This is a genomic window from Shinella sp. HZN7 (assembly GCF_001652565.1).
Lineage (GTDB): Bacteria > Pseudomonadota > Alphaproteobacteria > Rhizobiales > Rhizobiaceae > Shinella > Shinella granuli.
The window spans coordinates 286442-400934 of record NZ_CP015738.1 but is presented as its reverse complement, the minus strand read 5'-3'; the positions used below and the strand labels follow the sequence as shown (position 1 = coordinate 400934).

The 114493-nt window shown below is 66.8% G+C and carries 101 protein-coding genes and 1 pseudogene (2 of these 102 cut by a window edge); 61 read left to right on the top strand and 41 right to left on the bottom strand.

Annotated elements, in window-relative coordinates; all coding sequences use genetic code 11:
• The 3 genes in view from shn_RS27010 to shn_RS27000 are tightly spaced (at most 15 nt apart) and all read right to left on the bottom strand, a layout consistent with a single transcriptional unit that may run on beyond the window.
• On the bottom strand, positions 1-431 hold the 5' portion of the coding sequence (locus shn_RS27010; RefSeq protein WP_064333608.1) for a nitrous oxide reductase family maturation protein NosD. Its footprint begins 898 nt before the window's first position; the window shows 431 of its 1329 coding nt (coding positions 1-431); its start codon is at positions 429-431; its stop codon lies beyond the left edge, outside the window.
• Between the two features lie 2 nt (positions 432-433).
• Complete coding sequence (gene nosZ / locus shn_RS27005; RefSeq protein WP_064333607.1) at positions 434-2353, bottom strand: TAT-dependent nitrous-oxide reductase; 1920 nt, start codon at positions 2351-2353, stop codon at positions 434-436.
• A 15-nt stretch (positions 2354-2368) separates the two neighbouring features.
• Entirely contained in the window at positions 2369-4540 is a 2172-nt protein-coding gene (locus shn_RS27000; protein ID WP_064333606.1) for a NosR/NirI family protein, read from the bottom strand.
• A 223-nt stretch (positions 4541-4763) separates the two neighbouring features.
• Between shn_RS27000 and shn_RS35275 the strand changes: the two genes are divergently transcribed.
• Positions 4764-5087 (top strand): Rrf2 family transcriptional regulator, encoded by a 324-nt coding sequence (locus shn_RS35275; RefSeq protein ID WP_168168974.1) that lies wholly within the window; start codon positions 4764-4766, stop codon positions 5085-5087.
• 153 nt (positions 5088-5240) lie between these two features.
• Here the strand turns inward: shn_RS35275 and dctP are convergent, their stop codons facing one another.
• The 3 genes from dctP to shn_RS26985 form a co-directional block, all read right to left on the bottom strand.
• Positions 5241-6326 carry a TRAP transporter substrate-binding protein DctP gene (gene dctP / locus shn_RS26995; RefSeq protein WP_084438542.1) on the bottom strand — a complete coding sequence of 362 codons (1086 nt, stop codon included), beginning with the start codon at positions 6324-6326 and terminating at the stop codon, positions 5241-5243.
• A gap of 245 nt (positions 6327-6571) precedes the next feature.
• Positions 6572-9718, bottom strand: coding sequence for an efflux RND transporter permease subunit (locus tag shn_RS26990; protein WP_064333605.1), 3147 nt, complete (start codon positions 9716-9718; stop codon positions 6572-6574).
• Between the two features lie 9 nt (positions 9719-9727).
• A complete protein-coding gene (locus shn_RS26985; RefSeq protein WP_064333604.1) occupies positions 9728-10978 on the bottom strand; it encodes an efflux RND transporter periplasmic adaptor subunit in 1251 nt (416 codons plus the stop codon).
• A 269-nt stretch (positions 10979-11247) separates the two neighbouring features.
• Between shn_RS26985 and shn_RS26980 the strand changes: the two genes are divergently transcribed.
• On the top strand, positions 11248-11967 hold the full coding sequence (locus shn_RS26980) for a response regulator (RefSeq protein ID WP_064333603.1): 720 nt from the start codon (positions 11248-11250) through the stop codon (positions 11965-11967).
• Positions 11964-13367 carry a cell wall metabolism sensor histidine kinase WalK gene (locus shn_RS26975; protein ID WP_084438540.1) on the top strand — a complete coding sequence of 468 codons (1404 nt, stop codon included), beginning with the start codon at positions 11964-11966 and terminating at the stop codon, positions 13365-13367. Before shn_RS26980 ends, shn_RS26975 begins: the two co-directional genes overlap by 4 nt.
• Before the next feature lie 52 nt (positions 13368-13419).
• On the opposite strand, the gene shn_RS26970 is transcribed toward shn_RS26975, so the two are convergent.
• A complete protein-coding gene (locus shn_RS26970; protein WP_168168973.1) occupies positions 13420-14028 on the bottom strand; it encodes a TetR/AcrR family transcriptional regulator in 609 nt (202 codons plus the stop codon).
• Positions 14029-14165: 137 nt separating this feature from the next.
• Between shn_RS26970 and shn_RS26965 the strand changes: the two genes are divergently transcribed.
• Complete coding sequence (locus shn_RS26965) at positions 14166-15143, top strand: aldo/keto reductase (RefSeq protein WP_064333601.1); 978 nt, start codon at positions 14166-14168, stop codon at positions 15141-15143.
• A 374-nt stretch (positions 15144-15517) separates the two neighbouring features.
• Here shn_RS26965 and shn_RS26960 read toward each other — a convergent pair whose 3' ends face one another.
• The 4 genes from shn_RS26960 to shn_RS26945 all read right to left on the bottom strand — a co-directional run bounded on the left by shn_RS26960 (position 15518) and on the right by shn_RS26945 (position 18794).
• Positions 15518-16276, bottom strand: coding sequence for an ABC transporter ATP-binding protein (locus tag shn_RS26960; protein WP_064333600.1), 759 nt, complete (start codon positions 16274-16276; stop codon positions 15518-15520).
• 1 nt (position 16277) lies between these two features.
• The gene (locus shn_RS26955; protein WP_371328624.1) at positions 16278-17123 is read right to left on the bottom strand and encodes an ABC transporter permease; all 846 of its coding nucleotides are present in this window, start codon (positions 17121-17123) and stop codon (positions 16278-16280) included.
• A 5-nt stretch (positions 17124-17128) separates the two neighbouring features.
• Complete coding sequence (locus tag shn_RS26950; RefSeq protein WP_064333599.1) at positions 17129-18100, bottom strand: aliphatic sulfonate ABC transporter substrate-binding protein; 972 nt, start codon at positions 18098-18100, stop codon at positions 17129-17131.
• 364 nt (positions 18101-18464) lie between these two features.
• On the bottom strand, positions 18465-18794 hold the full coding sequence (locus shn_RS26945; RefSeq protein ID WP_064333676.1) for a helix-turn-helix transcriptional regulator: 330 nt from the start codon (positions 18792-18794) through the stop codon (positions 18465-18467).
• A 79-nt stretch (positions 18795-18873) separates the two neighbouring features.
• On the opposite strand from shn_RS26945, the gene shn_RS26940 reads away from it, so the two are divergent.
• Positions 18874-19224, top strand: coding sequence for a putative quinol monooxygenase (locus shn_RS26940; RefSeq protein ID WP_084438538.1), 351 nt, complete (start codon positions 18874-18876; stop codon positions 19222-19224).
• Between the two features lie 87 nt (positions 19225-19311).
• On the opposite strand, the gene shn_RS26935 is transcribed toward shn_RS26940, so the two are convergent.
• The gene (locus shn_RS26935; protein ID WP_064333598.1) at positions 19312-20643 is read right to left on the bottom strand and encodes an NAD(P)/FAD-dependent oxidoreductase; all 1332 of its coding nucleotides are present in this window, start codon (positions 20641-20643) and stop codon (positions 19312-19314) included.
• A gap of 202 nt (positions 20644-20845) precedes the next feature.
• Between shn_RS26935 and shn_RS26930 the strand changes: the two genes are divergently transcribed.
• The 5 genes from shn_RS26930 to shn_RS26910 are packed head-to-tail and all read left to right on the top strand — an operon-like array spanning position 20846 to position 24505.
• On the top strand, positions 20846-21412 hold the full coding sequence (locus shn_RS26930; RefSeq protein ID WP_064333674.1) for a sigma-70 family RNA polymerase sigma factor: 567 nt from the start codon (positions 20846-20848) through the stop codon (positions 21410-21412).
• Entirely contained in the window at positions 21409-22062 is a 654-nt protein-coding gene (locus shn_RS26925) for a ChrR family anti-sigma-E factor (protein ID WP_064333597.1), read from the top strand. Before shn_RS26930 ends, shn_RS26925 begins: the two co-directional genes overlap by 4 nt.
• A gap of 3 nt (positions 22063-22065) precedes the next feature.
• Complete coding sequence (locus shn_RS26920) at positions 22066-22881, top strand: DUF1295 domain-containing protein (protein WP_064333596.1); 816 nt, start codon at positions 22066-22068, stop codon at positions 22879-22881.
• Positions 22878-23909: a cyclopropane-fatty-acyl-phospholipid synthase family protein gene (locus tag shn_RS26915; RefSeq protein ID WP_064333595.1), complete on the top strand. Its 1032-nt coding sequence runs from the start codon at positions 22878-22880 to the stop codon at positions 23907-23909. Before shn_RS26920 ends, shn_RS26915 begins: the two co-directional genes overlap by 4 nt.
• Positions 23906-24505 carry a hypothetical protein gene (locus shn_RS26910; protein WP_064333594.1) on the top strand — a complete coding sequence of 200 codons (600 nt, stop codon included), beginning with the start codon at positions 23906-23908 and terminating at the stop codon, positions 24503-24505. Before shn_RS26915 ends, shn_RS26910 begins: the two co-directional genes overlap by 4 nt.
• On the opposite strand, the gene shn_RS26905 is transcribed toward shn_RS26910, so the two are convergent.
• Positions 24470-24871, bottom strand: coding sequence for a DUF2177 family protein (locus tag shn_RS26905; RefSeq protein WP_064333593.1), 402 nt, complete (start codon positions 24869-24871; stop codon positions 24470-24472). The two genes, shn_RS26910 and shn_RS26905, sit on opposite strands and share 36 nt — an antisense overlap.
• Positions 24872-24988: 117 nt before the next feature.
• Here shn_RS26905 and shn_RS26900 point away from each other — a divergent pair, with 117 nt between their 5' ends.
• The 3 genes from shn_RS26900 (at position 24989) to shn_RS26890 (ending at position 26952) form a co-directional block, all read left to right on the top strand.
• Positions 24989-25366 carry a DUF2147 domain-containing protein gene (locus tag shn_RS26900; protein WP_064333592.1) on the top strand — a complete coding sequence of 126 codons (378 nt, stop codon included), beginning with the start codon at positions 24989-24991 and terminating at the stop codon, positions 25364-25366.
• Positions 25367-25384: 18 nt separating this feature from the next.
• On the top strand, positions 25385-26248 hold the full coding sequence (locus shn_RS26895; RefSeq protein WP_064333591.1) for a DUF1365 domain-containing protein: 864 nt from the start codon (positions 25385-25387) through the stop codon (positions 26246-26248).
• 398 nt (positions 26249-26646) lie between these two features.
• Positions 26647-26952 carry a hypothetical protein gene (locus shn_RS26890; protein WP_064333590.1) on the top strand — a complete coding sequence of 102 codons (306 nt, stop codon included), beginning with the start codon at positions 26647-26649 and terminating at the stop codon, positions 26950-26952.
• A gap of 205 nt (positions 26953-27157) precedes the next feature.
• Here the strand turns inward: shn_RS26890 and shn_RS35270 are convergent, their stop codons facing one another.
• From shn_RS35270 to shn_RS37210, 3 genes are all read right to left on the bottom strand, one after another.
• Complete coding sequence (locus shn_RS35270) at positions 27158-27478, bottom strand: DUF1403 family protein (protein WP_245337471.1); 321 nt, start codon at positions 27476-27478, stop codon at positions 27158-27160.
• Between the two features lie 618 nt (positions 27479-28096).
• Positions 28097-28591: a helix-turn-helix domain-containing protein gene (locus shn_RS37645; protein ID WP_371328623.1), complete on the bottom strand. Its 495-nt coding sequence runs from the start codon at positions 28589-28591 to the stop codon at positions 28097-28099.
• Between the two features lie 866 nt (positions 28592-29457).
• Positions 29458-29517, bottom strand: a complete 60-nt coding sequence (locus tag shn_RS37210) for a hypothetical protein (RefSeq protein ID WP_245337490.1) — start codon at positions 29515-29517, stop codon at positions 29458-29460.
• A 1039-nt stretch (positions 29518-30556) separates the two neighbouring features.
• Here shn_RS37210 and shn_RS26880 point away from each other — a divergent pair.
• Together shn_RS26880 and shn_RS26875 are read left to right on the top strand one after the other, a co-directional pair.
• Positions 30557-30922: a helix-turn-helix transcriptional regulator gene (locus shn_RS26880; RefSeq protein ID WP_245337470.1), complete on the top strand. Its 366-nt coding sequence runs from the start codon at positions 30557-30559 to the stop codon at positions 30920-30922.
• Entirely contained in the window at positions 30919-32202 is a 1284-nt protein-coding gene (locus shn_RS26875) for a type II toxin-antitoxin system HipA family toxin (protein ID WP_064333587.1), read from the top strand. The genes shn_RS26880 and shn_RS26875 overlap by 4 nt, the downstream gene beginning before the upstream one ends.
• 166 nt (positions 32203-32368) lie before the next feature.
• On the opposite strand, the gene shn_RS26870 is transcribed toward shn_RS26875, so the two are convergent.
• From shn_RS26870 to shn_RS26860, 3 genes are all read right to left on the bottom strand, one after another.
• The gene (locus tag shn_RS26870; RefSeq protein ID WP_064333586.1) at positions 32369-33796 is read right to left on the bottom strand and encodes an FAD/NAD(P)-binding protein; all 1428 of its coding nucleotides are present in this window, start codon (positions 33794-33796) and stop codon (positions 32369-32371) included.
• Between the two features lie 9 nt (positions 33797-33805).
• Positions 33806-34438 carry an alpha/beta hydrolase gene (locus shn_RS26865; RefSeq protein ID WP_084438576.1) on the bottom strand — a complete coding sequence of 211 codons (633 nt, stop codon included), beginning with the start codon at positions 34436-34438 and terminating at the stop codon, positions 33806-33808.
• Positions 34439-34590: 152 nt separating this feature from the next.
• Entirely contained in the window at positions 34591-35463 is an 873-nt protein-coding gene (locus tag shn_RS26860; RefSeq protein WP_064333584.1) for a GntR family transcriptional regulator, read from the bottom strand.
• 208 nt (positions 35464-35671) lie between these two features.
• Here shn_RS26860 and shn_RS26855 point away from each other — a divergent pair, with 208 nt between their 5' ends.
• The 9 genes from shn_RS26855 to shn_RS26815 all read left to right on the top strand — a co-directional run bounded on the left by shn_RS26855 (position 35672) and on the right by shn_RS26815 (position 43930).
• The gene (locus shn_RS26855; RefSeq protein WP_064333583.1) at positions 35672-36592 is read left to right on the top strand and encodes a GntR family transcriptional regulator; all 921 of its coding nucleotides are present in this window, start codon (positions 35672-35674) and stop codon (positions 36590-36592) included.
• Complete coding sequence (locus shn_RS26850; RefSeq protein WP_064333582.1) at positions 36589-37947, top strand: acyclic terpene utilization AtuA family protein; 1359 nt, start codon at positions 36589-36591, stop codon at positions 37945-37947. The genes shn_RS26855 and shn_RS26850 overlap by 4 nt, the downstream gene beginning before the upstream one ends.
• Entirely contained in the window at positions 37940-38242 is a 303-nt protein-coding gene (locus shn_RS26845; RefSeq protein WP_064333581.1) for a DUF4387 family protein, read from the top strand. Before shn_RS26850 ends, shn_RS26845 begins: the two co-directional genes overlap by 8 nt.
• A 345-nt stretch (positions 38243-38587) precedes the next feature.
• Positions 38588-39541, top strand: a complete 954-nt coding sequence (locus shn_RS26840) for a tripartite tricarboxylate transporter substrate binding protein (RefSeq protein ID WP_084438534.1) — start codon at positions 38588-38590, stop codon at positions 39539-39541.
• 30 nt (positions 39542-39571) lie between these two features.
• A complete protein-coding gene (locus tag shn_RS26835) occupies positions 39572-40045 on the top strand; it encodes a tripartite tricarboxylate transporter TctB family protein (protein WP_210234636.1) in 474 nt (157 codons plus the stop codon).
• A gap of 1 nt (position 40046) precedes the next feature.
• Positions 40047-41564, top strand: coding sequence for a tripartite tricarboxylate transporter permease (locus shn_RS26830; protein ID WP_064333579.1), 1518 nt, complete (start codon positions 40047-40049; stop codon positions 41562-41564).
• An 82-nt stretch (positions 41565-41646) separates the two neighbouring features.
• Positions 41647-42726, top strand: coding sequence for an Ldh family oxidoreductase (locus shn_RS26825; protein ID WP_064333578.1), 1080 nt, complete (start codon positions 41647-41649; stop codon positions 42724-42726).
• Entirely contained in the window at positions 42726-43511 is a 786-nt protein-coding gene (locus shn_RS26820; protein WP_064333577.1) for a hydroxypyruvate isomerase family protein, read from the top strand. The genes shn_RS26825 and shn_RS26820 overlap by 1 nt, the downstream gene beginning before the upstream one ends.
• Positions 43508-43930 carry a cupin domain-containing protein gene (locus shn_RS26815; protein ID WP_064333576.1) on the top strand — a complete coding sequence of 141 codons (423 nt, stop codon included), beginning with the start codon at positions 43508-43510 and terminating at the stop codon, positions 43928-43930. The genes shn_RS26820 and shn_RS26815 overlap by 4 nt, the downstream gene beginning before the upstream one ends.
• 81 nt (positions 43931-44011) lie before the next feature.
• On the opposite strand, the gene shn_RS26810 is transcribed toward shn_RS26815, so the two are convergent.
• Positions 44012-45091: a low specificity L-threonine aldolase gene (locus shn_RS26810; RefSeq protein WP_084438532.1), complete on the bottom strand. Its 1080-nt coding sequence runs from the start codon at positions 45089-45091 to the stop codon at positions 44012-44014.
• 78 nt (positions 45092-45169) lie between these two features.
• Positions 45170-46579 (bottom strand): short-chain fatty acyl-CoA regulator family protein, encoded by a 1410-nt coding sequence (locus shn_RS26805; protein WP_064333575.1) that lies wholly within the window; start codon positions 46577-46579, stop codon positions 45170-45172.
• Positions 46580-46698: 119 nt separating this feature from the next.
• Here shn_RS26805 and shn_RS26800 point away from each other — a divergent pair, with 119 nt between their 5' ends.
• Genes shn_RS26800 through mce form a run of 5 tightly spaced genes read left to right on the top strand, consistent with a single transcriptional unit; the run spans position 46699 to position 53154 of the window.
• The gene (locus shn_RS26800) at positions 46699-48231 is read left to right on the top strand and encodes an acyl-CoA carboxylase subunit beta (protein WP_064333574.1); all 1533 of its coding nucleotides are present in this window, start codon (positions 46699-46701) and stop codon (positions 48229-48231) included.
• Between the two features lie 14 nt (positions 48232-48245).
• A complete protein-coding gene (locus shn_RS26795) occupies positions 48246-48548 on the top strand; it encodes a hypothetical protein (protein WP_245337469.1) in 303 nt (100 codons plus the stop codon).
• Positions 48548-50566 (top strand): acetyl/propionyl/methylcrotonyl-CoA carboxylase subunit alpha, encoded by a 2019-nt coding sequence (locus tag shn_RS26790; protein ID WP_064333573.1) that lies wholly within the window; start codon positions 48548-48550, stop codon positions 50564-50566. Before shn_RS26795 ends, shn_RS26790 begins: the two co-directional genes overlap by 1 nt.
• Before the next feature lie 40 nt (positions 50567-50606).
• Positions 50607-52745 (top strand): methylmalonyl-CoA mutase, encoded by a 2139-nt coding sequence (scpA, locus tag shn_RS26785; RefSeq protein ID WP_064333572.1) that lies wholly within the window; start codon positions 50607-50609, stop codon positions 52743-52745.
• Between the two features lie 7 nt (positions 52746-52752).
• Positions 52753-53154, top strand: coding sequence for a methylmalonyl-CoA epimerase (gene mce, locus shn_RS26780; protein WP_064333571.1), 402 nt, complete (start codon positions 52753-52755; stop codon positions 53152-53154).
• A 9-nt stretch (positions 53155-53163) separates the two neighbouring features.
• Here mce and shn_RS26775 read toward each other — a convergent pair whose 3' ends face one another.
• Positions 53164-54162 (bottom strand): AraC family transcriptional regulator, encoded by a 999-nt coding sequence (locus shn_RS26775; protein WP_064333570.1) that lies wholly within the window; start codon positions 54160-54162, stop codon positions 53164-53166.
• A gap of 320 nt (positions 54163-54482) precedes the next feature.
• Here shn_RS26775 and shn_RS26770 point away from each other — a divergent pair, with 320 nt between their 5' ends.
• Positions 54483-55601, top strand: a complete 1119-nt coding sequence (locus tag shn_RS26770) for a branched-chain amino acid ABC transporter substrate-binding protein (RefSeq protein ID WP_064333569.1) — start codon at positions 54483-54485, stop codon at positions 55599-55601.
• 167 nt (positions 55602-55768) lie between these two features.
• On the opposite strand, the gene shn_RS26765 is transcribed toward shn_RS26770, so the two are convergent.
• On the bottom strand, positions 55769-56626 hold the full coding sequence (locus shn_RS26765) for a LysR family transcriptional regulator (protein WP_064333568.1): 858 nt from the start codon (positions 56624-56626) through the stop codon (positions 55769-55771).
• Between the two features lie 92 nt (positions 56627-56718).
• On the opposite strand from shn_RS26765, the gene shn_RS26760 reads away from it, so the two are divergent.
• The 9 genes and pseudogenes from shn_RS26760 to shn_RS26720 all read left to right on the top strand — a co-directional run bounded on the left by shn_RS26760 (position 56719) and on the right by shn_RS26720 (position 68599).
• Positions 56719-58050, top strand: a complete 1332-nt coding sequence (locus shn_RS26760; protein WP_064333567.1) for an aspartate aminotransferase family protein — start codon at positions 56719-56721, stop codon at positions 58048-58050.
• 13 nt (positions 58051-58063) lie between these two features.
• Positions 58064-58522: a cobalamin B12-binding domain-containing protein gene (locus tag shn_RS26755; protein ID WP_064333566.1), complete on the top strand. Its 459-nt coding sequence runs from the start codon at positions 58064-58066 to the stop codon at positions 58520-58522.
• Positions 58519-59511 (top strand): methylmalonyl Co-A mutase-associated GTPase MeaB, encoded by a 993-nt coding sequence (meaB, locus tag shn_RS26750; protein WP_064333565.1) that lies wholly within the window; start codon positions 58519-58521, stop codon positions 59509-59511. The genes shn_RS26755 and meaB overlap by 4 nt, the downstream gene beginning before the upstream one ends.
• Positions 59508-61207 (top strand): annotated as a pseudogene (locus shn_RS26745) (methylmalonyl-CoA mutase family protein). The gene meaB and the pseudogene shn_RS26745 overlap by 4 nt, the downstream one beginning before the upstream one ends.
• Before the next feature lie 9 nt (positions 61208-61216).
• On the top strand, positions 61217-61966 hold the full coding sequence (locus shn_RS26740) for an enoyl-CoA hydratase/isomerase family protein (protein WP_064333564.1): 750 nt from the start codon (positions 61217-61219) through the stop codon (positions 61964-61966).
• A gap of 2 nt (positions 61967-61968) precedes the next feature.
• Positions 61969-63600, top strand: coding sequence for an AMP-binding protein (locus shn_RS26735; protein ID WP_245337468.1), 1632 nt, complete (start codon positions 61969-61971; stop codon positions 63598-63600).
• Positions 63601-63747: 147 nt separating this feature from the next.
• Positions 63748-65697 (top strand): PrkA family serine protein kinase, encoded by a 1950-nt coding sequence (locus shn_RS26730; protein WP_064333562.1) that lies wholly within the window; start codon positions 63748-63750, stop codon positions 65695-65697.
• Between the two features lie 25 nt (positions 65698-65722).
• Complete coding sequence (locus shn_RS26725) at positions 65723-67045, top strand: YeaH/YhbH family protein (protein WP_064333561.1); 1323 nt, start codon at positions 65723-65725, stop codon at positions 67043-67045.
• A 12-nt stretch (positions 67046-67057) separates the two neighbouring features.
• The gene (locus shn_RS26720; protein WP_064333560.1) at positions 67058-68599 is read left to right on the top strand and encodes a SpoVR family protein; all 1542 of its coding nucleotides are present in this window, start codon (positions 67058-67060) and stop codon (positions 68597-68599) included.
• A 215-nt stretch (positions 68600-68814) separates the two neighbouring features.
• Here the strand turns inward: shn_RS26720 and shn_RS26715 are convergent, their stop codons facing one another.
• The 10 genes from shn_RS26715 to shn_RS26670 all read right to left on the bottom strand — a co-directional run bounded on the left by shn_RS26715 (position 68815) and on the right by shn_RS26670 (position 81212).
• On the bottom strand, positions 68815-69738 hold the full coding sequence (locus shn_RS26715; RefSeq protein ID WP_168168934.1) for an IS110 family transposase: 924 nt from the start codon (positions 69736-69738) through the stop codon (positions 68815-68817).
• Between the two features lie 222 nt (positions 69739-69960).
• Positions 69961-72363, bottom strand: a complete 2403-nt coding sequence (locus shn_RS26710; RefSeq protein WP_084438528.1) for a polysaccharide biosynthesis tyrosine autokinase — start codon at positions 72361-72363, stop codon at positions 69961-69963.
• 50 nt (positions 72364-72413) lie between these two features.
• Complete coding sequence (locus shn_RS26705) at positions 72414-73319, bottom strand: UTP--glucose-1-phosphate uridylyltransferase (RefSeq protein ID WP_064333558.1); 906 nt, start codon at positions 73317-73319, stop codon at positions 72414-72416.
• 4 nt (positions 73320-73323) lie between these two features.
• Positions 73324-74325 carry a glycosyltransferase family 2 protein gene (locus shn_RS26700; RefSeq protein ID WP_064333557.1) on the bottom strand — a complete coding sequence of 334 codons (1002 nt, stop codon included), beginning with the start codon at positions 74323-74325 and terminating at the stop codon, positions 73324-73326.
• Positions 74322-75251, bottom strand: coding sequence for a glycosyltransferase family 2 protein (locus shn_RS26695; RefSeq protein WP_064333556.1), 930 nt, complete (start codon positions 75249-75251; stop codon positions 74322-74324). Before shn_RS26695 ends, shn_RS26700 begins: the two co-directional genes overlap by 4 nt.
• Positions 75248-76246, bottom strand: a complete 999-nt coding sequence (locus tag shn_RS26690) for a glycosyltransferase family 2 protein (protein ID WP_064333555.1) — start codon at positions 76244-76246, stop codon at positions 75248-75250. Before shn_RS26690 ends, shn_RS26695 begins: the two co-directional genes overlap by 4 nt.
• Positions 76236-77438: a hypothetical protein gene (locus tag shn_RS26685; RefSeq protein WP_064333554.1), complete on the bottom strand. Its 1203-nt coding sequence runs from the start codon at positions 77436-77438 to the stop codon at positions 76236-76238. The genes shn_RS26690 and shn_RS26685 overlap by 11 nt, the downstream gene beginning before the upstream one ends.
• A 14-nt stretch (positions 77439-77452) precedes the next feature.
• Complete coding sequence (locus shn_RS26680) at positions 77453-78238, bottom strand: glycoside hydrolase family 16 protein (protein WP_064333553.1); 786 nt, start codon at positions 78236-78238, stop codon at positions 77453-77455.
• 5 nt (positions 78239-78243) lie between these two features.
• Entirely contained in the window at positions 78244-79386 is a 1143-nt protein-coding gene (locus shn_RS26675; protein WP_064333552.1) for an acyltransferase, read from the bottom strand.
• 353 nt (positions 79387-79739) lie between these two features.
• On the bottom strand, positions 79740-81212 hold the full coding sequence (locus shn_RS26670; protein ID WP_064333551.1) for a lipopolysaccharide biosynthesis protein: 1473 nt from the start codon (positions 81210-81212) through the stop codon (positions 79740-79742).
• Between the two features lie 122 nt (positions 81213-81334).
• On the opposite strand from shn_RS26670, the gene shn_RS26665 reads away from it, so the two are divergent.
• Positions 81335-82294 (top strand): glycosyltransferase, encoded by a 960-nt coding sequence (locus tag shn_RS26665; RefSeq protein WP_064333550.1) that lies wholly within the window; start codon positions 81335-81337, stop codon positions 82292-82294.
• Between the two features lie 63 nt (positions 82295-82357).
• On the top strand, positions 82358-83305 hold the full coding sequence (locus shn_RS26660; RefSeq protein WP_064333549.1) for a polysaccharide pyruvyl transferase family protein: 948 nt from the start codon (positions 82358-82360) through the stop codon (positions 83303-83305).
• A 24-nt stretch (positions 83306-83329) separates the two neighbouring features.
• Here shn_RS26660 and shn_RS26655 read toward each other — a convergent pair whose 3' ends face one another.
• The 3 genes from shn_RS26655 to shn_RS36010 all read right to left on the bottom strand — a co-directional run bounded on the left by shn_RS26655 (position 83330) and on the right by shn_RS36010 (position 85208).
• A complete protein-coding gene (locus tag shn_RS26655; RefSeq protein ID WP_084438526.1) occupies positions 83330-84319 on the bottom strand; it encodes a glycosyltransferase family A protein in 990 nt (329 codons plus the stop codon).
• Between the two features lie 108 nt (positions 84320-84427).
• Positions 84428-84763: an exopolysaccharide production repressor protein gene (locus tag shn_RS37540; RefSeq protein ID WP_281048240.1), complete on the bottom strand. Its 336-nt coding sequence runs from the start codon at positions 84761-84763 to the stop codon at positions 84428-84430.
• A gap of 217 nt (positions 84764-84980) precedes the next feature.
• Positions 84981-85208, bottom strand: coding sequence for a hypothetical protein (locus shn_RS36010; RefSeq protein WP_133034640.1), 228 nt, complete (start codon positions 85206-85208; stop codon positions 84981-84983).
• Positions 85209-85444: 236 nt separating this feature from the next.
• Between shn_RS36010 and shn_RS26645 the strand changes: the two genes are divergently transcribed.
• The 4 genes from shn_RS26645 to shn_RS26630 all read left to right on the top strand — a co-directional run bounded on the left by shn_RS26645 (position 85445) and on the right by shn_RS26630 (position 89757).
• Positions 85445-86122 carry a sugar transferase gene (locus shn_RS26645; RefSeq protein ID WP_064333547.1) on the top strand — a complete coding sequence of 226 codons (678 nt, stop codon included), beginning with the start codon at positions 85445-85447 and terminating at the stop codon, positions 86120-86122.
• 101 nt (positions 86123-86223) lie between these two features.
• On the top strand, positions 86224-87447 hold the full coding sequence (locus shn_RS26640) for a polysaccharide biosynthesis/export family protein (protein WP_371328627.1): 1224 nt from the start codon (positions 86224-86226) through the stop codon (positions 87445-87447).
• A 7-nt stretch (positions 87448-87454) separates the two neighbouring features.
• Positions 87455-88729 (top strand): O-antigen ligase, encoded by a 1275-nt coding sequence (locus shn_RS26635; protein WP_064333545.1) that lies wholly within the window; start codon positions 87455-87457, stop codon positions 88727-88729.
• Positions 88726-89757, top strand: coding sequence for an acyltransferase (locus shn_RS26630; RefSeq protein WP_064333544.1), 1032 nt, complete (start codon positions 88726-88728; stop codon positions 89755-89757). Before shn_RS26635 ends, shn_RS26630 begins: the two co-directional genes overlap by 4 nt.
• A 313-nt stretch (positions 89758-90070) precedes the next feature.
• Here shn_RS26630 and shn_RS26625 read toward each other — a convergent pair whose 3' ends face one another.
• Both shn_RS26625 and shn_RS26620 read right to left on the bottom strand, forming a co-directional pair.
• Positions 90071-92191, bottom strand: a complete 2121-nt coding sequence (locus shn_RS26625) for an ATP-binding protein (protein ID WP_064333543.1) — start codon at positions 92189-92191, stop codon at positions 90071-90073.
• The gene (locus shn_RS26620) at positions 92188-92928 is read right to left on the bottom strand and encodes a response regulator (RefSeq protein ID WP_064333542.1); all 741 of its coding nucleotides are present in this window, start codon (positions 92926-92928) and stop codon (positions 92188-92190) included. Before shn_RS26620 ends, shn_RS26625 begins: the two co-directional genes overlap by 4 nt.
• Before the next feature lie 234 nt (positions 92929-93162).
• Between shn_RS26620 and shn_RS26615 the strand changes: the two genes are divergently transcribed.
• The 11 genes from shn_RS26615 to shn_RS26565 all read left to right on the top strand — a co-directional run bounded on the left by shn_RS26615 (position 93163) and on the right by shn_RS26565 (position 107023).
• Positions 93163-94185, top strand: a complete 1023-nt coding sequence (locus shn_RS26615) for an ABC transporter substrate-binding protein (RefSeq protein WP_064333541.1) — start codon at positions 93163-93165, stop codon at positions 94183-94185.
• A 120-nt stretch (positions 94186-94305) separates the two neighbouring features.
• Positions 94306-95334 (top strand): ABC transporter substrate-binding protein, encoded by a 1029-nt coding sequence (locus shn_RS26610; protein ID WP_064333540.1) that lies wholly within the window; start codon positions 94306-94308, stop codon positions 95332-95334.
• A 72-nt stretch (positions 95335-95406) separates the two neighbouring features.
• Positions 95407-97632, top strand: a complete 2226-nt coding sequence (locus tag shn_RS26605) for an iron ABC transporter permease (protein ID WP_064333539.1) — start codon at positions 95407-95409, stop codon at positions 97630-97632.
• A complete protein-coding gene (locus tag shn_RS26600) occupies positions 97629-98690 on the top strand; it encodes an ABC transporter ATP-binding protein (RefSeq protein ID WP_064333538.1) in 1062 nt (353 codons plus the stop codon). Before shn_RS26605 ends, shn_RS26600 begins: the two co-directional genes overlap by 4 nt.
• A 19-nt stretch (positions 98691-98709) precedes the next feature.
• On the top strand, positions 98710-99510 hold the full coding sequence (locus shn_RS26595) for an inositol monophosphatase family protein (RefSeq protein ID WP_064333537.1): 801 nt from the start codon (positions 98710-98712) through the stop codon (positions 99508-99510).
• Between the two features lie 222 nt (positions 99511-99732).
• Positions 99733-101559 (top strand): iron ABC transporter permease, encoded by a 1827-nt coding sequence (locus shn_RS26590; protein ID WP_064333536.1) that lies wholly within the window; start codon positions 99733-99735, stop codon positions 101557-101559.
• Positions 101559-102680: an ABC transporter ATP-binding protein gene (locus shn_RS26585; protein WP_064333535.1), complete on the top strand. Its 1122-nt coding sequence runs from the start codon at positions 101559-101561 to the stop codon at positions 102678-102680. Before shn_RS26590 ends, shn_RS26585 begins: the two co-directional genes overlap by 1 nt.
• Before the next feature lie 72 nt (positions 102681-102752).
• The gene (locus shn_RS26580) at positions 102753-103859 is read left to right on the top strand and encodes an ABC transporter substrate-binding protein (protein ID WP_064333534.1); all 1107 of its coding nucleotides are present in this window, start codon (positions 102753-102755) and stop codon (positions 103857-103859) included.
• A gap of 94 nt (positions 103860-103953) precedes the next feature.
• The gene (locus tag shn_RS26575) at positions 103954-104799 is read left to right on the top strand and encodes an inositol monophosphatase family protein (protein WP_064333533.1); all 846 of its coding nucleotides are present in this window, start codon (positions 103954-103956) and stop codon (positions 104797-104799) included.
• On the top strand, positions 104796-105437 hold the full coding sequence (locus tag shn_RS26570; RefSeq protein ID WP_064333532.1) for a dual specificity protein phosphatase: 642 nt from the start codon (positions 104796-104798) through the stop codon (positions 105435-105437). Before shn_RS26575 ends, shn_RS26570 begins: the two co-directional genes overlap by 4 nt.
• Complete coding sequence (locus shn_RS26565) at positions 105434-107023, top strand: metallophosphoesterase (protein ID WP_064333531.1); 1590 nt, start codon at positions 105434-105436, stop codon at positions 107021-107023. Before shn_RS26570 ends, shn_RS26565 begins: the two co-directional genes overlap by 4 nt.
• Positions 107024-107120: 97 nt before the next feature.
• Here the strand turns inward: shn_RS26565 and shn_RS26560 are convergent, their stop codons facing one another.
• Positions 107121-108167, bottom strand: a complete 1047-nt coding sequence (locus shn_RS26560; protein WP_064333530.1) for a substrate-binding domain-containing protein — start codon at positions 108165-108167, stop codon at positions 107121-107123.
• A 191-nt stretch (positions 108168-108358) separates the two neighbouring features.
• Between shn_RS26560 and shn_RS26555 the strand changes: the two genes are divergently transcribed.
• Genes shn_RS26555 through shn_RS26545 form a run of 3 tightly spaced genes read left to right on the top strand, consistent with a single transcriptional unit; the run spans position 108359 to position 112103 of the window.
• On the top strand, positions 108359-109192 hold the full coding sequence (locus tag shn_RS26555) for an N-formylglutamate amidohydrolase (RefSeq protein WP_064333529.1): 834 nt from the start codon (positions 108359-108361) through the stop codon (positions 109190-109192).
• Positions 109189-111042 carry a flavohemoglobin expression-modulating QEGLA motif protein gene (locus shn_RS26550; protein ID WP_064333528.1) on the top strand — a complete coding sequence of 618 codons (1854 nt, stop codon included), beginning with the start codon at positions 109189-109191 and terminating at the stop codon, positions 111040-111042. The genes shn_RS26555 and shn_RS26550 overlap by 4 nt, the downstream gene beginning before the upstream one ends.
• 11 nt (positions 111043-111053) lie before the next feature.
• Complete coding sequence (locus shn_RS26545) at positions 111054-112103, top strand: glutathione synthetase (RefSeq protein WP_064333527.1); 1050 nt, start codon at positions 111054-111056, stop codon at positions 112101-112103.
• Positions 112104-112122: 19 nt separating this feature from the next.
• Here shn_RS26545 and shn_RS26540 read toward each other — a convergent pair whose 3' ends face one another.
• Both shn_RS26540 and shn_RS36005 read right to left on the bottom strand, forming a co-directional pair.
• On the bottom strand, positions 112123-112338 hold the full coding sequence (locus shn_RS26540; protein WP_064333526.1) for a hypothetical protein: 216 nt from the start codon (positions 112336-112338) through the stop codon (positions 112123-112125).
• Positions 112335-112838, bottom strand: coding sequence for a hypothetical protein (locus tag shn_RS36005; RefSeq protein ID WP_145926068.1), 504 nt, complete (start codon positions 112836-112838; stop codon positions 112335-112337). Before shn_RS36005 ends, shn_RS26540 begins: the two co-directional genes overlap by 4 nt.
• Between shn_RS36005 and shn_RS26530 the strand changes: the two genes are divergently transcribed.
• The gene (locus tag shn_RS26530) at positions 112828-113280 is read left to right on the top strand and encodes a TetR family transcriptional regulator C-terminal domain-containing protein (protein ID WP_064333524.1); all 453 of its coding nucleotides are present in this window, start codon (positions 112828-112830) and stop codon (positions 113278-113280) included. The genes shn_RS36005 and shn_RS26530 overlap by 11 nt on opposite strands.
• Before the next feature lie 173 nt (positions 113281-113453).
• A protein-coding gene (locus shn_RS26525; RefSeq protein WP_064333523.1) for an ABC transporter substrate-binding protein crosses the window boundary here: on the top strand, positions 113454-114493 show its 5' portion. Its footprint extends 571 nt past the window's final position; 1040 of the gene's 1611 nt are visible here — the first part of the coding sequence; its start codon is at positions 113454-113456; its stop codon lies off the right edge, out of view.

Sequence of the window (114493 nt, the reverse complement as noted above, 5' to 3'; positions counted from 1 at the left end):
TCGTTGCCGATGACGGCGGCGTTACGGCCGCCATGCACGTCGATGCCGTGCATGTTGCCGGTGACGAGCAGCTTTTCGATGCGCGCGCGATCGGCGCCCTGGAGGATCTTCACCCCGGCGTCGAGGTCCTGGTTCACGCGGCCCGAGCCGGTGACGGTGAAGCCGGTGAGGGTGACGTCGGGCGCGGCAATCGTCACGACGCTGCCCTGCCCTTGCCCGTCGATCACGGCCCCGCGCGGGCCAAGAATGGTGAGCGGCCGGTCGATGGTGACGGGGCCGACATAGGCCCCGTCGGTCAGTGTCAGCACATCGCCGGGCGCCGCCCCGGCGATGGCCGCCGCGAGGCTGCCCGTACCCGGCGCGACGGCGCGCTCCGCCGCTGCGAGCGGCGAGGCGAGAAGAAGGCCGATCAGGAGGACGGGCAGGCGCATCGTCAGGCCTCCTTCGGTTCCACGAACATGCGGCCGCGCATTTCCATGTGCAGGGCATGGCAGAACCACTGGCAATAATACCAGTAGACGCCCGCATTGGCGGCGACGAAGGTGACGGAACTCGTCTGCTGCGGCCCGACCTCAATGGCCACGCCATGGTTGCCCATGGTGAAGCCGTGCGTCAGATCGTCGATCTCGTCGAGATTGGTGACGATGACCGTGACCTCGTCGCCCTCCTTGACCGTGAAGCTTTCCTGGCTGAAGTTCGGCGCGGTCGAGGTCATGTAGACGCGCACCCTGTTGCCGTCGCGGATGACCTCGTCGGTCCATTCGTCGATGTTGACGCCGTCGGCCTCCGCCTGCTTGCGCGTTTCGGCCCACATCGGATCGTTGCGGTCCCAGGTGGAGCGGATGTTCGCCATGATCGAGGGCGCGACGGCGATGGCGTCGTGCGGCTCGGCGAAGTTCGGGCCATCGTGCACCAGCTTCATCCTGTCGCCGGAGATGTCGATGAGCTGGTCGTTCTCCGGCTTCAGCGGGCCGACATTCAGGAAGCGGTCCTTGGAGAACTTGCACAGGCACACCAGCCAGTCGTTGGCCGCGTCCAGCGTCTCGCCCATCACGGTCTTCAGGTGGCCGGGCTGGTACTGCACGTCGAGCTTGTCCCTGATCGGATCGACCTTCTCGCCGGCATAGGCGCGGATGGCGTCCTCGATGTTCCACTTCACCACCTGGCTGTCGAGGAAGAGCGAGGTATAGGCGTTGCCGCGCCCGTCGAAGGCGGTGTGCAGCGGGCCGAGGCCGAGTTCCGGCTCCGCCACCACGGCGCTGCGCGGCTCGGCGTTCTCATGGAAGAGGGCGTCGAACTTCGTCACGTCGAGCACGGTGACGGTGGGCGAGAGCTTGCCGCCGATGCACAGGTGCTTTTTGTCCGGCGCCATGTTGCAGCCGTGCGGGTTGTTGGCGATGGGGATGTAGCGGGTGAAGAGGGAGTTGGCTTCCTTGCGGCCGTCCAGCACCTTGACGCCGTTTACCTCCTCGTACTGGCCGGCGGCGATGGCCTTCTCGATCTCGGCGATGTTGAAGACGACGACGTGGTCCATCTCGGACTTGGTCATCTCCTCCAGCGTCATGCCCATTTCCGAGTTGTAGGACGTGGAGAACGCCCACTTGCCCTCATAGTCGGCATCGCAATTGTCGAGGTTCCCCGAGACCTGCACCTGCCAGGCGACGTCCCACTTGTCCGCATCGACCGCCGTGAAGATGTTCACATAGGTCGAGACATCCGTCATGGTCGCACCGTCGTTGTCGAGCGGCGCCTCGTCCTCGCCGTTGCAGAAGACGTAGTTCGAACGCGGCCATTTCTGCGGACGCATGCCGTGGATGCCCTTGGCGTTCGGGATCTCCAGGATGGCATCGGTCTTCATCACGTCGCAGCGCACGCGGGCGACGCGCGTATTGGCCTTGTCGTTCATGAAGAGGTAGCGGCCGTCGTACTTGCCGTCGGTAAAGGACATGTGGACGTGGTGCAGGTCGCCGTTGTCGTGGATCTGCCTGCCGTTGGCGGCGAGCTGCTTCTTCGTCTTCTCCGTCATCGTGCGCTGGTGGATGCGGATCGACTCGTTCGTCTGGCCCCAGCCGGTGGCCGAGCAGCGGTTGAACACCGGCACGCGCATCAGTTCGCGCATCGAGGGGATGCCGAGGATGCGCATCTCGCCGGTCTGGCCCGAGGACCAGAAGCCGTAATAGTCGTCGAGCTTGCCGGGCGCGACGGAGCCGTCGCCTTCGGCGGCGCGCGCCGGGGTCGCGAGGCTCGCTGCACCGAGCCCGACCGTGCCCATCGTGCCGGCGAGAACGGCCGTTCCGGCCGTGGCGCTGAAGAGCGCTCGGCGGCTCAGTCCCTTGTGTTCCTTCGATTCCATGGTCGACTCCTTTGGTTAGACGTTGGCTTGTTGGACTTTGGCTGCGGGTTGGTGGATCGGGGCGCCGCCGGGACTTGCCGCGAGCCTGGCCCGGGATTTCATCTTCTTGATCACGACGGGGCACACGGTTTCGGACTGGTAGAGCACCTGACAGTGCAGGCAGTTGATGCACTCGTTCGGGTTGATCTCACCGGTCCTGTGGATGGCCTGCACCGGGCACTGGTTGGCGCAGGTCTGGCAGGGGTTTCCGCATTCGTGGTAGCGCTTGAGCCAGTCGAACATGCGCATGCGCGCGGGAATGGCGAGCGCCGCGCCGAGCGGGCAGAGATAGCGGCAGTAGAACCGCTCGACGAAGAGCCCGGCGACGAGAAGCGCGACGGCATAGGCGACGAACGGCCAGGCGCGGATGAACTTCAGGATGATCGCGGTCTTGAACGGTTCGATCTCGGCGAGATGCTCGGCCTGCTCGACGCTCATCAGCGACACGCCGAAGAGCCCGAGGAAGATCATGTACTTGATCGGCCAGAGCCGCTCGTGCAGGCCCCAGGGCAGGGTCCATTGCGGAATGCGCAGCTTGCGGGCGATCTGGTTGGTCAGCTCCTGCAGCGCGCCGAAGGGGCAGAGCCAGCCGCAATAGGCGCCCCGCCCCCAGAACAGCAGCGCGGCGGCGACGGCGAACCACAGGATGAAGGTCAAGGGATCGAGCAGGAACGCCTGCCAGCTAAAGCCGCTGACGAGGCTGCCGAACAGCGCCATCAGGTTGACGACCGAGAGCTGCGCATTGGCGTACCAGCCGAGGAAGACCAGCGTCACCGTCAGGAAGGCGATGCGGAAGATGTAGAAGCCCTTCGCGTTCCTGACCGCATAGGTCTGGAAGAAGAACACGCCCGTCAGCACCACCAGCATGGAGCCGAGGACGGCGATCTTCAGCTTGGAGTCGCGCCAGATGCGCTTCCAGAGGTCCGCCTGCGCCGCGCCCTCGGTCTGCGGAGAGACGACAGCGACCTCCCTTGCCGGCGGGGCGATGGCGGTGAGGTACTTCTGCGGGAGCCGGTAGCCGAGGTCGAAGGTGTGGAAGACCTTCTCGATAGCCCCCACCTCGCGCTGCGCCAGAAGCTGGATACGGAAGGGTTTCGCCGGATCGAAGCCGAGGCCGGCGGGAATGCGGAACAGGTCCATCTCGGAAAATTCGGGCGCACCGGCGAGCGCAATGCCGCCGAGGCGGCGATGGTCGCGGTCGCGGAAGCGCACGGAAACGTCGTCCTGGATCAGCACGATCCGGTCGAAGATGCCGCCGCGCACATAGCCCGAGCCCTTGAAGGAATAGAGCCCGCGCCCCACCGCCGCGACGGCGTTCTCACCCTCGCCCAGCCAGGCCTTGAGGTTGGCGTCTTCGGCCGGGCCGAGCAGCGCCTTGCCGATGGCGGGAACGGAGACCAGCGCCGCCTGCATGTCGATGAAGGTGGTCTGCGGCGGCTCAGGGATCGCGCGCTGGCGGGCGCGCGCGTCGGGATGCCCGGCGAAGGCGGCGTTGACCTGCGCGACGTCGAGCGACAGCCGGCGCAGGGTTCCGTCGCCCTCGGCCTCGGCCCAATCGGCGGGCGACGCGGCATCGGGGTCGATCTCGAAACGGGGGCCGGCGCTTTCCGCTTCCGGAGCCAGTCCGCCGAGGCCGAGCGCCCGCGCGACCTTCAGCCCCGAACGGACGATCGAATCGTCGATCACCATCACCGTCACGGTCGCGCCGGAGATGATGTCCACCTCATGCGCCGTGCCGCCGGATTTCGCCTCGGCGAGGAGGTCGAGCCCGGCATAGGCGGCGACCAGCGCCTTCACCTTCGCCTCGGGAATGCCGATGAGCACGATGGGCTCGGAATGCTTGACCAGCTGGACGCCGAGGATCTTCGCATCCGGGCCGACAGCCACCATCGTATGGATCGGCTTGCCGGAATAGCCGGTCGTTCCCACGAAGTCCGAGGTGACGAAGACCCAGCCGACGGTCTCCCCGCCCTTCAGCACGGGCGCGGCCGCGATATCGTCGCGCACGGAACCGAAGCCGTCCGCGCCGGGCACGAGATCGGAGGCGACCGCGGCGGGCAGATAATCCTGCAGCACCGTTGCCGCGCTGGCGGAGACCGCAAGGCACAGGCTGGCGCAGAGCAGAAGGACAAGACGGAGGCATTTCATTCCAGGACATTCCCGCAGTTCGTTACGGGCAGCTTTGGAGCGGCGAAGCCGACCAGTCGTTGAGCCAGAACAAACTTGGGACGGATCGGCCAGGGAGGGCCTTCCGGGCGGCCGCATCCCGCAATATGCGCCCCGATGCGGATGACGCTTCACACGGACCATGCCCTGCGCATGCCGATCTGCGTGGCGCCGCGGCCGGACGGCGTGTGCACGGGTGAACGACGTGGCCGAGGCCTACGGGCTTTCGCGCAACCACCTCCTGAAAGTGGCGCAGACCCTGCACCATCTCGGCCTCACCGAGACGACGCGCGGCCGGGTGGGCGGCATCGCGCTGGCGAAGGCGCCCACCGAGATCGCCGTCGGCACGCTGGTCCGGGCGACAGAAGAATATGCCGGTTCTGCGATTACCCCGGCATCGTGGTCGTCGTTCTCGCTGGCTTTTACATCACGATGCAAGGTTCTATCTTGCCGACAAAATCCACGATACCATCGTGACGAAGGCGACGGCACAGAGCCCGTCTCATCAAGCCCGACCAAGACCGCATAGATGCTTGCCATGATCATTGCCAGGCACAGACATTGACATCAGTCCGGCCCCTCTCTTTCCAAAGGTAACGACCCTAACGGATTGTTCCGAAGAGAGGCGGCCATCCCATAATCACAATCTCCGTTCTGTGGGAATCCTGAATCCCCACACGCCTTAGTCCATGATGTCGCGCATAATGGATCGAACTGCTTTCAGGGCAGGATCAACGCTTTCGTTCCCCTTGCTTTGCTGGCTCCGGACCCACGCGTCCTGGGCTTCCTGATATCTTGTGGCGGCCACCCACGGCTCGATTTCGGCCTTGTCGAGAACACGAACGGTCGCGCCCGCATCCTGCAGCTCCTGGATCTGGGCGTCAAAGCTGTTGTCCATCACCGATCCGAGAGTGGTATAGGCCGACTCCGCAGCCCGCCGGATGGCGTCCCTGTCGTCCTGCGCCAGCCCGTCCCAGGTGGTCTTGTTCATCGCCAGAAGATAGACGTGCCCGAGCCATAGATCCTTGGAAGCCAGAATATTGGGCGCGACCTCATGCACTTTCAGCATGTATCCGCTGTCGACGTTCACCATGAGCCCATCGATCGTCCCGGCTTGCAATGCGGCGGGGACTTCCGGGCCCCAGTGCATCGTGACGGGAGTGGCACCCACATTGGTGAGGAAATCCTGATGCCAGAAGCTGGCGGTTCGCCACCTGCCGCCGGAGACCTCATTCAATGAACCGAGGGGCTTCGTGCTGTAGAAGGCGACGGGGTAGCCGGTGCCGAAGTAAAGGGTGACGAGGTTGTTCTCGGTCATCTCCTCGGCGAATGCCGGAATCTCTGCATATACGCGCTTGAAGAATTCGATCTGTCCGTCGCCGGTCGGCCCCATGGGAAAGCCCTTGAAAATCTGGTGCAGCGGCATTTCGTTCGCCGAGTATTCGGGCACGACGGTGGATATGTCCACGACCTCGCCCGCCGCGACCGCACCGCGCGCATCATAGGCAATGGCAAGTTCTCCGTTCCAATGGTCATCGATTTTCAGACGGCCGTTCGACTCCTTCTCGATGGCGGGGAAAAGAACGTCCTTGAGAAAGCGGGTCCGCATGCCGCCGAGCGGCTCATGATCGCTATACACAAGAACTTTCGGCTCCTGAGCCACAACCGTCGTGTGGTTCAGCAGAAGCATGGAGGTCGCCACGGTCGCTGCAAGAAACAGCCGCCGGCTGGCTGCAATAAGGTCGAGTCTTTCTGTCTTTTCCAGCATTCAGAATGCCCTCGTCATGAGAAAGGTTGATGATCATAGAATCGCGGCACCTGAATAGTGCGGTGTCGTTCCGATAGAAGTTCGACGGTGACGACTTCGTCACGCACCTTGCTTCTGTGGCAAAGCTAACCGTCACTTGTCGCAGAGCTATGCCAAGCCCAGGAAAAACTGTATTAAATTGTAACTGTACCCCGCTTGGATTGCCTGGCATTTTTCCGGGCCTTTTGCGTCGCAAGCCCAGGCGGCTACTCGGCCGGCATCGTGAGGTTCGGGCGGCCCGCATCCACCGTGAGCCGGGATCGTCCCTTGAAAATCCTCCGGGTTGCGAAGAACAGAACGGGGATGAACAGGATGCCGAGGACAGTGGCGGAGATCATGCCGCCCATCACACCGATGCCGATCGAATTCTGGCTGCCGGAGCCGGCCCCATTCGCCGTTGCCAGCGGCAGAACACCGAGGATGAAAGCAAAGGAGGTCATCAGGATCGGCCTCAGGCGCTGGCGCGCGGCATCGAGCGTCGCCTCGATCAATGTCTTGCCCGCCGCCTGCTGCGCGATGGCGAACTCGACGATCAGAATGGCATTCTTCGCGGCAAGACCGATGGTCGTGAGCAGGCCGACCTTGAAGTAGACGTCGTTCGCCTGTCCGAAGAGTGTCGCGGCAGCCAATGCGCCGAAGATGCCGACGGGGACGGCGAGCATGACCGAAAGCGGGATGGACCAGCTTTCATAAAGTGCAGCGAGCGCCAGGAACACGACCAGCACGGAGATGGCATAGAGCTGGATGGCCTGGTTGCCCGCGAGCAGCTCCTGTGCCGAAAGACTCGTCCATTCGTGGGAGAATTCACGCGGCAGCAGCTCCATCATCCGGTCCACTTCCGTCATCGCCTGGCCCGAGCTTTTTCCGGCAGCGGCCGCGCCCTGGATCTGGACGGCGGATACGCCGTTGTAGCGCTCCAGCCGCGGTGAACCATAGGTCCATTTTCCGGTGGCGAAGGCCGAGAAAGGCACCATTTCGTCGCGGTTGTTGCGGATGTACCAGCGGTCGAAATCGCCAGGCTGCATGCGGAATTCGGCTTTCGACTGGACATAGACGCGCTTGACGCGACCGCGATCGACGAAATCGTTGACATAGGTGCCGCCCCAGGCAGTCGACAGGGTCGAATCGATGTCCCCCAGGCTGAGCCCGAGCGCACTTGCGCGCGCACGGTCGATCGATACGGAATATTGCGGCGTGTCTTCCTGGCCGTTGGGCCGGGTGCCGGTCAGTCGATCGCTCTGCGCCGCGAGGCCAAGAAACTGGTTGCGGGCGGCCATGAGCGCCTCGTGCCCTCTGTTTTCCGTATCCGTTATGAAGAAATCGAAGCCGGCGGAGCTGCCGAAGCCGGGTATGGCCGGCGGCGCCAGCGCGACGACCCGGGCATCGCGGATTTTTCCGAAAGCGGCCATTGCGCGGGCGGCGATTGCCTGCGCCGAGGATTGCGGTGTCGTGCGCGCATCGAAGTCCTTGAGCGCGATGAACGCGACGGCGACATTCTGGCCCTGGCCGCTGAAATTGAAGCCGACGGTGCCGAACACGCCGTCGACATAGTCCTTCTCCTCGTTCAGGAAGTGCCCGATCACGCTATCCAGCACGCGGGCGGTCCTGTCGGCGGTCGCACCGGGAGGAAGCTGGATCGTTGCGAGAAGACGGCCCTGATCCTCTTCCGGCAGGAAGCCCGTGGGCAGAGTGTTGAACAGCAGGCCGGTGGCAACGACCAGCCCGAAAAACGCCAGCATCGAGACGGCCGTCCACCGGATCAAAACATCGACGCTGCGCCTGTAAAGCTGTGCTGCCCACTCGAAACCGCGGTTGAACCAGCGGAAAACAAAAATCTTGCGCGCGTGGTGCTTCGGCTTGCGCAGGATCGTCGCACAGAGCGCCGGCGTCAAAATGAGCGCCACGAGCACGGACAGGATCATCGCGGTTACGATCGTGACGGAAAACTGGCGATAGATGACGCCGACCGAGCCCGAGAAGAAGGCCATGGGAATGAAGACGGCGGAGAGAACGGTGGTGATGCCGACCAGCGCACTGCTGATTTCCCGCATTGACTGGATGGTGGCCTCGCGCGGGCTCAGCCCCTCCTCCTCCATGACGCGCTCGACATTTTCGACGACGACGATGGCGTCGTCCACGAGAAGGCCGATCGCCAGCACCATGCCGAACATGGTCAGCGTGTTGATGGAATAGCCGAACAGGGCAAGCACGCCGAGCGTTCCCAGGAGAACGACGGGGACGGCCAGCGTCGGGATCAAGGTCGCCCGGAAATTCTGGAGGAAGATGAACATGACGACGAAGACCAGCGCAACGGCTTCGATCAGCGTGTGCACGACACCCTCGATGGAAAGCCGCACGAAGGGCGTGGTGTCATAGGGATACTCGACCTCCACATTGGCCGGCAGGCTGCCTTTCTGGCGCTCTATTTCCGCCCGGACCGCATCCGCGGTGTCCATGGCGTTTGCGCCGGTCGCCAGGCTGAAACCGATGCCCGCCGCGGGGTGACCGTTGTAGACCCCCGTCGTGGTATAGCTCTCCGCGCCAAGCTCGACCGTCGCGACATCTTTCAACTGGATGAGCGCTCCATCGTCCTCGCTCTTGAGAATGATGGCCTCGAATTCCTCCTTCGTCTGCAGCCGGCTGCCGGCCGTCACCGTGGCGTTGAGCTGTTGGCCGGCGCTCTGCGGGAGGGCGCCGAGCTGACCTGCCGAGACCTGCGTGTTCTGCGCCTGCAAGGCAGCCGTCACGTCGCTGGCGATCAACTGATACTTCGCCAGCTTGTCGGGATCGATCCAGATGCGCATGGCATAGCGGGAGCCGAAGATCTGGGTGTCGCCGACACCCGGCACGCGGCGCAGCGCGTCGTTGAGCGAAGCATCGATATAGTCGGCGAGATCGTTTGCCGACTGCCTGCCATCCGTCGACACGAAGGACGCGATCATGAAGAAGCTGGACGTCGACTTCGACACGGTGATGCCGGTGTTCTGCACGACCTGCGGCAGCCGTGACTGGACGAGCTGGAGATTGTTCTGCACCTGCATCTGCGCGACGTCGGGGTTGGCCGCATTCGTGAAGGTCAAGGAAATCGAGGCCTGGCCGGTCGATGTCGAGCTGGATGTGATGTAGTCGAGATTGTCGATGCCGGTCATGCCCTGCTCGATGACCTTGGTCACGGAATTCTCGACGGTCTGGGCATCGGCGCCGGGATAATTTGCCGTAATCCGCACTGTGGTCGGCGCGATCTGCGGATACTGCGAGACAGAAAGCGTGGTGATCGACAGGGCGCCCGCAAGCATCACGACGATGGCGATGACCCAGGCGAAGATGGGACGATCGATAAAGAAACGCGACATTTCAGGATCCTAGCGGGTGGCGATGCGAGACGCGTCCGACGAGAGACGAGTGATGCCCGTGTCATCCGATAGACGTTGCGCACTCTCGTTGGCAGCAACCACCTCCCCGGTCTGCTCGTCGAGCCGAACTGCGGTCACCACGACTTCCTGGCCGTTCTGCGCGCGCTGCAATCCGTCAATCACCAGGCGATCACCATTCGCGACCCCTTCATCGACCAGCCAGTTGTTTCCCAGGTTGCGTTCGACGACCAGCACCCGTTCTTCGATCCTGTTGTCGGCGCCGACGAACTTCGCAACGGCTTCGCCCCTGGGATTCCTTGAAACGGCACGTTGCGGCAACAGGAAACTGTTTTCCCGGAACCCTTCTTCGACAATGGCGCGGACATACATGCCCGGCATCAACAGTCCGTCGTTGTTTGGAAAGATCGCCCGGATCGTGAGCGTGCCGGTGGTGGGGGATACGGAGGATTCCGAAAACTTCAGCTTGCCGGGATAGGGGTAACGACTGCCGTCCTCGAGCAGGAGCTCGACGCTGACGAAGTCGCCATTCGTCCTGATCCTGCCCGCCGCGATCTCCCTGCGCAGACGCAAGAGGCTGGAGCTCGATTGAACGACGTCGACATTGATGAGGTCCAGTTGCCGGATCGTGGCCAAGGGCGCCGCCTGATCGGCGGTGACCAGCGCACCCGGCGTAACGCTGGACGCGTCGATGCGCCCGTCGATGGGCGCGCGGATTTTCGTGTATTCGAGATTGATGCGTGCGGTCTCAAGAGCCGCCGTCGCAGCGGCCACATCCGCCTGAGCCTGCAGCAGGGCCGTTTGCGCATTGTCGAGATCCTGCTGGCTGACGGCGTTGCGTGCCGTCAGGTTTCTGTAGCGATCGAGCCGAGACTGCGCGCCGGGTATGGCGCCATCGGCGCGCTGAAGGGCAGCCTCGGCATTCCTGTAAGCAGCCTCGAACGGCGCAGAGTCCAGTTCGTAGAGGATATCGCCCGCCTTGACGTCGCTGCCCTCCTCGAAATTCATGCTGCGGACGATGCCGCCGACACGCGGACGAACCTCGGAGACGAGGTGGGCGCTCGTGCGACCGGGCAACTCCGCCGTGAGCGTCACGGTCTGGGGGCGCAGCATCTGTGCGCCGATCTCCGGTTTCGGCAGGATGGGACGCGCTTCGACGGCCTCTCCCTCGCTGCAACCCGACAGCACAATGGCCATCGTTGCCCCAGTGAGCAGACGAAGAAACAGGTGTCGCACGATCATCGGGGATCCTTCTGGGCAAGGTCGTTTGTGGAACGCGTTGAAATGTCCGGGCAGCGGGAACTGCCGGATCGAAGCTTGGATAAGGCAAGGCTACCGGCTCTTTGTCGCAGAGATGTGCCAGGGAGGATGGAGACTGTATCAAATTGTAACCGGGCGGCGGCTTCGGTTGCAGCGCACCAAATCTGCGACACTTTAATACAATTTTTGGGGTGCCGGGCTCTCCCGCAACGGTATAGTTGAAGCGTGCTGCACCAAGTCCGAGAGGATGGATGACAAGCGAGCCCCACATTGTCGTCGTCGACGATCACCGCGAGATTCGCGATCTCGTGGCGGCCTATCTTTCCCGGCATGGTTTTCGCGTCAGCGTCGCGGAAAGCGGCGTCGCCCTCCGCAGGATTCTCGAACGGGGCACGGCAGACCTCCTCGTCCTGGACATCATGATGCCTGGGGAGGACGGCCTTTCGATCTGTCGGCAGATCCGTGGCAGCAACGACCTGCCGATCATCTTCTTGACCGCGATGGCGGATGACACGGACCGTATCATCGGCCTGGAGCTGGGCGCTGACGACTATCTGGTCAAACCGTTCAATCCGCGCGAACTGCTGGCCCGGGTCAGGGCGGTGCTTCGCAGGACATCCGGCGCTTCGCCTCCGCGGGAGGCGTCCAAGGATCAGATCATCGATTTTCACGGATGGCGTCTTCATGTCCGTCGACGGGAACTGCAATCCAGGGACGGCCTTGGCGTTGCACTCAGCACGGCCGAGTTCCGCCTGTTGAAGGTTTTCCTGGATCATCCGCATTCCGTGCTGACGCGCGATGAACTGCTGGACCTGACGGTCGGGCGAACGGCCGATCCGTTCGACCGGAGCATCGACAACCAGGTCAGCCGGCTGCGCAAGAAGATCGAACCCGATCCGAAGAACCCGACGATCATTCAGACGCACTGGGGCGGCGGCTACAGTCTTTCCGTCGAGGTGAGCGTCAAATGATGTTGTGGTGGAAGAAGAGCCTCGCCGGTCAGTTCATCGTCTTCATTCTGGCGGCGCTGTTCGTCGGCCAGACCATCGCCTTCCTGGTCTCCTCCAGGCAGCGCGAAGCCGCGATCAGGCAATCCGTCGAAAGCGACTTCGTAAACAGGACGGCTGCGCTTTCAAGCGTATTGGAAGCGGTTCCCGCCGACATGCGCCGCAATGTCCTTATCGCAAGCTCCACAGGCTATGCGCGCTTCTGGCTTTCGGATCGAGACCCTTCCGCCGATCCCCATGCCTGGTATGAAACGGCGCAGTCCTATCTCCGAGCATCTGCCTCCGACCTCATCCGATCGCAGGCCGCTGATGGATCGGCACCTGTCTCCAGCGGGGCAGCGCCCTCGTTGGGAGATCCCGACATCACCGGTTGGCATCCATTCGCAGCAGAGCCAGCCATTCCCCATGCCCAGTTTCTGCATTTTTCCAGCCAGGAAGGCATGGGCATCGTACAAAGGCTGAATGGCAACTCCTGGCTAAACGCCGTTTATTACAAGCCATCCCCGCCGTATATCTGGAGCAGCCAGTCGATGCTTTCGATCGGCATCACGGCGGTTGTTCTCAGTTTGATCGGCGTCCTGGTCGCCCGTCGGATCGCGCGGCCCTTGCGTCGCTTGACGATTTCCGCCGAGGCGCTCGGGCGCGGCGAGGCGATACAGCTATCCCCTCCCCGGGCGCCCGACGATATCCGTCAGCTTTACGAGGCCTTCGACCGAATGCAACTAAGGCTCCGACGCTTCGTCGATGACCGAACGCGCATGCTGGCGGCGATCGGCCATGATTTGCGCACGCCGCTCACGACATTGCGCCTGAAGGCCGAGTTCGTGAGCGACCCCGATCTTCAGAGCAAGATACTGGCGACCGTTGACGAAATGCAGACAATGACGGAAGCGGCATTGTCCTTTGCAAAGAGCGAGGCGACCGTGGAAAAAACCCGAACGGTCGACCTTGCGGCTCTCCTTGGCAGCCTCTGCGACGATCTTGCCGAGCTTGGCCACGATGTCGTCTTTCAGGAAACCGACAGGATCAGCTATCGCTGCCGCCCGGACAACCTCAAGCGGGCCGTGCGCAATCTGATCGAGAACGCACTGCGCTATGCAGGCCGCGCCGCCGTCAGGGTCGAAACACGTACGAACGCGATCGAAATACTGATCGAAGACGAGGGGCCGGGCATTCCGCCGAGCGAACTCGAGCAGGTGTTCACGCCGTTTTACAGGGTCGAAAGCTCGCGAAACCGGGAGACCGGCGGAGTGGGGTTAGGCTTGTCCATAGCAAGGGCGATAGCCCGTCATCACGGCGGGGATATCGTTCTGTCACCAAACAATCCGGGCCTGAAGGCAGCCGTTGTCCTGCCTGTCCTGTAACGCTGGCGAACATGATCGAACGGCGCGCGAGATGGCATCCTTGAGGCATTGCTCATTCACGCCGTCCCGCGTCTCGACCCGCAACCGGAAGAGCTTTCATGCCGCCAAGAACAAGGGCGACGATCTCGCGAAGCCTTGTCTCCCGGTTGTCCCGGGCCGTTTGGGCAATCAGCGTCGGATGATGAAATGCCGCCGTTGCCTCGTAAAGCATTTCGGCCTTCAAGCACGCATCCGAACCCTCGCGGGCAATTTTCGCCCCCGCCAGGAGACCGGCAAGCTGTTCCAGCAAGGTCCGCAGGTGGGCGACGACAAACGGCTTCTCACGCGCCGACGCGATGTCGAACGCATGAAGAGGCTCCGGATCGTCCAGCGCCGCCTGTCTCTTCATCTGGTAGAGGCCGACGAACCATTCCTCGATCCGCCTCTCGGGATCGATGTCGGAGGACGCGACAGCCGACATCGCGCATTCGACCCTCGACAGCCATCGTTCGATCACGGCGTCGAGCAGGGCCGCCTTGTCGGCAAAATGAGAATAGAGCGCTGCATGGCTTACGCGGATCTCCTTGGCGACGTCGATCAGCCGGACCTTGTCGAAGCCGACGAGGCGCATGCGCGCCAGCGCGGCATCCACGGCCTTTTCCTTCAACTCATCGGCGGACAAGCCCGTCCTCGGCATGCGCAAATCTCCCGGTTGACAATCGAATTAGTTACATATTACATATTTTGTAATTTGAAACAAGCAGCCAGCGCCGGCTCGATCCAGTGCATCCCGGCAAGCGGAGTTGAACAATGATAAACATGATCACCAGGCAATTGGGCAAGGGAGGCCCGGCGGTTTCGGCTCTCGGGCTGGGCTGCATGAGCTTCCGCATGGGAAGCGACGCCGGCGAGCAGGAAGCCGTCAGCACGATCCAGGCCGCAATGGATGCGGGATTTTCGTTTCTCGACACCGGTGATTTCTACGGAAGCGGCCAGAGCGAGATGCTCGTCGGGCGGGCCATTCGCGACAGGCGTGACAGTGCATTTCTCAGCGTCAAGTTCGGTGCGCAGGTCGCTCCGAACGGCCGCGTCATCGGTCTCGACGGACGCCCGAATTCCGTGAAGAATTTCGCCTCCTACTCGCTGAAGCGGCTCGGCGTGGATGTGATCGACCTCTACCAGCCCTGCCGGGCGGATCCCGAGGTACCCTACGAGGAGACGATCGGCGCGGTCGCCGATCTGATCCAGGAGGGCAAGGTACGCTATCTCGGCGTGTCGGAGGTCGGCGCCGACCTGCTCCGGCGGGCCCATCGCGTTCATCCGGTCACTGCGCTCGAAATCGAATATTCGCTGGCCTGCCGTTTCATCGAATCGGAGATTCTGCCGGTCGCGCGGGAACTTGGCATCGCCATCGTTCCCTACCGTATCCTTGCCGAAGGGCTGCTCGCCGGAACGCTCCCGAAAGAGGCGCCGCCCGAGGGAGCGCATTTCCTGGCGCCCCGCATGCAGGGGGAAAACTACACGCGCAACATGAAGACGGCAGCGGCTCTTGAAGCGATGGCCGCGCGCAAGGGTTTTACGCCGGCACAGCTTGCGCTTGCCTGGGTCCTGTCACGTGGCGACGACATCATACCTCTCGTCGGAATCAGTCGCCCGCGTCGTATCGCCGATAATGTGGCCGCACTGGATGTGACGTTCACACCGGAGGAGCTTCGCGAACTGGATCAGGCATTTGCACCGGGCTCGATCGTCGGCGCGCGTTACCCGGAGTTCGTCATGAAATGGGCGGCACGGTAGCGGCCTCGGTGCTCGTTCGCCGACGCAGGCCAGTCGCAGCCAGTCAGGAATCGAAGACGATGCTTGGAGAATGTACGATAGCTTCGCCGCGGGAAGCTCTCCAGTATCCCGGAAGAGAGGCCGACTGCGTCGCGGCATTGCGACCCTGGGTGGCGATCCTTTGCATCGCCCGCGAGGGTGTCCTTGCCGCTCTTGTCGAAGACCGATGCCTCAATGCCTGTGAAGAGCTTTTCACGCACTCGAAGCGGGCAGGCTGGAGCCGGGAGGAAACCGGGAGAGCCGCCCGCCATATCGCCCGTGAATTTGCTTGCGTGGATGCCGTCTGACCCTTCCGGGGAGTTCCCCCTTCCACGCCTCATGGCTACGGGCCATCGTCACTCCGCCGCATCGGCGCGAAGCGGATAGCGCAGCGAGCGGTCGAGCGCGGCGCGAAGCTCGCGTTTCACGGCTTCGAAGTCGTCGGCATCGCGGTTGCGAGGCCGTGGCAGGCAGACATCGACGACGGCGTCGATGCGGCCCGGCTTCGGGCGCAGGACGATGACGCGATTGGCAACGACCAGCGCCTCCTCGATGTCATGCGTCACCAGCACCAGCGTCGGACGACTTTTCTCCCAGAGCTCGACCAGATGATCCTGGAGACCCGCGCGCGTGAGCGCGTCCAGCGCCGAGAAGGGTTCGTCGAGCAGCAGCACGCTCGGCCGCGTGACCAGCGCACGCGCGAGCGCAACGCGCTGGGCCATGCCGCCGGACATTTCCCGCGGCCATTTTCCCGCCTGTTCGCCGAGTCCGACGCTGTCGAGCACCGCGGCCATGCGGCTCTTGCGCTCGCCGTCCGGCACGCCCTCGATCCCGAAGGCGACATTGTCGCCGACGTTGAGCCACGGCAGCAGCCGGGGCTCCTGGAAGACGAGACCGACAGCGGGATGCGGTTCACAGATGCGCTCGCCGTCGACACGGGCTTCGCCGAGGGTCGGCTGTTCGAGGCCGGCGATCAGGCGAAGAAGCGTGCTCTTTCCGCAGCCCGAGCCGCCGACGATGGCGACAGCCTCGCCGCTGTCCACGGTGAGGGTGAAATCCTGCAGCGCGGCGGTGCCGTTGCCGTAGGTCTTGGAAAGGTGCCGCAGTTCCAGCATGTCAGTGCGTCGCCTCGTAGGAATCCTGCCAGCGCAGGAAAGGCGCGCTCGCGGCCACGATCAGCGCATCCGTGATCTTGCCGATGACGGCGAAGACGAGGATGGCGGCGACGATCTGGTCCGGCTTGCCCAGTTGCTGACCGTCGACAAGCAGATAACCGAGCCCCTGCGAGGCGCCCATGATCTCGGCGGCGACGACGAACATCCACCCGAGGCCGAGGCCCGTGCGCAAGGCGAGCACGACATTGGGAAGGATCGCCGGAATGAGGATACGGCCGACGAGCCTGTAGCCCTTGAGCCGGAAGATCCGGCCGACCTCGACGATCTTGCGGTCCACGCCGAGCACGGAAGCGGCAACGCCGAGATAGACCGGGAAGAAAACGCCGACGGCGATAAGGGCCACTTTCGATTCCTCGAAAATACCGAGCCAGAGGATGAAAAGCGGAACCCAGGCAAGCGACGGAATGGCCCGGAGCCCCTGGATGCTGGGATCGACGAGGGTGCGGAACAGGCGCGAATATCCGGCCGCCGCCCCGATCAGGATGCCGGTCAGGGCGCCGATGAGAAAGCCTACGGCGACGCGCCACAGCGTCGCGCCGATATGAAGCAGGAGCTCGCCGCCCTCGCTGAGCGACCAGAGCATTGCAGCGATGCGGCTTGGCGGCGGCAGCAGGCGGCCCTCGGCCCATCCGGCCTGCACGACGACCTCCCAGCCGGCGGCAAGGGCGACGGGCAGGACCGCGCCGAGCGCGACCCTGTATCGCCAGCCTCCGGTCGCCGGGATGCCCGCGGGGGCTTGCGCCTTCGCGGGCAGGACCGGCATTGCGGTGTCGACGGCCGTCATCATGCGCCTCAGTTGGTGGCCAGCTTGAAGCTTGGATCGATGAGCGCGTCCACCACGGCCTTCACGTCCACGCCGGCATCGACCACGCCCGCCCGTTGCAGGGCAAGACCGGCCTCGAGGATGGTTGCCTTCTGCTCGTCTCCAATCGCGCTGTGGGTGATGTCGGTACGCTCGATCTGGCGGGCGATGACGTTTTCCGGCAGCTTTGCGACCTTGACGAGCGCTGCAGTCAGTTCGGCGGGGTTTTCGAGCGCATGTTTACGGGCTCTCTCATAGGCGGCCAGCACCCGCTCGACGAGTTGCGGATTCTCGCTGGCAAAGGCCTCGCGGACATTGAGGACGCCCCAGGTATTCAGCTCGGGCTTGCGATAGAACAGTTCGGCGCCATCTTCGACCTCGGCGGCCGCCGTCAGCGGATCGAGGCCCGCCCAGGCATCCACGTCGCCACGCACCAGCGCGGCCTTGCCGTCCGCATGCTGCAGCAGCACGAACTCGACGTCCTTGTCGGTCAGGCCGTGATCGGCCAGCGCGCGGATGAGGAAGATATGCGGATCAGTGCCGCGCGTGACGGCGACGCGCTTGCCTTTCAGATCCTCGACCTTGGTGATCGGGCTGCCCTTCGGCTTCACGAGAGCGGTCCATTCGGGGCGCGAATAGACATAGACGGATTTGATCGGATTGCCGTTGATCTTGCCGACGAGGGCCGCGGCACCCGCTGTCGAGCCGAAGTCGATCGAACCCGCGTTCAGGAATTCCAGGGCCTTGTTGGAGCCCTGCGACTGTATCCAGCGCACCGAAACGCCGTCCTCCTTCAGGCTTTCCTCAAGCCAGCCCTTCTCCTTCAGGAGCAGGCCGACGGGATTGTAGGTGGCGAAATCGATGGTGATTTCCTTGACCTCGGCCTGCGCGGGAGCAGCAAGCCCGAACGATGCGATAGCGGCAAGGGCAAGAAGCATACGGGATAGGCTGAAACGCGACATGAAAACGGCCTCCTGAAAACAGTTGCCGGCAAATGTGCGGCACCTTCATATTATAAAATCTATAAAATACATGTATTATGTCAATTCATCGGGAGGAATGATTATTTCCTTATTGGAGACGGGCGCAGCCACTTTTTCCCCGATACCGTCCGGCATCAGCGGTTTTCTTTCAGCGTTTGACCTGCCCCCGAGGTCGATCCGCAAAACCTCCAGCCAATCCGCCGAAGAAGCGCACCAGTCTGGCGGCGCGCTTTCGAGAGCCTCTTTCGTATCCTCGTGTCAGTCCGGCAAAACGGCTTTCCATCCTGCTTTCAATTTCGTCGCAAACGGTCGCCTTTGGCAGGGGCGCGGGCGGGCTGCCCGGCTATATCTTGCGCTGATGGTCAGCGCCCTCGGCCCTGATCAGATCCAGGAGGCCGGGCAGGCGCCGGTCGATCTCCTGGCTTCGCAATGTCGCCGCCCGGCTGTTTCCGCGATTGACCTGCCGGATCAGCCCCGACTCCCGAAGAACGCGGAAATGGTGCGTCAGCGTCGCCTTGCTGACGGGCAGCCCGAACGATGCGCAGGTCCGCTCCGTCCCCGGCGGGGCCTGCGCCAGCTCCATGACGACACGCCGACGCAGGGGATCCGCCAGCGCCGACAAGACGTCCCCGAGTGCAATTTCGTCTTCCGCCGGATGACCTTCGCTGTCCATGTCTCTCCACAAAGGTATGTATTGCATCATACCTATACAGGTGGTAGGTACGCTTTCCATCGTACCAAAAGGAGGTGCCATGTCCAGAACTGTCTTCAGTCTTCCCGCCCAGGATGCAGATGAAACCGGCCCCTACGCGCTTGCCGGCCAGGCCCGCGCCAAAAGCGGCAAGGCCGACGAGCTGGAAGCCTGCCTCCTCGCCCTCGTCGATCCCACCCGCCGCGAAGAAGGCGTCTTGGAGTATCATGTGCACCGCGACCGGGCCGATCCCGAGCTTTTCGTCTTCTATGAGGTCTGGGAGAGCGCCGCGCACCTCCACGCCCATCTGTCCCAGCCCTATGTCCAGGACTTCCTCGGCAGACGCCACACGCTCCTTGCCGGCGACATGGAAATCCGCTGGCTGCGCATGGCAAGCGCGTATCAGGGATGACGCTTGAGGCGTCGCCGGCGCGCTGTTTCCGAAATGAATCCTGAGAAGGCTGCGGTACTCCGGCCGGGAAACGATCTTCCTGATGCTCTACACAGGCTGCAAATTCCGGAAAATACGGTCCGAATGCCCCGGAACGTTCCATGGCCGGTCGACCCCGCCAAGCGTTTCGCCGACAGCGAGGCCGGCCTGGATGGCGTCCTCATGGAAGCCGGAACCGAAATAGGAACCGCAGAACCATGTGTTGGATTGGCCTTGCAGCGACCAGAGCCGTCTTTGGGCCGCAAGCGTCGCGCCATTGAAAAGCGGATGCTGGTAGACGCCACGCCAGATCACCTTGTCCTGCGCCGGGGCGTGCAGCGGGCTCAGTGTCACGAACAGCGGATGCTCGCTTGCAATGCCCTGCAGGCGGTTCATCCAGTAGGTGACACAGGGTTTGCGCCGTTCGGCGCCGGCGCGGCCGGAGCGCGCGAGATAGTTCCAGCTCGCCCAGACGCGGCCGCGCCGCGGCATCAAGCTGCCGTCGCTGTGGAGAACCGTTTCGTTCAGCCCGTAGGAGAAGGCGCCGAGCACTTCGGCCTCGCGCTCCGACCGGTCGGCAAGAAGAGCAAGCGCATGGTCGGCATGGGTGCCGATGACGACGTGGTCGAACCATTCCGGCTCCGCGCCCGGCACGGTGATCTCCACCGCGCCGTTGACCCGACGGATCGCCTTGACGGGCGCATTCGTGCGGATGCGGTCGCGAAAGGGTGCCGTGAGCCGCGCGACATAGGCGCGGCTTCCCCCGTCCACGGTACGCCAGACCGGGCGGCGGAAGAATTTCAACAGACCATGGTTCTCGCAAAAGCGCACGAAGGAAACGGCCGGATAGTTGCCGATCTCGAGCGCCGGCGTCGACCAGATCGCGGCCGCCATCGGATAGAGGTGGTCCTCCCGGAAGGCTGTGCCGAAACCGGCGCCGTTCAGATAGTCGTCAAGGCTTGCCGACGGATCCAGGTCACGCACGCCCTCCGGCGCCTCCCGATAGAAGCGCACGAGATCATGCAGCATCGACCAGAAGCGCGGGCTCGCAAGGTTGCGGCGCTGGGCAAAGAGGCCTGCAAGACTGGTACCGGAATATTCGAGAAGACCGTCGTCCATGGAAACGGCAAAGGACATGTCCGAGGCCTTGGTCGGCACATCGAGATGGCGGAATAGCGCGGTCAGGTTGGGATAGGTCATCTCGTTGTAGACGATGAAGCCGGTATCGACCGGAGCGTCGCCCGCATCCACCGTATGACAATGTCCGCCGATCCGGCCGTCCGCCTCGAAGACCGTGACGTCGTGGCGCTTCGACAGCAGCCATGCCGCAGACAGGCCCGCGATGCCCGTCCCCACGACGGCGATTTTCAGGGACCGGTCGGATTGGGAAAAATGGCGCATCGGGTCTTCCTGCCGCTGTCGATCTACTATCGGACTTTCTATAGGGTCTACGAACGCGAAGCCCGGCCGGATCACCCGTCTCCGACATTTCGGGAAGAGTGATCCGCGGTGAGAACAGCCGCGTAAAAGGGACATGCATGATCATTCGAGCCACATCGAGAAAGAGGCCCGGCATGGTGTGCCGCCGAAGCGGTATGCCGTCGTGAGCCTCGTTGAAAACCGGCAGGCGCCGACGCCGGAAGAACTGGTCAGCCTGCTCCAGTCGGTCTCCCGCGACCGGGACCGGCAGGCCTTTGCGCTTGTCTTCCAGCATTTCGGTCCGCGCCTGAAGACATTCTTCCTGCGTTGGACCCTGTCAGCGGCGGTGGCCGAGGACCTCGTGCAGGAAACGATGCTGACCGTCTGGCGCAAGGCATCCTATTTCGACCCCGCGCGTGCCGGCGTCGCGACATGGATCTTCGCGATCGCCCGGAACATCCGCATCGATCACCTGCGCCGCCGGCGCGTCCCATCGAGCCTGCCGCCCGATCCCGAGGAGATTCCGGCCTCGGTCGAGGACCATATCCTCGGTGCGCAGCGGGACGAACAGGTCCGTCGTGCGCTTGCCGCACTCCCGGCCGAGCAGCAGACGATCATTCGTCTCTCCTATTTCACGGAGAAGTCGCAGAGCGAAATTGCCGAGGCGCTGGGCATTCCGCTTGGCACCGTGAAATCTAGAACACGCCTGGCGATGAACCGCCTGCGCGCGCTTTTGGAAGACAAGACATGACCACCAATCATCACGCAACCGACGAGACCCTGATGCGCTTTGCCGCCGGCACGCTCGCTGCGGGGCCGGCCATCGTCGTCACGGCCCATCTTGCGCACTGCCCCGCCTGCCGCGCCCGTGTCGGGGAATACCGGGCATTGGGCGGCGCCCTGCTGGAGAGCGCCGAGCCGACCTCCCTGTCGGCGGCGGCGCTGAGCGACGTGCTGGCGCTCATCGACGCGGAAGAAGCCGCCGCTCCCGTCGCCCCGTCGCCCCCTGCCCCCGTCGAGATCGAAGGCGTCCGGCTTCCCGATGCGCTGCGCGGCTGCGAGATCGGCCGCTGGCGCTGGATCGGTCCCGGCATGAAGATGAGCCGGGTCGGCATACCGCACGATCCCGATGCGAACCTCATTCTCCTGAAGGTCGGACCGGGCCGGGCCCTGCCCGATCACGGGCATGTCGGAACGGAGTTCACCTATATCGTCTCGGGCGCGTTCACCGACCGGTTCGGCACCTTCCGCCCCGGCGACCTCGCCGAATTGGACGAGGACGTGGAGCACCAGCCGATCGTCGACAAGGACGGCGAATGCATCTGTCTTGCCGCCATGGAGGGCAAGATGCGCTTCAAGGGCGTGATCGGCCGGATGCTGCAACCGATCTTCGGGATCTGAGCCATGGGAGCGGTGGCCTTCTTCCTCCTGACGGCTGCCGCTCTCTGCATTGCCATGGCTCTTGCCTGGCTGGCCGTGCTGCGCGGCGCCAAATCCGGCTGGGTCGATGCGACATGGTCCTTCCTGGTCGGTGCGGCCGGCCTTGCGGTGGCGTTGACGCCGGTTCCCGGCTGGGACGGTGTTTTCGGACGGCAGCTTGCCGTCGCCGCCGCCGCCGGCCTCTGGTCCTGCCGGCTTGGTCTGCACATCGTCCGGCGCACCATCGGCGGTGGCGAGGACCCGCGCTACGCGCGGCTTCGGGAGGAATGGGGCGCTCGCTGGCGCTTGCGTCTGTTCGTTTTCCTCCAGGTCCAGGCCGCTGCCGCCTTGCTGCTCGCCGGCACCATATTCCTTGCCGCCCGCAATCCGGCACCTAGCCTGCAATGGAGCGACATGGCCGGCTTGACCATCCTTCTCCTCGCGGTGGTCGGCGAAGGCCTGGCGGACGCGCAACTGGCACGGTTCCGCAACGATCCGGCACAGGAAGACGGGGTCTGCGATATCGGCCTTTGGAGCCTGTCGCGCCATCCGAACTACTTCTTTCAATGGCTCGGCTGGACCGGCTATGCGGTGATCGCAATCGGTCCTGCGGGCGCCTGGCCCTGGGGCTGGGCGGCGCTGGCCGGCCCCGTCTTCATGTACTGGCTGCTCGTTCACGTCTCCGGCATTCCGCCGCTGGAGGCCCATATGCTGCGCTCGCGCGGCGCCGCCTTCACCGCCTATGCCCATCGCGTCAACGCCTTCTGGCCCGGCCCGCAAACAAGGGAGCGCGCACCATGAACCTTGCCGCCACCGCCATCACCGCCGCCGAACGCCTGCCCCTTCCCGACAGCGCCCTGCGCTTCGGCATCGACCGTCTCGTCGGCCGCAAGCGTCGGCATCTGGCAGGCGCCGGTGTGGCGGACCGCAATTTTGCGGCAGCCATGGGAGAATGGCCCATCGCCGTCCACACCGCGCAAGCCAACGCACAGCACTATGAACTACCGACGGAATTCTTCGCGCTGGTTCTCGGCCCAAGCCGGAAATACTCCTGCTGCCTTTACGAAACGGCAACCGCCACGCTTGCCGAGGCCGAGATCGCGGCCCTCAAGGAAACCTGCCGCCATGCGGAACTCGCCGACGGGCAGGATGTGCTGGAGCTCGGATGCGGCTGGGGCTCGCTCGCCCTCTTCATGGCGGAGCGCTATCCGGCGTCGCGCATCGTCTCGGTATCGAACTCGACCTCGCAGCGCCGCCATATCGAGGCGGAAGCCGGACGCCGCGGGCTCGGCAATCTCGCTGTCGTCACGGCCGACATGAATGCCTTTGCTCCTTCCCGACGCTACGACCGCATCGTCTCCGTCGAGATGTTCGAGCACATGTCGAACTGGAAGGCCCTGCTCGAACGCGCACGCGGCTGGACAAAGCCGGACGGGCGGCTGTTCCTCCATGTCTTCTCCCATTGCACGAGCGCCTATCGCTTCGACCATGCCGACAGGGCGGACTGGATCGCGCAGCACTTCTTCACCGGCGGCGTGATGCCGAGCCATGGCCTTGTGCGGGAATTCGGCGAAAGCTTCACCGTCGAAAGGGACTGGCGCTGGAGCGGCAGGCACTATGCCCGCACGGCACGCGACTGGCTGAAGAACATGGACGCCAACCGGGACGCGGTCCGCACGCTCTTTGCGGCGACGTACGGCCGCGACGCGGCGCTCTGGATGCGGCGCTGGCGATTGTTCTTCCTGGCGACGGCCGGGCTTTTCGGCCATGCGGACGGCACCGAATGGGGCGTCAGCCACTACCTGCTCCGCCCGGCCGGCCGGACATGATCACGGCCCTGCGCAACGCCTTCGCCGCGGTGCGCGGTTATGCCGACCATCCGGATCCGCGCGTGGCGGCCGCAAACGGCATCGCGCTCCTCGTCGCCTCCAACCAGCCATTCTATCCGATCTATCTCGTCTGGCTGGTGAGCCGGGACATCGCGCCCGCCTGGTTTACCTTTCTCTCGACACCGCTCTTTCTCGCCGTTCCGGCGGTGGCGCGCTGGAACACGCTGGCCGGGCGGGCGCTGCTGCCCGCCGCCGGTATCGGCAATACCATCCTCAGCGCCTGGCTTTTCGGCATCGCCTCGGCGGTGGAGATGTTCTTGATCCCCTGCGCCGTCATCGCACTTCTGCTGTTCCGCCCGTCGGAACGTCTCGTCGCCCTTGCCCTGGCAGGCTCTGCCTTTGCGGCTTTTCTCCTGCTGCCCGGCATCTATGGCGATCCGCTGGTCGCCTATACGCCGCAGGAATATGCAGCACTGGCACGGCTCAACATCGTCAGCGCCGCCATGCTGACGGCCTTCGTCGCCCTCGTCTTCTCGAACCGCCTCGCCGCGGCCGAGCGCTCAGCCGAAGCGGCTGGCGACAAGAAAGCCGGCTGAACCGCCTACCGCCGTCACGAAGGCGCCCCATGGAATATCGGCCAGCGTGACGGCAAGCGGCCAGTCGCGAAGCGTCGCCTGGTTGGTCAGATCGTAGGTGGCATAGGCGACGAGGCCGAGCACGGCGCCGTTGAGCGCCGCTTTCGAAAGCCCGCCGCCCTGCAGCGCCGGCAGCACCGCGAAGAACACGATGCCCGCGACGTAGATGAGGTAGAAGGCGATCGCCGGCGCCAGCCTGAACTGCGCTTCCAGCTTGTCGCCCAGCAAAGGCCGGTACAGCGTATCGGCCATCGTCGTCAGCCAGATCGCATCGACGATGAGAAACGCGATGCCGGCGGCAAGATAGGCGATGACGATCGTCTTCATATCGATGACTCCGGTGCGTTTCCCGCTTTTACGTCCTTTTCGCCGCAACGGATCACCGCGAGGTGAACCGAACGCGGCCTTTGCGCGTATGAGAGGAAAAGCAAGGAGGATGGCGTGATGAGAATGCCCGTCTTGACTGCACTTGCCTTCACCATGCTCGCGACATCAGGCGCTGCACAGCAATCCGCCGATCCGAGCGGCGTCTGGATGCGGGACGACGGCAACGCGCGCGTGCGCATCGCGCCCTGCGGCAGCAACATCTGTGCCACCAATCTGTGGATCGGCGACACCAGCAAGGGGGAGGAAGCGGGTGACCGTCTCGTGATGTCGCTGAAGCCGAAGAACCGCGATACGCTTGCGGGAACGGCCTATGATGCCAAGCGCGGCCGTACCTATTCCATCACCGTGCGGGTTTCGGACCGCGCGCTTGTCACGCGCGGCTGCATTCTCGGCGGCATACTCTGCAAGGATGTCCACTGGGCATCGGCGCAATGACATAGCGGGAAAGCACGCATGACCCGGAACCGCATATCGAGCATGGAGGAAAACGGGCCCCCGCCTGCGGCGGCCGGAATCCTTTATCCCGGCAAGGTCATGCATCAACGCCTGAATCCCTTCGGGCATCGCTTCAGCTATTCCGTCTTCTCCCTGCTCGTCGACATCGACCGCCTGGACGAACTCGACCGCATGTCCGGGCTCCTCTCCGTCGACCGATCCGGCATCCTGTCGTTCCGGACGCGTGACCATGCCGAGAGGGAGGGCGAAACCCTTCGGACGCTTGCCGATCGCCTGCTCGGCCAGGCGGGCCTCGCGCAACCGGCCGCCCGGATCCTGCTGCTCGCCTATCCCCGCATGTTCGGCTACGTCTTCAATCCCCTTTCGACCTACTTCGCCTACGACGCAGGGGAAAAGCTCATCGCGATCATCTACGCCGTGCGCAACACCTTCGGCGAACGCCACAGCTATGTCGCCCCGATCCTGCCCGGTGAGACGAGCCCGGCGGGAATCCGCCAGTCACGCACGAAGGTGTTCCACGTCTCGCCCTTCATGGAGATGGGCCTGCGCTACCATTTTCGTGTCCTCCCGCCCGGAAAGGCCGTGCGGCTGCGCATCCACGAAACTTCGGCCGGCGCGCCCCTGTTGGCCGCCGCCTTCCATGGCGAGGCGATGGCCCTCACCACCGGAAATCTCGCCCGATACCTGCTGCGCTTCCCGTTCATGACCCTGAAGGTCATCGCCGGCATTCACTGGGAGGCCCTCAAGCTCTGGCTGAAGGGCGCCCGTTTCCACCCCAGCCCGCCGCCGCCAGCAACCGCCAGCTTTCGCGACGAGGGCCGCCAGCCGGCTTCTTGCGAGGCCGTTCCACCTCGGCCCTGAGATCAAGGCCGCAAGGCCTGATCTTCTTAGTCGTCGCCGGCAGGTAGACCGGGGCTTCACAGGTCGTGGTGTTCCCCATCATCAGGTCGTAGAGCGTGGCGGCGAACAAGGCAGGGAAAGCATCCGGCCGGTACCTGAGCCCGGCCTCATATGGCTACCGGACGTCAGCTCGTTCCCCGTGCCCGGCGGCGCGGAGGACGCGCATTTAGGCGGCCTGGTACCGGGAGCGCGAAGAGACGCCGTGTTCCCGCGGACCCTCGAATGCCCTCGTGTCGCCCCGCAGGGCAGTCGCCGCTCGCCGTAAGCCAGCGATCGAAAGAGGATGGGTCGCGCAAAGTTTGGGTTGACCGCTTTCGATGGCGAAGCGACACTTCTACGGCAAGGCAGGAGGAAAAGCGATGGACGAACCAGACCGGTGGCGCCACATGGCAAGCGCACCGAGAGACGGCAGCCGGATTCTCGTCACGGTCCGCTCGTCCGAACAGGGGCCGGCGGAAGTCGATGTCGCCTACTGGTCGAATGGCGATCGGTTCGGTGCGGAAGGCTGGCGCGCCTCTGACTCCTCCCCGGGCCGAATCGTCGAATATGCCGAGCCGGAGCTGAAGTGCTGGATGCCCATGCCCTCGGCCAATCCCGGCCGCGCCTCCGTGCCCTCGCCCTGGGAAGGCGAGGACGCCCAGCAGCTTGACGGGTCGGGCATCTGACGAACCCGCTCCGCCGCCCGAAAGGGAAGGGCACCATGTCCTTGGGATCGCCTCCTTCGGCGGTGGGATTTGTCACGCCGGCCATGTCGACTTTCTTCCCGCTGATCTGGAAATAAACCCACGCCAATTGAAAACCCTCCTGGCGGCCTCCCGGCGCGGCAGTTTCACCGCGCCGCCAGCGAGGCGAGCCTCGCGCAGTCAAGCTTCAGCGATCAGATGCAGGCATTCGAGGAGAACCTGGGCGTTCAGCATGAATATCCGTCACCAGGTCCGCTGCGCCAAAGGGCGCGGGGCGGCCGGATTGACGTGCGGCACCGGCATGGTCGATCGCAGCGGTAAGCCGGCCGTCCCAGTCCAGCCCCGACGAACCAGTGAGCGCAGCGACGGATTTCGAGGAAAAGCCGGGTTTTCGAGCGGCCAATCGTTTGAAGGCCAAAAGCAGCCTTCCGGCCGGATCGGGATCATCACCGGCACCGGTCAGCAGCACGGCATCGCGCAGCGCCGCTTCGTCCTCGCCGCAACCCATCAGACGGCAGCGGCGGCAACACATTTCAGAGCCCGCCGAGACCGCCGGCACGCCGCCCAGACAGGCGCCGACCGGACGAGATCATCCAGGGATTTCAAGCGAGGCCGGAAGGCAGCGGCGAGCCTCACCAGGCTCGCGATTGCGCGGCAGTCGGGCAAACCTGCGGGGATCGCGAGGAAAGAACAAGCGAAGTGCCGAGCGAATCCATGCCCGCACCACTTGTTTGGAACTGTGCGGTTTACTCCATTCGTTCAGGCCTTAACCGCACGGCGCATCGCATCCCCATCGTGATGGATAAGATTGCCTTATCGGTCGTTTTGTTCATTATAGGGGAATGGACCGAATCGACGACGAAAACGCCGACAATCACCCCCCGCAATCCTCCGCGAAGCCGTAGGACGCAGCGATGGCCGAAGGCAAGTCCGCCACCGCCGTTGCCGCATCCGTGCCTCCCCGCCTGCCGACCCACCTGCAGGATCTCACGGATCGCGCCCGCCGGGGCCTGCCGCACCAGGGCGCATGAACCACTGCGGGAACGCGGTGTCGCCCTCGCATCCCAGCCGATCCCCCTCCGAGCCTCCTGCCAGTCGATCGGCACGGCCGGCAGATTCCAGACCGTCACGAGAGCGATCGTGGAGATGGAAATGCCGCCCGGCGAACTGCTCGCCCTCTATGGATCGATGACGAAGGAGGCGTAATTATGAACGACGGACCGGGCCGCAAGAACCTCGCCCTCGGGCTGATTTCGACAGGCCGCGACCGACCATCGGTGCGGAGAAAATCAGCCTCCTCCCCTCCCCTGGCGAACACCGGCGATGACGACACTGCTCCTTCCAAGCCGACCGCCGGCCGAACCCGGTTCCAAGACCTTGTTGCCAAGGGCACCAACTCGCCCGCACGAGCAAGCAGAGGCGCGAGGCTAAAGCCGAATGCCGCCCCGATCTCCCCTCCCCTGCCCCGATGCGCATAGCGCTTGCCGTTGGGGCTGTCGCGGCGTTCGATCAATCCCGCCTCGACAAGCGCGGCAAGGTGCCGGCGCAAGGTCGCGGCGGCTATGCTGCGCGGGAGGACACCTGCTTGTTCGACGGGACACTGCGAGCGGCCCGCGGTCATCGGACAGCTCAGCGCTCGGACAAAAGCTCGGCAGTGCCTGCAGCACCGTAATCGAACGGTCTTGCAAACACAAAACACCCTTCACCTCACCAATGCCGTTGAGAGCTTTCCATTTACGAGCACTTTATTCGGGCCACGGCCGGCCGTCGCGAGCTGGCCTTTGAGCAAGGCAAGTGTCATTGGCCGCAACGTGTGTGATCCTCTCAGTCGAAGCACCGCTTATTGCGAGGGATCGACCGCGTTAAACGCGCATTAGCTCCGGCATTCCTTCTGCCAGCCACCCTGCAAAGCCGTTCTCCTTTTTCGAGATGGTGACGGTCGTTCCCGCTAGCGTGGATTTCATGCGCCGAAAGACGCGGTCGCCAATAACGAAATCACGGTTTGTTCCTGAGTATCGTGTTCTGTCCGGGACGACGTCGCAGCTACCGCTCGCATCGCCAGGGAGATGCGTCCAGCGCCGTCCGCCGTTTGAAATTCCGTCGTGGGAAAATCTTCCGGACAGCTTCAATTCTGTTTGAGCCTTTCAGCGCCTCTGCAAACGCAGTCCATTTCGGACGGCCAGGGCCGGCGGCGTATCGAGAATGACAATGTCGTATCGATCCTCGACGCGAGCTATCGCATTGTTGAGCCGTTCGAGGAACAGCCCGAGATCGTCACGGTTTTCTGCGCGAGGCAGGAAGGGATGTCGAACTCAAGATCCATGAGTTCCAGATTGCCCGGGACGAGATCGACGTCCGGAAATACGTCGTCCGGATCACATCCGCCAGCGAACGTCGCTCGTTATCGTACCGGATCGCAGCATAGGCCGTTTCATTCTCCCCGAGATCGAATGCCGGCTGGATTCTGAACAACGCCGTCATCGACGCTTAAGGGTCCAAGTCGATGCAAAGGACGCGATAGCCCTGGAGGCCGAGAGAATGGGCCAGGTGGATGGAAGTCGTCGTTTGGGAGTTGCCACCTTGAAGTTCGCCGTCGCGATTGTTTGCGGCTTCTCGCCCGCGCGACGACAGGGCAGCAGGGTCTGGGCGTCGTCGGGGCGAAGCGCCGCGAGAAATGCACGCAGCTCTCTCACCTGCTTAGCGGTATATAGGCGTGAATTGTTGTCCGCACGCTCCGGTACAGGCCCCTTCCCTCTCGATGATGAGCTGCCACAAAGTGCTTTCAGGAAACTTCCGCAAGCGCACGAGGTCGGTTGTTGAAAACATACGGGCGAAGGTTTTTTGCTGCCGGAGGAGAAAAGCCCTCTCACGCATCTCGTGCAGCACGGCCGATAGCTTCATCGTGTAGGTGCCGATCTTCAATACGGCATCGGTGACGGTTAGGGACGCCAGACAGGTTTCGATTCTTCAAGGCGTTTTCGTTAACAAAAGGTTATCAGCACACGGGTCGGCGGGAGCCGCCGTCTTTTACACTGTGTCAATCGGACCGCTGCTTAACAGCTGTTAAGTGCGCTCCATGGTGAGCCCTGCGCTTCGTCTTCGGCAAACTGGAAGCCTCCGATCTGCCTCTCTGGGCGTGTTGAACCTCGTGCTCGTCTCAGATGGATCCCACAACACGCGGCTTTCTCAAGGGGATAAGCGTTAGAAGGAGGTGTGGAGGTAACAGATCATCGTTCAGTTGCCAGCTGTCAACTCGGCGAAGCCTCATTGCAAAATGCCTTGGGCCATAGTCTGACCCCGCGCCGCGATGGTAAGTTCGACCGTTGCGGCGACCGACCGGGGCAAGCCGACACGGGCCGGGATGGCTGCGCGATTGCGTCCAATTCCGGCATCCCTGGCAAACCGGTAAGGAGTCAGCGATGCAGTGAAGCACACCGTCAGCAGTGGGCGGTGAGCCGGGAGCGATCCTTTTGACCATCAGGCAAAAGGCGCCGGGGAAGATGCGGAATACCGCTCTTCCCGGGAGGAAAAGCGGTATTCCGCTTTTTCGTCGGGGCATTCCGTGTTATGCGGAAATCCGCTTGTTTTGAAGAAAAGAGCGTTTTCCCGCATGAAATCCTCCGTCGCAGAAGATCTTGGCGCGCAGCTGCGCCGCACCCGCAAGGGCCGCGACCTGACTCAGCCGGCGCTGGCGGCGCGGCTGGGGCGGGATCGGGCGCGCATTTCGGAACTGGAACGCGACCTCATCCAGGGGCGGCTGGGGCGCGACCGGCTGGCGCTGCTCCTGGAGATCTGCGACGCACTGGATCTTGCCCCCGTGCTGGTGCCGGCCGAACGGCTGGCGGCGGTGCAGGCGCTGCTGGTGCCCACAGGCTCGGGAGAGGGCGCGACAAGCCCCGGCGGCACCGCCTTCGACGATGTCTTCGTCGACCTTGCCGACGGAGGGGCATGATGGCGCGCGCGGCGGTGCTCGGGGTGCATCTCCTCGATGCGGCGGGCATGCCCCGGCGGGTCGGCATCCTGTCGCGCGACGGGGAGGGAGCGACGGCCTTCCTCGTCGACGAGGCCTATCTGCGCGATCCGGCGCGGCCGGTGCTGAGCCTCGGCTGGCAGGTGCCGGGCGACGAGGCGGCGACGCGCGGCCGGCTTGCCGCCCGCGGCGACAAGATCGGCCTCAACGGCCACCTGCCGCCCTGGTTCGCCGGGCTCCTGCCGGAGGGCGCGCTGCGCGATCTCGTGCTCGCCGAGATGGGCCCGGGCCGGCACGACCAGTTCGACCTCCTGATGCGGCTTGGCGGCGACCTGCCGGGCGCCGTGCTGGTGACGCCCGAGACGGCACCGCCCGAGACCGCCGGCCCCCTCCACCTCGAACGGCTCGCCGGGCTCGACCTGCCGCAGCCGGAGGGGCTGATAAAATTCTCCCTGGCCGGCGTGCAGCTGAAATTCTCCGCCGCCCCTGCCGGCGCGCGGCTGACCGTGCCGGCGCGGGGCGGGGAGGGGAGGGCGATCCTCAAGGTGCCGGCGGCGCGCTATCCCGGCCTGCCGGAGGCCGAGTTCGCCGCCATGACGCTCTGCCGAATGATCGGCGTGGCGACGGCCGATTGCCGGCTCGTGCCGGTGGACCGGATCGACGGCCTGCCGGCGGGCTTCCTTGCGGGCGGGGCGATGGCGCTTGCCGTCGATCGCTTCGACCGGCCGGAGGAGGGTGGGCGCCTGCATATGGAGGATGCCGGCCAGGTGGTCGGCGCCGTCGGCGAGCGCAAGTACACGATGGCGACCTACGAGACGATCCTCAACATGATCCGCCGCTTCAGCACCGACTGGCGCGCCGACGTGCTGGAGGGCATCCGCCGCATCGTCGCCGACGTGCTCGTCGGCAATGGCGACAACCACCTGAAGAACTGGTCCTTCCTGTTTCCGGGGGGCGGGGCCGTGCGCCTGTCGCCGGCCTACGACATCGTGCCGACCGTGCTCTTCGCCCCCACCGACCAGCTGGCGCTGCGCTTCGTCGGCACCCACGGCTTTTCCGCCGTCACCCTGCGTCGCTTCCGCCGCGTCGCGGATTTTCTCGGGCTCGATCCGGACTGGATCGAGCGGGAGGTGCGCGACACCGTGCTGACGGCGCTTGGTCTCTGGCCCGCGGCGCTCCGCGAGCACCTCGGCGCCGCGCAGGCGGAGCGCCTGACCGCGCGGCTCGAAACGCTGGCGCTGGTGCAGGAGGCGCGGGGCTAGCCCCGTACGCCGTTTTTCAAGCGCTGGTTCCAGCCGTTCATCGCATCTTCGGAAGGCATCTAGGCTGGAGGCCCCCCAGGCCGTTGCCTGCTGTAAATGGATCCTGGAACCCGCCCCGCCCTCCTTCTCCCTGCCGGAAAGACGATCACGGCAGGGAAGGGTGTGTTCAGCCGTGGGCGCGCACCTGCGCGGCAGGAAGACTGGCGGCGATCTCGCGGGCGACGAGGACGGCGTGGTCCGTCACCTGCGGCAGGCCCATCAGCTCGCCGAACGTGCCGCGTGCCAGCGGGCCGGCGACGAGGAGCGTGCCGGACGGCCGCCCGTCGGGGGCGATGGTGCGGCTCTGTTCATCGACCAACAGGCCGAGGCCCGCCGGATCCGCCTGGACATGGCCGGCGGCAGCAAGGCCGGAGAGGAAGGGCTGGCTTTCCAGCACCGTCTCGTGGCCCGGCCCCGTCGTCACCACCACGGCATCGAAACGGCCGTCTTCGAGGCCCCGGCCGTGCCGCAGGCGCAGGCGCACGGCAAGGCCGCCCGTCCCGTCATGCGCCGCCGCCGCGATCGAGGCGGCGCGGAAGGCAAGCGTGCCCTCGGCAAGGCGCTGCTCCAGCACCGCCTCCACCTGCGGGGCGATGCGGAAGCGATGGGCATCCCAATAAGGCCGCAGGAAGCGCAGGAGCCGCCGGCGCTCGACGAGCGGCAGCGCACGCCAGATCGCGCCGCCCTCCGCCCGCACCCGGTCGAGGACCGCATGCCAGCCGATGCCCTGCGCCCTCGCCTCGGCGACCGTCTGGCGAATGCGCCGGAGCAGGGCACGCGCCGAGCGGGCGGGCGGCGCGGTGAAGCTGCCGAACGGCGCCGGCGCGGCGAGGTCGTGGCCGCGGGCGCGCAGGCCCCGGCGCGAAACGGCGGTGATGAGGCCGCGATGCCCGCGGGCATCGAGCGCGGCGATCACATCGGCCGCCGTGAGACCCGCGCCGACGACCAGGACCCGGTCGAGCGCGCCGATGTGCCTGAGGGCGCCGGGCACGGTGGCATCGGGGATGTAACCGGGATGCCCGGCAAGGGCGCGCTCGAGCACCGCGGGGGCGCGCGGGGCCGGATGGGTCGTGGCGATGACGATGGTGTCGGCGAAGAGCACCGTCCCCTCCGCGGTCGCGATGCGCCAGTCGCCGCCCTCCTGCCGGGTGATCGCGGCAACGCGGCCGCGGTGGTGCTCCACCGCCCCGCTGCGAAGGAGCGGCGCGAGCTCGTTGGCGACATAGCGGCCGAAGGCCGAGCGGCGGGTGAAGACGTGGCCATCCGCCGTCTCCGCCCCCGGATCCGTCGCAAGATAACCGGTCGCCCGCAGCCAGCGGGCGAAATGCTCGCCGTCGTCGGGCAACAGCGACATGCGCGCGGCCGGCACGTTGATCCGGTTCACCGGCTCGTCCGTGTCATAGGCAAGGCCGCCGCCGAGCCGGGCGCGGGGTTCGAAGACGACGATGCGCGCCGCATGCGCCGGCAGCGACCGCGCCAGGTGATAGGCGACGGCCGCTCCGCTGAAGCCGCCGCCGACGATCGCGACGACCGGAAGGAAGGATGAGGTGCTCATGCGCGCCTTTCAGTGAAGAGCCGCGGGGGACGCCCCGGGAGAAGGGATGCGGGATGGCAGGCGGGACGGCGCGCGGCCCGCGCCGGCCGCCCGCGTCTTCAGGAGATCGAGGAAATCGTAGCCAGCCGTCCACCGGCCGAAGCCGCTGGCGACGTTGATATGGCCGGCATGGCCGATATCGACGAGATCGCTGCCCCAGGCCCGCGCCGTCTGGCGCAGCCGTTCGGCCGGCATGTAGGGATCGTTGAGGCTGCCGACGACGAGGGAGGGAAAGGGCAGCGGCCGCGCCGGCATGGCGCCGAACCGGATGATGCAGGGATGCAGCGCCTCGGTCGTCTCCAGGTCGCAGGGCGCCACCAGCAGCGCGCCGCGGATGCGGCCGGCCAGCCGGCTTTCGGCGAAATGCGCCGCCAGCAGGCAACCGAGGCTGTGGCCGACCAGCCAGACGTCGTTGCCCACCATCTCCACCACCCGTTCCAGCCGGACGAGCCAGTCCCCCTGCTCCGGGCAGGACCAGTCGTGCTGCTCGACGACACGGCTTTCCAGGTTGTCGCGCGCCCAGTGACGCTGCCAATGCGCGTCCGGCGAGCCGTTGAGACCCGGCAGGATGAGCGTATCGACGGGAATATCGAGCGACGGCATGACGGCCTCCAGCATATCGGGATGCCCTGCGGCATCGATACCGGGGAGGATAGCGCGTTTGCCCTGCGAGTATAGAAATTCTATCTTTTATATGGACTAATTTCGGAAAAGCCTTTTCGCGCCCGCCGGGGCGGCGCCCGGCCCGCGCCGGTTCAGGGCGACGGCGCCTTCAGCGGGCCGAGCGCGCTCAGGTGCTTGCGCATCGCCTCGGCGGCCTCGGCATTCCGGCTGTCCAGCACCAGTTCGAGGATGTGCACATGTTCTGCGCAGCGCTGCCGGGCCTGCTCGCGGTCCACCCGCTGCTGATATTCGATGAGCCGGCGCAGCCGGTCGACGCGTCTCAGGCTTTCGATGAAGAAGGCGTTGCGGCTGCATTCGGCGATCGCCTCGTGCATCTCGCTGTTCGTCTCGAACAGGCGCACGGCCGAGATCTCCAGAATCTCCCCCGCCACGAAACGGCGCTGCTGTTCGAGATGCCGCTCCAGCACGGGCCGGTCGAGCGTGAAGCCCGGCTCCAGCAGCGCGGCCGGCTCGATGGCCTGGCGGAAGCTGTAGCTCTGCCGGTAGGTCTCCATCGAGGTCAGCACCGGCAGGAAGCGCCAGCCGTGCCCCGGCAGCCGCTCCGCCCAGCCCTCCTCCGACATGCGCCGGAGCAGCGCCTGCAGGCGCGGGCGGGTGATGCCGTAGCGGCGCAGGAGCTCGTTCTCGCTCGTCCGGTCGGGGATCGCGCCGGCCAGCCGGTCGCGGGCGATGGCGAGATAGACCTCCTCGCCGCCGTCGGGCACCGGTGTGCTGGCAGCCAGCGCCTTCGCGGCCAAGGGGTCGGCCACCTTGAAGCCGCCGCGCTCGGCCGCCGCCAGCACGCCGGCGCGCTGCAATTCGCGCAGCGCCGTGCGGATCGGCGAGCGCGAGACGAGGAAGCGTTCCGCAAGCCTGCGCTCGGTCAGGGGCGCGCCGGGCGCCAGCCGCTCGGCGTGCACGAGCCGGGCGATCTCATGGGCAAGCGTGCTGGGTATCGGGGTCATGGGCGCTCCTGCATGGCTTGGGCCTTGTCGCATGTTCCGCAGGCTTCGCCAAGCATCGGTTCTTTGTACTTGCATAATACCAGGATTCAGACTATTGGACTTTTGTCATTTCAAAACACCAGAAGGGCGTGCCGGGGAGAACGGCGGGTCAGATTGATCGCCTGTGGATTGTCGTATATACGCGCTTAATACCATCCAGGGGTCGATCATGAACGAACTTCATCGCTCGCTGGCGGACAAGATCGTCCGCCATATCAGGACATCGGCCATGGAACGGGGACAGCACCTGACGGAAGCCAGCCTCCAGTCCCTGTTCGGCACGTCGCGCCAGCCGATCCGCTCGGCGCTCGGCATCCTCGCCGACCAGGGCATTGTCGAGCGGGTGCCGAACAAGGGCTTCTACCTGCGCGATCCCGACCGCATCGCCGCCGATCCGCTGCCGGCAGCCAACGAGACGTCGGACGAGGCGACCTATCTGCGCATCGCCGACGACCGCCTGTCGCGCCGCCTGCCGGACCGGGTCAGCGAGACAGACCTGATGCGGCGCTATGGCGTGTCGCGGCTTGGGCTGCGGCGCATCCTGACGCGCATTTCCGGCGAGGGCTGGATCGAGCGCAACGAGGGGCGGGGCTGGACCTTTGCGGTGCTGATCGATTCCGTCGAGGCCTACCGCGAATGTTACGACCTGCGCCAGGCGATCGAGGTGCACGGCATCCGCTCGCCCGCGTTCCGGGCCGATCCCGTGATCCTCGCGGACCTGCGCCGCCGACAGGAGATCGTCGCCGGCGGCGGCTGGCGGCGGCTGAGCCAGATGGAGCTGTTCGAGGCGAATTCGGCCTTCCACGAGGGGCTTGCCACGCTCTCCGGCAACCGTTTCCTGGTCAACACGGTGCAGAAGCTCAACCAGCTCCGCCGCCTGATCGAATACCGCCAGACGCTGAATGCCGAGCAGGTGCGCGACCAGAATGCCGAGCACCTCGCCATTCTCGACGCGCTGGATGCCGGCGATACCGGCCGGGCGGCGGACCTGATGCACGACCACCTCGGCAAGGCCAAGCTGCGCAAGGCCCGCGCCGAAATGTTTTCCGGTGGCCCCGCTGGCGGGCCGAGCAAGGGAGGTGACACATGACACGCGTACTTATACCCGCAGGCGCGCTGGGACTGGGCTATGACCGCGCGGCGCTGGAGCGCGGCGTCGCCAACCAGCCCGACATCATCGCCATCGACGGCGGATCGACGGACAGCGGCCCGTCCTATCTCGGGCGCGGCGTCTCGAAATATTCGCGCGCTTCGACCAAGGTGGAGTGGCGCGAATTGATGCAGGCGCGGGCCAAGGCCGGCGTGCCGCTCGTCATCGGCACCGCCGGCACCTGCGGCGCCGATGCGGCGGTGGACTGGCTGTTCGACATCACCCGCGAGATCGCCCTGGAGGAGGGCATGCAGGTCAAGGTCGCCACGCTGAAATCCGGCCAGCCGAAGGAACGGGTGAAGACCGCGCTCGGTGAGGGCCGCCTGCACGCGCTGCCCGCGGCGCCCGACATCAACGAGGCCATCGTCGACGACTGCACCAACATCGTCGCGCTGGCCGGCGTCGAGCAGGTGGCGGCAGCGCTCGCCACCGGGGCGGACATCGTCATCGCCGGCCGCACCACGGACACCGCCATCATCGCGGCCCTGCCGGTCGTGCGCGGCGACCATGCCGGCGCCGCCTGGCATGGCGCCAAGGTCGGCGAATGCGGGGCGCTCGCCACCACGCAGCCAAATTCCGGCGTGATCCAGATCGACTTCGACGCCTCGGGCTTCACCATCGAGCCGATGGCGACGGACGCCGCCGCGACGCCCTACACCGTCTCGGCCCACATGCTCTATGAGAACTCCGACCCCTTCATCCTGCACGAGCCGGGCGGCCATCTCGACGTGACGCGGTCGGAATACGAAGCGCTCGACGGGCGCCGGGTGCGCGTCGAGGGCTCGAAATGGGTGCCGGGGCGCTACACGGTCAAGCTGGAGGGCGCCCGCATCGTCGGCTACCAGACGGTCGGTCTCGCCGTTGTCCGCGAGCGCCGCTATGTCGAGCATGTGCGCGAATGGGCGGCGGATATCGAGGCCAGGGTGCGCGACAAGATCGTCGCCCGCATGGGCCTTGCCCCCGATGCCTTCAGCGTCGAGATCCGGCTGATCGGCATGGATGCGACGCTCGGCGCGCTGGAGAACCGCCACGACATTCCCGTCGAGGTCGGCATTCTCGGCATCCTCACCTGCCCGACCGCCGAGCAGGCGGCCGAGGCCGGCAAGATCCTCAACCCCTATCTCCTGCACCATCCCCTGACCGAGGACGAGCCGATGCCGACCTTCGCCTTTCCCTTCTCGCCCGCCGAAATGCAGCGCGGCGCGCTCTACGAGTTCTGCCTGAACCATGTGATGGAGCTGGACGACCCGCTCGCCGCCTTCGCGCTCGAAACCCACGAGGTGGGACATGCCTGAACTGGGAAGCCTCGTCAGCAAGGTCCGCTCCAAGAATGCCGGGCCGTTCTGGCTGACGGTCGATGTCTTCTGCGACGACCCGGCAACCTATGCCCGGGTGCGCGACGGGCTGAAGGACGCCACGGTGGCGCGGCTCTTCGGCGTCGAGCAGCAATTGCTCAAGCGCTTCGACATCCCAGCGCTCAACGTGGTGAAGTTCTCCGTGCCGCGCCCCGTCGTCCAGGGCACTCGCGCCGACCGCGACATGCACGGCGCCGGCTGGGCCTGCCTGCTGGAGGAACTGCAGATCGACTGAGCGGCCTGTTGCGCACCGTTCCTTGCAGCGCCCTCTGCTCCGGCAGGGGGCGTTTCGTTTGTAGGTCGAGGTTGCCGTTCTTCCCTTCTCTCCGAGGGGGAGAAGGGGATGGGGCGACCGACCGTTTCCTCATGCAGTTGTCCTGCCTTGCGGGGGAGATCGGAGCGAGCGCCCTTGAGCGCCCTTGTCTCCTCTTCGCTCCATGTCCTCCCGGCAACACGGGTGTTGCGCAATCGATCGCATTGTCGTAAATGTAATATTAAGACAACGGCAAGGAGGCCGGTGTCTGTGTTGCCGGATCTGGCAGCACCGGGGCTTTCGGCCCGGACTTTTTGGGAGGAAATTATGATCAAAGCAGTTTTTGCCGCAGCATTGGCGTTTTCGCTTTCGGCCGCAGCGCCGGCCCTTGCCGATCCGGCCGTGGTGATGGCGCCGGGCGGTGCCGGCGGCGGCTATGACGCCATGGCGCGCCTGCCGTTCGAGGCCATGTCGAAGGAGGGCATCTTCACCGACGGCGCGACCTTCACCAACAAGGGCGGCGCCGGCGGCACGATCGGCCTTGCGGAGTTCATCGGCGCGAACCGCGGCAACGACAATGCCGTCATGTCGATGGGCGTCATCCTGGTCGGGGGCATCCTGCTCAACTCCTCGCCCGTCACGCTCGACGACGTGACGCCGCTGGTGCGCCTCACCAACGATACGGGCGTCGTCGCTGTCGCGACCGATTCCCCGATCAAGACGGTGGACGACCTCGTCAACGCGATGAAGGAGAACCTCGGTGCCGTGTCGATCGGCGGCGGCTCGGCCGGCGGCGTCGACCATATCGTGATGGCGCTGATCGCCAAGGAGAGCGGCCTGGAGCCGGCCAGGCTGAACTACATCCCCTATGACAGCGGCGCGGAAGCCGTGACCGCGCTCGGCGGCGGTGCCGTATCGGTCGCCGTCTCGGGCGTCTCGGAATTCAAGCCGATGGCCGATGCCGGCCGCATCCGCATCATCGCCGTCACCTCCGAGGGCCGCGTCGAGGGCATCGACGCGCCGAGCCTGAAGGAAGCGGGCCTCAACGTGGTCGTCGGCAACTGGCGCGGCATCGTCGGCGCGCCCGACATGTCGGCGGAGGGCCGCAGCATGTGGCTCGACCGCTTCGCCAAGATGCACGACAGCGCTGCCTGGAAGGACATCCTGGTCAAGCAGGGCTGGGAAGACGCCTACCTCGCCGGGGATGATTTCGTCGCCTTCCTGAACGACGAGAAGACCCGCATCGGCGAAATCCTGAAGGAAGCCGGCCTCACCAAATAAGCCGCCGCGCTTCTCGAAAGGATGTCTGACATGACGGAACGCCCCTATTGGCTTGCGGCGGGAACGGTCGGCTGGGGAGCCATCGTTTTCTGGAAGGCCGCGGAACTGCCCCAGTTCGACCAGTACGCCCATGTCGGCCCGGGCTTCATGCCCTCGGCCGTCGGGCTCGGCCTGGTCGTCCTGGGCCTGCTGCTGGCACTGCAGATCTACCGGGGCGTTCCGTTCGAGGAACAGGGCGCCGAGGACGTGGGCGAGGACCACAAGGTCAACTACATGGCGCTCGGCCTTGCCGCGGCCGCCAGCGCCCTGCCGATGCTGACGATGAAGCCGCTCGGCTTCGTCATCACCTGCACCGGCTGTTTCGTACTGGTTGCGGCGGCCTTCAAGTCGCGCCGCTGGCATCTCGACCTGGTGCTCGGCCTCGGCTTCTCGCTGCTGTGCTGGTGGCTCTTCCGCAGGCTGGGCGTCCAGCTCGGCGGTCTTCTTCCGATGATGGGGGTGTAGGATGGATGCGATCACCGGCCTGATGAACGGTTTTTCCGTCGCCCTGCAGCCGCAGAACCTGTTCTGGGCCTTCGTCGGCACCTTCATGGGCACCGCCATCGGCGTGCTGCCCGGCATCGGCCCGGCGCTGACCATCGCGCTGCTCCTGCCCGTCACCGTCTATATCGAACCGACGGCGGCCTTCATCATGTTCGCCGGCATCCTGTACGGCGCCATGTATGGCGGCTCGACCACCTCGATCCTGCTCAACACGCCCGGCGAGAGCGGCGCGATGATGACCGCGCTGGAAGGCAACAAGATGGCCCGCCAGGGCCGCGGCGCGGCAGCGCTCTGCACGGCCGCGATCGGCTCCTTCGTCGCCGGCACCATCGGCACGCTCGGCATCACCTTCCTCGCCCCGCCCATCGCCGAGCTCGCCTTCATCTTCAAGCCGCAGGACTATTTCGCCCTGATGCTGCTCGCCTTCCTCTCCGTCTCCGTGGTGATGGGGACCTCCAAGGTGCGCGGCTTCATCGCGCTCTTCCTCGGCCTGTCGCTCGGCGTCGTCGGCATCGACAAGCAGACCGGCCTGCAAAGGCTGACCTTCGGCGTGCCGGACCTCATGGACGGCGTCGAGATGACGGTCGTGCTCGTCTCGCTCTTCGCCATCGGCGAGACGCTCTATGTCGCCAGCCGCTTCGGCTTCCAGAAACCCAACCTCAATCCGCTGGCCGGTGGCATCTGGATGACGAAGGAGGACTGGAAACGTTCCTGGAAGCCGTGGCTGCGCGGCACCCTCTTCGGCTTTCCCATCGGCGCGCTGCCGGCCGGCGGCGCAGAAATCCCGACCTTCCTGTCCTATACGGTCGAGCGCAGCCTGACCAAGCATCCGGAGGAGTTCGGCCATGGCGCCATCGAGGGTGTGGCCGGCCCAGAGGCTGCGAACAACGCCGCCGCCGCCGGCATCCTGGTGCCGCTGCTGACGCTCGGCCTGCCGACCTCGGCCACCGCCGCGATCCTGCTCGCCGCCTTCCAGAACTACGGGCTGCAGCCGGGGCCGCTGCTGTTCATCAACTCCGCCGATCTCGTCTGGGGCCTCATCGCCTCGCTCTATGTCGGCAACCTGATGCTGCTCGTCCTCAACCTGCCGCTGGCGGGGCTGTGGGTGCGGCTGCTCTTCATCCCGCGGCCCTATCTCTATGCCGGCATCCTGATCTTCTCGCTGGTCGGCATCTGGGGCGTGTCGAACTCCTGGGTGGACCTTGCCATGATGGCCGGCGTCGGCGTGCTCGGCTATACGATGCGCGTCTACGACTTCCCGATCGCCCCGGTGCTGATCGGCCTCATCCTCGGGCCGATGGCGGAGGTGCAGATGCGCCGCGCGCTCGCCGTGGGGCAGGGGGATCCGATGGTCTTCGTCTCCACCCCGCTCTCGGCCGTGCTGGTCGCCGTCTCCGCCCTGATCCTCATCGTGCCGGCGCTGCTGCAATGGCGGCGCACCCGCAAGATCGACATGCCCGACGAAACCGCCGGCGTCTGACGCCGCCCACCATCCACGCCGATGCCTGACCGGCCGCCTCCCTGCGGCCGGGCGGGCGGTCGCAACCCTCCGGGAGCCCAAAATGGCCGAAACGCTTTATTTCCGAGCCGAAGACCTGACCCGATACGCCAAAGCCCTGTTCCTCTCCGTGGGCATGAGCGAGGCGGACGCAGCGCTGATCGCGGGCGACCTCGTCAAGGCGAACCTGCGCGGCGTCGACAGCCACGGCGTCAGCCGCATCCCGATGTATCTGGAGCGGCTGAAGCGCGGCCTCGTCAATCCGCGCCCCGAGGTGAAGGTGACGAAGGCGGCGGGCGCCGTCGCCGCGGTCGACGGCGACAACGGCATGGGCTTCATCGCCTCCGACATCGCCATGAACGCCGCCTGCGACATTGCCGGCGAGATGGGCATCGGCCTTGCCGGCGTCCGCCGCTCCACGCATTTCGGCATGGGGGCATGTTATGCGCTGCGCGCCATCGAGCGCGGCTTCATCTCGATGATCTTCACCAATTCCTCGCCCGCCATTCCGATGTGGGGCGGGCGCACCACCTTCCTCGGCGCAAGCCCCATCGCCGCCGGCATCCCCGGCGGCAGGCACCCGCCCTATGTCATGGACATGGCGATGACGGTCATCGCGCGCGGCAAGATCCGGCTCGCCGCCATGAAGGGCGATCCGATAGCCGAGGGCCTGGCGCTCGATGTCGACGGCAACCCCACCACGGACGCCGCCAAGGCCTTCGAGGGCGTCTGCCTGCCCTTCGGCGGCGTCAAGGGCTCGGTGCTGGCGACGCTGATGGACCTGATGTCCGGCGTCCTCACCGGCGCGAACTTCGGCGGCGACGTGAAAAGCCTCTATTTCGACCATTCCGAGCCGCAGAATGTCGGCCACCTGTTCTTCGCCATCAAGCCCGACCTCTTCCTCTCGCTGGACGATTTCGGCGCCCGGATGGATGAATTCTACGAGCGCATCAAGCGGCTGCCGCGCGCGGCCGGCGTCGACGAGATCATGATGCCGGGCGAGCCCGAGCAGCGCCGCGAGGACGAGCGCCGCCGCACCGGCATCCCCGTCACCGGCAATGTCGTCGCGGACCTTGCCGCCGAGGGCGCGGCCGCCGGCATCGCCGTGCCGGAAGGCAGCGCGGCCCCGTTCGAGGCGGCCTGATGAACCGCCTCTCCGCCCATATCGGCTATCTCTACGCAGACCTGCCGCTTGCCGAGCGGCCGGCGGCGGCGGCGCGCGACGGCTTCACCGCCGTCGAGCATCCCGAGCCCTGGGCCGTACCGGCGAAGGAGATGCGCGCCCGCCTTGCCGATCTCGGCCTTGCCTTCTCGCAGGTCACCTCGGGCATGGGCGATGCGGCGAAGGGCGAGAAGGGCCTTGCCGCGCTTGCCGGCCGCGAGGCGGAATTCCGCGCCGGCTTCGACCGTGCGCTCGCCTATGCACAGGAGGTCGGCTGCCCCTTCGTCCATCCCATGGCAGGCGTGCCGAAGGGCGGTGTCGTGGATGCGGCCGAGACCTACCGGCTGAACCTCTCCTGGGCGCTGAACCGCGTTGAGGGCAGCGGCGTGCGGGTGCTCGTCGAGGCGATCACCATTCCCGGCTACCACATGGGCAGCCTTGCCCTTGCGGCAGACCTGCAGGACCAGTTCCACGGCCGTTTCGCCCTCTTGTTCGACACCTACCACGCCGCCGTGCTGGGCGAGGACCCGCGCCGCTGGATCACGCGGAATGCCGGCCGCATCGGCCATGTCCATATCGCCGACCATCCCGGCCGCCACGAGCCGGGAACCGGCACGCTCGCCTTTGAACCCATCCTCGCCGCCCTCACGACGGCGGGCTATGCCGGCGCCATCGGCTTCGAATACATCCCCTCCGCCGCGACATCCGCCAGCGCCGCCTTCCTGCCCGGCTGGAAGCGGCTCCTTTCCGAAAAGGTTTCGCCATGACCGCCATCACCTCCGTCAACCCCGCCATCCTGCGCCCGCACGAAATGAAGACCAACGACCGCGGCGGCGGCGCGCGCACCACGCCGCTCGTCACCCGCCGCTGCGGCTCCACCAGCATGATCAACGGCATCACCGCCTTCGATCCCGGCGCCGCCATCGGCCTGCATTTCCACAATTGCGAGGAAAGCGTCATGGTGATCGAGGGCGAGGCGATCGCCGAGATCGACGGTGTCGAGCACCGTCTCGCCACCAACGACACGACCTGGATCCCCGCCAACGTGCCGCACCGTTTCATCAACGCGTCGGACAAGCCGATGCGCATCTTCTGGACCTATGCCACGGTCGACGCCACCCGCACCATGGTCGCGACAGGCGAGAGCCGGTCGATCGACGCCGAACACGGCCACGCACCGAAATGACGGAGAAACCCCTGCCGCCGGTCGCCACCCGTTCGGCGGCCGCGGCCCTCTGACGGGCGGGGCATGGTGCGCAGCCTTTTTCTATGGGGCGGCATGACCTTGCGGATCGGCCCGCAGCCGCGCCAGCGCTGCGACGATCGCCCGCCCGGCAGCCTCCACGTCCCCGGCTGAAATGTCGAGATGGGTGACCATGCGGATGCGGCTTTCGCCCTCGACATTGACGCGGACCGCCTCGCCGAGCAGCGCTTCGGCCAGGGCGCGCGCGGGCACGCCCGTTCCGGAAAGGTCGAGAAAGAGGATGTTGGTGACGGCGCCCCCCGGCTGCAGGGCAAGGCCGGGCACCGCGCCGAGCAGCGCCGCGAGCCGCCGGGCATTGGCATGGTCCTCCGCCAGGCGCGCGACATTGTGGTCGAGCGCATAGAGCCCCGCGGCGGCGAGGATGCCGGACTGCCGCATCGCCCCGCCGAGCCGGTGCTTCCAGACCAGCGCTTCCTCGATGAAGGCCTCCGGCCCCGCCAGCACGGCGCCGACCGGGCATCCCAGTCCCTTGGAGAGGTCGATCCAGACGCTGTCGCAGGGCGCGGCGAAGCGCGCCGCCGCAAGGCCGGTGGCGACAGCGGCGTTGAGCAGCCGCGCGCCGTCCATGTGCAGCGCAAGCCCCTTCTCCTGCGCCAGCGCCTTCAGCGCGAGGATATCCGCCTCGGGCCAGATGCGCCCGCCGCCCCGGTTGGTGGTCTGCTCGATGGCGATGACCCGGCTGCGCGGCGAACGGTGGCGCGGCGCACGCAGCCGGCGGGCGACGTCCTCCACGGAAAAGAGGCCCGTCGCCGTCTCGATCGGCCGGAACTGCGCGCCGGAAAGCGCGGCCGCCCCCGCCCCCTCCGAGCCGAAGACATGGGCGTTCTCCGCGCAGACGATCTCGTCCCCCGCCCGGCAATGGACGAGGAAGGCGATCTGGTTCGCCATCGTCCCGGAGGGCAGGAACAGCGCCTTCTCCTGCCCGAGAAGCCCGGCCACCCGCGCCTCCAGCGCCAGCGTCGTCGGATCCTCGCCCCGCTGCTCGTCGCCCACGGGCGCCGCCGCGATGGCCTGGCGCATGCCCTTGGAGGGGCGCGTCGCGGTGTCGGCGGCAAGATCGATGAGGCGGGGCTGTATCGGCATTGTCAGCTCTGTCCTTCCGGTGTTGGAAACCGGCCGGGACTATGCAGGGGCCGCCAGGCGAAAGGCAAGCCAGGCTCCTCAGGCAAGGCGGTAGGGGATCGTCTCGCGGATGTCGGGATCGACCTGGAGGCGGCCGCGGATCGGCGGGACGGCGCGGCTCGGACAGTTGCCACGCTCGCACAGCCGGCAGGAGATGCCGATCGGCTCGAAGCGCGAGCGCTCGCCGATCGCAAGGTCGTCCGCATAGACGAACTGGTCGGCATAGGAGACCTCGCAGCCGAAGGCGAGCACATAGCCCGTGCGCGTGGCGGCAAAGCCGCCGGTGCCCTTGAAGGTCTGCGTCGCAAGACAGAGATAGCGCACCCCGTCGGGCGTTTCGGCGAGCTGGCGGATGATGCCCTGCGGCACCTCGAAGGCCCGGTGGGCGTTCCACAGCGGACAGGCCGCGCCGAAGCGGGCGAATTGCAGCTTCGTCGCGCTGTGCCGCTTGGTGATGTTGCCGGCGCGGTCGATCCTCGCGAAGAAGATCGGCACGCCCTTGTTGCCCGGCCGCTGCAGCGTCGAAAGCCGGTGGCAGACCTGTTCCAGCGAGGCCTCGAAGCGGGCGGAGAGAAGTTCGATATCGTGGCGCAGTTTCTGCGCGGCGGAAAGGAAATCGCTGTAGGGCATGACGAGGGCGCCGGCGAAATAATTGTGCAGGCCGATGCGACAGATGTCCTTCGCCTCGTCCGTGCGGAAATTCGCCCGCTGCACGATCTCCTCGATCTCCCGCGCCGCATGGAGCTGGGAGATCTGGTGGGCGAGCTGGAAGACCTGCGTCGGGTTCGCCGAGAGCCGGTTGAGGGTCAGGACCTTCCGGTCGCGGTCGTAGTGGCGCAGCGGGCCGTCATTGGTCTCGGCGAAGGAGACCGAGACGCCGAACTGCCCCTTGAGGCGGCCCACGAGGGCCGATTTCCGGTCGAAGCCCGCGCCGTAGAGGCCGGCCGCCAGCGTTTCGGCGAGAATATCGAGCGCGTGCACGTAGTTGTCGACGAAATGGAAGAAGTCGCGCACCTCCTCGTAGGGCGTGGCGCCGAGGCCGGGGGCGTTCTCGCGGTCGTGGTCGAGGCTCGCCAGTTGCTCGCTCTTGCGGCGATAGGCCTGGTGGGCGAGCACCAGCGCATGGGCGAGCGCCGGGGCATTCTGCGAAATCAGCTTGAGTTCCTGGAGGGAAGGGCTGAAACTCTCGAAGATCGGGTCGGCGAGCGCCTCGCTGAGCGCCGAGAGCAGCCGGTCGGTCTCCCCGCGCGAAAGCTCGCTGATGTCGAGGTTGAACTTGTCGGCGAGCTGCAAGAGCACGGCGGCGGAGACGGGACGCTGGTTGTTCTCGATCTGGTTGAGGTAGCTGGTGGAGATGCCGATGCGCTTGGCGAACTGGCTTTGCGTCTGCTGGCTCGCCACGCGCAGCTCGCGCACCTTCAGGCCGATGAACAGTTTTCCGAGAGCCATGTTCGCAATTTCGCAAGTTTCAATTCGCGAATTTATAATTCCACATTCGCGCCCGATCAAGACTTCAGCAAACCTGTGCAAACCGGTATGACTACCAGACGACACCAGTGGGAGCCTTCATGCGCGACATCCTTGAACAACTCGAACAACGCCGCAGCGAGGCGAGGCTCGGCGGCGGCCAGAAGCGCATCGACGCCCAGCACGGCAAGGGCAAGCTGACGGCGCGCGAGCGCATCGAGGTGCTGCTCGACGAGGGCTCCTTCGAGGAATACGACATGTACGTCACCCACCGCGCCGTCGATTTCGGCATGGCGGGGCAGACCTTCGCGGGCGACGGCGTCGTCACCGGCTGGGGCACGATCAACGGCCGACAGGTCTATGTCTTCAGCCAGGATTTCACCGTGCTCGGCGGCTCGCTGTCGGAAACCCACGCCCAGAAGATCTGCAAGATCATGGACATGGCGGTGCGCAACGGCGCCCCGGTCATCGGCCTCAACGACAGCGGCGGCGCGCGCATCCAGGAGGGCGTCGCCTCGCTCGCCGGCTATGCCGAGGTGTTCCGCCGCAATGCGGAGGCCTCCGGCGTCATCCCGCAGATCTCCGTCATCATGGGCCCCTGCGCGGGCGGCGCCGTCTATTCGCCGGCCATGACCGATTTCATCTTCATGGTGCGCGACACGTCCTACATGTTCGTGACCGGCCCGGACGTGGTGAAGACCGTCACCAACGAGATCGTCACCGCCGAGGAACTCGGCGGCGCCGGCACCCACACGAAGAAGTCCTCGGTCGCCGACGCGGCCTATGAGAACGACGTCGAGACGCTGGAGAATGTCCGGCTGCTCTTCGATTTCCTGCCGCTCAACAACCGGGAGAAGCCGCCGGTCCGCCCGTTCCACGACGATCCCGCGCGCCTCGAAATGCGCCTCGACAGCCTCGTGCCCGAAAGCTCGACCAAGCCCTACGACATGAAGGAATTGATCCTGGCGCTGGCCGACGAGGGCGATTTCTTCGAATTGCAGGAGGCCTTCGCCCGCAACATCATCACCGGCTTCATCCGGCTGGAAGGCCAGACGGTCGGCGTCGTCGCCAACCAGCCGATGGTGCTGGCCGGCTGCCTCGACATCGATTCCGCCCGCAAGGCCGCGAAATTCGTGCGCTTCTGCGATGCCTTCTCGATCCCGCTGCTGACCCTTGTCGACGTGCCCGGCTTCCTGCCCGGCACCGCGCAGGAATATAACGGCATCATCAAGCACGGCGCCAAGCTGCTCTTCGCCTACAGCCAGGCGACGGTTCCGATGGTCACGCTGATCACCCGCAAGGCCTATGGCGGGGCCTATGACGTCATGGCCTCCAAGCATATCGGCGCCGACGTCAACTATGCCTGGCCGACCGCCGAGATCGCCGTGATGGGCGCCAAGGGCGCGACCGAGATCCTCTACCGCTCGGAACTCGGCGATGCGGAAAAGATCGCCGCCCGCACGACGGAATACGAGGCGCGCTTCGCCAATCCCTTCGTCGCCGCCGAGCGCGGCTTCATCGACGAGGTGATCATGCCGCATTCCTCGCGCCGGCGCATCGCCCGGGCCTTCGCATCGCTGAAGAACAAGCAGGTGGAGACGCGCTGGAAGAAGCACGACACGATACCCCTTTGACGAGGGCGGGGAGGATGCAACGGCCGGAACTGACGCCGGAGGAGGCGCGCAAGGATCACTGGCACATGCTGCGCTTCATGATGCTGCATGCGCTTGTCGGCGGCCTGATCGGCGCGGCGACGGCCGCCGCCGTCATTCTCCTCGATGTCGGCGGCATCGGCACGCGCATCGCCCGCGCGGCGGACCCGGTCATGCCGGTCCTGCTGCTCGTCGTGCCCTTCGCCTCGCTGTTCGGCGGGGCCGCGACGGCCTCGGCCATCCTGCTGATGCCTTACGAAAAGAAATACAAAGACAGACCGGGACCGGAAGACACCTGATGTTCAAGAAAATCCTGATTGCCAATCGCGGCGAAATCGCCTGCCGCGTCATCAAGACCGCCCGCAGGCTCGCCATCCCCACCGTCGCGGTCTATTCCGATGCCGACCGCAACGCGCTGCATGTGTCCATGGCCGACGAGGCCGTGCATATCGGGCCGGCGCCGTCGGCGCAGTCCTACATCGTCATCGACCGCATCCTCGACGCCATCCGCAAGACCGGCGCGGACGCCGTGCATCCCGGCTACGGCTTCCTGTCGGAAAACGCCGCCTTCGCCGAGGCGCTGGAGAAGGAGGGCGTCGCCTTCATCGGCCCGCCGGTCGGCGCCATCCAGGCGATGGGCGACAAGATCACCTCGAAGAAGCTGGCGGCGGAGGCCGGCGTCAACACGGTGCCCGGCCATATGGGCCTGATCGAGGATGCCGACGAAGCGGTGGCGATCGCCTCGCGCATCGGCTATCCCGTGATGATCAAGGCGTCCGCCGGCGGCGGCGGCAAGGGCATGCGCATCGCCTGGAACGACGCGGAGGCGCGCGAGGGCTTCCAGTCCTCGAAGAACGAGGCGAAGAGCTCGTTCGGCGACGACCGCATCTTCATCGAGAAGTTCGTCACGCAGCCGCGCCATATCGAGATCCAGGTGCTGGGCGACAAGCACGGCAACACGCTCTATCTCGGCGAGCGCGAATGCTCGATCCAGCGGCGCAACCAGAAGGTCATCGAGGAGGCGCCGTCACCCTTTCTCGATCCGCAAACGCGCAAGGCCATGGGCGAGCAGGCCGTGGCGCTGGCGAAGGCCGTCGGCTACCATTCCGCCGGCACCGTGGAGTTCATCGTCGACGGGAACCGCAATTTCTACTTCCTCGAAATGAACACGCGCCTTCAGGTCGAGCATCCGGTGACGGAGCTCATCACCGGCATCGACCTCGTCGAGCAGATGATCCGCGTCGCCGCCGGCGAGAAGCTGGCCTTCGGTCAGGACGACGTGCGGCTGAACGGCTGGGCGATCGAAAGCCGCCTCTATGCCGAGGATCCCTACCGCAACTTCCTGCCGTCGATCGGCCGCCTCACGCGCTACCGTCCGCCGGCCGAGGGCAAGGCGGCCGACGGCACCGTCGTGCGCAACGATACCGGCGTCTACGAGGGCGGCGAGATCTCGATGTATTACGACCCGATGGTCGCCAAGCTCTGCGCCTTCGCGCCGGGCGAGGGGGCGGAGGCCCGGCTTGCGGCGGTGGATGCCATGGCCCGCGCGCTCGACGCTTTCGAGGTCGAGGGCGTCGGCCATAACCTGCCGTTCCTGTCGGCCGTCATGCAGCAGCCGCGGTTCCGCGAGGGCCGGCTGACGACCGCCTATATCGCGGAGGAGTTCCCGGACGGCTTTCACGGCGTCGAGCCGGACGGAGAAACCGCGCGGGTGCTTGCCGCCGTCGCCGCCTCGGTCAACCAGGTGATGCAGGCCCGCGCCGTGCAGATTTCCGGCACGATCGGCAACCACCGCCGCGTCCTCGGCAAGGACTGGGTGGTGCGCTTCGGCGAGACCGAGCTTGCCCTGACGCTGGAAACCGGCGTGGAGGGCGCCAGCGTGCGCTTTGCCGACGGCACCGTGCTGCCCGTCGCCGGCAGCTTCGTGCCGGGCTCCACCCATGCCACCTTCACCATTGCCGGCGAGACGGTCGGCATCAAGGTCGATCTCGTCGGCCCGGCCATCCGCCTGCGCTGGCGCGGCATGGACGTCAAGGCCCATGTCCGCTCGGGCCGGGTCGCGGCGCTGGCGCGGCTGATGCCGAAGAAGCAGCCGCCGGACACCTCGAAGATGCTGCTCTGCCCGATGCCGGGCGTCATCACCTCCGTCAGCGTCAAGGCGGGCGATACCGTCGAGGCCGGACAGGCGCTCGCCGTCGTCGAGGCGATGAAGATGGAGAACATCCTGCGCGCGGAACGGCGCGCGGTCGTCAGGCGCGTCGCCGTCGAGCCGGGCGCGAGCCTTGCGGTTGACGAGCTGATCATGGAGTTCGAATGATGGCAGACGACCTTGACCGCAACCGGCAGGAGGGCGCCCGATGACCGAGAAGACGATCGCCGACTGGGAGGCGCTGGCCGAAAAGGAGCTGAAGGCCTCGCCCGAGACGCTGACCTGGCAGACGCCGGAGGGCATCGCCGTCAAGCCGCTCTACACGGCCGCCGATATCGAGGGCATCGATCACCTCGCCTCGCTGCCCGGCTTTGCGCCCTTCGTGCGCGGGCCGCGCGCGACCATGTATGCGGGGCGGCCGTGGACCATCCGGCAATATGCCGGCTTCTCCACGGCCGAGGCCTCGAACGCCTTCTACCGCAAGAATCTCGCCGCCGGCCAGCAGGGCGTGTCGGTCGCCTTCGACCTTGCCACCCATCGCGGCTATGACAGCGACCATCCGCGCGTCGTCGGCGATGTCGGCAAGGCGGGCGTTGCCATCGACAGCGTCGAGGACATGAAGATCCTGTTCGACGGCATCCCGCTCGAAAAGATCTCCGTGTCGATGACGATGAACGGCGCCGTCATCCCCATCCTCGCCAGCTTCATCGTGGCCGGCGAGGAGCAGGGCGTCCCGCGCGAAAAGCTGTCGGGGACCATCCAGAACGACATCCTCAAGGAGTTCATGGTCCGCAACACCTATATCTACCCGCCGGCCCCCTCGATGCGGATCATCGCCGATATCATCGAATATACCGCGCGACAGATGCCGAAGTTCAACTCCATCTCGATCTCCGGCTACCATATGCAGGAGGCCGGGGCGACGCTGGTGCAGGAACTGGCCTTCACGCTGGCCGACGGGCGCGAATATGTCCGCGCCGCGCTGGCCAAGGGCCTCGACGTCGACGATTTCGCCGGCCGCCTCTCCTTCTTCTTCGCCATCGGCATGAACTTCTTCATGGAGGCCGCCAAGCTGCGCGCGGCGCGCCTGCTGTGGACGCGCATCATGCAGGAATTCGAACCGAAGAAGCCGTCCTCGCTGATGCTGCGCACCCATTGCCAGACCTCCGGCGTCTCCCTGCAGGAGCAGGACCCCTACAACAACGTCATCCGCACCGCCTATGAGGCGCTGTCAGCCGCCCTCGGCGGCACCCAGTCGCTGCACACCAATGCGCTGGACGAGGCGATCGCGCTGCCGACGGAGTTTTCCGCCCGCATCGCCCGCAACACCCAGCTCATCCTGCAGAACGAGACGGGCGTGACCAAGGTGGTCGATCCGCTCGCCGGCTCCTATTACGTCGAAAGCCTCACCAACGAGCTGGCGGAAAAGGCCTGGGCGCTGATCGAGGAGGTGGAGGCGATGGGCGGCATGACCAAGGCGGTCGATGCCGGCCTGCCCAAGCGGCTGATCGAGGAGGCGGCGACGCGCCGGCAGGCGGCGGTCGACAAGGGCGAGGAGGTGATCGTCGGCGTCAACAAGTTCCGCCTGGAGGACGAAGCGCCGATCGACACGCTGGAGATCGACAACACCGCCGTCCGCTCGTCGCAGATCAAGCGGCTCGAAGCGATCCGGCGCCGGCGGGATTCCGCCGCCGTCACGGCCGCGCTCGCGCGCCTTGAGGAGACCGCCCGCACCGGTAAGGGCAATATCCTGGACGCGGCCGTCGACTGTGCCCGCGCCAGGGCCACCGTCGGCGAAATCTCCGATGCCCTGCGTGCGGTCTTCGGCAACCATGTCGCCGAGCCCAAGGTCGTCCGCAACATCTATGGCAAGGCCTATGAGGGCGAGCCGGAACTGTCGGTCCTGACGGAGCGTCTCGACGGCGTTGCCACGAAGCTCGGGCGCAAGCCGCGGGTGATGGTGGCCAAGCTCGGCCAGGACGGTCACGACCGCGGCGCCAAGGTGATCGCCTCGGCCTTCGGCGACCTCGGCTTCGATGTGCTGGCGGGGCCGCTGTTCCAGACGCCGGACGAGGCGGCCGCCATGGCCGCGGCGAAGGGCGTCGACGTCATCGGCGTCTCCTCGCTCGCCGCCGGCCACAAGACGCTGATGCCGCAGCTTGCCGAGGCCCTGAAGACGAAGGGCGGCGAGGACATCATCGTCGTCTGCGGCGGCGTCATCCCGCGGCAGGACTATTCCTATCTGATGGACAACGGCGTGGCCGCCGTCTTCGGCCCGGGCACCAACGTGCTCGATGCCGCCCGGACGGTGCTCGACCTGATCGAAGGCCGCCGCAGGAACCAGTGAGGTCAGCATGCTGAAACGCGTCAACCATATCGCCATCGCCGTCCCGGATCTGGCAGCGGCGGCCAGCCGCTACCGCGACCTCGGCGTTGCGACGACCGAGCCGCAGGACCTGCCGGAACACGGCGTGCGCATCGTCTTCGTGGAGTTCGAGAACACCAAGATCGAGCTCCTGGAGCCGCTGGGGCCGAATTCGCCCATCGCCGCCTTCCTGGAACGCCAGCCGGCGGGCGGCATCCACCACATCTGCTTCGACGTGGACGACATTTCGGCGGCCATCGGCACAGCGACGGAAAACGGCATCCGCCTGCTTGGCGGCGGCGAGCCGAAGATCGGCGCGCACGGCCATCCCGTCGTCTTCGCCCATCCCAAGGATTTCCAGGGCACGCTCGTCGAGTTCGAGGAGAACTGACGAAAGACCCTACGCCCCCGCCGCGCCCGCGCTGCGCCGGAAGACGGCCGGGGACTTCCCGGTCCATTTGCGGAAGGCGCGGTAGAAGGCGCTCGGCTCGGAAAAGCCGAGGTCGGCGGCAAGCTGCGTGACGTTGGCATGGCCCTCCGCAAGGGCCTCCATGGCGAGCGCGCGGCGCAGGTCGTCCTTGATCTCCCGGTATGTCTGCCCCTCCAGCTTCAGCCGCCGTCGCAGGCTCGGCGCGGGGATGCGCATGCGCCCGGCCAGCTCCTCGAAGCCCGGCCAGGCCTGCGGCGCGAGGCCGCCGAGGCGCTGGCGGATGGCGGCCGACAGGCCCATGTCGTGCCGGTAGCGTACGAGGATGTTGCCCGGCGCGTGGCGGAGGAATTCCTTCAGCGCGCGCTCGTCGCGGATGGTCGGCAGGTTCAGGAACTCGGCATCGAAGACCAGCCGCGTCTCCGGCTGGTCGAAGCGCACCGGCGCGCCGAAGAACAGGCGGTAATCGGTGCCGACCGGCGGCGCGCTGCAGCGGAAATCGACCCAGCGGATCGGCAGCCGCCGCCCGATCAGCCAGCAATTGACCCCGTGCACGATGATCCAGAAGGTGCGGTAGGCGAAGGCCGAGCGCGGCCCGCCCGCGTCCTTCAGCACGATCTGCGCCAGCCCCTCCTCGACGACCAGCGTGCCGTGCGGATCGTCGAGCACGATCCTCAGGAACCGCAGCGCCCGCCGCAGCGCATGTTCCAGCGTCGCCGTCGAGAGGATGGCCTGGCAGAGCAGCGCGAAGGAGCCGGCGCGCATGGGCCGCGCGCCCTCGCCGAAGAACTCGTCGTCCATGGTGCGGGCCACCGCGTGCCAGAAGGCGCCGTAGCGCTCGGCCGGAATGGGGCCGGTGATGACCGGCGGGAGGCCCGCTTCGGCGAGAAGCGGCGCGGCCTCTACCCCCTGCCGCCGCAGGCATTCGAGCGTGTCGTCCATGAAGCAGGGCGCGATCATGCGGCGTTCCATGCGGCCTGCCCTCCGTCCCTATGGCAAAAGCGATCACGAAATCTGAAACCTTCGGTCATTGCATACCATATTTCTCCGCCGCATCATCCCCTCTCGAAAGAAGGGGAGCCGGGCGGCATGGAGCCGGGGCGCCGCGCCTTCGCCGCCTGACAGGGCGGCCGGCGGGGCAGGGAGCCCGAACCGCCCGCCGGACACAGTCCGACATCATCACGACCGAATGCCTGGCGGGTGTCCTCACGCGCCGGATGGCGTTCTGCGCCGATCGTGGGCAGCGCAGCAAGGCCTCAACCATCGCCCGCAGCCAAACTGGGAGCGCATCCATGAAGAAAATCCTCTTGTCCTCGGTGGTCCTGACATCCCTGGCCCTGTCCGGCGGCAGTGCCTTCGCCGATATCGTCATCGGCGTCGCCGGCCCCATCACCGGCCCGAACGCCGCCTTCGGCGCGCAGTTCGTCAAGGGCGCGGAGCAGGCGGCCGCCAACATCAACGCAGCCGGCGGCGTGCTCGGCGAACAGGTGAAGATCGTCATCGGCGACGACGTCTCGGACCCCAAGCAGGGCATCTCCGTCGCCAACAAGTTCGTCGCCGACGGCATCCACTATGTCGTCGGCCATTTCAATTCCGGCGTCTCGATCCCCGCCTCGGAGGTCTATGCGGAAAACGGCGTGCTGCAGATGACGCCCGCCTCGACCAACCCGCAGTTCACCGAGCGGGGCCTGTGGAACACCTTCCGCACCTGTGGGCGCGACGACCAGCAGGGCAGGGTGGCGGCGGCCTATATCGCGGCCAATTTCAGGGACGCGAAGATCGCCATCGTGCATGACAAGACGCCCTACGGCCAGGGCCTCGTCGACGTCGCCAAGCAGGAGCTGAACGGCGAGGGCATCACCGAGGTCCTCTATGAGGGCATTACCGGCGGCGAGAAGGATTTCTCCGCGCTGATCGCCAAGATGAAGGATGCCGACGTCACGCTCATCTATTTCGGCGGCCTGCACACCGAGGCCGGGCTGATCATGCGCCAGTCGGCCGACCAGGGGCTGAAGGCGACGCTGTTCTCCGGTGACGGCATGGTCTCCAGCGAGCTGGCGCAGATCGCCGGCGACGCCGTCGTCGGCACGCTGAACACCTTCGCGCCCGACCCGCGCCGCAATCCGGCGGCAAAGGAGGTGGTCGAGGCCTTCCGCGCCGCCGGCTTCGAGCCGGAGGCCTATACGCTCTATTCCTACATCGCCGTGCAGATCGTCGCCGCCGCCATCGAGAAGACGGGCTCGGCCGAGGATGCGCAGAAGGTCGCCGAGACCATCAGGTCCGGCGGTCCCTGGGCGACGGCGCTGGGCGAGATCGGCTACGACGCCAAGGGCGACATCAACCGCCCCGACTATGTCATCTACGAATGGCGCAAGGGCGAGGACGGCAAGCCGACCTATTTCGAGAAATAGAGCATTTCCAGCAAAAGTGTGAAGCGGTTTTGCGCCCGGAAATGCGGTAAAACAAAGGGTTAGAGCGTTTTCGCGATTCGGAGAAAAGCGGAAACGCTCTAGGACGCACGCATCGCGTCCGGGAACCGGACCGGCCGCGACGGGGAGACCTGCCGCGGCCATCTGCGTCACAGCGTCGGCAGCACCGCGCGGATATGGTCGGCGAAAGCGATCGTCGCGGGTGACGCGTCGCCGTCGGCGAAGGCGATCAGCATGCCGAGATGCGGCAGGTGCGGCAGCGGCGCGTTGAGGATGTGAAGGTCGGGCGGCACGGCCTCCTGCGTCATGACGCAGATCGCAAGGCCGGAGCGGGCAAGGCCGATGAGGCCGGCAAGGCTGTTGCTGGCATAGGAGATCTTGTAGCGCAGCCCCGCCCGCGCCATCGCCTCGCAGGCCGCGCGATGATCCATCGCATTGGAGGCCGGCAGCGCCAGCGGCACCGTATCGCCGAAATCATGCGCCTCCAGCGTCGGCTTGCTGCCGACCCAGACCAGCGGCTCGGTCCGCACGATATTGTCCACGTCGGCTAGATTGGGCGTCGAGACCAGCGCCAGGTCGACCTTGCGCGACGGCAGGAGAGCGCGCAATTCCGCGGTCGGGGCGGAGACCACCTTGATCTCGACATCCGGATAGCGCGTGCCGAAACTCTTCAGCAATATGGGAAAGAACGACAGGAGGTAGTCCTCCGGGCTGCCGAAGACGATGGAGCCGTGCAGGCCCTTTTCGGAAAAGGCGGAGACGGCCTCGTCGTGCATCTTCAGGATACGCTCTGCATAGGCGAGGAAGCGCTCGCCGCTTCCCGTCAGCCGCACGCCGCTGCCGCTGCGGTGCAAGAGGCTGTGCCCCAGCATCTCCTCCAGCCGCTGCATCTGCATCGTCACGGCCGATTGCGTGCGGCCGACCTGCACCGCCGTGGCGCTCAGCGAGCCGGAATGGGCGGCATTGACGAAGGTGATGAGCAGGCGAAGGTCCAGCGGTCCCAGCATATCAGTTTTCCTTATATCGGAATCAAAATACTATCAATTTTACAGAGACCCTGCCAGCCGGTATCGCTTTTGAAACGGCATCGGAGGCTCACATGTCACGCAATCAGGACCCCGCCTTCTGGGCGGCCGCACGCAAGCATCTCATCCGCTACGGCGGCAGCTTCGACCCCGCCATCATCGAACGTGCCGAGGGCTGCTTCGTCTTCGATGCGGACGAGCGCCCCATCCTCGATTTCACCTCCGGCCAGATGAGCGCGCTCGTCGGCCATTCCCATCCGCACATCGTCGCCACCGTCCAGCGCCAGATGGGCGCGGTGGCGCATCTCTTCAGCGGCATGCTGTCGCGGCCCGTCGTGGACCTTGCCGCGCGGCTGGCGGCGCTGGCGCCGGGGCTCGACCGGGTCATGCTGCTGTCGACCGGCGCGGAATCCAACGAGGCGGCCATCCGCATGGCCAAGCTCGTCACCGGCAGGCACGAGATCGTCGCCTTCTCCAAGAGCTGGCACGGCATGACGGGCGCGGCGAGCTCGGCCACCTACAGCGCCGGCCGCAAGGGCTACGGCCCCGCCATGGTCGGCTCGCTCACCATTCCCGCCCCCAACACCTTCCGACCGCGCTTCCGCCATGCTGATGGCAGCCTCGACTGGAAGACCGAGCTCGACGACGCCTTCGGGCTGATCGACAGCCAGTCGGTCGGCAGCCTTGCGGCCTTCATCGCCGAGCCGATCCTGTCGAGCGGCGGCATGCTGGAACTGCCGCCCGGCTATCTGGCGGCGCTGAAGGAAAAGTGCCGCGAGCGCGGCATGCTGCTCATCCTCGACGAGGCCCAGACCGGCATCGGCCGCACGGGCACCATGTTCGCCTTCCAGCGCGACGGCGTGACGCCGGACATCCTGACGCTCTCCAAGACGATCGGCGCCGGCCTGCCTCTGGCGGCCGTCATGACGACGGCGGAGATCGAGGACATCGCCCATGAGAAGGGCTACCTCTTCTACACGACCCATGTCTCCGATCCGCTGCCGGCGGCCGTGGGCCTTGCCGTGCTCGACATCGTGGAGGAGGAAGGGCTGGTCGCACGCGCCGGGCGGCTCGGCAGCCGGCTGTTCGAGGGCCTGTCGCAGCTCAAGCAGCGCTTCGACTGCGTCGGCGACGTGCGCGGCCGAGGGCTGATGCTCGGCGTCGAGATCGTCAATCCGGACCGCAGCGCCGACCACGAGCTTGGCAGCCGCATCGCCGCCGAAGCCTTCCGCCGCGGGCTCAGCATGAACATCGTCAAGCTGCCCGGCATGGGCGGCGTGTTCCGCATCGCGCCGCCGCTGACGATTTCCGAGGAGGAGATCGACATGGGCCTTCGCATCATCGCCCAGTCCATCGAGGCGGCATCCGTCTCCGGTGCCCGCGCGCCGGGCATCGCGGCTGAATAGGGAGAACGAGGGGATGCACGACGCGAACCCTGCCGGCGAAAGCCTTTCCACCGGGCCGGCCGAGACCCCCGACACCATCCGCGTCCTTGTCGCCAAGCTCGGCCTCGACGGCCATGACCGGGGCGCCAAGGTGGTGGCGCGCATCCTGCGCGATGCGGGCATGGAGGTCGTCTATACCGGCCTCTACAAGACGCCGAAGGACGTCGTGCAGGCGGCGATCCAGGAGGACGTCGACGTCATCGGCGTCAGCCTGCTCTCCGGCTCGCATGTCCCGCTGTTCCGCGAACTCGGCCGCTGTCTGCGCGAGGAGGGGGCGGGGCATATCCTCGTCGTCGCCGGTGGGGTCATTCCCGAGCAGGACTACCCCGCGCTGCTGGAGGGCGGCGTCGATGCCATCGTGCCCCAGGAGGCCCGTTCCGACCTGATCGTCACGACGATCACCGATCTCGTCACGGCGCGTGGCCGGATATGACGGTCGTCACCCATTCCGCAAGTCCGCGACGGGCGGCCTATGTCCCCTCGGCCGACCTGGTGAAGGACGTGCTGTCGGGCCGGGCCATCGCTATCGCGCGGATGATCTCGCGCGCGGAGGAGGGGTATCCGGAGGCCGCCGCGGCGCTGGCGGAACTCTACAGGCTCGGCGGCAAGGCCCATATCATCGGCATTACCGGCGTTCCGGGGGCGGGCAAGTCGACCCTCGTTTCGGCGCTGATCAGGGCCTATGCCGCCGGCGGCCACAAGGTCGGCGTCATCGCCGTCGATCCGAGCAGCCCCTATTCCGGCGGGGCGATCCTCGGCGACCGCGTGCGAATGAGCGAGACGGCAGCGGCCGGCGGCGCCTTCGTGCGCAGCATGGCGACGCGCGGCCATCTCGGCGGGCTGACGCGGGCGACGCTCCAGGCGGTCGACGTGCTGGATGCGGCGGGCTACGACCCCGTCATCATCGAGACCGTGGGCGTCGGGCAAGACGAGGTGGAGGTGGTGACGGCCGCGCACACCGTCGTCGTGCTCTCGGCGCCGGGCCTCGGCGACGACATCCAGGCGATCAAGGCCGGCATTCTGGAAATCGCCGACATCCACGCCGTCAGCAAGTGCGACAAGCCGGAGGCCGCCGCGACGGTCTCGGCGCTGCGCGGCATGCTGGCGCTCGGCGGCGAGCGGCCCGGTTCCCGCCGGGCGCCGCCGGTCCTGCCGGTCAGCGCCGTCTCCGGCGAGCGCATCGGCGAACTGAAGGACGCCATCGGCGCGCATTGGGCGCATCTCAACGAGAGCGGCGAACGGGCCGAGCGCCAGCGCGCCATGGGCCGCACCCGCATCCTCGGAACGGCCCGGCATCTCTTTCAGCAGAAATTCCAGGAAGCACCCGAAACGCTCGAAAGGCAGATCCGGGCGGTGACGGAACGGCGGATGGATCCCGCCGTCGCCGCGCGCGCCCTTCTGGGTTGGGAGGAAACACCATGAGCAACGCCCATCTCTTCTCCGCTTCCGCCATCGACGCCATCCGCGAAAGCCAGGCGGAATGGGAGGAGGGCGCCCTTGCCGCCTTCCTGAAAAACCGGCCGGAGGAAAAGGACGTCTACGAGACGGAGAGCGGCATCCCGCTGAAGCGGATCTACACGGCCGCCGACGTCGCCGACATTCCGGCCGAGGAATTGGGCTTTCCCGGCGCCTATCCCTTCACCCGCGGCGTCTACCCGACGATGTATCGCGGCCGCCCCTGGACGATCCGCCAGGTCGCCGGCTTCGGCAATCCCGAGGCGACGAACCAGCGCTACAAATACATGATCCAGACCGGCCAGACCGGCCTTTCGACCGACTTCGACCTGCCGACCCTGCTGGGGCTCGATTCCGACGATCCGATGGCCTTCGGCGAAGTCGGCCGCGTCGGCGTCGCCATCGACACGATGGACGATATCGACCGCCTGTTCGACGGCATCGACCTGGAAAAGATCTCCGTCTCGCTGACGATCAACCCCTCGGCCTGGGTGGTCTATGCCATGTTCGTCGCCGTGGCGGAGCAGCGCGGCTGCGACCTTGCCAAGCTGACCGGCACCTTGCAGGCCGATCCGCTGAAGGAATATGTCGCCCAGAAGGAGTGGATCTATCCGGTCCGCCCGGCCGTGCGGCTCCTGCGCGACCTCATCATGTACAGCGCCAGGGCGACGCCGAAGATCAATCCCGTCAGCCTCAGCGGCTACCATCTCTCCGATGTCGGCGGCAATGCGCTGCAGGAGATCGCCTTCACCATGGCCTTCACCATCGCCTATTGCGAGGAGGTGACGAAGGCCGGCATGGATATCGACGATTTCGCCCCGCGCCTGTCCTTCTTCTTCATCAGCCACCAGGATTTCTTCGAGCAGATCTGCAAGTTCCGCGCCGCGCGCCGCGTCTATGCGAAGATCATGGCGGAACGCTTCAAGGCCGGGAAGCCGGAATCCATGCGCCTGCGCGTGCATGTGCAGACGGCGGCGATGAGCCTCACCAAGGTCGAACACCACAACAACCTCATGCGCACCGCCATCCAGGCGCTCGGCGCGGTGCTCGGCGGCTGCCAGAGCATGCACACCAACGGCCTCGACGAGGCCTTCGCCATCCCCACCGAGGAGGCGATGAAGCTTGCCATCCGAACCCAGCAGATCATCCGCGAGGAGATCAACGTCACCTCGGTGATCGATCCGCTCGGCGGCTCCTATTTCATCGAGCGGCTGACCAGGGACATGGAGACCGAGATCTGGAAGATGCTCGACGAGGTGGAGGAACGCGGCGGCGCGGTCAAGCTGGTGGAAGAAGGCTGGTTCCAGCAGAAGCTCGCCGATTCCGCCTATGCCACCTTCAAGAAGATCGATTCCGGCGAGAAGATCTCGGTCGGCGTCAACAGGTTCGCCGACGAGGCGAGCAGCACCGCCGAAGTGCATATCCACCCCTATGACGAAGCATGTACGCAATTGCAGATCGACCGGCTCCAGGCGGTGCGGGCGAACCGGGACGATGCGCGCATCCGCACTCTGCTGGCCGAGCTGGCGGAGGAGGCACGCTCCGACGACACGAACCTCCTGCCCAAGACCATCGAACTGGTCAAGGCAAGGGCGACGCTCGGGAGATCTGCGGCGCGCTGCGCGGCGTCTGGGGCGCCTATGCCGAACCGATGATCGTGTGAGGCGGGGCGATGAACGAGACTGTCCTTTCCACCCTCGAAGGGCCGATCGCCTGGATCGCCCTCAACCGACCGGAGCGGCTGAACGCCATGAACCGGCCGCTCGTCGACGGGCTGATCGCGGCGCTTTCAGCCGCCGAGGCGAACGACGCCGTCCGCGCCATCATCCTCCATGGCGCCGGCCGGGCCTTCTGCTCGGGCGACGATCTCAAGGACCTCGACGCGCAGACCGCATCCGAAGCCGAGACGCAGGACTGGGTGGAGGCCATCCAGGCCGTCACGCACCACATCATGCGGTCGCGCAAGATCGCGATCGCCGCCGTGCACGGCTGGTGCGTCGGCGGCGCGCTGGAATGGGCGATCAACTGCGATTTCCGGCTCTTTGCCGAGAACACCCGCTGGTTCTTCCCCGAGGTCGGCTACGGCCTGTTCGTGACGGGCGGCGTGACCGCGCTCCTGACCAAGCAGGTCGGCCCGCAGGTCACCAAGGAACTGCTCATCCTCGGCGAACGCCACGATGCGCACAAGGCGCTGGAGACCGGCATCGCCTGGAAGGTCGTGCCCGACGACACCTTGCTCGATGCTGCCCGGCAGCTCGCCCTAGCGGTCGCCAGCCGCCCGGCGGGCGCGGTGGCGGATGTCAAGCGCGCCATCAATGACGGCTTTCACTCCTCCCTCGAAGACGCGATGGCGCAGGAGACGGCGGCCACGGTCCGCGGCTTCCTCTCTCCCGAGGCGCAGGCAAAGGCAAAAGGGTTCTGACCGTGTCCATCATTCCCGCCTTCTCGTCCCTTTCGCCCGTTCCGGGCCTTCACGACGACGAGATCGAAGAGCGTGTCCTGCCGAAAATCCTCGTCAGGCAGGCCGAGCGCTTCGGCTCCAGCCCCTTCCTCGACATCTGCGGCCGCACGGCGAGCTTCGAGGAGATGCTGGACCTCACCTGCCGGCTTTCCGGCGGCCTTCGCCGGTTGGGCGTCGGCCGCGCCGACCGGGTGGCGATGCTGCTGCCCAACTGCCTCGAACTGATCGCCACCTGGTTCGCCGTCTCCAGCCTCGGGGCGATCGAGGTGCCGAACAATCCGGGGCTGAAGGGCGACCTGCTCTGCCACAATCTCAACAATTGCGGGGCGGAGGTGCTGGTCGCCGATGCGGCTGCCCTGCCGGAACTCGCCATCGTGCAGGACCGGCTGCCGGCGCTCCGCACGCTCATCCTCGTCGGCGCCGATCCCGTAGAGGCGCGCGCGGCGGGGATCCGGATCGGCCGCATCCTGCGTTTCGAGGAATGCCTCGCATCGCCCGCCGCCCTCGACCTTTCGGCCGTGCACTACAGCGACCCGATGGCGATCCTCTATACGTCGGGCACGACGGGCCCGGCCAAGGGCGCGCTGATGTCGCACCACCATTGTTACGCCTGGGCGGCGGCGATGGCGGCCAATCTCGGCTACCGCACGGATGACAGCTACTTCTCCGCCCTGCCGCTGTTCCACACCGATGCGCAGATGTTCGGCGTCTACCTGCCGCTGATCTACGGCACGCGGACAACGCTCGTCGACGGGTTCAGCGCCTCGCGCTTCTGGGCGCAGGTGCGCGACAGCGGCGCGACGGCGACGAACCTTCTCGGCGCCATGGCCGTCATCCTCCTGCGCGCGCCGCCGGAGGCCCGCGACGGCGACAATCCGGTGCGGGTCTGCCAGTGCATTCCCATGGTGCCGGACAAGGCGGCGTTCGAGAAACGCTTCGGCATGCGCCTCGTCACCGGCTATGGCCAGACGGAGACCAGCTTCGTGACGCTCGACACCGTCGACGACACAAGGCCCGGCTCCTGCGGCAGGGCGCATCCCGACTGGGAGGTGGCCGTCGTCGACGACAGGGACCGGCCGCTGCCGCCCGGCAGCATCGGCGAGATCGTCTCGCGGCCCAGGAAGAGCTGGAGCATGTTCTCCGGCTATTACCGCGCCGAGGCCAAGACGGTCGAGACGCTGCGCAATCTCTGGTATCATTCGGGCGATGCCGGCGTGATGGACGCGGACGGCTGGCTCTACTTCAAGCACCGGCTCAACGAGGCGATCCGCCGCCGCGGCGAGAACATCTCCGCCTACGAGGTGGAGACGCTGGCCGAGCAGCACCCCGACATCGTCGAAAGCGCCGCCTTCGGCATCGCCTCCGAGTTCACCGAGGAGGACATCATGGTGGTGGCCTTCCGCCGCCCCGGATCGACGCTCGATGCGGCCGGCCTGCTTGCGCATTTCAGGGCGAACGCGCCGCGCCACATGGTGCCGCGCTATATCGAGATCACCGATGCGCCGCTGCCGCGCACGCCGACGGAAAAGGTGGCGCGCAGCGTGTTGCGCCAGCGCGGCCTCGGCCCGGCGACCTTCGACCGGGGATCGCGCTAGGCTGCGCGGCCCGGCGGGGCCGTGGTGACGCGGCGATCCGCACACATTCGCTTGAAGAAGGGGGAACAAATTGCAGTCGTTTGCGTTCCAGCGTACACTACAGACGGGAGAATCGACACTCCCGGCTGACGACAGCAGGAGAGTTCCATGGGAACCGCCGGCAGCGACGTTTTCGATCTATTTTCAAAGGCTTACGCGAGCACTGCGCAAGAAGAGCTGAGCCTTCAGGAATACCTGTTGGCCTGCCGCGACGACAAGAGCATGTATGCCACCGCGCCCGAGCGCATGGTGGCGGCGATCGGCGCGCCGACGCTGATCGACACCAGCGCGGACGAGCGTCTCGGCCGCGTCTTCGCCAACCGCACCATCAAGATCTATCCCGCCTTCGCCGATTTCTTCGGCATGGAAGACACGATCGAACGCATCGTCGGCTACTTCCGCTACGCCGCCCAGGGACTGGAGGAGCGCAAGCAGATCCTCTACCTGCTCGGCCCCGTCGGGGGCGGCAAGTCCTCGCTCGCCGAACGCCTCAAGAAGCTGATGGAAGAACAGCCGATCTATACGCTCGCCATCGACGGCAAGATCAGCCCGGTCTTCGAATCGCCGCTCGGCCTCTTTTCCCGCGACCGCATGGGCGAGCTGCTGGAGGACAAGTACGGCATCGCCCAGCGCCGGCTCACCGGCCTCATCTCGCCCTGGGCGACCAAGCGGCTGGACGAGATTGGCGGCGATATCTCCAGGTTCAGCGTCGTCAAGCTGATGCCCTCGCGCCTGCGCCAGATCGCCATCGCCAAGACGGAGCCGGGCGACGAGACCAACCAGGACGTGTCCGCCCTCGTCGGCAAGGTGGACATCCGGCAGCTCGAAAATTTCAGCCAGGCCGATCCCGACGCCTATTCCTACAGCGGCGGCCTCAACCGCACGACGCAAGGGTTGCTCGAATTCGTCGAGATGTTCAAGGCGCCGATCAAGGTGCTGCATCCGCTTTTGACCGCCACCCAGGAAGGCAGCTACAACGGCACGGAGAATTTCGGCGCCTTCCCCTACCAGGGCATCGTGCTCGCCCATTCCAACGAATCCGAATGGCTCCAGTTCAAGCACAACAAGAACAACGAGGCCTTCCTCGACCGCATCCTCGTCGTCAAGGTGCCCTATTGCCTGCGCGTCACCGAGGAACGGCAGATCTACGAAAAACTGCTGCGCGAGAGCGAGCTGGCCGACAGCCCCTGCGCGCCGGAAGTGCTGGAGAACCTCAGCCGCTTCACCGTCGCCACCCGCCTTTCCCCGCACGAGAACTCGCCGACCTACACGAAGATGCGGGTCTATGACGGCGAGAACCTGAAGGACACCGACCCCAAGGCGAAGTCCCTGCAGGAATACCGCGATGCCGCCGGCATCGACGAGGGCATGACGGGCGTCAGCACGCGCTTCGCCTTCAAGGTGCTGTCGGAGACCTTCAACTACGACACCAAGGAGGTCGCGGCCGATCCGGTCCACCTCATGTACATCCTGGAACAGGCGATCCGGCGCGAGCAGTTTCCGAAGGAGGTCGAGGCGAACTATATCGACTTCATCCGCTCCGAGCTTGCCGCCCGCTATGCCGAGTTCATCGGCCACGAGATCCAGAAGGCCTATCTGGAATCCTACAGCGAATACGGCCAGAACCTCTTCGACCGCTACATCGCCTATGCCGATGCCTGGCTCGAAGACCAGGACTTCAAGGACCCCGACACGGGCCAGATCCTCAACCGCGAGATCCTCGACAGCGAGCTGTCGCAGATCGAAAAGCCCGCCGGCATCGCCAATCCCAAGGACTTCCGCAACGAGGTGGTGAAGTTCACCCTGCGCGCCCGCGCCCGCAACAACGGGCGCAACCCCGCCTGGACGAGCTACGAGAAGCTGCGGGAAGTCATCGAGAAGCGCATGTTCGGCCAGGTCGAGGATCTTCTGCCCGTCATCAGCTTCGGCTCGAAGAAGGACAGCACGACCGAGAAGCAGCACGCCGAATTCGTCCAGCGCATGACGGCGCGCGGTTATACGGGCCGCCAGGTCCGCCGGCTCGTCGACTGGTACATGCGCGTCAACAAGGCCGGCTGACCATGCCGAAGCGGGGGACTGGCGCATGCCGAATTTCATCGATCGCCGGCTCAATCCCAAGGACCGGAGCCTCGGCAACCGCCAGCGTTTCCTCAAGCGCGTGCATGACGAGCTGAAGCGCACGATCCGCGACCAGGTGAAATCCGACAAGATCGCCGACGTGGACGCCGCCCATGGCGTGCCGATCCCGCGTCGCGGCGCGGACGAGCCGAGCTTCCGCCATTCCGGCGCCAGCGGCGAGCGGCACCATGTGCTGCCCGGCAACCAGACCTTCTCGCCCGGCGACCGGATCCGCAAGCCCGAGACGGGCGCCGGCGGCGGGGGCAACGGACGCGGCCCCGGACGCGGCGAGGCCGCCGACGACTTCCTCTTCATCCTGTCGCGGGAGGAGGTGCTGGACCTCTTCTTCGAGGACCTGGAGCTTCCCGACCTCGTGAAGCTCAATCTGCGGGAGACCGTCACCTACAAGCCGCATCGTGCCGGGCTGACGACATCCGGCACCCCCACCAACATCAATGTCGGGCGCACCATGCGCAACAGCTTCGGGCGCCGCATGGCGCTGCGCCGCCCGAGCGAGCGGGAATGCCGGGTGCTTGCCGACGAGATCGCCGCGCTGGAAGGAGAGGAGCGGCTGTCGCTGTCGCAGCGCAACCGGCTCACGCAGTTGCGCCAGGAGCTGGAGGTGCTGGAACGCCGGCGCCGGCGCATCGCCTATGTCGATCCCGTCGACGTGCGGTTCAACCGCTTCGAGCGCCAGCCGCTGCCCAATGCGAGCGCGGTGATGTTCTGCCTGATGGACGTTTCCGCCTCGATGGGCGAACGCGAGAAGGACCTGGCAAAACGTTTCTTCGTGCTCCTGCACCTCTTCCTCAAGCGCCGCTACGAGCGCATCGACATCGTCTTCATCCGCCACACGGACGAGGCGCACGAGGTGGATGAGGAGACCTTCTTCTTCAGCAAGCAGAGCGGCGGAACGATCGTCTCGACCGCGCTGGAGGAGATGCAGCGCATCATCATGGACCGCTATCCCTCCAATCTCTGGAACATCTACGCCGCACAGGCCTCGGACGGCGACAATGCCAATGGCGATTCCGAGCGCTGCGCCTCGCTGCTGCGCGACGAGCTGATGAAACTCTGCCAGTACTATGCCTATGTGGAGATCATCGACGAGCGCGAAAGCGAGATCTTCGGCACCACCGACAACGGCACCTCGCTCTGGCGCGCCTATCGCACGGTCGACGGGGCGGTGCCGAACTTCCAGATGACGCGCATTTCCCGGCCCGCCGACATCTACCCCGTCTTCCGCAAGCTCTTCGCCCGGCACCAACCCCGCTCCGTGCGCGGCTGAGGGGGCAAGCGGATGGCGAAACGACCGGCCTCCTCCCTGCTGTTCGAAGGCTCCGAATGGAATTTCGCGACCCTGTCGCGGGCCTATGACGCGATCGAGGCCATCGCGATCGGCGAGATGGGGCTCGACGTCTACCCCAACCAGATCGAGGTCATCTCCTCCGAGCAGATGCTGGATGCCTATTCCTCCGTCGGCATGCCGCTGATGTACCAGCACTGGTCCTTCGGCAAGCGCTTCGTCTTCGAAAGCCATCTCTACCGCAAGGGCTATCGCGGCCTCGCCTATGAGCTCGTCATCAATTCCAATCCCTGCATCACCTATCTCATGGAAGAGAACACCATGCCGATGCAGGCGCTCGTTACCGCCCACGCCGCCTTCGGCCACAACCATTTCTTCAAGAACAACTACCTGTTCCGCCAGTGGACGGATGCCAGCGCCATCCTCGGCTACATGGATTTCGCCAAGAAATACGTCGCCAAATGCGAGGAGCGGCATGGCCCGGCGGCGGTGGAGGAGATCCTCGACGCGGCCCATGCCCTCATGGACCAGGGCGTCTTCCACTATCGCCGCCCGCCGCGGCTGTCCTCGGAAAAGGTGACGGAGCGGGCGCGCGAGCGGCTGGAATACGAGGAGCAGACCTATAGCGACCTGTGGCGTACCCTGCCGACGGCGGGCGGCAATGCCGGCATCGAGGCGGCCGAGCAGGAGGCGCTGGAGCGCAAGCAGGCGCTGAACCTGCCGGAAGAGAACCTGCTCTACTTCCTGGAGAAGCACAGCCTGATCCTGGAGCCCTGGCAGCGCGAGATCCTGCGCATCGTGCGCGTCATCGCCCAGTATTTCTATCCGCAGGGTCAGACCAAGGTGATGAACGAGGGCTGCGCCACCTTCGTGCACTATTTCATCATCAACCGGCTGTTCGACCAGGGCCGGATGAGCGAGGGCGCCATGCTGGAGCTTCTGGCGAGCCACGCCAACGTGGTCTTCCAGCCGGATTTCGACGATCCGCGCTTTTCGGGCCTCAATCCCTACGCGCTCGGCTTCGCGATGATGCAGGACATCGAGCGCATCTGCACCCGGCCGACGAGCGAGGACCGGGACTGGTTTCCCACCATCGCCGGCAATGGCGACTGGCGGGGAACGCTGCTCGACGCCTGGGAGAACCACCGCGACGAATCCTTCATCCTGCAATATCTGAGCCCGACGCTGATGCGCCGCTTCCGCCTGTTCCACCTCACCGACCGTGCCGACGAACGGTTCTGCGAGGTCGCCTCCATCCATGACGAGCGGGGCTATTCCGCGGTGCGCGCCGCGCTCGCCCGCAACTACGATCCCGGCGTCAATCGGCCGGATATCCAGGTGGTCGACGTCGATCTCCTCGGCGACCGGCAGCTTCGGCTGCGCCACAGCGTCAAGCACGGCATCCTCCTGAACGAGAGCGACCGCGACGCGACCCTCGCCCATGTCCGCCGGCTGTGGGGCTACAATGTCAGCCTGTCCGGCGTGGATGCCCAGACGGGGGCTTCGCTTTATGAGTGCTCGGCGACGGAGGCGTGATTGGCGTGAGGGCAGGCAATTGCATATGGACGGTGGAGATTGCCGCCCCACCCCCCCTCTGCCCTGCCGGGCATCTCCCCCTCAAGGGGGAGATTGGATGGAGAGCCGTTTCGCCCGTTTCCAGCGCTGCTGATTAAGCGAGGCTTTCGCCTCTTGCCGATCTCCCCCCTTGAGGGGGAGATGCCCGGCAGGGCAGAGGGCAACTGTGTTTGAACTTATAGCCTGATCGGCCGGTTGCTCCGGATCATGGCGTTGAGGATGACGAGGAGTTGTCGTCCAGCAGCGATGAGGATGGTTTTGGGGGCCTTGCCGGCGGCACGCATTCGATCCCGCATGGCAATGAGGGTAGGGACGCGCCGGGTTGCGGTTAGGGCTGCAATGTACAGAGCCTCGCGAACCTTTCTCCGCCCACCCCAGATGCGCCTTGTGCCCTTCCATGTTCCGCTTTCACGCGCATGCGGCGCGAGTCCTGCAAGAGAGGCGATACGTCTTCGATCGAGAGTGCCGAGTTCGGGCAATTCTCCAAGCAGGGTTGCCAGCACGGTGGGGCCGATACCGGGCACAGCAGACAGGAGATGGGCCTGCGCCGCAAGGTCACGGCTTTCGCCGATGATGGCCGCGATCTGCTTGTCCAGTTTCTCGATCCTGCGGTCGAAGATGGCGATCATGCTGTCGATGTCGTGAAGCAATTCCGGTTGCCCGGCGCTATGCCGGCGCAGCTTCTCGGCCTTTCGGGCTTCGACCAACTGCTTGCGTCGCCTGAGGAAATCGGCGAGCCGTTTCCTTTGTGGCTCCTGCGGCTTGGTGATGGTCAGGGGAAGGCGCTGCCCCATCTGGGCCAGCACCCTGGCATCGACCTTGTCGGTCTTGGCAAGCACGCCGAGCGCGCGGGCGAACTCGCGTGCCTGCCGTGGGTTGACGCGGGCATAGGTGACGCCGTGCTCCGCAAGGACTTGCATGAGGACAGCATCGCATCCGCTGGTGGCCTCGAAGACGACAAGAGCGGAGGTCTCAAGCGTTACGATCCATTGCGTGATGCCGGACTTGGTGTTCTCGATCCTCGACGTCCTGCGCCCGGCATTGATGCAGACGTCGATGAAGGCGCGGGAAAGATCGCAGCCGACGATGATCTGTGGCATGGTAAAGCTCCTGTCCATGTCGTGCGGGCTCGTGGCAGGCCCAAGCAACTGTTCAGGTTGACGACCAAGCGAAGGGGACCCTTGCTCTCAGACGGGATGGGACCCATGGGGGGACGGGTTCCCCTCCGCTCAAACACAATGCCACATCTCAAACAGACAGGGGGTGGGGCGGCAATCTCCACCGTCCATATGCGATAATCCTGCCCCCTTGCGGGAAGAGTGTCATGCCCCCCGCGATTGCCCTGCTTGCGCGCGCACGTCGTTCCCCCTGACTCGTACCGTCGGGACCGAATCGGTGCAGTACTGGTCGTAGAGGCTGCGATATTTCTCCGCCGCGCCGAAATCGCTGTAGCGGGGGAGCGCCGCCATGTCCGTCTTGTTGAGCACGACGCCGACGATCTTCGCCTCGATGCGGCTTTCGGCCGAAAGCAGGTCGCGCACCAGCGGCGAGGGGGTCTTGCCCCATTCCACCACGAAGAGGAAGCCGTCCGCCAGCGGCTCGAAGGTCTTCACGTCGACGACCGGGGCGAGCGGCGCAAGATCGACGACGATGTAGTCGAAGGTCTGGCGCAGCTCGTCGAAGAGGCGTTTCATGGCGGCCGACGCCATCAGCTCGTTGGGATGATGGATCTCGCCCGCGCCCGCCCGGCCGCCGGCCGGCAGCACGGCAAGCTTGCTGCGGCGGTCGACCTTGATCGCCTGGTTCCAGGCGGCCTGCCCGAGCAGCACCTCCACGAGGCCGGCCTGCGGGGCGGGTTTCAGCATGGCGGTGAGGCTCGGCCGGCGCAGGTCCGCGTCGATCAGCAGCGTGCGCTTGCCGCTGGCGGCGAGCAGCGCGGCAAAGTTGATCGCGACGGTGGACTTGCCCTCCTGCGGCAGGGCGGAGACGATGCCGATCACGCGGCTCTCGCGGCCGTGCAGCATCATGTCGCTGGCGAGCCGGGCATGGCGCAGCGTCTCGGCGAAGGCCGAGCCCGGCGCGTCGAGCACGATACGCGTCATGCGCTCGAAGGGAATGACGTCGCCTTCCTCCGTGCCGCCGTCCTCGGGCCGGGCGGGCTGCGCGCGCTCCTTGCGGGCGCCGACAAGCGGCAGGTAACCGAGCGGGCGCAACCCCAGCACGGCGCGGATGTCGTTGCCGACGCGGAAGGCGCGCTCGCGCATTTCCTGCAGGACGGTCAGCGCGCCGCCGCCCATCAGGCCGAGCACCAGCGACAGACCTATCGTCAGCGTCCTGCTCGGGCTGGAGGCCGCCGTCGGCACGCCGGCATCGGAAATCACCCGTGCCTTTGCGATGGGGAAGGACTGCTGCTGCGTGGCCTGCTCGTAGCGGGCGAGATAGGCGTCCGACAGCGTCTTCAGCGCCGCCGCCTGCTGTTCCAGCGTGCGAAGCTGCACCGAGGAGCGGTTCGCCTCGGCATTGCTGCCGGCGACCTTCTCGATGTTCTCGCGCAACGAGACCTCCCGCGAGCGGGCGACGTCGTAGTCGTTGCGGTAGCTCGCCGTCAGTTGCTGGAGCTCCTGGTAGATCTGCCGGGCAAGGTCTTCCTTCTCGGTCCTGAGCGCCGTCGCCTGGGGATGGTCGGCGCTGAAGGCGCGGGTGATCTCCTCCTCGCGCTTGACGACAGCGTTGTAGCGGCCGCGCAGCTCCTGCATGATGGCATTGTCGCCCTGCCGCGCCGGGATGGTCGCATTGGCGACCGCCTTCTCCGGCCCCTGCTCGACAATCGCGCGGAACTGGTTGTAGCGGGCGGAAGCGCTTGCCGCGTCGGCCTGCGCCACGATGAGCTGGCTGTTGAGATCGGCAAGCTGCTGTTCCGACATGAGCTCGCCGCGCGCGGCGGTCAGGCCGTTCTCATTGCGGTAGCGCTCGACCGCAAGCGCTGCGGCCTGCGAGCGCTGCTGGATATCGGCAAGCCGCTCCTGCAGCCAGATGCTGGCCTGCTCGCTGGCATGGACATTGGCATCGAGCTGCTCGGCGAAGAAGGCCGCGGCATAGGCCTTGGCGATGGTCGCCGAAAGCTGCGGGTCGGGCGAGCGGAAGGAGACCGCGACGACGGAGCTGCGCGCGACGCGCTCGACGCCGAGGGCCTGCTGCAGCATCGCCGCCGCCTTCTGCCGCCGGCCCTCCGCTTCCGCCTCCGCCGAGGGGGCGGGACCGTCGGATCCGAGGGAGGCAAGCGACTTGACCCAGCCCTTGGCGAGGGAGACGGGCGATTGCGGCGGGTTGAGGATCGTCTCGTTTTCGGAGAGTTCAAGGGCATCGACCACGCGCAGCGCCAGCCGGCCCGATTTCAGGATCTCGATGGCGCTGGCAAGGCGCGTGTCCGCCTGCTGGCTGGTCTGCGGCGTGGTCTCGGCCTCCTCGGCATAACGCGACAGGTCCTCGTCGAGCAGGATCTGGGTCATGGCCGTATAGAGCGGCGTGGCGAAGACGAGATAGAGGACGCCGAGCGCCAGCGCCACGACGACGGAGAGCGCGATCAATCGCGCCCGCCGCATGAGGATCGTCACCAGACGGTTTAGATCGATGAAGCTGTCGGACGCATCCGGCTCCCTGCGGAAAAGGCTGCCGTACGGCACGGTGCGGTGATGCATGGGGCTCCGTTCTGCCTTTCGGCTCATTGGTCGCTGCCTATGCGGATCCCGGGCCGGTGGTCCGGGATCCGCTTGTGTCAGGCGGCGCGTGCGCCGCCGCCATGGGCCATCACGAGATCGCGGAGCGGCTCGAAGAGCGCACCGCCGAGGTCCGGGCGGGCCAGCGCGAAGGCGACATTCGCCTCGATAAAGCCCTGCTTCGAGCCGCAGTCATAGGTTCGCCCCTCGTAGACATGGGCATGGAAGGGCTGCGTCGCGGAGAGCTTCAGCATGCTGTCGGTCAACTGGATCTCGTTGCCGGCGCCGCGCTGCTGGCGGGCGAGATGGCCGAACACCTCCGGCTGGAGGATGTAGCGCCCGTTGAGGAAGAAGTTGGAGGGCGCTTCGCCCGGTGCCGGCTTTTCCACCATGTGGGTGACGGTAAAGCCGTGCCGCACGGCCACGCCCTTGCCGACGATGCCGTATTGCGAGGCCTCCTCGGGCGCGCATTGCTCGACGCCCACCACATTGCCGCCGACCTCGCCATAGAGGTCCATCAGCCCGGACAGGCAGCCGCGCGGACCGAAGGATACCATGTCCGGCAGGAGCAGCGCGAAGGGCTCGTCGCCGATGAGATCGCGCGCGCACCAGACCGCGTGGCCAAGGCCGAGCGGGGCCTGCTGGCGGGTGAAGCTCACCGCGCCCGCCGCCGGCAGCAGCCGGCCGAGTTCGCTGACCGCGGCCTCCTTGCCGGAGCGCTCCAGCGAGGAGATCAGCTCCGGCGTGTCGTCGAAATGGTCCTCGATGACCTGCTTGTTGCGGCTGGTGACGAAGACGACATGCTCGATGCCGGCCTCGCGCGCCTCGTCGAGGGCATATTGCACGACCGGGCGATCGACGATGGTCAGCATTTCCTTCGGCATGGCCTTGGTGGCCGGCAGGAAGCGGGTGCCGTTGCCGGCAACCGGGATGACGGCCTTGCGGACGGTCTTGGTTCGCTCCATGGCATTATCCTTTGTTCTTGAGCGGCAGGTCTTCCGCTGTCGTTGGGGAGAGGGCCGCGCGCGCCGTCAGGCGGCGCCACCGGGCGGCGATCGGCATCGAAAGATGCCGGAGCGCGACGGGATCGCCGAGCGCCACCTTGAGGGCGGGCCCGAGCGAACGGTTCTTCAGATGCTGGACGAGCGCGAGGAAGGAGCGCGTCTCTTCGAGGTTGCGCGTGCGCCGGCGCTGGGCCGCGGCGGCCGCGCCCTGAAGCGGGAAGCGGGCGAGAAAGCGCCGGTCGCCGGCCAGCATCGCATCGACATGGTGAAGGTGCAGCACGCGCGAGATCGACCCCTCGCGGATGTGGTAGACATAACCCGCCTCGGGCACGATGGCAGAGGTCCCGCCCGCGGCGAGCACCGAGGCGAGCAGGAGATAGTCCTCGCCGATGCGTAGCGCCTCGTCGAAGGCAAGGTCCTTCTCTTCAAGGAAGGACCGGCGGAAGACCGGCTTCATGTAGCCGAAAGTGTGCGTGGCGCGGAAAATCCGGTTGGCGTCGATGAAGACGGGCAGCGTCAGGGCCGGCATGGCGGCGAGTTGCGCCGCGTCGAACATCCGCTCGCTGCGGCCGTCGGCATGCAGCACGTCGAGATTGTCGACGACGACGGCGGCGCCCTTCGCCTCGGCCGTGGCGATCATGCGGCAAAGGCGATCCGGCTGCATCGTGTCGTCGGCGTCGAGCACCGCGATCCAGCGGCCGCGCGCGGCGGCAAAACCCGCATTGCGCGCCCCGCCCGGTCCGCGGTTGCGATCGAGCGGCAGGAGTGTCAGCCCGGGCGTGCCGAGCGCGGCGACGGTCGCGCGTGTCGCGTCCGCCGAACAATCGTCGACGACGATGATCTCCACGGTCACGCCCTCCTGCGCGGCGGCGCTGCGAATGGCGTCGCCGATCGTATCGGCCGCGTTGTAGGCGGCGATCACGACGGAGACATCGGGGCCGGCATCGGGCGGTAGCGTGCGGGTCATCGCGTCGCGGCCTCCGGCTGTCCGTAGGGTTCGATGGCGCGGGCGCCGAAAAGGCCGCCGATCACGCCGGCATGCAGCAGGCCGCGCAGGAGGAAGCGGTTGCGCTGCACCGGCAGGAGGACGAAGGCCGTTGCCGCCGCAAGGCAGAAGCCGGCCTTCGCGGCGGCGAGCCCCGCCGCGCCGGTCCGGCCCGTGCCGCGCCCGGCAAGAAGCCGGCCATGGGTCTGGCCCATGCGCAGGCGACGCTGCGCCAGCCAGGAAAACCGGGCGCGCGCGGGCGGAACCGGCTCGTTGACCCAGGCCTCGCCGGCAAAGGCGATGCGCCCGCCGGCGGCGTGCACCTCGCCGAAGAAGGCGGTGTCCTCGCCGCCGCTGCGGCCGAGCGCATGGTCGAACCGGCGGCCGGCGACGGCCGACGCGGCAAGGCGCAGCAGCACGTTGCAGGTATAGCCGGTGCGGATCTCGCCGCTCACCCAGACGGGGCGGGTGGAATGGAAATCGCCGCGCCGCATCCAGCCGGGGGCATCCGGCCCGTACTGCGCCCTGACCGGGCCGAGGACCACGTCGGCGGCGCCCGTCGTCGCCGTGGCGAGCAGGTTTTCGAGCCATTGCGGCTCCACCGTCTCGTCGTCATCGACGAAGGCGAGGAAGTCGGCATCGGCCGCCTCCAGGCAGGCATTGCGGGCGAGCGAGATGTTGCCGGCCGGGCAATGCACATAGGCAAGCGCCATCGGCAGGTTTTTGCGCGCGGCCTCGGCGCAAGGACGGGCGCTTGGCTCCACGTCGTTGTCGGCGACGATGACGCGCAGGGTAACGCCCGGCGGCACCGTCAGCGCGGCGAGCGAGGCCAGCGTCTCGCCCAGCGCCGCTATCCGCCGGAAGGTGCAGACAGCGATGTCGATGCGGAGCGGAGCGGGGGCCGTCATGCCGTGACCCTTCGCTGGCGGATGTCGAGAAGCTCGCGCCAGAAGCCGGCGGACCAGGCGAAATGCATGATCATGGCCGAGACGGCGGCGAGCGGGCCGTAGGGGTTGCGCTGGCCGAGCGCCATCCAGGCGCCATAGCCGAGGCAGGCCGCCGCCCACAGCACGAAGGGCACGGCGGCGATCCAGGTGATGGCCGCCAGGAACGCCCCGACCGCCACCGGCGCCACCATCAGCGGCAGAAGCTGGCGCAGGCTCGGGCGCGCGCGGTGCTTGAGGAAGTTGCGCGCCCGCCCGCGGCCATAGCGGAAATACTGCTTGAACAGCGGCCCGGCGCTGGCGCGCGGATAGTAGATCATCGCGGTGCGCGCGGTCATCCAGATCCGGTAGCCGGCCGCCTGCAGGCGATAGTCGTATTCCGCGTCCTCGTTGGCGGTGAAGGTCTCGTCGTAGCCGCCGACCGTGCGGAAGGCGGAGATGCGCATCAGCGCGTGGTGGCCGTGGTCGGTCCAGTGGCTCTGCGCCCCGGCGCGATGTTTTGCTCCGCCGTTGCCGAGCACGGAATTCTGCGCGACGGCGGTGGCCTTCTGGAAGGTGCCGAAGCCGACGGTCTGCATGGCGACGACGACGGAATCGGCCCCGGTCGACAGCGCTTCCTCGACGAGCACGCGGCAATAGTCCGCGGGATAGGTGCCGTGCGCGTCGATGCGGATGAGATAGTCGTGGTCCATGCCGAAGGTCTCGACGGCAAGGTTCACGGCGGCGCTCTGGATGCGCTTGGGATTGTCGAGGAGGTGCAGGTTCGGCACGCTTGCCGCAAGCTCGGCGGCGATGGCGCGCGTGCCGTCCGTGCTGCCGCCGTCGGCGATGACGAGCGTGGCGTTGAGCCCGGCCAGCGCCGGCTCCAGTTGCCGCACTAGCGGCTCCAGGTAGCGCGCCTCGTTGAGGCACGGGATCACGATCAGGCACCGCACGGATGTCACGGGGTCAATGGTCATGGCAATCCACCTTGCTTGCGAGAAGGGAAGGAACGGGCGCGGGCTCCGCCGCCGGCGCGCGGAGCGCGGCGAGGCGCTGGACGAATGCGGCGCAATCGGCCCGGTCATGGATCCAGGGTTTCGACCCGAGCCTGGCGAGCGCGGCGTGGAGCGCCCGGTAGCTGTCGTCGTCGAAGGCGGAAAAACGCGTCACCAGCGTTTCAAGGCGGGCATCCCGCAGCGCAATGCCGATGCCGCGCTGGCCGGCAAGCCGCGCCGTCTCCGTTCCGCCCAGAACGATGGGCAGCGCGCCGTGGCGGCATCCCTCGTAGAGCCGGTTGGGCAGCAGCCACGCGGAGTTCAGCCCCTCCTCGAAGAAGTCGATCGCCCAGGCGAGATCGACGTCGCGGTAGATGGCGGCGAGATCCTCCGGATTGCGGTAGGGGCCTTCGAAGCGGATGAAGGGTTCGCGCGCCACGAGGCCGTCGAAATCGTCGAATTCCGAGCGGGCCGGCCGGCCGCGCAGGATCACCTCGAAGCGGCCCTCCATGCGCCGCGTGAAGGCGGCGAGGAGATCGAGCGACTTGCGGCAGCGGATCGCGCCGAACCAGCCGATGCGCCAAGGCTCGCCCGCCGACCTTTTTGCCCGCAGGGGCAGGTCGTCGGTCGGGCCGTCCAGCGCCAGCACGCGGTTTTCCACGAGATGGACCGGCGCCTTGACGCCGGAAAGCGGCCTGAAATAGTGCTCCACGAAGGCCGGCGAGCTGGTGACGAGGAGGCCGGCCTTGCGGGCGAAATGGCGCTCGGCCGCGCGCAGGCCGCGGCTCGCCACGCCCTTGCCGGTCAATAGCCGGTGGATGTCGAGGCATTCATAGGCGACCGGCACAGCGCCGCCGAAGATCGCCTGCGCCCGGCCGGCCAGCGCCAGCATTTCGAGATTGCGCGCGAGGATGACATCCGGCCGCGCCATGCCGGCCAGCCGCTGGCGAAGCGTGGCGCCGGCGCGGGCGACGGCCGCAAGGCGCTGGGCGAAGCGGGCGTCCCGTGTCGCGCCGAGCTCCACGGGAGCGACGCCCTCCACCGCCGCGAGCCGGTTCTCGCCGCGCCGGAAGCCGGCGAGCGTCACCTCCGCCCCGCCCGCGCGCAGCATCAGCACGCGGCGGCGCACGGCGGGATCGGAAAGATCGTGAACGAGATAGAGCACCCGGAGCATCGGCCGCGTCCCGGTCAGTTCAGCAGGCAGGCGACGGAGCCGGCGAAGCGGCAGCCATCGCCCTCGGCGGTGAAGGCGACGCGCTCCACCTCCAGCCGCGTCGGGCCGGCAAAGGCGAAGCGGCCCATCCAGCCGGTCAGCGTATCGCTGCCCCACAGCGAGAGGAACACCTTCTGGGCGTTCACTGGCAGCGCCGCCGGATCGGTCACCTCGTGCACGAGGGCGCCGTTCACATAGTAGCGAAGCCGGTCCTTCTGCCAGACGAAGGCATAGTCGTTGAAGCCGGCATCCGCCGGGCCGGGAAGCGGCACCAGCTTCTCGTTGCCGCCCTTGCCGGCGACATACTGGTTGAGCTGGACGCGCGACGTGTCCTTGCCGAGCACCTCGAAATCGATCTCGTCGTGCTGTTTCTTGTCGGCCGGGCCGATATAGGTGAAGAAGGCCGAGTTGAGGCCGGAGCCGGTCGCCGTCTTCATGCGCACCTCATAGGTGCCGTAGCCGTAGCGTTTGCGCGTCTGCACCTCGCCGCAGGCATAGTCGCGCTCGCCGGCCGGCGCGGCATCGAAGGAAAGCAGCAGCTTGCCGTCCCTGACCGCGACCTGGCCCTTCGACCAGGTGCAGTTCTGGTGCGCGCCGTTGTTCCAGCCGTCCGAGACGTACCAGAAGCCCGTATCGAGCGTATCGAACTCCTCGACGAAGGAGGTGCCGCTTGCGCCCTCCTGGGCGGCAAGGGGGCCGGCTGCGGCGAGCGCCGCAAGAAGGGCGCCGGCCCGAAGGGCGTTTTTCAAGGAAGCGGTCATTCCGGTTACCTCCGTTGGGCGATAGAACCGCTCGGCTCCATCGGCGGATGCTGGCGCTGGCCCGTGGGCGCCCGCGGGCCGCCCAGCCGGCGGCCGGTGAGGATGGCGTGCAGCGACGGCGTGAAGCGCCGCGCGGCGGCATGGCTCACGACGAGGATGGCGAGCGCGAGCAGAGGGCTTGCGACATAGAAGAGCGGGTAGGCGTCCGCGCTGCCGATGCGGTTCCAGACCATCCAGAACAGGACGAGCAGCGGATAGTGCGCGCAGAAGATCCAGAAGCTGAGGCCGCCGAGCTTCGCCAGCGCCGCGCCCGGCGCCGTGCGCACCAGAAGCGCGGAAAGCGCCCAGGCGCCGAAGATGCCGACGATCGCCGTCAGGCTGCGCAGCATGTCCAGCCAGGCGGGGAATTCCGGGCCGAAGGCAAAGAGGGCGAGCGACAGCGCCACCGCCATGGCGAGCACGGCGAGGACGAGCGGCACGGCGAAGCGGTCGAGGCGGCGGATGTCGAAACGGTGCAGCGCGGCGCAGACGCCGAAGCTGAAGCCGAACAGGATGGATTTCTTCAGGAAGATGCCGTTCGGCAGCGGCAGCACCGCATAGGCGAGCATCAGCGTCAGTACGGTGCGCGGATAGCTCAGCACGGCGATGGCGATGAGCGGCGAGAGGAGAAGGCAGAGCAGCAGATCGCGCAGGAAATAGAGCGGGATGTTGACCGGCCAGGTCTCGATGGCGAAGGCAAGGTTCATCCAGTCGCGCGGCGTGGCGTTCAGAACGTCCGGCAGGTAGCCGAAGCCGATGCCGCGCGACTGGGCCGCCAGCACGAGGAGGAGGAAGGCGGTGTTCCACAGGAGAAACGGCACGAGGATCGTCGAGGCCTTGGTGCGGAGCGTCCGGCGATAATCGAACCCCGCAAACCCGCGCTGGAAGAGCAGGTAGCCGGAAATCGCGCTGAGGCAGGGAACGCCGATCCGAAACAGGCTGTCGCCGAGGAAGACGCGCAGCCAGTCGAAGCCGCCGAACTGCCCGGCATAGGGACTGGTCGCCGGATCATAGGGCACATGCACGAGGATGATGCCGCTGATCAGCACGATGCGCATCAGGTTGATTCGCTGTGAAACGGTCGCGTCGATATCCACGGTGTCCGTCACCCCTCTGGTGTGCCGCTCCCCCAAGCGGCCGTTCAAACAAGAGCAGACTCGAGCCTACGAAGCGGAGTCTGGGTGACGGGACGGAAAAAAATATGGCGGCGCAACAAATTCGCGTGATGGGAAGGTTGCATTGCAGCATAATGACAGGTGCGGCGCCGCTCGCGGTAGGGGAATTCCGCCCGCCGTCCGGCAAGACCAAGCGCCGCGGCATCAATTCTTTGCAGTCTATTCGAATATACTGATCTGCCTGCAATTATGGGGTGCAGGAGCCTGTAAAGTTTTTTTCGATGACTGGCCGCGATCGGCCCGGCTGGGGGCCGATTGCGGCAAGGCGGGGCCGAAATGCGGCAGGCTCAGGGCAAAGCGGGCGATGCCTTGGGCCGGCGCGCGAGATCGAGGAGCTTGCGCAGCAGCGGGCGCTCCGTCAGGAGGACCAGCACGCCGTAGAGGACGCCGCCGAGCGCGATGCCGGCGGCAAGCTGCAGGGCGGCCGGCAGTCGCGGGGCGAGGACGTGGTCGAGGGCGTAGCGCACGGCGAGCGCCATCAGCACGGCTGTCAGCATCGGGCGCACCGCGCGCACGAAGCCGGAGAGGAACGGCGTGCCGTCGTCGCTGAACACCAGCCTGGAATAACCGACCAGCACGAGCGCGTTGACGATGCAGAGCGCCGTCATCGCCGCGACCAGCGTGCCCTCATAGGCGCCATAGGCGACGGCGGCGGTGGTGACGACGGCGCGGCCGACCGCCCAGCGGAAGAGCGCGCCGCCATGGCCGGCGCCCTTCAGGTAGGGGATGAAGGTGCTGCACGGCGTCAGGATGCCCTTCGACAGCGCGAGCAGGCCGAGCACCGGCCAGGCGGCCGCCCATTGCGGGCCGAACAGCAGGAGCATGGCGGGTTCGGCGAGCGCCCACAGGCCGAACATCATCGGCGCGAGCAGCAGGGTCGTCACCTGCGTGCTGAGCATCAGCGCCTGCGAACGGCGTTCGCGGTCGTGCATCATCGCGCTGAAGGCGGGAAAGAGCACGCCCATGACGGCGGACAGCACCACCTGGTTGGGAATGCTGGAAAAGCGGTTCGCCGCAGAATAGGCCCCGGCCTCCGCCAGTCCCAGGAAGCGCGAGATGACGACCATCGGCGACTGGAAGGTGACGAAATTGGCGATCTCCGAGCCCATCAGCCCGAGGCTGAAGCGCGCGAGCCGCGTCACCTCCCCAAGGCGGAAGCTAAGGCGCGGCAGGTAGCGCGAGACGAAGAACAGGCCGGCCAGCCGCACGACGCCCGCCACGAAGAGCTGGACGACCAGCGCGACGACGCCGAAGCCGACGAGCGCCAGCGCGACCGCGGCGATCGCCGCCAGCGATTCGGACACCATGCTCCACAGCGCATCCTTGCTGAACTGCATGCGCCGGGCGACGAGGGCATAGGCGACGTCGCCGGCAAGCTGCAGCGGGACGAGCAGGCTCATCAGGCGCAGGAGCGGGGCGGCATCGGCCGCGCCAAGCCAGCCGGCCAGCGGCTCGGCCCAGAAAAACAGCCCCGCCGCCATCAGGAAGGCGAGCGCCAGATTGGCCCAGAACACCGAGTGGATCGTCTCCTCGTCCTCCCGCGGTTCGAGGATGAGGGCCGAGGCGAGGCCCGCCCCGCCGATCATCGCCAGAAACTGCACGAGGGCGAGCGCGACGGCCACCGCGCCGAACTCCTCGGGCGAAAGCAGCCGGGCGAGAATGGGCACCGTGACAAATTTAAGCCCGAATGTGCTTGTCTTGGATAGGACGCTCCAGCCGACGTTTCGCGTCACCGACTTCGCGTTCACCTGCTGGGACATGGCGGATACCTGCTCGAAAAAGGAGCCCTGGCGACGACGAAATGCCTGCGCCGGAAACGGCCGCGCCCCCGTGGGAGGAGACCATGCGAAACTCTTTCTAGAGAAACCACAGGGACGAAAAGATGGCGAAGCTGACAGTTATCATCCCCTTCTACCAGAAGGAGCCGGGCATCCTGGAGCGTGCGCTCAGGTCTGTTTTTGCCCAGAATTTCAACGACTTCGATGTCATCGTCGTCGACGACGAATCGCCGTATCCGGCCGATGGCGACATCATCGCCCTTTCGCCGGAAGACCAGGCGCGCGTGCGCATCCTGCGGCAGGAAAATGCCGGGCCGGGCGGCGCGCGCAACACCGGGCTCGACCATGTCGCGCGAGAAACCGAGCTCGTCGCCTTCCTTGATTCGGACGACACCTTCGCCCCCGGGCATCTTTCCCGCGCCCATGCGGCGATGACCCGCTTCAACGCCGATTGCTACTTCGCCTCCATCACCGGTGGCGATGCCTTCTACTATCATTTCGGCGTCGCCGGTCTTGCGGAAAGCGAGACCGTCGTGCGGCTCGTGGAGGATCCGCTCCTCATCGAAATCCCCGGCCTGACGCAGGTCATGCTGAAGAACTGGAGCTTCCTGCACCTCTCCGCGATGGTCATCGGCCGGCCGCTGATCGAGCGGGTGCGCTTCGATGCGGCGCTGCGGCTTGCCGCCGAGGACGTGCTGTTCTTCTGCGATTGCGTGCTGGCGGCCAGACGCGTCGTGCTCGGCGCGGAGGCGGGGGCCGTGCGCGGGGAGGGGGTCAACATCTTCCACGGCGTCGACAACGATTCCCCGCAATTCCTGCGCCAGCAGTTCAACACCTGGCTGGCGCTCGACCGGCTGGAGACGCGCTTCACCGAGCGGCCGGCGGAGGTCGCCTCGCTGCGCGCCTACAAGCAGACCGCCAGGCGCCAGGCGCTCTGGGGCCAGGCGCGGCGCGTCAAGCGGCGCAAGCTGCCGCAGTTCGACATGCTCGCCCGCTGGGCACTGCGCGATCCGCGGCTGATCGCCAGCGCCTTCGCGCTCGCCGTCGGCAAGGTGTCCCGCTGATTCTCTTTCGCGCCGGGCGGGAACGCCCGGTCCCTTGCGCCCCGCTCTTCCAAGGAGGTGGACATGAAGCCCTATTACTGGGAATCGCAGCACGGCAATTTCGGCGACGACCTCAATCTCTGGCTCTGGGATTTCCTGCTGCCGGGCTTTCGCAGCGTCCATCCCGACGTGCTGCTCGTCGGCGTCGGCACGGTGCTGAACAAGGCGCTGCTGCCCGAGGCGGGGCGCAAGCTCGTCATCGGCAGCGGCTTCGGCTACGGCGTGCTGCCGGACATGCGGGATGAAAGCCTCTGGGACATCCGCTCAGTGCGCGGGCCGCTGACGGCGGCAAAGGTCGGCGTGCCGGAGACGCTGGGCATCGTCGACCCGGCCGTGCTGGTGGCCGACATGCCGGAATTCTCGAACCTGCCGAAGTGCCATGGCTGCAGCTTCGTGCCCCATTGGGAATCGGCGGTGGCGGGCCTGTGGCCGGCCGTCTGCGCCACGGCGGGCCTCAACTATATCGATCCGCGCGGCGAGGCGAAGGCCGTGATCCGGGCGATCGCGCAGTCCGAGCGGATCGTCGCGGAATCCATGCACGGCGCGATCCTCGCCGACGCCTTCCGCGTGCCCTGGACGGCGGTCAGCACGTCGGACAGCATCAACAGCTTCAAATGGCGCGACTGGGCCGCGACGGTCGGCGTCGAACACCGGCCGCGCCGCGTGCCGCTGTCGAGCCGGGCGGAAGCCATCGTCAAGGGTGCCCGCTTCTGGGGCGTCGACTATGAGGGATACAGCGCCGAGCGGCCGGAGCGCGGCGCGGCGGGAGACGTCGCCGTGGCGCCCGCTGCCAGCAAGCCGTCGGGCACGGGCCTTCGCCTTGCCGCCAAGCAGGTTCTCGCCGCGCCCTCGACACTGGCGCTCTGGCAGGCAAGCCGCGCCGAACCGCAGCTCAGCGCCGATACCCGCCTCGCCGCGCGCAAGGCGCAGCTCTACGACGTGCTGGAAGACGTGCGGCGCGACTACCTGTAAATCCCGCGATGCCGGCCGGTCCCGTCAGGCCGGCTCGGCGGGCAGCAGGTAGCGCAGGCCCGCCTCGGCCGGTGCCTCTCGGCGAAAGCGCCGGTAGGCGGCCTCCGCCTTGTCGCGCAGGATGCCACCGGCAATGGCCGGCAGGGCGGCGGGATGGCCGAAGGCGTAGGAGAGGGCCGCACCGGCACCGCGCTCCCGCTTGCTGTCGAGGAAGCGGCGCAGGGCATGCCGGTTGCCGATCTGGCGGCAGTGCCGGCGCATGACGCCGAGCGCCTCGGGGGGAATGCCGCCCGTCGCCAGGATGGAGCGTTCGGCGGCATGCAGCGCCGCCAGGTCTTCCGTGCGGTGCCGGCCGCTGAGCGAGTTCTCGCGCACCAGCGCGCCGTAGCCGCAGCTCTCGATCACCGTATAGCGCGCGCCGTTCGCCAGCGCCCGCACATAGAGCTCGTAGTCCTCGCCAAGCCGCATCTCCTCGCGGTAGCGCAGCCCGTGCGCATCGAGAAAGGCGCGGCGCATGAGCGGTTTCAGGAAGCCCAGTTCGCCGCGCGGCGCGCCGCGGCGGGAAATGTTGCCCTGCACGAAGGCCTTGAGATCGAGGCGGCGCGGGCGCGGCGCGAACTGCGCCGGCTGGCGAAGCGGCTCGGCCTCCGCCATGAAGGCGATGTTGTCGGCGATGAAATCCCAGTCCGGGCAGGCGAGCATCTGGCGGAAGCGGCCGGGAAAGAAGACGTCGTCCGCATCGAGGATGGCGATCAGCGGTGCGCGGGACACGGCGATCGCCCGGTTGCGGGCCGCCGAGGGCCCGCGGTTCTGGGTGAAGCCGAGGATTTCCAGCCGGCCGCTCGCATCGTTCGCGGCGGCCGCCGCCGCCATCGTGCGGTCGTCCGATCCGTCGTCCACCACCACGACCTCGGCCACTTCCGGCTGCGCAAGGGCCGAGCGGACGGCCCGCCCGATCGTCTCCTCGGCATTCTTCGCGGCAATGATGACGCAGACCGTTTCTTCCTGGGCCATGGGCATATCCCCGTCACGCGTTGAACCATGGCGCGGGGCACCCGCGCTGCAATGCAGCATGAAAGGGGAAAAGGGCACAAAAACGGCCTGCCGCCCGAGGCGGCGCGATCAGGGCTTGGAGTGGCCGGGCTCGTTCATCGAAACGGGAACCTTGCTCTTCGCCGCATCCCGGCTCGTGTCGATATCCGGCGTACCGCGCGCGCCGGCATCGATGCCCCGGCGGCGTTGCCGGGCCTCGCGCCAGACGAGGAAGAGCGTCGTGAGGAAATAGCCGACCTGGATGAGCACGGCGCAGAGGAAGGTCTGGAGGGCGGTGGTGGCGAGCGAACCGGTGGAAAGATAGGTCACCACGGCAAAGGCGACGAGCGCGATTGCCATGCTCAGGAAGAAGCGCGGCGCATAGGCCATGCTGTCCCGCCACTTTTTGTCCGGCACGCGTGTCATGATTGGATTCGCCTTCTCCTCACAGGCTACCCGGCACTATAGTGTGCCGCGTCAACAGGTGCAATCAAGGGTAAAACCCGTGGGCCGTCGCACCGGTTCCACCCTAGCCCGGCGACCTTGCGCTTCCGTTAAAATGCTCCCGCAACCGATTCGCTGCCTTGTTTTTGCCAAGTTTGGGGCGCGGTTCGCGCCGAATGCGGGTTGTCGCGCGGCCAGCCTATCCGAGAGGTTGCGCCCGCCGCGTCTCCAGATCAAATTTTATTACGGCCTCTGCGGTTTTTCCGCGGAAACTGTGCACTGCAAAAACAATATTGCGATGCAAAATTATGCGCCTTCTCCATGTATATTCCGGTGTTTTCGTATCTTCTCCCCAGAGAAAGCCGATGACGGCTTCGTAATTCCGCAGCGCACGTTTTTTCAAAAGAAGTGAGATCGCAGTTTCCATGCGTGATCACGCAGAATCGGAAGGCGCGTTTCCATGGGGAAATGCTTCCAGATTGGCCAGAGCAAGCGAACAAAGACTTCAATTTAGCACATAAACAATTGCTTAAATTACAGTGCTCCACCCTTTCCCGCCGCTTCACATTTCAAAAAACAAACTGTGACCACACAGTCCGCATTGGATGGCAGAGCGCGTCCGAGGGGACCGACCCTATCGCAAATCCAAGTGGAGCCATCTCTATGAAGTCCGCGACACGATCGGCCAGTTCGCCGTATTTCAGTTCGTTTGCAACCGGTGCACCGCCGGTGGGGGGAATATCGAAACGAAGCTTCGACATCCTGGTGGCGCTTGCCGCCATCATCCTCATCAGCCCCATCTTCCTGATGATCATGGCACTGGTGAAATTCTCCGACGGCGGCAGCGTCTTCTACGGCCATCGCCGCATCGGTTATAACGGCACGACCTTCCGCTGCCTGAAATTCCGCACCATGGCGGAAAATGGCGATGCCATCCTGCAGCAATATCTGAAGGACAACCCGGCCGCCTATGAGGAATGGCGCACCGCGCGCAAGCTGCAGTTCGATCCGCGGGTGACCGTCGTCGGCACCGTGCTGCGCAAGCTCAGCCTCGACGAGCTGCCGCAGCTCTTCAACATCCTGCGCGGCGAGATGAGCCTCGTCGGGCCGCGCCCGGTGGTGGAGGACGAGCTGGAGCTCTACGAGGCCTCCGCCATCTACTATCTCCAGACCCGCCCCGGCCTCACCGGCCTCTGGCAGGTCAGCGGGCGCAACGACGTGTCCTATGCGGCACGCGTCGCCTTCGACACGCACTATGTCTGCAACTGGTCGCTGGTGAGCGATCTCATGATCGTCGCCCGCACCATCCCGGCCGTCTGCCTTTCGCGCGGCAGCTATTGATCCGGAAGAAGCGCCCGCGGCCCCGGCTGCGGGACGCCCGGAAGACAGGGGTTTCCATGAAGACGACATCGAACGCGGCTTTCGCCGCGGCCGCTTTTCCCATGAAGGCGCGCACGGCGCTCTGCCTTGCCTTTCTTGTCATTGCCGGTCCGGCAGGTGCCGAGGTCGGCGAATACCGGCTCGGGGTGATGGACAAGCTGCGCATCCGCGTGGCGGAATGGCAGACCGCCGAGGGCGCGATCCGCGACTGGAGCGCCGTCAGCGGCGACTACAGCGTCGGGGCGGACGGGGCGGTTTCCGTGCCCTTCCTCGGCCCGCTGCCGGCGGACGGCCGCACGACCGGCGAGCTCGCCGAGGAGATCGGCCAGAAGATGCAGGTCCTCTTCGGCCTGCGCGACCGCCCGTCCGCCTCGGTGGAAATCGCCGAATACCGGCCGGTCTATCTTGCCGGCGAGGTGCAGACGCCCGGCGCCTATCCCTATGCGCCGGGACTGACGGTGCTCAAAGCCGTCAGCTTCGGCGGCGGTCTGCGCCGCGCCGATGCCGGCCAGCGCTTCACGCGGGATTTCCTGCGCTCCGAAGGCGAGGCGGCCGTCTTCCTTGCCGAGCGCAACCGCCTGCTGGTCCGCCGCGCCCGCATCCACGCGGAGATGAACAACGCCAAGGGCATCGCCATGCCGAAGGAGCTCGGCGATACCGAGGAGGCGCGCGCGCTGATGGAGAGCGAGAAGGCGCTGATGGTCTCGCGGGAGAAGCGCCTGCGCCTGCAATTGACGGCGCTCGCCGATCTGAAATCCCTGCTCGGCACCGAGATCGACGCTCTCGCCAAGAAATCGCAGACCCAGACGCGGCAGCTCGAACTCGTCCAGGCCGATCTCGACAAGGTCGACACGCTCGCCGAAAAGGGCCTTGCGATCAGCTCCCGGCGGCTGGCGCTGGAACAGCGCACCGCCGACCTGCAGGCCGCCCTGCTCGACATCGACACCGCCTCGCTGAAGGCCAAGCAGGACATCAACAAGGCCACGCAGGACGAGACCACCCTCACGAACGACTGGGACGCGCAGCTTGCCCAGGAATTGCAGAACACCGAACAGGAGCTCGACACGCTGGCCCTGAAGCTCGGCACGAGCCGCAGCCTGATGTCGGAGGCGCTGATGCAATCGGCCGATGCGGCCGCTTTCAAGGACGGGCTCTCGTCCGCCAACATCGCCTATTCGATCCTGCGCACGGTGAAGGGCAAGGCCGAAGAGATCACCGCCACCGAGACGACGCCGGTCCTGCCGGGCGATATCGTCAAGGTGGGGCTGAGCCTGAAGACGCAGTGAGGCGGCCATGCGGATCGCCAAGGCAAGCCTGATCGACCCCGGGGCCAACACGGCCTATGCCGCGACCGCCGTCGCGCTGTCCTTCTTCGTCTTCGCCTATTCCTTCCGCTTCGGCCAGGTGTCGATCCTCGCCTATTATGCGCTGTGGCTGCCGCTGGTCATCGTCGATTACCGGCGGGTGCTCGGCAATTATGCGCGCTACGGCTGGATCTTCGCCTTCGCCGTCTTCGCGTGCCTCTCCGTCTTCTGGTCGCAGGCGCCAGGCGTCACGGCCCGCGCGGGCGTGCAATATCTCTCCCATGTCGTCTGCGCGCTGATCGCCATGCGCGTCGTCGACACGCGCACGCTGGTGCGCGGCGGGCTTGCCGGCACGGCGCTCGTTTTGTGTTACTCGCTCGTCTTCGGCGTCTATCATCTCGATCCGCTCGACGGCACCTACAGCTTCGTCGGCGCCTTCGCCTCCAAGAACCAGCTCGGCTTCTACGCCTCGCTCGCCGTGCTCTTCGCCTTTGCCGCGCTCTTCCTCGGGGCCGAGCGCGGGGCGTGGAAGCTCGTCGCCCTCGTCTGCGTGGCCGTCGCGCTCTATTGCCTGAAAGCCTCGCAATCAGCGACCTCCGTACTGACCACCGCCGCCGTCGCGGGTCTCTGCCTCGGGCTGAAGGCGCTGGAATGGCTGGCGCCGGCGCACCGCAAGATGCTGTTCCTCGTGCTCGCCGTCTTCGCCGTCCTCGTGCTCCTCGCCGGTGCCTATGGCGGCGGCTATGCGCTTGTGCTCGGCGCCTTCGGCAAGGATGCGACGCTGACGGGGCGCACCTATCTCTGGCAGCAGGGCATCGAGACGGCCGCGGTCGCGCCCTTCGTCGGCATCGGCTACCAGGCCTTCTGGGTGCAGGGTTTTGCCGAGGCCGAGCGGCTGTGGGCCGCCTTCTTCATCGGCACCCGCTCGGGCTTCCATTTCCACAACACCTTCATCGCCGCGACGGTGGAGACCGGGCTGATCGGCTGCCTCTTGCTGTCGATGGTGCTGCTCGCAGCGCTCGCCGGCCATCTCCACCGCCTCCTGTCGGCGGCGCACGACCTGGAGGCGCTGGTCCTCTTCACCGTTGCGGCCCTCCTGGCGGTGCGAACCTTCGTCGAGATCGACATCCTCAATCCCTATCATGTCGGCTCCTTCCTGCTCTATTTCGCCGCCGGCAAGCTGGCCGATGCCCGCCGCGCCCGAAGAGGGCAGCCGGTCTACCGCGTCCGGCTGCCGCCGCGCGCCGAAGGCATCCGCCCATGACGGAAGAGACCCGGCCGGCGACGCTCTACGGCATCCAGTACCTGCGGGCGCTCGCCGCGCTCGCGGTCGTCTTCTTCCATGCCGGCGAGCGCAGCGGCCATGCGCTGGCGATCGGCGCGGCGGGGGTCGACGTCTTCTTCGTCATCAGCGGCTTCATCATGTGGGTGATCGTCGCGCGGCGCCCGGTCCCGCCCGGCCGCTTCCTCGCCGAGCGCCTGCGCCGCATCGTGCCCGTCTACTGGCTGGCGACCGGCGCCATGGTGGCGGGCGCGCTGCTCGGCCTCTTCCCCAATCTCGTGCTGACGGCACGCCACCTCCTCGCCTCGCTGTTCTTCGTGCCCTTGCCCTCGCCGAGCAGCGGGGAGGTCTGGCCGGTTCTCGTCCAGGGCTGGACGCTCAACTACGAACTCTTCTTCTACGCCGTCTTCGCCGCCTGCCTGCTCCTGCCCGCGCGCATGAGGCTTGCCGCCGTCGCCGCCATCTTCCTCGCCCTCGTGGCGCTCGGCCTGGCGGTGACGAGCGAGAACCCGCTCTTCGTCACCTATACCCGGCCGATCATCCTGGAATTCGTCGCGGGCATGCTGATCGGCCGGCTGTGGCTCGCCGGGCGGGTGCGCGGGAGGGTGCCGGGTCTTGCCCTGATCGGCCTGTCGCTCGCCGGTTTCGCGACGATCGGCATCCTGCGGCTGCCCTTCGACGAATGGATCTGCGGCCCGCTCGCGGCCATGCTCGTCTACGGCACCGCGGCGCTGGAGCGGGAAGGCGGCGTGCCGCATCTGCGGCTTCCCGCGCTCCTCGGCGATGCCTCCTATTCGATCTATCTCTGGCACACCTTCGCCATCTCGGTCGTGGCGAAGGCGGGAACGATGCTCGGGCTGGCGCCGGCGCTCGTCTTCCTCGCCTCTGTGCTCGCCGGCCTCCTGGCCGGCCTTGCCGGCTACCGGCTCATCGAGCGCCCGCTGCTGCGCGGGTTTTCCGGAAAGCGCCGCATGGAGGCCGCCCGCAAGGCAGTCGCCGCCGGGGGATAACGCATCCGTCCATGAGCCCGTTCTGCCTGACGGCATCTCCCGCTTTGGAAGGAAACCGTTGCCGTTCTCCCCTTCTCCCCCGCGGGGAGAAGGTGCCGGCAGGCGGATGAGGGGGATGGCGAAGGCGCAAAGGCTCTATCCGAGCCACCCCCTCATCCGACCCTTCGGGCCACCTTCTCCCCGAGAAGGGGAAGGAGGCAATGCCGAATTCCACATGCGACTGCCTGGCCCTCAGGGGGAGAAGGTTGGGCGCCCGCATTTCTGACGCAGAGGGTGTCGCGGGTTAGCCCCTCCCTCTTGTTGGGAGGGGACTTCACGCCGGGCGATTGCCCTCCGGCCCGAGCGACGGAAAGGTGAGTTCCACCACCGTGCCCCGTCCCGGTGCCGAGAGGATGCGGGCGTCGCCGCCGCTCTGGCGCACGAAGCCGTAGACCACGGCGAGGCCGAGGCCGGCGCCGCCTTCCTCGTCGCGCGTGGTGAAATAGGGCTCGAAGGCCTTGTCGGCGGCTTCCGGCGACATGCCGATGCCCTCGTCCGCCACCGAAACCACGACGCCGGCGCCACCGCCGAGGCAGCGGATGAGGATCGTGCCGCCCGACGGCATGGCGGCGGCTGCGTTGAGGCAGAGGTTGAGGATGGATTGCTCGAACAGCGCCGCATCGAGCAGCACCGTCGGCAGGCCTTCGGCGATGTCGAAGACGAGCCGGCACTTCTCGCCGACGGCGATTTCCAGCACGTCCGCCATGCCGCGCAGCAGCGCGCCGATTTCCACCGCGCTCGGATGGATCGGCTGCTGGCTGCCGATGGAGAGCATGCTGCCGGCGAGCGAGCGGCCCCGGTCGGCGGCCTTGCGGATGCGGGCGAGATGCCGCTTCTGCCGGTCGTTGAAGCCGGTCTCGCGCTCCAGGAGACCGAGGCTGCCGGTGATGATGCCGATCATGTTGCCGACCTCGTGGCTCACCTGGTGCGTCATGCGCATGATGCCGTCGAGGCGCTGGATCTTGGCCGCCTCCGCCTCCTGTCGGTCGATATCGGTGACGTCGCGCGCGAGCAGCACGATGCCGCCGTCCGGCTGGCGCGACAGCGAGACCTCCGTCACCCGCCCTGCCGCAGAGCGATGGCGCAGCACGGAGCGGTCGCCGAGCGCGCCCGCCTCGCTTTCGGCCGGCAGCAGCGCCGGGTCGATCTCGGGGATCGGGGCGACGAATTTGCGCACCGGCAGCTTGCGCGCCGAACCCGACCAGCCGACGAGCTCGATGACGCGGCGGTTCATGGTGATCGGCCTGCCGCGCGGATCGAAGAGCGCGATGCCCTCGTTCATGGTGCGGAAGGTCGAGCGGATGGTGCGCGCGGCGGCCTCGGCGGTGCGCCGCAGCCGCGAGACGCGCTCGACGCTTTCCCGGAAGGCGCGGAAGGCCTCCAGCAGCCGCACCAGCTCGGTCTCCGTGCCGTCGTAGCGCGGGGCGTCGACGTCCTTGCGCCCTTCCGCCAGCGCGTTCATGCCGTTCGACAGCGCGACGATGCCGCGCGAGACGCGCATGACGGAGCGGATGGAGAAGATCGCCATGACGAGCACGAGCAGCGCGGCGAAGGCGACGATGACGAGCAGGCGGCTCAGCGCATCGGAGGTCGAGACGAGATCGTCGTTGAGGCTGCGGGCGACGGCCTCGCTCTGGGTCTCCGTGGCGTGCGAGAGATCGCGCGAGACTGAATGCAGCCGCGAGACGGCGGCGCGGATGGCGAACATTTCGAGGAGGTAGCGCGTCTGCGCCTCGAAGACGCGTTCATAGGGCGCGAACTCGGCGGCGGAAATCCGCACGTCCGGCGCGGCGCGCTCGATGCGCGGCGCGGTTTCGGCAACATAGCGGCGGCGCAGTTCCCCGAGCTGGAACAGGCTGTCGGAATTGGAGGCCGACTGCACGATCGCATTCAGCCGCCGGCGGAAATCGGTGTCGGCGATGCCGCTGCCGGTGGCGATCTCGCCGAGCGCGGCGGCGGCCTCGGCCTTGTGCTGCTGGGCGCTGTCCGCATCGCCGGCAAGGGCCATGGTCTGCGTGCGGATCGTCTCCAGGAGCTCGACGATGCGGGCGCTGGCAAAGCCCTTCACGGCTGCCGCCCCGCTCTCCGGCGCCATGGTGCGCAGCAGCGCGTCGACCTGCGCGACCACCGAGCGGCTTTCGCTGGAGACCCGGTAGGGCGAGGTGGCGTTCATCAGGAAGGGCGCGCTGGAGACGAGGTCGGAGACCTGGCGCGAGACGAGCGAGGCCTTGGCGAGGCTCGAAAAGGCCTGGAGGCCGTAGCTCGCCATCTCCTCGCGCGCCCGCTGCAGGCCGTAGATGGCGATGGTCGACAGGCTGAAGACGAGCACGCAGATGAAGACGATCGCAAACGGCAGGCGGAAGGCGATCGAGGAGAGGAAAGGGCGGCTGATCACGGCGAAGGCTCGCCGTCGTCGGTGTCGAGCACGTAGCCCTTGCCGCGCCGCGTCTTGATATGGCGCGGCAGGTCCGGGTTGCGCTCGATCTTGCGGCGCAGGCGCAGCACCAGCACGTCGACATTGCGGTCGATGTAGCGGTCGCTCTCCGCGCCGAGCCGGTCGAGGATATGCGCGCGGCTGACCGGGATGTTCGGCGTCTCGGCGAGGATTTCGAGCAGGGCGAATTCGGCGCCGGTCAGCGACTTTCCGGGATCGGTGCGGCAGACGGCGCGGCGGTTCGCAAGGTCCACCGACCAGTCGCCGAGCTTCAGGGAGGCCGGTTCGTGCTCGCGCTCGCTGTCCCGCTCGGGCTTCAACGAGGGGATCGTGCGGCGCAGCACGGCCTTGATGCGCGCCGTCAGCTCGATCGGCTCGAAGGGCTTGACGACATAGTCGTCCGCCGCCGTCTCCAGCCCTAGCACCCGGTCCGCGGCGCTGCCCGCCGCCGTCACCATGACGATGCCGATATTGGTCTGCGCGCGCAGGCGCTGGGCGAACACCCTGCCGGAAATGCCGGGCAGGTTATGGTCGACGAGCACGAGATGCACGCTTTCGCGCGCCAGCACGCCCGCCGCCGCCTCCGCCGACGGCGCGGTCACCGGTATCCAGCCCTCCGCCTCCACCAGGTCGGAGATGAGCTCCGCCATGTCCGGATCGTCCTCGACGATCAGAATCCGTATCCTCTCGTTCAGCACATGTCCTTCCTCCCGCGCCCATCATAGTGAGGCCGGGATGATTGTTCAAAGCGGCTCGCATTATGCGACCTTGTCACATTTGTAACCTTTGTCATCTTTGAGAGGACGGGCAGGCCGTCGCTGTAAGAACGGTAACCATTCTTCGATTGCGGTGCGCGGCGGATGTGCCATCCTGAACGCGGAGATTGGGATGCCCGCCGCTGCAGGCGGCGCGTTCCAAATGGGAGGAACATCGTGAGAGGCATCAGCGCTTTCGGCGCGGGCGCGGCCCTGTGGCTGGCGACCGCCACGGCCGGCATGACGGCCCCTTCGCTCACCGTCCTGTGCGGTGTGGACGAGGTGTGGTGCGCTGCCATGCAGAAGGCCTACGAGGCGAAGACGGGCCTTGAGATCGCGATGACGCGCATGAGCACCGGCGACATCCTCAACCAGATCCGCGCGGAAAAGGCAGCGCCCACCGTCGACGTCTGGTGGGGCGGCACGGGCGACACGCATCTGCAGGCCGGCTCGGAAAACCTGCTCGAACCCTACCAGCCGGCGCATGAGCGCGACATGCTGCCCTGGGCGCAGAACTTCTTCGCCATGTCCGGCGGCCGCTCGGCCGGCATCTATGCCGGGGCGCTGGGCTTCGCCTACAATGCCGACCTGCTGCGGGCGGCAAAGCTGCCGGCGCCGACCTGCTGGAAGGACCTGACGGACATCGCCTATCGCGGCCGCATCCAGAGTGGCAATCCGAACTCCTCCGGCACCGCGTTCACGACACTCGCGACGCTCGTGCAGCTCTTCGGCGAGGAGGAGGCCTTCCGCTACCTCGCCGCGCTCAACCGCAACATCGAGCGCTACACGTCATCGGGCTCCGCGCCGGTCAAGGCCGCGGCGCGCGGCGAGGTGCTGATCGGCATTTCCTTTATGCACGACGCCGTCACGCAGAAGGAGGCGGGCTCCCCGCTCGTCATCGTCGCGCCCTGCGAGGGCACGGGCTACGAGATCGGCGCCGTCAGCATCGTCAAGGGCGCGCGCCACGTCGAGGAGGCGAAGCGCTTCGTCGATTTCGCGCTGAGCCCGGAGGGCCAGGCGACGGGCGCGGCGGCCGGCCAGAACCAGGTGCCCTCGAACGCCATGGCGAGCCTGCCGCTCGCCGCGCCCGACATCTCGCTGATCAAGATGGTGGATTACGACTTCGCCACCTTCGGCTCGCCGGAAGAACGAAGTCGGCTGCTCGAGCGGTTCGACGCGGTGCTCTCCGCGACGAACTGATCGAGGCCCGGAAGCAAACCCTATTCGACAATGCGCGAACGAGCCGCCGGCGGGCAGCCCGAAGGCCCCGCCATGCCCGTCCGCGCCAGCATTCAAACCAAGGCAACAGGAGGATGCCCCATGAAGACCAGAACCCTTTCCCTCATGCTTTTCGCCGGAACGGCGCTTGCCGCCCTGCCGGCTGCGGCGGCCGGCGAACTCAACCTCATCTGCTCGGCCGACGTCGTCATCTGCGAGCAGATGAAGGGCGATTTCGAGAAGGCGCACGGCGACATCAAGGTGAACATGGTGCGCCTGTCCTCGGGCGAGACCTATGCCAAGGTGCGCGCCGAGGCCCGCAACCCGAAGACCGACATCTGGTGGGCCGGCACGGGCGACCCGCATCTGCAGGCCGCGTCGGAGAACCTGACGCTGGAATACAAGTCGCCGAAGCTCGACGAACTGAACGACTGGGCGAAGAGCCAGGCCGAAAGCGCGGGCTACAAGACGGTCGGCGTCTATGCCGGCGCGCTCGGCTGGGGCTACAACACCGAGATCTTCAAGTCGAAGGGCTTCAAGGAGCCGGTCTGCTGGGCCGACCTGCTGGCGCCGGAACTGAAGGGCGAGATCCAGATCGCCAACCCGAATTCGTCCGGCACCGCCTATACGGCGCTCGCCTCCCTCGTGCAGATCATGGGCGAGGACCCGGCCTTCGACTATCTGAAGAAGCTCAACGACAACATCTCGCAATACACCAAGTCCGGCTCGGCGCCCGTCAAGGCGGCGGCGCGCGGCGAGACGGCGGTCGGCATCGTCTTCGTGCATGACGCGGTGGCGCAGACGGCCGAAGGCTTCCCGGTCAAGTCGATCACGCCCTGCGAGGGCACCGGCTACGAGATCGGCTCCATGTCGATCATCAAGGGCGCGCGCAACCTCGACAATGCCAAGATCTGGTACGACTGGGCGCTGACCGCGGAGGTCCAGTCGCGCATGAAGGATGCCAAGTCCTTCCAGTTGCCGTCGAACAAGAACGCGGAAATCCCCAAGGAAGCGCCGCGCTTCGAGGACATCAAGCTGATCGACTACGATTTCGCGACCTATGGCGAGCCGGCCAAGCGCAAGGCGCTGCTGGAGCGCTGGGACCGCGAAGTCGGCGCGGCCGCCAACTGACGGCCTGATGGACGGCGCCCGTCTCCTCCGGGCGCCGTCTTCCCGAAACGACACACCATAGCGAGGTCGGCCATGAGACATGGCAATCGCAGGCTGGACGTGGTCCTGATCCTGGGCGTGGTCGCTTTGACCCTTCTGCCCTGGTACCGGATCGACGGCGGCTTCTACGGGTTCGGTTGGCTGGCCGGTTTCCCCCTTTCCACCGAGGCCGCGCCCGGCCTCGTGCAGATCGCCGCGCATGGCCGCCTGTGGCTTGCCGGCGTCGTTCTGCTGCTTATCCTCGCCGGCGCGGCGCGCGGCATGGCGGACCCGATGCGCCGCGGCGCCGCGCTGGCCTGGCTGGGCGCGCTCGGCGTCCTCTTCCTGTCGCTGCAGGGCCTTGCCATCGGCTTTTCCGGCTGGACGTGGACGATCAGCGAAAGCCTGTTCGGCATGCTCCCGGACGGCCAGCCCGCAATGGGCGCCGGCGCCGTGCTCTCGGCCGTCGTCTTCGTGCTGCTCTTTTCCTTCGGCCTTGCCGAGCGCGGCGTCATGAAGGGCGATGCCTTCGTCATCAGCGCCATCTCGCTGCTCGTCTTCCTCGTCGCCGTCTTCGTCTTCTATCCGATCGGCAGCATGTTCACCGGCGCGGTGCAGGATTTCGACGGCTCGTTCAACCCGGACAATTTCATCCGCAACCTTCAGGATCCGAGCATCTGGAGCCTGAACTGCGTCATCGGTGCGGGGCGCTGCGGCGTTGCCTGGCGCACCCTGTGGCTCGCCATCATGACCGGTCTCGGCTCGACGCTGCTCGGGCTCGCCTTCGCGCTGGTCGCCACCCGCACGCGCTTTCCCTACAAGAAGGGCCTGCGCCTCCTCACCATCCTGCCGATCATCACGCCGCCCTTCGTCATCGGCCTGGCGCTGACGCTGCTCTTCGGCCGCGCGGGCGTCATCACGCAGGGGCTTTCGGAGCTTTTCGGCATCGAGCCCGGCCGCTGGCTCTACGGCCTCACCGGCATCTGGATCGCGCAGGTCCTTTCCTTCACGCCGATCGCCTTCCTCGTCCTGATCGGCGTCGTCGAGGGCGTCAGCCCGTCGATGGAGGAGGCCTCCACGACGCTGCGCGCCGACCGCTGGCGCACCTTCCGGCGCGTCTCGCTGCCGCTGATGAAGCCGGGCCTCGCCAATGCCTTCCTCATCGGCTTCATCGAGAGCATGGCCGATTTCGGCAATCCGCTGGTGCTCGGCGGCAGCCACGGCGTGCTCTCGACGGAGATCTTCTTCGCCGTCGTCGGTTCGCAGAACGATCCCTCGCGCGCCGCCGTGCTCGCCATGGTTCTGCTCGCCTTCACGCTCTCGGCCTTCCTCGCCCAGCGTTTCTGGCTGTCCGGCAAGAACTTCGCCACCGTTACGGGCAAGGGCGACAGCGGGGCGCATATCGCGCTGCCGCGCGGCCTGTCGATCGGCGTGCATGCCATCGTCATCCCCTGGGGCCTCTTCACCCTGGTCGTCTACGGCATGATCCTCGTCGGCGGCTTCGTGAAGACCTGGGGCCTCGACAATTCGCTGACGCTCGACCACTACGCCAAGGCCTTCTCCATCAGCTTCGACAATGGCACTGCTTGGGGCATCGCCTGGACGGGCGTCGCCTGGAACTCCTTCTGGACGACCATGGAGATCGCCCTGATCTCCGCGCCGCTGACGGCCATCGTCGGCCTTTTGACGGCCTATATCATCGTGCGCCAGAAGTTTACCGGCAAGAACGTCTTCGAGTTCGCGCTGATGATGAGCTTCGCCATTCCCGGCACGGTCATCGGCGTCAGCTACATCATGGCCTTCAACCTGCCGCCGCTGGAAATGACCGGCTCGGCGCTGATTCTGATCGCCTGCTTCGTCTTCCGCAACATGCCGGTCGGCGTGCGCGGCGGCATCGCGGCGATGAGCCAGCTCGACAAGAGCCTGGACGAGGCCTCGCTGACGCTGCGCGCCGGCAGCTTCCGCACCATCCGCAAGGTCATCCTGCCGCTCCTGCGGCCCGCCATCACGGCCGCGCTCGTCTATTCCTTCGTGCGCGCCATCACCTCGATCAGCGCCGTCATCTTCCTCGTCAGCGCCGAATACAACATGGCGACCTCCTATATCGTCGGCCTCGTCGAAAACGGCGAATACGGCGTGGCGATCGCCTATTCCTCCATGCTGATCGTCGTGATGATCACCGTCATCACCGGCTTCCAGCTTCTCGTGGGCGAACGGCGCCTGCGCCGTGAAAACCGCGTCGCCGGCCTTGCCCCCTCTCGTCAGGAGAAAACCGCATGATCAACCAGAAAGCCGGCTCCGTCACGTTCGAGAACGTGAAGAAGGCCTTCGGCGCCTTCACCGCCATCCCCGACCTTTCGCTCACCATCGAGCCCGGCACGCTCGTCACCCTGCTCGGCCCCTCCGGCTGCGGCAAGACGACGACGCTGCGCATGCTCGCCGGGCTGGAACACCCGACGGCGGGGCGCATCCTCATCGGCGGCAAGGACGTCACCATGCTGCCGGCCAATGAGCGCGACGTCTCGATGGTCTTCCAGTCCTACGCGCTCTTCCCGCACATGAGCTCGCTCGACAATGTCGCCTACGGCCTCGAATCCTCCGGCCTTTCGCGCAAGGAGGCGCGGGAGAGGGCGGAGGAGGGGCTGGCGCTCGTCGGCCTTGCCGGCATGGGCGGGCGCCTGCCGGCCGAGCTTTCCGGCGGCCAGCAGCAGCGCGTCGCCGTCGCCCGTGCGCTGGTGCTGGAGCCGCAGGTGCTGCTGCTCGACGAACCGCTCTCCAACCTCGATGCGCGCCTGCGCCGCCGGGTGCGTACGGAGATCCGCGAGCTCCAGCAGCGCCTCGGCTTCACCGCCGTCTATGTCACCCACGACCAGGACGAGGCGCTCGCCGTCTCCGACCGGATCATCGTCATGAAGGACGGCGAGATCGCCCAGTCGGGCGCCCCGCGCGAGCTTTACGAGTTCCCGGCCTCCTCCTTCATCGCCGATTTCATGGGCGAGGCGAATGTCATCGCCTGCGAGGTCGTCGGCATCGACGGCACCGAGGCCGATATCCGCATCGGCAGCCTGAAGCACCGCGTACCCGCCGGCCGGGCGAGGCCCGGCGCCGCCAGCCTTGCCGTGCGCCCCGGCGCGGTGACGCTCGCCGAAGGCCGCGGGGAGGGGCTTGCCGGCCGCATCCTGCATTCGGCCTATCTCGGCGACCATGTCGAATACGAGGTGGAGACCGATGTCGGTACGCTCTTCATCGTCGACCATGCCGTCGACCGCATCCTGCCCGCCGCCTCCGACGCCACGCTCGGCTTCAAGAACCGCGGCATCGCCCTCATCAGCAACTGATACACCAAGGAAGAACAGCATGACGTCGCAAGAGACGGACCTCGACAGGCGCTTCGTCCTCGCCAAGGCCATCGCCCAGGAGGCGGGGGCCATGGCGCTCGATTATTTCAACCGCCGCGACAGCCTGGTGATCGAGACCAAGCGCGACCCGCAGGACGTCGTCTCCATCGCCGACCGCACCGTGGAGAAGCTGATCCGCGAGCGGGTCGAGGCGACGTTTCCCGGGGACGGCTTCCTCGGCGAGGAGTTCGGCCATACCGCGGACAGCTCCGGCTATACCTGGGTCGTCGATCCCATCGACGGCACCGCGCCCTTCGTCAGCGGCATGCCGAACTGGTGCGTCTCGATCGCCGTGCTGCACGACAATGAGCCCGTCATCGGCGTCATCGGCGCACCCTGCCACAACGAGCTCTATGCCGCCGCCGCCGGCAGGGGCGCCAAGCTCAACGGCAGGGTCCTGACGCTCGACCCCACCCGCAACGTGCGCAACGCCATGACCGGCATCGGCGCCAACAGCCATGTGGCGCCGGAAGTCATGGCCGACATCATCAGCCGGCTGCTCCAGGCCGGCGGCACCTTCATCCGCAACGGCTCGGGCGCGCTGATGCTCGCCTATGTCGCGGCCGGCCGGCTCGTCGGCTACTACGAGCCCTACATGCACGCCTGGGATTGCCTTGCCGGCTATTGCCTCGTGAAGGAGGCCGGCGGCTGGCATCACCCCTTCCCGGTGGAGGGCGAACGGCTGACCAGGGGGGCACCGGTCGCCGCCGCCGGCCCGGGCGCCCGCGCCGACCTCGAAAGGCTGGCCGGGCTTGCCTAGCCGGCCGGTTTTGCGCGCCGATGCACGGCTGTGCAATATTGTGTTGACAAGTGCCGACCCTCAATGATTGACTGCACCCACTGACCGGCCGGGATGGGAGGAAACATTCCCGGTTTGGTCGAATTCGGTGCGGTGGCCGGCGGAAGCCGGCAGGGGAGGAAACATTGCACGGCTTTGCGAAGACTGCTGGAAAAACGTGCCGCAACGCACAAGGCGGGCTCCATGGCCACGTCTGATGCGACTGTAGCGCCAGCGCCCGTTGGCGGCGCGCGCTGGCGTTACAGATTGCGGCTGGCGCTGCGCGAGCCGACGACGGTGATCGCCGTTCTGATGGCGGCGCTGTTTGCCTATCTCATCGTGGTGCCGATCCTGTCGATCCTTTCGGACGCGGCCACCGTGCAGTTCGGCGACGAGCGGCGCACGGCGGGCGAAACGGGCAGCGTCACCACCTACTATCTCTACCGCGCCTTCGCCTCGCCCGTCGCGCACGATCTCTTCTGGGAGCCGCTTCTAAACACGCTGAAGGTGGCCTTCGGCGCCATCGCCATCTCGCTGTCGGTCGGCGGCGTGCTCGCCTGGCTGATCGCGCGCACCGACATGTTCGGCCGCCGCTGGTTCGCCACCGCCCTCATCGTGCCTTACATGCTGCCGGCCTGGACCTTCGCGCTCGCCTGGACAACGCTGTTCAAGAACCGCACCGTCGGCGGCCAGCCGGGCTGGTTCGAGGCGATCGGACTGTCGCCACCCGATTGGCTCGCCTATGGCCAGGTGCCGATCACCATCATCCTCGCGCTGCACTATACCCCTTTCGTCATCCTGCTGTTCGGCTCGGCGCTGCGCCGCTTCGACAGCCAGCTGGAGGACAGCGCCCGCATTCTCGGCGCGCCGGGCCGGGTGGTCGCGCTGCAGATCATCCTGCCGCTGATGCGCCCCGCGCTGCTGTCGGCCGTGTTGCTCATCTTCGCCAAATGCCTCGGCGAGTTCGGCGTGCCCTATGTGCTCGGCCTGCCGGTGAAGTTCGACGTGCTGGCGACCTCGCTCTACCGTTCCATCGGTTCGCGCCAGACCGGCGTTGCGGGTGTGCTCGCCGGCGCCATCATGCTGATCGGCGTTCTGGCCATCATGATCGATGCGCATCTGGCCCGCGAGGCGCGCCGCTTCGTCACCGTCGGCTCCAAGGGCGCGATGAACCGGCTGTCGCGGCTGAAATCCTGGCGCTGGCCGGCCAGCGGCTTTGCCGCCGCCGTCTTCATCGTCTCCGTCGGCATGCCGCTCCTGACGCTGGCGCTCTCGACGGTCATGCACCAGCCCGGCAGCTTCGCCCTGTCGAACTTCACGCTCGATTACTGGATCGGCCGGGACCTGCCGACGGTCGCCATGCGCACCGGCATCCTGCTCAGCCCCGATCTCTGGCAGGCGGCGCTGAACACGATCTGGATCGTCGGCATCGCCTCGGTCTGCTCGGGCATCCTCGGCGTGCTCACCGGCTATGTCGTGGTGCGCACCACCATCCGGCCGCTGGCGATCTTCCTGCGGCAGGTCACCTTCATGCCCTATCTGGTGCCCGGCATCGCCTTCGCAGCCGCCTATCTCTCGCTCTTCGCCGTGCAGCGCGGGCCGATCCCCGGCCTCTACGGCACGACGCTGATCCTCATCCTCGCCCTGATGGCGGACCAGATGCCCTATGCGTCCCGCGCCGGCATCTCGGCCATGATGCAGCTCGGCAAGGACCCGGAGGAGGCGGCGCAGATCGTCGGCGCCGGCTGGTTCCGCCGCATGACGTCGATCGTCATCCCGATCCAGAAGGGCTCGCTCGTCACCGGCATCCTCCTGCCCTTCATCTCGGGCATCAAGGGGCTCAGCCTCTTCGTCATCCTCGCCGTGCCCGCCACGGACGTGCTGACGACCTTCTCGCTGCGCCTCGTCGACTACAACTACACCCAGGCCGCCAATGCCGTGGTGCTGATCATCGCCGGCCTTGCCTATGGCGGCACGGTGCTCGCCCAGCGGATCACCCGCACCAACCTTGCCGAGGGACTTGGAAACTGATGCCCGATATCGTTCTCAGCAATGTGCAGAAATCCTACGGCGCTGGCTCGCCCAACGCGGTGAGCGACCTCGACCTTCACATCCGCGACGGCGAGTTCATGTGCCTGCTCGGCCCCTCCGGCTGCGGCAAGACGACGACGCTGCGCATGATCGCGGGGCTGGAGAACCTGACGGACGGCGAGATCGGCGTCGGCGAGAAGATCGTCGACAGTCCGGCGCGCGGCGCCTTCATCGGCCCGGAAAAGCGCGGCATGGGCCTCGTCTTCCAGTCCTATGCGCTCTGGCCGCACCTCACCATCGAGCGCAACACGGACTTTGGCTTGCGCCTGCGCAAGGTGCCGAAGGCCGAGCGCGAGGCGCGCGTGACCGAGGTCATGAAGGCGCTGGACATCGAGAAGTACCGGCACCGTTACCCCTCGCAGCTCTCCGGCGGCCAGCAGCAGCGCGTGGCGCTCGCCCGCATGCTGGCGGTCAATCCCGGCGTGCTGCTGCTCGACGAGCCGCTGTCCAACCTCGACGCGCGCCTGAGGCTCGAAATGCGCGCCGAGCTGAAGCGCATCCATGCCGCCTTCGGCACCACCATCGTCTTCGTCACGCACGACCAGTGGGAGGCGATGACGCTCGCCACCTCCATCGCCGTCATGAACGAGGGCCGGCTGCAGCAGCTCGGCACGCCCAACGACATCTACGACCGGCCGGCGAACCGCTTCGTTGCCGAATTCGTCGGCAGTCCGCCGATCAACATTCTCGAAACCGCGACCGGCCATGCGCTGGATCGCGCCGCATCGCATTGGCTCGCCGGTCGGCTCGGCGAGAGCGCGGGGGTCGGCTCGGTGGGCTTCCGGCCCGAGGCCCTGCAGATCGCGCGCTCGGAGGCTGCCGTTCCCGGCGACAGCTTCCGCCATGCGGCCGAGGTCACCGGCATCCTGCCGACCGGCGGCAGCTGGATCATCGAACTGAAGGTCGACGGCCGCGCCCTCTTCGCCACCACCACCGAATGCCCGGTGCTGAAGGGCGGCGAACGGGTCTTCGTCCATGCCCGGCCGACGGCCATGCACGTCTTCGACGCGGCGGGCCTGAGGCTCGCCGGCGCGGACGACACGCTGGCGCGCGCCGCCTGAACCGAAACGGAAACTGAAACCCGCGCCATCCGATGGGAAGAGACGGATGGGGCGAAGCTGGAGGAGGAAAACATGCGGAAATACGGTTTACTGGCAGGCGCCGCGCTGGCGCTATGCATGGCCGGCGGGGCGCTGGCGGAGGATTTCAACCTCGACGCCCTCATCGAGGCGGCGAAGAAGGAGCCGCCGCTGTCGGTCTATGACAGCACCGGCAAGATCGTCGACATGGTCGAGGCGTTCAACGCCAAATACGGGCTGAAGGCGGAGGGCTCGAAATCCAAGGCCACCGCGCAGCTCGAAACGATCATCCGCGAATCCCAGTCGGGCAACATCCAGACGGACGTGTCCTTCATCTCCGACCCCTCGGCGGTGGTCGGCCAGCTGATGCCCGCCGGCTTCGTGGAGAACTGGGTGCCGCCGGATCTGGCCAAGGACATCTCGCCCGAGGCGCACAACCCGCTGCTCGTCGTGTCGAGCCCGAACTTCCTCGCCTACAACACCAAGCTCTACGACAAATGCCCGATCACCAATATCTGGCAGCTCACCGAGGCGGAGTGGAAGGGCAAGGTCGCCCTGCAGGACCCGCTCGGCAAGCCGTCCTACACCGACTGGTTCAACCAGATGCGCAGCCGCATCGACGACAAGATCGCCGCCGCCTACGAGAAGCAGTACGGCAAAAAGCTGGAAACCGACCTCGGCAGCGCGACCGAGGCCTTCGTCGCGGCGCTTGCCGCCAACGGCCCGCTGCTGACGGATTCCGATTCCGCCGCCGGCGAGGCCGTCGCCGCGCCCGGCCAGAGCGAGCCCTTCGTCGGCCTCGTCGCCTCGGCCAAGTTCCGCGACAATGCGGGCAAGGGCTTCTCGCTCGGCCTGTGCGCCGGGGTGGATCCGATCATCGGCTTCTCCAACCCGACGGTCGGTGTCATCGTCAAGGGCTCGGACAGCCCGAACACGGCAAAGCTCTTCGTCCACTATGCCATGACGGCCGAGGGCATCGCGCCGCAGGCCGAGGACGGCAAGCTGTCCAGCAACCGCACGGTCGGCCTGCCGGACGACGAGCCGTCGGGCATCGGCAAGCATCTCGATGCCCTGCTGAACTACGACCCGGCGACGGGCCTGGAAGACTGGGACAGCCGGCAGGACTGGCAGGATTTCTGGCGCGTCCACTACAAGCGCTGAGCGAAAGACGGGCGGGCCGTTCCCCGGCCCGCCTGCCGCCCTTGCGGCGGCAACGATGAGATGAAAAACGAACAAGGCAGGAAAGACAAGGCACATGAGCATTGACGAGGGGGCGATCGACCGCCGGGAGGCCTTCCTGCACGCGCTTGTCCGCGAGGCGGCGGAGCTTGCCCGCGCCGGCTTTGCCCGGCAGACGGGGCAGGCGGTCAGCATGAAGGGCCCGCAGGACTATCTCACCGAGACGGACGGGCAGGTGGAAGACCATCTGCGCGCCCGGATTTCTAAAACTTTCCCCGAGGACGGTTTCCTCGGCGAGGAGGGCGGCGGGGAGCCGGGCGGGCAGGCCTGGGTGGTCGATCCCATCGACGGCACGGCCAATTTCGCCCGGGCGATCCCGCATTTCTGCGTCGCCATCGCCTTCATCGCCAGGGGCGAGGTGCAGCTCGGCGCCATCGTCAACCCGGTGCTGGACGAGGTCTATTTCGCCCGCCTCGGCCGCGGGGCGCGCCGCAACGGCACGCCGATCCGTGTTTCCGCCACGAGCGACATCGCCGCCACCTCCTTCGAGATGGGCTGGTCGAACCGCCGGCCGCTCGCCCGCTATATCGGCGCGCTCAACGCGCTGTTCGAGGCGGGCAGCAATGTCAGGCGCGGGGCCTGCGGGGCGCTGGGGCTCGCCTATGTTGCGGACGGGCGCAGCGACGGCTATGCGGAACTGCACATGAATTCCTGGGATTGCCTTGCCGGCCTCCTCCTCGTGCGCGAGGCGGGCGGGGTGACGGGGCCGTTCCTGTCGCTCGGCGGGCTGACCGCCGGCGCGGCGGTGCTGGCCGCCGCGCCCGGCGTCGCCGCCATCCTGTCGGAGGCGACGGGCATTCCCCTTCTGACCGGGCCGGACCTGCTGGCCGCGGCGGAAGAAGCGCATCGGAGAACCGCATGACCGACAAACCCACCCGCCACTACGACCGCCCGCCGATCAGCCGCGTCTACGAAAACCTGCCGGGCTTCGGCGTCGATCTCTTCGTCGGCGGCCGCGAGGGGGCGTCGGACGTGCCGCTGCTGCGCGAGAACGGCATTTCCACCGTGCTCAACTGCGCGGTCAATCTCGACTTCAACTATGTCGCGGCGCCCGACGAGGTCTCGCATGACAGCCGCGTCGGCTACGGACCGGCGCCCATCCGCTATTACAAGCTCGGCATCGTCGACGGCCCCGGCAATCCCGACACGATGTTCCTTGCGGGCTACTACCAGCTCCTCGGCGCGCTGCAGCAGGTCCTGCCGGAAAAGCCGAGCTACCCGATGCGCGAGCGTGGCAACGTGCTGGTCAACTGCCGGGCGGGGCGCTCGCGCTCGGTGATCCTCGCCGCACTGCTGCTGCACCTGCAGATCCCCAGCGAATTCCCGACGCTTGCCGCCGCGGTCGACCATGTGCGGGTGAAGCGCGAGCTGCGCCCGGACGAATGGCACGAGACGCCGAAGCCCATGCTGGTCGCCGCCGCCGAGAGTGCCGCCGGCTGGGTGCGCCTCGTCGAGGCCGATCGCGTCCGCACCGCCGCGCCCGCAAGGGCCACCGCATGATCCGCATCGCCGTCATCGCCGATCCGCATGTGCATGACTGCGCCTGGATACCTGATGGTTCCGGCCTGCCCGGCGCCATCCGCAGCTTCACTGAAACCGCCGCCTCGACGCGTGTCTTCAACGAGAGCATCCCCGCCTTCCGCGCGGCGCTGGACCGCGTCGCCGAGGCCGGCGCAAGGATCGTGCTCCTCGTCGGCGACCTCACCGACGACGGCCAGCGGCCGAACATCCGCGCCGCGCTCGCCCTTGTTGAGGAGTACCGCCAGCGCCACGGCATCCGCGTGCTGATGACCCCCGGCAACCACGATTTCTACGCCCTTGCCGGCCGGCCGCAGGACAAGAGCTTCCTGATGGCCGACGGCACGCCGCTGCTCCTCAGAAGCGCCGATTGCCCGGAGGCGGCGACGCTCGGCACGGCGGAGGCGCTCGCCATGCTCTCCGGCCTCGGCTTCATGCCCGAGGCCGGCGATCTCCACTGGGAAAGCCCCTTCGGCACCGATCCGGCCTGGCAGGCCCGCAGCTACGAGGCGGTGAGCCCGGACGGCGGCACGCGCTGCCGGATGATCGATTCCTCCTATCTCGTCGAGCCTGTCAAAGGCCTCTGGGTGCTCGCCATCGACGCCAATGTCTGCGTGCCGCGCGACGGGGCGGGCGATCTTGCCGATCCCGCTGAGTTCCACGATCCGACCGATGGCGGCTGGCGGGCCGTGCTCGCGCATCGTGCCCATCTCTTTTCCTGGATGGCGGATGTGGCGGCGCGGGCGAAGGCCAGGGGCAAGCGGCTCCTCGCCTTCTCGCACTATCCGGCGCTCGATCCGCTCGGCGGCGTGTCGAGCGAGGAGGTCGCACTGTTCGGCCCCACCGGCCTTGCCCGCCGCGCGCCGACGGCCGCGGTGGCCGATGCCTTTGCCGCGACCGGCGTCCCCCTGCATTTCTCCGGCCATCTCCATGTCAACGACACGGCGCGGCACGAAACGGGCGCGGGGCGCTTCGTCAATATCGCGGTTCCCTCGCCGGTCGGCTACGGCCCGGGCCTGAAGATCGTCGATCTCTACGCCGATCGCAGCGAGATCCGCACGCTCTGCCTCCGGCAGGTGCCCGGCCACGACGCGGCCTTTGCGGCCTATCGCACCGAGGCGGCGCGGGAAGGGGCGGAAGAGCCCGCCGCGAGCTCAGCGCCCGACCACGGCACCTTCCTCAGCCGTCATCTCGTCAATCTCGTGCACGGGCGTTACCTCGCGCGCGAATGGCCGCGCGACATGGTGGAGTTCGTGCGCACGGCGACGGTCGCCGACCTTCTCGAAGCGCTCGGGCTCGACCGCACCAGCGCGCCGGGCTTCGGCCTCAACGAGCTCGTCGAGGACTGGTATCGGCTGCGCAAGGCGGGCGAGCTCAGCCATGCGGACATCGCGCCCGACCGGCTGGCCTTCTACCGCGACCTTTGCGCAAAGGCGCCGCATATCGAGGGCGACGGCCTGCCGGCCCGCTTTTCCACGCTGCTGCGCATGATGCGCGCCTATCTCGACCGCCCGCCGAACCGGGATTTCTCCCTCAGCCTGCCCGACCTCGTCGTCCGGGCGCTTTAGAGTTTGTCAGGGAAAAGTGGGAACCGGTTTTCCCGAAGAGACAAACGAAAACAAAGAAACCTGGAATCTGTCAGGTTCGGAATGAACCTGACAGATTCTAGGGCCGCACGCTCTTGCGCCAGGCGACCTGCGTCGGCAGGCGCTTGGGCGGGGCGGGGTCGGCCTCGTCCTTCTCGATGATGGCGACGATATGGTCGGCGATCTCGCCGATCGGCTGGCGGAAGGTGGTGAGGTTGTAGCCGATCCAGCCGGCCTGCGGGATGTCGTCGAAGCCGACGACGCAGAGCGTTTCGGGGATGTCGAGGCGGAATTCCAGCCGCGCCACGTCCATGAAGCCGAGCGCCAGGAGGTCGGTGACGCAGAACACGCCGTCCGGCCGGCTGGAGGCGCCGAGCAGCTGGCGGGCGCCTTCCGCGCCGGTCGCATAGCTGGTCGGCCCGGCACGGCTGACCTGCGCTTCGAGGCCGAGCTCGGCGGCAGCGGCGACGAAGGATTGCTCGCGCGTCACGATGCTCGGCGTGCCCGCCGTCGAGCTGACCACGGCCAGGCGCCGGCAGCCGGCCCGGTGCAGCATGAGGCAGGCCTCGCGCGCCGCGCTCTCATTGTCCACCAGCACGATCTCCGGCCCCTCGATCGGGTCGTCGCGGTTGATGAGGATGACGCGCTGGCCGTTCTCGATGCAGGTCTCGATCAGCGAGACGGGCGGCGCGCCGGACACCACCACCGTGGCGTCGGCGCGGTAGTTCAGCGTCTGGCGCAGCGCCGCCTCGACATTGTCCGGCTGGCCGGCCGTGTTCAGCACCATCACCACCTTGCCGATCGCCTGCAGCTTGCGCGTGGTGACCTCCACCACATTGGAATGGAAGGGCGCCTGCAGCTCCGCCACGATCATGCAGACGATGCCGGACCGGTGGTGGATCAGCCCGCGCGCCAGGTGGTTGACGTGATAGCCGAGCTTTTCCGCCGCCGCGAGCACCTTGGCGCGCGTCGCCGGCGAAACGCTGGCCCCGTCGGTGAAGGTGCGCGAGACGGCCGAGCGCGAGACGCCCGCGAGCTCGGCCACGCGAATGGCGCTGACCGAGGCCTTTTTCGGCCTGGACCTGGATGTCGTCACGTCTTCCTGCCTCCGGATGCGTTTGTGCATACTTGCGCATATTCTTCGCGCTGTGCAAAGCCGCAGCGTGATGAATTTCCCCGGAAAAGCGTGAAATCGCGGGATCGCACCGCCTTTCCCGCCATCGGTCTTGCGCGGGTTTTCGCACGGCTGTGCAAGGCGCACTGTATCGACCTGGCGCAGGCAAGGGAACTCGAAATCGTCTTTCGCGTTATGGCTGCATGACGGACCTGATCGACAGTGATGAACGGCGGGAAGGGGCGCTCTGGAGCGTTGCACGCGGCCAGTCGCCGGTCATCGGCACCGCCATTCACGACGGCCACCTGCTGCGCAGCGACCTTGCGGCACGCATGAAGCTCGACGCTGCCGGCCGGCTGCGCGAGGAGGACCCTTTCACCGCCGCCTTCATCACGGATATCGGCAACCGGATCGTCGTCCATCGCTCACGCTTCGAGGTGGACCTGAACCGGCCGCGCGACGGCGCCGTCTATCTGCGCCCGGAACAGGCCTGGGGCCTCGACATCTGGGCCGAACCGCCCGGCCACGAAGTGCTGGAGACGCTGCTTGCCCAGCACGACGGCTACTATGCCATGCTGAAGACCCTGCTTGCGGACATGGCGCGTGCCCATGGCCGCTTCGTCCTCCTCGACATGCACAGCTACAACCATCGCCGGGCCGGCCCCGACGGGCCGCCGACCGCGCAGGCGGAGGCGCCGGACATCAATATCGGCACCTTCTCCATGGACAGGGCGTTCTGGGCGCCGGTGGTCGATGCCTTCATGGCCTGCCTGCGGGCGCAGCCTTTCCCCGGGCGGCAACTCGATGTCCGGGAAAACGTCGCCTTTGCCGGCAAGGGCGAGCAGACGCGCTTCGTGCACCAGCATTTCCCCGGCCGCGGCTGCGCCATCGCCGTGGAGTTCAAGAAGATCTTCATGGACGAATGGACGGGCGCGCCGGACCGGGAGGCGATCGCCGCCTTTCGCGCCGCCATCCGCGCCAGCCTGCCGGTGCTCGAAGGCGCTCTCCGGGCCATGCCCGGCGGGGACGGGCCATGAGCGGGCGTGCCCGCAAGGCGGTGGACCCGCTCGCTGCCGTCACCGAGGCACTGGAGCGCGGCCTTCCCGTCCGCCTCGACCTGCCGCGCCGCGGCCGGCTCCACCTCGATCGCCCGCTGCCGTTTCTCGCCGTGCATGTGAACCGGCGCTCGGCTCCTGCGGCCCGCGCAGCCACCATGGCCAATGCTGCCTATCTCCTGGCCGGCAACCTCTCCGACGCCGCGGCCATCGTGCGCCTCGTCGGCGAACGGATGCGCGAGGAATTCGGCGCCTTTCTCGTGCTCGATTTCGGTGAGCTCGCGCGCGACCAGCTCGCCGCGGACACGCCCTATCTCGCGCCCTTCGAGATCAGCGTCTCGGCCTCGCCCGATGCGGCGGCGGAGCGCGCGCAGTCGGCCTTCGTCGGGGCGGTGGAGAAGATCGACGGCCGCTACCGCGCGCCGCGCATCGCGCGGCCGACGCTTGCCGAGGATCCCCATGCGGGCCTTGCCCGGCGCCTGCCGGATATCCCGACGCTCACCGTGCGCGTCGCGCCGATCTACCGGGTGCCGACCTCGCGCGCCGTCTATCCGGAACTGCAGGGCCGGCTGGTCGCCCGGCTGGTCGATGCCGGGCTGCGGGCCGCCGGCCAGTTCGCCCGCAGCGAGACGGCGCTGGCGCCCGCCACCCACCGGGCGCTCGGCCGTCGCGTCTTCGTCGAGGCGGTGGCGCGCGCCGACCGCGCCATGGACGACATCGCCGCCAGCTTCGATTTCCTGCTCGCGGTGACGCCGATCAATGCCGACGCGGCCTTCGAAGCCTTCCGCGCGGCCGGCTGCGAGCGCGCGCCGACCTTTCTCTACCGCCCGCTCGCCATCGACATCGCCGCGCGCAAGAAGGCGCTGTTCTCCATTGCCCTCGACCGGTTCGAGGATCCGGTGCTGGAGCGGCTCTACGGCGAGAAGCAGCAGGAACTGGACCTCCAGCTTTCCATGCTCGCCGCCCGCGAGGATGCCCGCTTCGTCGAGATGAGCCGGGCGCTCTACGGCTCCGTCGACGGCCGGCTGGCGAAGGCGGCGAGCGACATTCTGGAGGCGACCGCCAAGCCCGGTCGCAAGGCAGCCCCGCAAGAGGTGGACCATCGCTATGTCGAGCGGCGGGCGCGGGCGATGATCGATCGCTACAGCGCGCAGTTCTCCGCCTTCGCGCCGAGCGTCGAGGTGCGCAACGACCTTCCGCCGGGGCTGATGGTGTCGAGCGACCGGCTGCTGATCGCCCGCACCACGACGATGGCGCGCGAGCGGGTCGAGGCGCTGCTGAGCCACGAGGTCGGCGTGCATCTCTTGACCTATTGCAACGGCTCCGGCCACGGGCTGCGGCTCTTCCGCTCCGGCCTTGCAGGCTACGAGGGGGCGCAGGAGGGGCTGGCGGTGCTGGCGGAATATCTCGTCGGCGGCATGACGACGGCCCGCCTCCGGCTGATCGCCGCGAGGGTGGTCGCCTGCGCCGCCATGCTGGGCGGGGCGGGTTTCGTGGAGACCTACCGGCTGCTGGCGCGCGAGCATGGCTTTACCTCGCCCGCCGCCTTCAACATCGCGCTTCGCCTCCACCGCGGCGGCGGCCTTGCCAAGGATGCGGTCTATCTGCGCGGCCTCCTGGAAATCCTCGCGCATCTGCGCGGCGGCGGCGATCTCGAACCGTTCTGGCTCGGCAAGATCGCGGCCCGCCATTTCGCCGTCATGCAGGAGCTCAGCCTGCGCGGCCTGCTCAAGGCGCCCCGCCTGACACCGCAATTCATGACCGCCAAGGGCGCGGACGAGCGCCTTGCCCGGCTGCGTGCCGGTCTTTCACCCCTCGATCTCATCGCCTGAGGAGGTTCTCCATGCGCATCGCTTTCTTCGTCAACTCGATTGCCGACGAAACCCCGCAGTTCACCACGACGACGCTGGCGCTCGCCGCGCTCAACCGCGGCCACGAGATCTGCTACGTCACGCCGGGCGATTTCGTGCTGCGCGCGGATGACAGCCTTGCCGTGCGCGGCCTGGTGCTGCCCTCCTCGGGCTACAAGAAGCCGGAGACGCTGCACAAGGACCTGCAGGGCGAGAACACCGAAACGCGCATCTTCGACGTCGCGGAGATCGACGTCCTGTTCCTGCGCAACGACCCCTCGCTCGACGTGACGGACCGGCCCTGGGCGGCCCATGCCGGGGCGCTGTTCGGGCGGCTTGCGGCGCTGCGCGGCACCCTGGTCGTCAACGATCCGGCCGGCCTCGCCAAGGCGCAGAACAAGCTCTACCTGCAGGATTTCCCGCCCTCCGTGCGCCCGGCCACGCTGGTCTCCAAGAGCATCGAGGAAATCCGCGGCTTCATCGCCGGGCAGAAGAAGAAGGGGGCGATCATCAAGCCGCTGCAGGGCTCGGGCGGCAAGAACGTCTTCAAGGTCGCCTCGGCCGACGACCAGAACCTCAACCAGATCTTCGAGGCGGTCAGCGGCGAGGGCTATCTCATCGCCCAGAGCTTCATGCCGGAGGCGAGCGAGGGCGACGTGCGCTTCTTCGTGATGAACGGCCGGCCGCTGATGCGCGACGGCAAATACGCCGCCTTCCGCCGCGTGCCGGCCAAGGGCGAGATCCGCTCCAACGTGCATGTCGGCGGCGGGCCGGCGCCGGTGGAGGTGACACCCGCCATGCTCGCCGTCGTCGAGGCGGTGCGCCCGAAGCTCGTCGAGGACGGCATGTTCCTCGTCGGCCTCGACATCGTCGGCGACAAGATCCTGGAGATCAACGTCTTCACCCCGGGCGGGCTCGGCAATCTGGCGCAGCTCTACGAGACCAACTTCTCCGACACGGTCATCGCCGCGCTGGAGGAGAAGATCGCCATGCGCGCGGCCTATGGCGGCCGGCTGGACAACAGCCGGCTCGCCACGCTGTGAGCGGCATGCCCCTTACGTTTCAGCGCCGGGTGGCGATGCCGGCGGTGAGGATGCCGAGCAGCGTCAGGAGCGCGACGCCGAGCACGACATAGCGCGCCGCATCGACCGCCACGTCCCCGCCGGCCGCCATCAGCGTGCCGGCAAGCGCCGAGGTGACGGAGAAGGCGATGAGCTGGGTCGTGGTGATCGCGGCCGTCGCCTTGCCGCCCTCGGCCGGGTCATGCGTGCTGCTCATGGCGGCAACGCCGAGCAGGGGTCAGGCAAGGCCGATGCCCGAGCAGGCCGCCGACCAGCGGGCCGACGCCGGCGAGCTGCTGGCTGAAGAGCGGGATAAAGGTCTCCACCATGACGCCGGCGCTGAGCGCGGCGATGGTGAGATAGCCCCATTTCAGCGCATTGCCGCGCCGGTAGGTGATACGCGGCAGGAATGGTGTTGTGCGCGCGCCGCTCGACGAGCACGAAGAGGACGAGGAGCGCGAGGCCGGCGCCGACGGTCGCCAGCGTCGACCAGCCGATCGGCACGATGGCGCTGAGGCTGATGGCGATAGTGGCAAGCACCAGCGGCACGAGCGAGGCGACGGGCACGGGCGTACGGTGCGGCGAACCGCCCATGCCGGCAAAGGCGCGCTGCGCGAGAAGGGCGAAGAGCAGGGCGACGATGGCCGAGACGACGAAGGACGTCGTCACCCAGGCATAATAGGTCTGGCCGCCGATATCGGCGACGATGGAGGCCATCGTCGAGCAGATGGCCGACGAGTACCTCGCGCGCCTGCACGGCGTCTTCGGCCGGCAGCAGGAGACGAGCGATGCCGCAACCATGCTGCTTTCGGAGATCTGGAGCATGGAGAGCTGGGAGGACACCGCCCACTGCCGCATCCTGTTCGAGCTTCTGGCGGAGGCGGGGCGCAACGAGCGGGTCCGCGCCATCCTCGCCCGCAACACCGATGGCGTGCGCGCGCTCCTGTCGCAGGCGCTGAAGGCCGGCCAAGCGCGCGGCGAGGTGGACCCGGCGCTCGACCCCGAGCACGCCGGCGCCATGCTGATCGCCATCGTCGACGCCGCCCCCATGCTGCCGCTGATGGTGCCCGGCATCCGCTTCGACGAGAGCCGGGCGCTGATCACCACCATGCCGCCGATGGGCAGGATGCGGCCTCAGGCAGGCGTCTTCCTGACGTAGCGGCAGGCGGCGTGGCGGCTCGATCGCCCGCCATTCGCAACGGGTATGCGGCCGCGGAATGTCACCCGGACAAGATTTTGTTGTCGCCGGCGGCAAGAGGAGAATTTCCTGCCTATGTTAACCGGCGAATCGCCGCCAATATCGGCAGCAAACGCTGACCGCAGGAGACACAGATGCTGATCGCGAATCCCACCCGGCGCTCGTTCTTGCAGGCCGGCGCCGCCCTTCTCGCTTCGACCGCGCTGCCGGCCATCGCCCTTGCCGAGAGCGCCCCCGCCGGCGGCCGGCTGGTGGTGGCGGCCGATTCCGAGCCGAAGAACCTCAATCCCGCGATCGTCGCCTCCAACGGCGTGTTTTTCGTCGCCAGCAAGGTTATCGAGCCGCTGGCCGAGGCCGCCTTTACGGGCGAGGACGGGCTGTCGCCGCGCCTTGCCACAAGCTGGGAAGGATCGGACGACGGCCTTTCCGTCACCTTCCGCCTGCGCGAGGGCGTGACCTGGCACGACGGCACGCCCTTCACCTCCGCCGATGTCGCCTTTTCGGCGCTCGAAGTCTGGAAACCGCTGCAGAATCTCGGCCGCATCGTCTTCGCCCATCTCGAGGCCGTCGAAACGCCGGATGCCGCCACCGCCATCTTCCGCTTTTCCAAGCCGACGCCGCTCCAGCTCATCCGCAACGCCCTGCCGGTCGTCAGCAGCGTCATCCCGAAGCATCTCTACGAGGGTACGGATATCGCGACGAACCCGGCGAACACCCAGCTCGTCGGCACCGGCCCCTTCCGCTTCGCCGAATACAGGCCGGGCGAATATTACCGCCTGACGCGCAACGAGGCCTATTGGGACAAGGACCAGCCGAAGCTCGACGAGATCATCTTCCGCGTGCTGCCGGACCGCGCCGGGGCGGGCGCGGCGCTGGAGGCGGAGGAGATCCAGCTCGCCGCCTTCTCCGCCGTGCCGCTCGCCGATCTCGACCGCATCTCCAAGGTGCCGGGCCTTGCGGTCGTCACCAGGGGCTACGAGGCGCTGACCTACCAGCTCGTCGTGGAGATCAACCATCGCCGCAAGGAGCTCGCCGACCTCAAGGTGCGCCAGGCGATCGCCCATGCCATCGACAAGACCTTCGTCGTCGACACCATCTTCCTCGGCTATGCCGAAGCCTCCACCGGCCCGGTGCCGAAGAACGCGCCGCAATTCTACGAGGCCGACGTGCCGGC

Excerpts from the sequence above, each read along its gene's own strand:
- shn_RS26835 (WP_210234636.1), top strand. The coding sequence starts at position 39,572 with ATGACGGAACGCCCCTATTGGCTTGCGGCGGGAACGGTCGGCTGGGGA.
- shn_RS26920 (WP_064333596.1), top strand. The coding sequence starts at position 22,066 with ATGGGAGCGGTGGCCTTCTTCCTCCTGACGGCTGCCGCTCTCTGCATT.
- shn_RS26690 (WP_064333555.1), bottom strand. The coding sequence starts at position 76,246 with ATGACCATTGACCCCGTGACATCCGTGCGGTGCCTGATCGTGATCCCG.
- shn_RS26840 (WP_084438534.1), top strand. The coding sequence starts at position 38,588 with ATGATCAAAGCAGTTTTTGCCGCAGCATTGGCGTTTTCGCTTTCGGCC.
- shn_RS26570 (WP_064333532.1), top strand. The coding sequence starts at position 104,796 with ATGACCGACAAACCCACCCGCCACTACGACCGCCCGCCGATCAGCCGC.
- shn_RS26980 (WP_064333603.1), top strand. The coding sequence starts at position 11,248 with ATGACAAGCGAGCCCCACATTGTCGTCGTCGACGATCACCGCGAGATT.
- shn_RS26715 (WP_168168934.1), bottom strand. The coding sequence starts at position 69,738 with ATGCCACAGATCATCGTCGGCTGCGATCTTTCCCGCGCCTTCATCGAC.
- shn_RS26990 (WP_064333605.1), bottom strand. The coding sequence starts at position 9,718 with ATGTCGCGTTTCTTTATCGATCGTCCCATCTTCGCCTGGGTCATCGCC.
- shn_RS26740 (WP_064333564.1), top strand. The coding sequence starts at position 61,217 with ATGAACGAGACTGTCCTTTCCACCCTCGAAGGGCCGATCGCCTGGATC.
- shn_RS26760 (WP_064333567.1), top strand. The coding sequence starts at position 56,719 with ATGTCACGCAATCAGGACCCCGCCTTCTGGGCGGCCGCACGCAAGCAT.
- shn_RS26815 (WP_064333576.1), top strand. The coding sequence starts at position 43,508 with ATGACCGCCATCACCTCCGTCAACCCCGCCATCCTGCGCCCGCACGAA.
- shn_RS26655 (WP_084438526.1), bottom strand. The coding sequence starts at position 84,319 with ATGGCCCAGGAAGAAACGGTCTGCGTCATCATTGCCGCGAAGAATGCC.
- shn_RS26850 (WP_064333582.1), top strand. The coding sequence starts at position 36,589 with ATGACACGCGTACTTATACCCGCAGGCGCGCTGGGACTGGGCTATGAC.
- shn_RS26960 (WP_064333600.1), bottom strand. The coding sequence starts at position 16,276 with ATGCTGGAACTGCGGCACCTTTCCAAGACCTACGGCAACGGCACCGCC.
- shn_RS36010 (WP_133034640.1), bottom strand. The coding sequence starts at position 85,208 with ATGGAAACTGCGATCTCACTTCTTTTGAAAAAACGTGCGCTGCGGAAT.
- shn_RS26890 (WP_064333590.1), top strand. The coding sequence starts at position 26,647 with ATGGACGAACCAGACCGGTGGCGCCACATGGCAAGCGCACCGAGAGAC.
- shn_RS27000 (WP_064333606.1), bottom strand. The coding sequence starts at position 4,540 with ATGAAATGCCTCCGTCTTGTCCTTCTGCTCTGCGCCAGCCTGTGCCTT.
- shn_RS26865 (WP_084438576.1), bottom strand. The coding sequence starts at position 34,438 with ATGCCGTCGCTCGATATTCCCGTCGATACGCTCATCCTGCCGGGTCTC.
- shn_RS26660 (WP_064333549.1), top strand. The coding sequence starts at position 82,358 with ATGAAGCCCTATTACTGGGAATCGCAGCACGGCAATTTCGGCGACGAC.
- shn_RS26800 (WP_064333574.1), top strand. The coding sequence starts at position 46,699 with ATGCGCGACATCCTTGAACAACTCGAACAACGCCGCAGCGAGGCGAGG.
- shn_RS26895 (WP_064333591.1), top strand. The coding sequence starts at position 25,385 with ATGACCCGGAACCGCATATCGAGCATGGAGGAAAACGGGCCCCCGCCT.
- shn_RS26725 (WP_064333561.1), top strand. The coding sequence starts at position 65,723 with ATGCCGAATTTCATCGATCGCCGGCTCAATCCCAAGGACCGGAGCCTC.
- shn_RS26695 (WP_064333556.1), bottom strand. The coding sequence starts at position 75,251 with ATGACGGCCCCCGCTCCGCTCCGCATCGACATCGCTGTCTGCACCTTC.
- shn_RS36005 (WP_145926068.1), bottom strand. The coding sequence starts at position 112,838 with ATGGCCTCCATCGTCGCCGATATCGGCGGCCAGACCTATTATGCCTGG.
- shn_RS26940 (WP_084438538.1), top strand. The coding sequence starts at position 18,874 with ATGTCCAGAACTGTCTTCAGTCTTCCCGCCCAGGATGCAGATGAAACC.
- shn_RS26630 (WP_064333544.1), top strand. The coding sequence starts at position 88,726 with ATGACGGAAGAGACCCGGCCGGCGACGCTCTACGGCATCCAGTACCTG.
- nosZ (WP_064333607.1), bottom strand. The coding sequence starts at position 2,353 with ATGGAATCGAAGGAACACAAGGGACTGAGCCGCCGAGCGCTCTTCAGC.
- shn_RS26775 (WP_064333570.1), bottom strand. The coding sequence starts at position 54,162 with ATGGAACGCCGCATGATCGCGCCCTGCTTCATGGACGACACGCTCGAA.
- shn_RS26945 (WP_064333676.1), bottom strand. The coding sequence starts at position 18,794 with ATGGACAGCGAAGGTCATCCGGCGGAAGACGAAATTGCACTCGGGGAC.
- shn_RS26665 (WP_064333550.1), top strand. The coding sequence starts at position 81,335 with ATGGCGAAGCTGACAGTTATCATCCCCTTCTACCAGAAGGAGCCGGGC.
- shn_RS26680 (WP_064333553.1), bottom strand. The coding sequence starts at position 78,238 with ATGACCGCTTCCTTGAAAAACGCCCTTCGGGCCGGCGCCCTTCTTGCG.
- shn_RS26790 (WP_064333573.1), top strand. The coding sequence starts at position 48,548 with ATGTTCAAGAAAATCCTGATTGCCAATCGCGGCGAAATCGCCTGCCGC.
- shn_RS26825 (WP_064333578.1), top strand. The coding sequence starts at position 41,647 with ATGGCCGAAACGCTTTATTTCCGAGCCGAAGACCTGACCCGATACGCC.
- shn_RS26795 (WP_245337469.1), top strand. The coding sequence starts at position 48,246 with ATGCAACGGCCGGAACTGACGCCGGAGGAGGCGCGCAAGGATCACTGG.
- shn_RS26820 (WP_064333577.1), top strand. The coding sequence starts at position 42,726 with ATGAACCGCCTCTCCGCCCATATCGGCTATCTCTACGCAGACCTGCCG.
- shn_RS26770 (WP_064333569.1), top strand. The coding sequence starts at position 54,483 with ATGAAGAAAATCCTCTTGTCCTCGGTGGTCCTGACATCCCTGGCCCTG.
- shn_RS26720 (WP_064333560.1), top strand. The coding sequence starts at position 67,058 with ATGGCGAAACGACCGGCCTCCTCCCTGCTGTTCGAAGGCTCCGAATGG.
- shn_RS26645 (WP_064333547.1), top strand. The coding sequence starts at position 85,445 with ATGAAGTCCGCGACACGATCGGCCAGTTCGCCGTATTTCAGTTCGTTT.
- shn_RS26875 (WP_064333587.1), top strand. The coding sequence starts at position 30,919 with ATGATGGCGCGCGCGGCGGTGCTCGGGGTGCATCTCCTCGATGCGGCG.
- shn_RS26670 (WP_064333551.1), bottom strand. The coding sequence starts at position 81,212 with ATGTCCCAGCAGGTGAACGCGAAGTCGGTGACGCGAAACGTCGGCTGG.
- shn_RS26685 (WP_064333554.1), bottom strand. The coding sequence starts at position 77,438 with ATGCTCCGGGTGCTCTATCTCGTTCACGATCTTTCCGATCCCGCCGTG.
- shn_RS26855 (WP_064333583.1), top strand. The coding sequence starts at position 35,672 with ATGAACGAACTTCATCGCTCGCTGGCGGACAAGATCGTCCGCCATATC.
- shn_RS26985 (WP_064333604.1), bottom strand. The coding sequence starts at position 10,978 with ATGATCGTGCGACACCTGTTTCTTCGTCTGCTCACTGGGGCAACGATG.
- shn_RS26845 (WP_064333581.1), top strand. The coding sequence starts at position 37,940 with ATGCCTGAACTGGGAAGCCTCGTCAGCAAGGTCCGCTCCAAGAATGCC.
- shn_RS26550 (WP_064333528.1), top strand. The coding sequence starts at position 109,189 with ATGAGCGGGCGTGCCCGCAAGGCGGTGGACCCGCTCGCTGCCGTCACC.
- shn_RS26635 (WP_064333545.1), top strand. The coding sequence starts at position 87,455 with ATGCGGATCGCCAAGGCAAGCCTGATCGACCCCGGGGCCAACACGGCC.
- shn_RS26915 (WP_064333595.1), top strand. The coding sequence starts at position 22,878 with ATGAACCTTGCCGCCACCGCCATCACCGCCGCCGAACGCCTGCCCCTT.
- shn_RS26595 (WP_064333537.1), top strand. The coding sequence starts at position 98,710 with ATGACGTCGCAAGAGACGGACCTCGACAGGCGCTTCGTCCTCGCCAAG.
- mce (WP_064333571.1), top strand. The coding sequence starts at position 52,753 with ATGCTGAAACGCGTCAACCATATCGCCATCGCCGTCCCGGATCTGGCA.
- shn_RS26730 (WP_064333562.1), top strand. The coding sequence starts at position 63,748 with ATGGGAACCGCCGGCAGCGACGTTTTCGATCTATTTTCAAAGGCTTAC.
- shn_RS26910 (WP_064333594.1), top strand. The coding sequence starts at position 23,906 with ATGATCACGGCCCTGCGCAACGCCTTCGCCGCGGTGCGCGGTTATGCC.
- shn_RS26905 (WP_064333593.1), bottom strand. The coding sequence starts at position 24,871 with ATGAAGACGATCGTCATCGCCTATCTTGCCGCCGGCATCGCGTTTCTC.
- shn_RS26600 (WP_064333538.1), top strand. The coding sequence starts at position 97,629 with ATGATCAACCAGAAAGCCGGCTCCGTCACGTTCGAGAACGTGAAGAAG.
- shn_RS26830 (WP_064333579.1), top strand. The coding sequence starts at position 40,047 with ATGGATGCGATCACCGGCCTGATGAACGGTTTTTCCGTCGCCCTGCAG.
- shn_RS26565 (WP_064333531.1), top strand. The coding sequence starts at position 105,434 with ATGATCCGCATCGCCGTCATCGCCGATCCGCATGTGCATGACTGCGCC.
- shn_RS26585 (WP_064333535.1), top strand. The coding sequence starts at position 101,559 with ATGCCCGATATCGTTCTCAGCAATGTGCAGAAATCCTACGGCGCTGGC.
- shn_RS26810 (WP_084438532.1), bottom strand. The coding sequence starts at position 45,091 with ATGCCGATACAGCCCCGCCTCATCGATCTTGCCGCCGACACCGCGACG.
- shn_RS26610 (WP_064333540.1), top strand. The coding sequence starts at position 94,306 with ATGAAGACCAGAACCCTTTCCCTCATGCTTTTCGCCGGAACGGCGCTT.
- shn_RS37645 (WP_371328623.1), bottom strand. The coding sequence starts at position 28,591 with ATGACCGCGGGCCGCTCGCAGTGTCCCGTCGAACAAGCAGGTGTCCTC.
- shn_RS26530 (WP_064333524.1), top strand. The coding sequence starts at position 112,828 with ATGGAGGCCATCGTCGAGCAGATGGCCGACGAGTACCTCGCGCGCCTG.
- shn_RS26955 (WP_371328624.1), bottom strand. The coding sequence starts at position 17,123 with ATGATGACGGCCGTCGACACCGCAATGCCGGTCCTGCCCGCGAAGGCG.
- shn_RS26710 (WP_084438528.1), bottom strand. The coding sequence starts at position 72,363 with ATGAGCCGAAAGGCAGAACGGAGCCCCATGCATCACCGCACCGTGCCG.
- shn_RS26950 (WP_064333599.1), bottom strand. The coding sequence starts at position 18,100 with ATGTCGCGTTTCAGCCTATCCCGTATGCTTCTTGCCCTTGCCGCTATC.
- shn_RS26870 (WP_064333586.1), bottom strand. The coding sequence starts at position 33,796 with ATGAGCACCTCATCCTTCCTTCCGGTCGTCGCGATCGTCGGCGGCGGC.
- shn_RS26545 (WP_064333527.1), top strand. The coding sequence starts at position 111,054 with ATGCGCATCGCTTTCTTCGTCAACTCGATTGCCGACGAAACCCCGCAG.
- meaB (WP_064333565.1), top strand. The coding sequence starts at position 58,519 with ATGACGGTCGTCACCCATTCCGCAAGTCCGCGACGGGCGGCCTATGTC.
- shn_RS26935 (WP_064333598.1), bottom strand. The coding sequence starts at position 20,643 with ATGCGCCATTTTTCCCAATCCGACCGGTCCCTGAAAATCGCCGTCGTG.
- shn_RS26605 (WP_064333539.1), top strand. The coding sequence starts at position 95,407 with ATGAGACATGGCAATCGCAGGCTGGACGTGGTCCTGATCCTGGGCGTG.
- shn_RS26555 (WP_064333529.1), top strand. The coding sequence starts at position 108,359 with ATGACGGACCTGATCGACAGTGATGAACGGCGGGAAGGGGCGCTCTGG.
- shn_RS26965 (WP_064333601.1), top strand. The coding sequence starts at position 14,166 with ATGATCACCAGGCAATTGGGCAAGGGAGGCCCGGCGGTTTCGGCTCTC.
- shn_RS26540 (WP_064333526.1), bottom strand. The coding sequence starts at position 112,338 with ATGAGCAGCACGCATGACCCGGCCGAGGGCGGCAAGGCGACGGCCGCG.
- dctP (WP_084438542.1), bottom strand. The coding sequence starts at position 6,326 with ATGCTGGAAAAGACAGAAAGACTCGACCTTATTGCAGCCAGCCGGCGG.
- shn_RS26705 (WP_064333558.1), bottom strand. The coding sequence starts at position 73,319 with ATGGAGCGAACCAAGACCGTCCGCAAGGCCGTCATCCCGGTTGCCGGC.
- shn_RS26765 (WP_064333568.1), bottom strand. The coding sequence starts at position 56,626 with ATGCTGGGACCGCTGGACCTTCGCCTGCTCATCACCTTCGTCAATGCC.
- shn_RS26700 (WP_064333557.1), bottom strand. The coding sequence starts at position 74,325 with ATGACCCGCACGCTACCGCCCGATGCCGGCCCCGATGTCTCCGTCGTG.
- shn_RS26925 (WP_064333597.1), top strand. The coding sequence starts at position 21,409 with ATGACCACCAATCATCACGCAACCGACGAGACCCTGATGCGCTTTGCC.
- shn_RS26975 (WP_084438540.1), top strand. The coding sequence starts at position 11,964 with ATGATGTTGTGGTGGAAGAAGAGCCTCGCCGGTCAGTTCATCGTCTTC.
- shn_RS26640 (WP_371328627.1), top strand. The coding sequence starts at position 86,224 with ATGAAGGCGCGCACGGCGCTCTGCCTTGCCTTTCTTGTCATTGCCGGT.
- shn_RS26580 (WP_064333534.1), top strand. The coding sequence starts at position 102,753 with ATGCGGAAATACGGTTTACTGGCAGGCGCCGCGCTGGCGCTATGCATG.
- shn_RS35270 (WP_245337471.1), bottom strand. The coding sequence starts at position 27,478 with ATGGGTTGCGGCGAGGACGAAGCGGCGCTGCGCGATGCCGTGCTGCTG.
- shn_RS26575 (WP_064333533.1), top strand. The coding sequence starts at position 103,954 with ATGAGCATTGACGAGGGGGCGATCGACCGCCGGGAGGCCTTCCTGCAC.
- shn_RS26590 (WP_064333536.1), top strand. The coding sequence starts at position 99,733 with ATGGCCACGTCTGATGCGACTGTAGCGCCAGCGCCCGTTGGCGGCGCG.
- scpA (WP_064333572.1), top strand. The coding sequence starts at position 50,607 with ATGACCGAGAAGACGATCGCCGACTGGGAGGCGCTGGCCGAAAAGGAG.
- shn_RS37540 (WP_281048240.1), bottom strand. The coding sequence starts at position 84,763 with ATGACACGCGTGCCGGACAAAAAGTGGCGGGACAGCATGGCCTATGCG.
- shn_RS26900 (WP_064333592.1), top strand. The coding sequence starts at position 24,989 with ATGAGAATGCCCGTCTTGACTGCACTTGCCTTCACCATGCTCGCGACA.
- shn_RS26560 (WP_064333530.1), bottom strand. The coding sequence starts at position 108,167 with ATGCACAAACGCATCCGGAGGCAGGAAGACGTGACGACATCCAGGTCC.
- shn_RS26755 (WP_064333566.1), top strand. The coding sequence starts at position 58,064 with ATGCACGACGCGAACCCTGCCGGCGAAAGCCTTTCCACCGGGCCGGCC.
- shn_RS26860 (WP_064333584.1), bottom strand. The coding sequence starts at position 35,463 with ATGACCCCGATACCCAGCACGCTTGCCCATGAGATCGCCCGGCTCGTG.
- shn_RS26805 (WP_064333575.1), bottom strand. The coding sequence starts at position 46,579 with ATGGCTCTCGGAAAACTGTTCATCGGCCTGAAGGTGCGCGAGCTGCGC.